Consider the following 84695-nt stretch of genomic DNA (forward strand, 5'->3'; position numbering starts at 1 on the left):
AGGCGACTATCTCCTATAGGAAACCCAACAGATCCCCAGTTGTCCGGATCAACTGGAAATTATATCGGATAGAGCTCTTACTACTAATATACGAGGGGGTAGATAGTATGAACAAAAATTATGTTAGCGCCGTGAAACAAAAAGGGGAAATCGTCTAATTAAAGTGTTTCCTCAAATTGAAAGGGGAAAATTAATTGAATCAAGCTCTACTTATTATTGATGCGCAGCAAGAATTAATGGATGGTAATGAGAAAGAAAGGGCTGTTTTTAAGAAGGAACAGCTTATTAGAAATATCAATTTAGTCATCGAAAAAGCAAGAAAATCCAATGTTCTAGTCGTCTTCGTAAGGGATCTCGATGTTGCTGAAGGTAAAGGGAAAGGATTCGCTATTCATTTCATAATGGCATTAATGTTCCTAAAGAAGCAAGGGTTTTCGATAAAAAAGCAACGAATTGTTTCCATGGGACTGAACTGTTAAATCATTTTCGATCTCAAGAAATTAAACATGTTGTTGTAATGGGGTGCTCGACGCAGCACTGTATAGATAGCGCCGTAAGAACTGCGACTATTAGCGGTTTGGATGTCACGTTAGTTGGTGATGGTCATTCAACAGCGTGTAGTGATGTTTTTAGTGCAGAACAAATTATAAAGCATCATAACAATACACTTCATGGTCATTACAATGTCGAACACTTTTCTGTTGTTAGAAATTCGGAAGAAGACTTGTTTCATCCTACACATGATTCTTATAGATAAGAAAGAACATTCAAGGGCATTCAGATAAAATTAAATTATACAGGATCTCTTACTGGCTTGATAAGAAAAGCTTATATCTTAAATTACAAAGTAATAAAAGATATAAGCTCTTTTTTATGGTCTGTTCGTAGAAATTGTCGATTTTCTAGAGGAGAATCCTTTGAAGCAATATAAGGAAGTATCTATTATTAGTATATAAATTGTAATTCGAAAGGTGGATTTGTATGACGATTTATATTGCACTTCTTAGAGGAATTAATGTAGGCGGGTACAATAAAATAATCATGGCACAATTAAGAAGTTCTCTTGAGCAACTAGGATTACATAATGTGAAGACATATATCCAAAGTGGAAACATCCTTTTTGAATCAGAGGAAACCGAGGAGCTTTTGCATAGGAAAATTCACGATAAAATAAAAGAGGATTTTGGGATATCTAGTGTTGTTGTTATGAGGACAGCAGAAGAAATACTACAAATTGTTAGTCAAATTCCTTTTTCAAATCAGGAGATTTCACAAGCGGAGCAATCCTGTAAAGGAGAATGCTTGCATGTTGCATTGTTGCCGGCAGCTCCTTCGAAGGTCAATAGCGACATGTTTTTATCCTATGCAAACGAAAGAGAGCTTAGTGTCATTGATGGAAGAAATGTGTATCTATTATTTCATGACAGCATTCGAAACTCCAAACTCGGTAATCATCTGAAAAAGCTTGAAATTCCAGCAACTGTCCGTAATTGGAAAACGCTCATGAAACTTTCAAGTATGGTCGAGGAATTCAAACATAAGAAAAGTGAACAATGATTTTAATTCTGGCAATAAAATGGCTGAATATCCAGAAATTTCATGATTTGTTCATAAATTTTTGGGAATTATGTGGTAAACTAGTAATGTCATGGTTAACAGACGAACACGCATAAAAAAGTCTAGGTATTCACGGCACTGAGTACCATTTTTAAGACAGTAAGAAAACACCTTATTTTACAACCAGTTGACGGTATTGAACCGGCGACTGGTTGTTTAATTTCGTTTTAATTCGAATATTGTTATAATAGTAAATGTATTCTTCGACAATATTTATTACACACGCATTTGTTGTGCGATAAATATCATCGAGGTAGAACGTTTCAATTGGGGAATTATCAGCGGGCGTGCCTTTACGAGACATGCTCATGATAATTCCTTTTTCTTTGACTGCTTTCTGATACGCGTAAGATGTGTAAACAGAACCTTGAATTGAATCGTACAGAAGAACGACTTTCAAAGAAGAAAGCCAAAGATCTATACGATTTAGGAAAGATGAATGAAATAGAAGTAGGCACATTCAAGGGTCTTTCTGAAATCCATCAATATCTATTTGAAGATGTTTACTTCTTTGCTGGAAAAGTTCGAGAGGTCAATATAGCAAAAAGTAATTTCCGATTTGCGCCAGTAATGTATCTTAACCAATCTTTGAATCGCATAGATAAAATGCCACAAACTACTTTTGATGAAATCGTTGAAAAGTATGTTGAAATGAATATCGCCCATCCTTATAGAGAAGGCAACGGCAGAGCGACTAGGATATGGTTAGATTTAATCTTTAAGAAAGAACTTCATAAGGTTGTTGATTGGAATAAGATTGACAAGGAAGATTATTTACTGGCTATGGAACGTAGTCCGATTAGAGATATTGAAATTAAGCATTTGCTACAAAATGCTTTGGTAGATGAAATTAATAGCCGTGAAGTTTTCATGAAGGGGATTGATATTAGCTGTTACTATGAGGGATTTACTGAATATGACATTGATGACTTATAAAAAAGGGGCTGTTTAAATTATCTTAGGGTGACAACCTTCAACGTGTAGTAAATAGACCGAACATATTATATATAATATGTTTGGTCTATATTTCTGTTCGTAATTGGAATTGGGTGTTTGATTGGAAATTATCTCAATTATTTTTAAGGGAGATTGTGAAAAATTGTACTAACTAACGGTGCAGCATTCCTGTTTGAAGGATGATCGAGGTCTTGAAAGAAAAGGAGCCCTCTAGTATGATGCATGAGTGTCAACGACCATTGACCCATCATCAAACAAGGAGGACTCCTTTATGCATTCTAAATGGAATAATAAAATTAATCAAGAAACTGAAAATACATTCGTTATTGGTATGGATATTGCCAAGCAGAAGTAGAAGGTTACTTTAAACAGATATACCAAAGTGAAACTATAAATTTCATATCTATATTAAATGAAAATCTGAAAGAAAATGTGCAATAAAAAGAACAGCTAACAATTAAGCTAACTGTTCAAAGGGTTCTAAAAAAAGTGAATTATTATTAGGTGTTCATATCAACAGATTTTACTTGGTAATTATCTTCAGAAGTATCTACAACAGCAGATATTTTTTTATTCTCATTACCAACAACATGACCTTCTAAGTATACTTCATGAGTTGCATATTCACCTGAAGAACTAACTTCATTTATAGTAACATCGATATTGTTTTCGTTTTTAAAATGCTCAACTGTAGCTTGTATAGCTTTTTCTTTAGTATCTGACCATGCTTCTTCACTAAATTCCTTAGGCATACCTTGGTCGATAAGGAAAAAAGCTATTAGAGCTAGAGCGATAATTGTAGTACCACCAAAAATAGCTATAAATTGAATTTTTTTGTCTTTCATAAAAACTCTTACCTCAAATCATGTTTTCTTATTATTTATTAACAATAGTAATTCTACAACACGATTTTAGTTTTAACAATTAAATTTGAGTTACATAAAACTTATAATTTTGTAAGTTTTAGTATCAATAAATATACACGAGTGTTACTGAATGTAGTGTAGTGTTATACCAATCCTAATTTAGAATAATGAATTTGGAAAACCATGCTTTTATGGATAAAATCGACTGTCTTTTGCTTTTTAATACACTTACCGCAATACAATTTTTCAATTGTAGTTTTACAAAAAAGATTGAACATTTAAAACAAAATTCGATTATTTAAAATAAAGATTGATAATTGATAAGAAAGTTTGATTAAAAATCCTGTGTTGATGTGCAGGATCTTTTCTTATTCCACAATCGGGCCAGATTATGAAATTATTTAGACAGTTTAGTTCAATAAGAAATAGCAATTAAAAAAATGATATATTTAGAAATAAAGGGATGAGGTTTGCGAAATGAAGAAAATAGGAACTATCCTTTTAGTTTTGCAACGCCATCAATTAAGTATGAAGTAATCAACTACTTAAAGGTATTCTGAAGTTCAAGTCCCTTAGAGTCTAGAAGAATAAACGGAAGTATCTATTATAATATTTATTCATTATTTTTCGCTATACAACTAAAAAGGAGTGGAATGATGTTTTTCTTAACACGTGAACGACAGGAAGTATTCAACGCAGCACATACATATCCATTTGAGGAAGAGTTCGATGCTGAATTTGAAGATCATTTATATGAGCATTTAGCCGAGTATATAGATGTCTTACCACAAAAGTTTCAGTCGGGAATTATTGAACGAACTTTATTCCGAAATGATACTTTAATGGAAGAATTTGAAGAATGGTGCAATGTGACAATTGAGCAGTTCACAACTAAGAGTAATGCTATTTATGAAAAGCGTGAAGCAATTGTTGAATGCTTTAATCCGTCAGCACAAACCGTTTTTTCACAATCATTTCATGATGGTAAAATTTTAAATGCTGAGCAACAAGGAAATAATTTTACGCTTCTATTAGATATGAGTGGCGGGTTTACAGTCGAGTCAATTGTGCAGTTAGTTTTTCATGATGCACAAACAGAAGGTAATCTAGAAGGCTATTACGTGTATGACGAATTAATAATGATCGAAGGTAGCTTTGCATTACGAGTTTTATCTAGTTTTGGTAGCCCTTATGCTGAATGGACGATTTTCTTCAAAGATGTGACAGCAAAATACTTGTATCGTCCTGCAGTTTATATTGAACCGGGAGAAGTCGCTACGTGGGATGATTATGTTATTGCGCTAAACCTAGATGACAAATACTATATTGTAAAAGATATGCACTTTGTAGAGATTGATTTGGCTACTCTTTCGCAAACGGATAATGGGATTTTTGCTGGAGGGGTATTACTTGGTGATACCTTTGAGGAGGCAAGAGAGCGAATTTATTGTGCTACTTATGAAGATCCATATGCTCATTTTAGTGAGCCTATTCCGACTGATGAGTTGTTATTTGCTATGTTTGATTTAGACCAAAATATACGAGTACGTGCCTTCAACACAATTTTTGCACTAGGAGAGGATGCTGCATATATCGTTAATGATGCGCTACGTAAAGTCGATGTAAGCGCATATGAAAATATGTATTTTGGCATTATAGCAAGCCATTTCGATCAACTCGGTTGTTTAGAGGATGATGTAAAACTGAAATGGCTTAGGGAATAAGAAGAGTGCTGTTCAAAACGTTCTCCGATTGAACAGCCTTTTTGTTTTTTTTAAGCCAGTATAGCTTGAGATTTATTTTATCGTAAATTTTTTAATACCTGAAAAACATTTTTTCTTTTACTAGCCGAGCTAATAGATTATCCTACATTACTCCATTAAAGGGCGCAATGGATGAATTTAGTATTGATGATGACCAGGAAGTAATGTCTTTAGTATATATCGGTATAGCAGCAATACAACTAGAGAGAAAATGTCTTCAAGAACAAGTATGTAACAATGCTATTGGTTTAATCGAACGTGGTGCAGATCTTGAACTTTCAGAAGAAGCAGATCAAAAAGGTTATGTATAAAAGCTAGATTGCTGTATCCATTTGGTATGGGTTCTATATAGAAAATATATAGTATCTTGACAAATTGTGTTTTTTAATTAAAATTAAATATGTTTAAAACTTTAAACATAGGGGTGGGAATTATGGAAAATTTTAATTGCAATAACAAAGAACACGTTTTAGAAAAATTTAAATTATCAACCCCCATTTTCCAAGCACTTGGTGATGAGAATCGTCAACAAATCATCATTCTATTACTCACACATGATAGCCTAAACGTAAATCAATTAACAGAAAGAATAGAGCTTTCTAGACCAGCCGTTTCCCATCATTTGAAAATTTTAAGACAAGCAGGTTTAATTACTTTTAACCGGAATGGGAATGAAAAATATTATTCATTAAGTTCTAATGAGTTTCTAAAACAAATCAAAGAGCTAATTCAAACTATTGAGCAAAGCTATTGATTTGTTCTTTTTTACCAAATAATGTTCGTATGTTTAAAAACTTAAACATACGAACGTCGTTCAAAAGATTAGGAGGGTTTAAATCATGGGAAATAAAAATCAATCGAGAAACATGTATTTATTAATGCTGCTCGTTCCTTTGTTTTGGGGTGGAGCCTTTGCGACAGCAAAGCATGTCATTACGGAAGTTCCACCACTTGTTGCAGCTACGCTACGTTTTGGCATAACAGGCATAATACTCGTTACATTCATAACAATTCAGAAAGAATGGCAGTGGCAAGTAATTAGAAATCGATGGCAAGGTTTATTATTTATTGGCTTTATCGGAATTTTCGGTTATAATGCTCTTTTCTTTACGGCATTGAAGTATACTTCAGCAACAAATGGTGCGTTAATTATAGCTGCGATGCCTGTATTCACTATGTTAGGGGCAGTCTTATTAGGTAAAGAAAAATGGAATAACAAATCTGGAACAGGTTTAGCTTTATCGATGATTGGCGTAATTATTGTTATTGTCAAAGGGTCCCTTTCTGATTTGTTTTCTCTTTCTTTTAACTTAGGAGATATTCTTTTTGTCGGGGCACTTTTATGCGGAGTTATTTATGCATTAATGGGTGAATCCATGCTTAAAGGTATACCAGTAATGCTATCGAATACTATTATGATGTTATCTGGTGCTGTTTTCCTAGCGATCAGCACGGTATTTGAAGGCGGTTGGGATCAAGTAGTTAATATGTCGGTTCAAAGTTGGATTGAAATGTTTTATATGGTCGTCTGTGGGACATTGATTGGCTATGTTATTTTTAACAAGGGTGTAGAGAGCTTAGGAGGTAGTAAAGCAAGCTTGTATTTAAACTTGACGCCTATAGTCGCAACATTACTTGCAGTTATTGCGTATGGCAGCTCAATTACAGTGATACAAATCGTTGGTATGGTGATGGTGTTGGTAGGTGTTTATATTGCTACTAATATAACAAACCAAAGTAATTCAGTACGAAGTCAAGTAAAGGCTTAATAGAGAATACATAATCATTTTGAATTGGGTAAAGAAATTTAATACTTCTGTCTTAACAAATAGCCCGACTCCAAATGCTTTATTCAGAAAGACGTGCTATGCAATAAATGTATAAATTTTTCAATGTCATAAGGTAAAACCAAGATACCAGGAACTCATTAATTTGAGCCTGGTATTTTTTTTATTAGATATTTTCTCTCACTTTAAAACAAATCAAATTGTCTTTCTATCAAGACAATTTAAATCAGCGAATTTAGAACTGCTGACCAATTGTAGTTTATTACAATTAATAATTTTGTAAGGAATGAGTAAGAAAAAAGAGATGATCGATTCGTACAATTAAAGTATAGGAAAGGGGGAAATTCTATTATGGATTAAGCGTGCTAAAAAGATTATCAATTAATGTCAGCTACTCTTAAAAACATAGCTCTTTAGAGGAGTATTTCTTAAATAAACGAACGGAGAGAAAATCCATGCTTAAACTGATAGAACTAGGATGGATAAAATATCGATTATCTAACTATTTTATAGAAATAATCATTTGTATTGTGGCGACCTCCTGTCCTATTGAACTTGTGTCGTGGGGAATTAAAAATGGAAGCGGACTAATGCTATTATTAGATATTCTTGTTAAAACGACAGTGACTATTATTATAGCTATTATTTTATTACGTTTAATAATTGATAAATTCAAGAATAGTTATAGGCTGCTATTCAACATAATGAGTGTTGTTTTTATTATCATGCAATAACAAACTGAAGAGGAGAATTCGTTCTATGCTGCATTTACTGAAACTGGAAATGAAAAAATTTAACTTAGGTTGGTATGTGAAAGGGGCGATGATCGCAAACATCATGATAACTGCAGTAGTGTGTTCAGTAATTTTTATTGCGCAGAAGGAGGGGGATATACCCATTTCAACGTACGAAGAAGTTAATGTACTGATTGGTGCAAGCGTGAGGGCAACGTTTATTGTGTTTGCCTCTGTATTAATTGCGAAACTAGTTATTGAAGAGTATAAAAATAGAACAATGTTGATTATGTTCACGTATCCTGTTAGTCGCAAGAAACTGATTGCTAGTAAATTGACCTTGATTGCTTTTTTAACATTCATGACTACGATGATGTCGAATATCGTTGTTGCGGGTCTATTTTTGATCATTAATACTTATTTTCCTATCGTCCCATTTACAATAACTGCAAGCCAGTTCATAGGTGAAGCCATAAACATAGTACCTTTTGCTATTGCCGCAACAGGAACAAGTTTAATTCCTTTCTATTTTGGAATGCGTAATTATTCTGTCCCGGCTACTATTGGTTCATCTCTTCTCGTGGTAGCAATTGCTTGTGCTTATAACCCAGAAATTTCTTTGGTGACCTTCATTCCACTGCAAATAGGGCTTGGAGCAGTTGGAGTAATAATTGCGTATCTAGGTATTCGTAATATTGAAAACGTGGATGTGGTGTAACAGGAAGTAATGTAAAATAGTTCTAGATATAAATACTTGTACTTACAACAAAAAAACAAAAAGAGAGAAAGCTACTAGAAATGGGAATGATTATAGGCATTATAACAGGTGCAGTGTCGGGAATAATTTTAGTATTAATCAGTATGATATTATTTTGGATAAGCAAGAGAAAACAACAAGAGAATCAATATGCAATAGGGTTCATGGTTGCAGGTTTTATAGCGTTATTTACATCTGGAAGTAATGCTTTAAGGTATTTCTTATAAGGAATTATTTTTGGCTCAAAATAAGGATTTGTGCAAGTCTTCAACGATACGGTTGTTCTGTTTGATAAGAAAAACTTATGGATTTCCACATGAATTCATAAATTTCTTTTATGTTATTTGTTTGATAACATAAGATAAAGGAGGCGGAAAGATGAAAATTTTTGATGCACACTTTCACATTATTGATTTTAATTACCCTATTACTGAAAATCAAGGATATATACCACCTAGCTATGTTGTTGAAGATTACCAAAAAGAAACAGCGACTTATCATATTGTAGGTGGTGCAATTGTATCAGGTTCTTTTCAAGGTTTTGACCAAGATTATTTAGTAAATGCTTTAGAGAAAATGGGTTCTGCATTTTGTGGTGTTACGCAACTACCGTTTTCGGCGACAGATGATAAGATTATGGACTTACATAAAAAAGGTGTATGTGCGCTACGATTCAATGTGAAACGTGGTGGTTCTGAAGATTTATCCAAGCTCGATTATTTTGCGAGACGTGTGTATGATTTAGCTGGTTGGCATAGTGAATTATATATCGACGCAAAAGATTTGCCTGAAATTGCACCGACGATTGAAAAATTACCAGCGATTTCAATTGATCATTTGGGATTATCCGAGGAAGGCTTACCTCATTTGTTACGCCTCGTAGAAAAAGGTGTACGAGTAAAGGCGACAGGTTTTGGTCGTGTGGAGCTCGATGTAGGACATGCTTTGAAATCTATTTATGCTGTCAATCCTGAAGCGTTAATGTTCGGTACAGACCTGCCGTCCACACGAGCAAAAAGACCCTTTGCTTATGCCGATATTGAACTAATTCAAGAATTGTTTGAGGCAAGGGCAGCTGAGAAAATTTTGTATCAAAACGCGATGGATTTTTATTACAAGTGAGAGTTAGAAATCGCTAAAAGCCTTTCACAAATGTGGAAGGCTTTTATGTTGTCTGTGAGATTATTTAATAATATTAAAAAACAGACAATAGGTATAGAGCGTTAACTACACTAATACCCATTGTCAACAGTCTGTAATGATCATTGGAGCTTTTGGCAATCGAGCCAGTTAGTTTATACTGTGAGCATTGTTATTTTCTTTACGAATATCTTCTTTCTTTATGTTGGCAATAAATACACCTATTAAAGTAATCAAGCCACCAGTTATGGCAGAAAAATGCGGAACTTCACCAAGCCAAATCCATGCGATAAGAAATGCAAAAACAGTGGTTAAATAAAGCGTACTTGTTGCTTCAGCTGCCCCTGTTCGCGAAGTAACATAAGCAAGCGTAAAATATGGAATGATTGTTGGAAAGATTCCAAGATACAAAATGACTAATGTTGCATTTAACGGGGCATCCATTATTGCTTCACTTAGGCCGGGTGAGAATAGTAGCATAAAAATAGTACCTGACCAAATGGCGTACATCGTAAAGGGAATAGCGCCGTATTTTTCTAGATAACGATGTCGAAAAACAAAGTAAATACTTTCTGAAAGGGATGCTACTAAAATTATGACAATGCCAGTATTAAAAGTAAAACTTTCAGTTGAACCTCCTACAGAAATAAATGCTACACCACAAAAACCAACAAGTGAACCAACCCATCCCCATAAACCAAGCTTTTCACGATAAAAGAATACAGCTAATAAAGCCGTTAATATTGGGGTTGTTGAAACAAGTAAACTTGCAACGCCAGCACTAATCGTTTGCTCTCCATAATTTAGTGCTACTTGATACACGGTGAAACCTAAAAAGCCAAGTAATAAAATAATGGGAATGTCTTTTAACTTAGGTAAAGGAATTTTTCTAATAACTGCTATAATTATTAAAACGAATGATCCGATTAATAATCGTAAAAGTGATAAATGTTCAGGTGAATAGGCCATTAATGCCACCCGTATTCCTGGAAAAGCCGATGCCCATATTATGATTGTTATGAAATGAGCAGAAATAATTTTAAGATCTAATGTTTTTAACATGAATACACCTCGTTATCCAACCATTTAATTTTATGTTTTCAATATTAATAGGATTTTGGTAAAATTTCTCCAACAGGTTAAAATGAAAAAAACCAACCAGTTCAGAAAAGAGCGTATATATGAAAAAACCAAAATATCAATTGATTATAGATTTTATAAAAGGAAAAATTGCTAAAGGGGAGTGGGCGATCGGAAGTCCCATACCAAGTCAGCGTAATTTAGCAAAACAGTTTGAGGTTAATCGTAGTACAGTCATAACGGCATTAGAGGAACTAATGGCAGATGAACTATTAGAAGGAAAAGCAGGGAAGGAAACGGTCGTCACCAATAATACTTGGACTTTGATGGGGGCAAAAACCTCGACTAACTGGAATGAAAATGTCAGATTAGGCATTCATAAACCTAGCGTTTCGATGGTGCAGGAGATTAACGAAGCGGAATCAAATACGAATCTTATTCAATTGAGTAAAGGGGAATTATCACCAGAGATGTTCCCGTTAGAAGAGATGAAAACCATCGTTCAAAAGGTTTCGAATCAATTAACTTCGTTTGGCTATGAAGAGCCGAAAGGAAATATGAAATTACGGCAAGCCATTAGTGACTATTTAAAGGTAAGAGGGGTCGAAGCGTCTCCGGCGTCCATTCTTGTAGTTTCTGGAGCGCTACAAGCTTTACATCTAATCTCGATTGGGCTCCTAAAAAGAGCTTCGACGGTGTTGTTAGAAATGCCGTCCTATCTATACTCGTTGACTGTTTTTGAGTCAGCAGGGATGGAGTTGCAAGGATTAGCAATGGACAACGAGGGGATTATTATCGATTCAATTTATCCGACAAAGGAAAAAGGAAAAAATATTTTATATTCGATTCCGACCTTCCATAATCCAACAGGCGCTTTAATGCAAGAAGAAAGACGTGCGAAATTAATTGCATACTGTGAAAGAGAGCAGCTGCCAGTTATAGAAGATGATGTGTACCGTGATTTATGGATTGACAATCCACCACCTAAACCATTGAAAGCAATGGATCTATACGGAAATGTATTATATGTTGGAAGTTTATCGAAAACCCTTAGTCCAGGATTACGAATTGGTTGGATCGTTGGCTCGGAGTCAGTCATAAATCGATTAGCAGATTTAAAAATGCAATCCGATTATGGATCAAGTACACTTTCACAACTCGTTGCAGCAGAGTGGCTAGCTAGTAATTTCTATGATGATCATCTTAATAACGTAAGAGAACAACTTAGCATTCGTAGAAAAATTGCTTTAGATGCACTGAATAAATATTTGAGCCATTACGCTACGTGGGACATCCCAAAAGGTGGATTGTTCATATGGGTGAAAATAAAGCCTGAATTTAAAGTGAAAAAGCTATTTGAAAAAGCATTATCCAACAATATTCTTCTAAATCCCGGTAGTATTTATGCTGAAAAATCGGGACAGTTTATACGAATCTCCTATGGGTATGCCTCACTCGATGAAATGAAAGAAGGCATATTCCAATTAAGTGAAATTATAAAAGGAGGGGTTAAATGAAACTATTAAACAAATTGCCAAAAAGTAACCCAAAATTACATGTAGACTTCATTAAAGATGGCTGGATTCCGATGAAAGAACCAAAAAAATTAATAAGTGCTATTTTGTTATCTATCCCTTTAATGATTGTCGCTTCAATGATCTCTATTGGGGTAATAAATATTTTTTCTAGTATTTCATTGAGAGATTTTGGATTTGCTTCTGCTGGATTATCAATAACCATTAACTTAAGCGTTATTTTGGGAATCGTCTTACTATTAATCATTCACGAACTACTTCATTTGATATTCATTCCTAATTTTATGAAATCAGAAAAAACTTCTGTAGGGCTAACTCTGTTCGGGGGTTTTGTCATTACGGAAGAAGAAATTTCAAAATCAAGATATATATTCATTACGATTGCACCTTTTATGATACTTTCAATAATTTTCCCTCTAATTTTCAGTGCATTTGGACTTTTAACAACGACATTAAAGTTCCTGATTATACTAAACTCGATGGGATCGTCAGTTGATTTACTAAATCTTCTTCTTATAATGAAACAGGTACCGAAAAATGCAACTTTAAAATGTAATGGATCAAACACTTATTGGAAAATTGCTCAGACTGAACAAAAGGGTAAAGATAACGAATAAGTAAAAAATAGAATCATTGAAAAAGGAAGAAGAAATAAATGACAGCTCAAGAAATTGGCTGAAAAGCTTGGAGTGTCGAAACGAACTATTTATCGCGATATTGAATCACTGAATTTAGCGGGAATTCCTATAGTGAGTTATCCAGGTCAAGGTGGGGGATTGGGGATTTTAGCCAACTAAAAACTTGATAAAAAGTTTTTCTCTATTGATGATTTACAAAGTATACTAATTGGTTTGGATGCACTAAATAGTATACATACAGAAAATAATATAAATCATCTAATTACTAAAATTGTGGAAAAAGATGAGCAAACGATACTTAAAAATGCCGATATTGTCATCGACTTATCATCATGGTTCACGGATAACAGCTTTCAAGATTATGTAATACACTTTAGAAAAGTAATTAGAGGACAGTTATTAATGGCAATTGAATATCAATCAAAGTTTGGTTATAGCAAAAGAACAGTAGAACCATATATACTACTATTCAAATACTCATCGTGGTATCTATATGCTTTTTGTTTGGAGAGGAATCAGTTTCGTTTGTTTAAACTTAACCGTATTTTGTCTTATCATATTTTGACTGAACAGTTCATTGCCAAAGAACACGAAATTTCAGATTCAAGCCTCTTTTTTGAAAATAACTATTTTAAGGAAAATGATACTTTGTTTGACGTTGGACTGCAATACGAAAAGGAAGATGAAGCTTTTTTAATGGATAAGATAGGGGTACAAAAATTTCAATTTCATTCAAACAGCGCAACGATTACATTTAAAACTTCCGATGTATCGTGGGCCATTGATTTCGTCATTCATTTAAAAGACAAAGTGAAAGTGCTTGAACCTCCTTTTCTAGTAGATGAAATTAAAAACACCATAAAAAAAATAAGTAATTTTTATGAAAGTTGACAGGTTTATGTCAACTTTCTTTTGTTATTCTTTTCGAAAAGGAGGGTCATTCATAATGACAACAGAAATAGCAGTAATGATATCCGATGGTTATGCAGATTGGGAATTAAGTTATATTTGTCCCGAATTAAATAATTCAGGGAAGAATTTTAGAATTGTAACGATAGCCTTAACAAAGGAAACAGTAAGCTCAATGGGCGGTCTAAAAACTGTTCCGGATTATTCCATCGAGGATTATTTAAAAAGTAAAAATAACTTTTATTGTGTGGAGGAACTATATGGAAAGAGAAAAGCTACGAATTAGTTGATGTGAAAAAAATAGTTGATTACTGTCAACTTAATAGTGTGTTAATTTCAGCTATATGTGATGCAACTACATTTTTAGCGTACAATGGTTATTTAAATAAAGTAGAACATACAGGCAACTCTCATGATTTTATTGTCAATAGTTGTCCCAATTATTGTGGAAGTGAATTTTATATAGAAAAGCAATGTTTTAACTCCGGTGATCTCATAACAGCAAATGGGACTGCTACGTTGAAATTTGCAAAAGAGATTATGAATCATCTAAAAGTATATTCAGAAGAGAAGATACAAAAATGGTATGATTTTAATAAAAATGGTTTTTACGAAGAATAGTATTTTTGGAACGATTGAAGGTTAGAAGAAAATGAAATCATTCTTTGTTAAAACGGATGTCATGAATATAAGTTGATTTCCGTTCCGACTGAACGCCCCCCAGGAAGCTTTGCTCTGTGTGAGAGCGAAGCGTCAGCTACAATGGGCCTAGTTGGAACGGATATCAACTATACGTTATGATGATGGGCTATATTTTTCATTAGGCTAGACCTTTAATATATTTCGTAACATTCCCTAAACAACAACTACCTTGAGGATTGTTTACCTCACAGCCACAACGGTTTTCTTTTATATTTGCTCGAATATGTTCTAATGGATTAGGAGCGAGTTCATTTTCAACATGTTGTTTAATTTTTTCTTTAGTCCAATCAAAACAATAACAAACCGGTGTACTTAATGAATCATCCTTTTGATGTACAACTATCTTTATATCAGATAGAAGATACTCTTTATTGCTCGTATCAAAATAAACGACATGACAATCTTTAGTAGCACAAAAATAGTGATTATCCATAGCGTTTATAGATCCTAATACAGATGGTTTCATCATTGATTTAATAGTTATTAGTTGTACAATTTTAGCTTTATTTTTACAAGAGGGACAACTAATAGTGTTTTTATTTTTAAGGCCACTACAACAATGTTCCATCGGCATTCCACCTCGAATATTTTATTTTCAGCCGTTAACGTTCAATACCCGGCATTCGTACTTAATACACCTTATTTAGAGTATAAACCATGTACGAAGGTAGAGGGGAAAGGAATTCTATTTGCCACATAAGTTGAAGCATAATATTGACAAGACAGTGAACACACGACGAGCTTAGTGTTAGAATTCTTTTTTGAAAATCATTAACTCTTATTTTACAATGAAATTAATGCCAAAAGAAAAAGAGCATCATTTAGCGCGAACTACATTCTGATTTGTTAGCAGGTCTAACAATTGGGATGCAGTTTAAATTATCGTTTAGGCTTTATAAAATAAAATACTTTTAAGGTGATAAATAGTATGTTTTTAGGATTTGAATGGCTCCCTAAAAAATGGGGGAAAAGAAAAGTTTCTGAGCGGTTTCTTCAAGCAAAATTTACTGAAGAAGGTAAAGGGATTACGATTACTACATATGCTATTGATTTATATATAATATCGATTCCTTTAGAAGTAAAAAAATATAATTCACTTTAATTTCTTTTAGCTGGTGTCCAAACCTCCGCTGAAATAAAGGAGGTCGGACTAAGAACGATTTTCTTCACCATGAAATGGTGGAAACCGTTGATACATCAATGTTTATAGAAGGAGGTTGTTTCAATAAGGGTCTCGTCACTCTCTATATATGGTTTTATTTAGACAGTGCACCAGCAGCGTTTTTCTGCAAAATCCCAAAAAGCCTTGTAATTAACTGTGTTCTACGCCTTTACATAAAAAACTGTATTGACATTTATTTGGGGATTTTTTTCAATGAGGTTGGATCGTTAAAAATCTGAATTTTGATTATTATATTTTAAGATTTTTAACTTTATAATGAATAGAATTATTACTAAAATCATCAGAAATAGACCTAGATTGAGTAGCCCATTTCCTAAGGGATAGTTTATTGCATATTCTTTTTGAAATTCCAATAGCTCTTGACTATTTATAGAATTAATATCTTGTAAAGGGATAAGGATCATTTGTAATAAAGATCCAATTACTATTAAACAAAATGATAAAAAAATTATGCTAAAAAGTGTTATCTTATTAAAAATAAATCGCATAATGTCACCTCAATTTTATCTCTATTTCTTACATAGACGTTTTTACTCGATAAAGGTTGTTCGATACAAAAAAGCTCCCAAAACAAGGTTCGGGAACTTTTTATACTTAACTTTGTAATTACTTATGCCGCGACCCTTATGAGAAATCAGCCTACCTTAAGTGAAGCATTTTACTCTGTGTTTATAGAGCTTTTACTCTAAGATTAGTTAATGGGTTTTATTGACCTAGATTTGAAGAAGAATTTCATTAATTGATTCGTTTTTGATTTAAAATGCGAAAATAAAAAACATCCAATAATAACAATCAATCCCCCAATTCCTTGCGTCCAAGAGATGCTCTCTCCTAAAAATAAAAACGCTAGAAGTGCTGTGAAAATTGGATTGAAATTAAGGAAAACACCGGATGTAGTAGCCCCTAATTTTTGAATACCAATGCCCCAAAGTACCATACAAACGACAGTGGAGATAAACCCTGTATATAAAAGTGATAGTATAAAAGAATGATTAACATTAGAAATGGTAAAATCCCTAAGGTTAAACGGCAATAGGATAAGAAGTCCAAATATCCCTGAATACAATGTTGCCATTAGTGGCGAGGTAGTTTTCATTGCCCATTTATTACAAACAGAATAAATTCCCCATACACATACAGCTGCAAGCATCCATAAATCACCCAAATTAAAATGAAATGACAATAATAAGTTGAAATTCCCCTTTGAGAGGACGAGGAGAACACCGAACAGTGACAGTAGCATTGCAATTGCTTGAAGTAAATTAATCTTTTCCTTTAGAAAAACAGTTGAAAAAATTGCAATTGAAATTGTATTTAATGTAGAAATGAAGCCAACATTCGTCGACGTAGTTCTTTCCAATGCTAAAAATTGAAAGATATTGAACAATACCACACCTGTAACGCCCATTAACAATAAAGGGAGGAGGGCATCCCGAGAGGGAAGTAATCTTTTTTCTTTCCACCACACCAATGGAAGAAGCACAGCGACGGCAATGAGCCATCTTAAGCTCGTCAATGTTAACGGAGAGGCATGATCAACAAGAGATTTGGCAACTACAAAATTGCCTCCCCAAAGTAAACTAGTTAAAAGCATTAATAAAACATAGACATTCTTCAAATCACGATCTCTCCTTTGATTTCCTTATGTAAAATTGAGTTTTTAGATAAAAGAATAATAACATTTTTATCTTTTTAACTGTATAATATTTTGTATGATGAATGAAAAACGAAATAACAATAAGAATAACTGGATTTTTCGGAATAAAATTAATAAAAGCCGCCGAATGTAGCTGAAATTTCGAATATAAAAAAGGGAGAAAAATGCATGAAAGATGTTGAAAGAAAATCATTAGATAGTGTTGATACTCAAATACTGGATATTTTACAGAGAGAGGTTCAGATAAGTAATGCAGAGATAGCGAGACGGGTGAATTTGTCCCCACCGGCAACCCATACGAGAATAAAACGTTTAGAAAGTGAAGGATTTATTGACAAACAAGTTGCCATTTTAAATCAAGAGAAACTGGGATTCGATTTACTGTGCTACATATTCATGAGTACAAATATTCATCAAGCTAAGGAATTAGAAGCTTTGGAAAATGCCTTAAAAACAATGACAGAAATATTAGAATGCCATTGTTTAACTGGAGAGTATGATTATCTTTTAAAGGTTGTTATTAAGGATCGAAAAGAATTAGATCGCTTTATAAGAAAATTAAATAGACTGGGCATATCCCGCATACAAACGAACTTATCTTTACGAGAAATTAAATATTCAACAGTCTTACCGATATCAGAAGTTGAACAGTAGAAGTTTTATGGATTTTAGCATCGTCGCCTAAGTGGTTTAGGTCAAAAAAAGAAGCAATACAGGGGGCATTATGAAAACATTTATATATATAGTACGACACGGTGATTCACCAAAAGATGGAAATGAGAGAACGAGAGAATTAACTGAAAAAGGTAGATTAGACGCTCAAAGAATAACTGATATTCTACAAAAAGAGGGCATTGATACTGTTATCTCAAGTCCGTATAGTCGTTCAATTTTAACTGTTCAGAATGTAGCTGAACAAATAGAAAAAGAGGTAATTGTGTTTGAAGATCTTAAAGAGCAAATTTTTAGTGCTGGGGATAAGCGGATCTCAGACAAGGAATTATTCCCTTTATTAGAAAAGTCGTTTTCTGACCCAATCTATGCTTTAGAGGGAGGAGAGTCAAATGCTGCCTGCCAACAACGTGCTATTAAAGTTTTAAAAGAATTAATAAATACATATCAAGGACAGAAAGTAGTAATCGGCACTCATGGGGCTGTTATGACTTTAATGATGGGGTTCTATGATAGTAAATATGATCTGAACTTTTTACTACATACAACAAAGCCAGACATATACAGAATGGAATTCGATGGGCAAGAATTGGTCGATGTAAAAAGACTGTGGAAAGTTTAAGCAAGGGCACTGACTAACTTATGATTCGCTAAAATAAAACTGTATTGAGCATTTAAAGTCAATTCATACCAAAAGGTTTTGGTTTTTAGTGGCTGTGATTAAATGATTTCCAGTTGTTCTATTACAGGTTTAAACGTTGAAACGAGAAATTTGAAAAAAGTAAAAGAAAGTATAACAAAGACTTTACTTCCTAAATTTGCGAAGATGAGAAAGTGGATATAAGAAAATGAGCAGTATGAGCGGGTAACAAGAAAAAGTGTGGTATAAAGGCCAGGAGTATATGTCTTTAAAATGAGTGTTTGTAAGATATGCCACAAGATTATGTAAGAGGAAAAAAAGAGATAAATAATACGGCAGTCAATTATTTTCTATAAATCGAACGTTAAAAAATACAATGCGAAGTCACTAGAAATATGAATACATCTCTTTTAGTAAATGAATGTGAATTGATATTCTAAAACTTCCAAATTAGTAGTTTTAAATTGTTATTAATGTTTTTAACTAGATGAGTTGTTTTTTTGAGACTAGTTTTCAACATTTAAATAAAAATAACTACAAAAATCCAAATTGCGTTGTGTAATTCAATCAGCAATATTTTTAGTGTAGCCTCCACAGAAATAATGTGTAATTTTTCATTAGCATTGATTACAGTAAATGTAAAATAAACTATTTGAATAAAAGGGTCACCAGGCTGGGGAGGGGACCCTTAAATCGGAAATTTTAATACTCTCTATTCAAAAAAGTAGCGCCGATAATAATTAGAAGTATAAATAGAACAACAATTAAGGCGAATGAAGAACCATTACCATATCCGCCACCATAGTAGCATCCATTATTTATACCACCAACGTTTCCGTAGTATCCCATATATATCCCTCCTTTCTACATTCTATAATATGTAAGCTATAGAGAAGGAGTGGGGTGTTAAACCATGCAGCTATAGGCATTGAAAAAATATTTTTTTGTGAGATAAGAAAATAACAAAGGGTCACTTGGGATAGGAGTGACCCTCAGTAAAACCTTCGGAGGTGTAAGGCTAAATTAGCTTTACCTTACTATTATTATGATGTGATAGCTATGTTTGTATAGTGAATAGCCCTGTGACATAGATATGAAAATAAAAAAGCAGTGGCATCCTCACATGCTACATGATACTAATGAACAATATGAGAGAAATGTGCAAAAGAAGTGGATAAATAAAAAACAGTCCCTTGAAATGAAAGGACTGTTGGGGGCATTGTTATACAAATTTATTGCGGGGCTTTCGTTTGAAGCAATTTTATCCCCATTCCAATAAATATTATTCCGGTTATCTTATTGAGGATCATTCCTACCTTTTGGTTTCCTCTTAGTTTTTTAGTAATATACGAAGAGAAATAAGCAACAAATAAACACCATAGTAGTCCAGTTGCTGTAAAAGTAAGTCCTAAAATTAAAAAAGGAATAGGACCTGACGCCTTCACATCGATAAACTGTGGGAGAAACGCAATAAAAAATAAAGAAACTTTTGGATTCGTTAGACTTGTTAAGAGTCCCTGAATATAAATTTTTCTTATGTTTAAATGATTGGAGGACGCCTCGAAACCTAAGTTTGACTTATCCAGTATCATTCTAATCCCTAGATAAACGAGATAAATAACACCAATGATTTTAATAGTATTAAATAACACAATAGATTTAGTAAGTATGAGCGATAAGCCAAAAGAAACGAATAACGTATGAATGAAGGAGCCAGTAATAATGCCAAACACAGAGTAAATACCAGCTTTTCTACCTTGCGAAATACTTCTACCGACAATATACATGGTGTCCGCACCAGGGATTAAATTTAATAAAATCCCTGTTAATAAAAACATTTCATAATTAATAATACCGTACATTTAAAGCACCTCTATCTCTTTTTTTGGGGTGCCCTTATCGATATTAAAGTAAATGAATGAAAAATAAAAGCTTTTTTTACAAGTGATAAAAGTGGTTTTCACAGGACAATATGAGTAATACGAAATAATCTGCGACATAGAAAAAAAGAAATAGACATATTCGTCTATTTCCTCTTCCATAGCTTTTAATTTTGCTTTATGTTTAGCTTTTGGAATTGAGTGATACTGCTCGTATCGACACATTCTACAAGAGCAATGATTGCAGAAGTACAAAGCCGTGTTTATGCAATGAATTATCGGATTAAGGAATACAAGCAAAAGATTGTAGAAGTGCAAAAAACGCATTACTTACGTGATTGGCGATTGCGATGTTGAAGCTCTTCATAGACTGCTAGATGGTAATAGCATGCGAGCAATTTTCAAGTACATGAAACTATCTAATTTTTAGAGTAAGGAATAGTATTTTGGGATAGATGTTGAAGTAATCGGAAGGTTGCTTCTTTTTATTGCTTTTTTCTACCACCAACTAACAGCACAGGTTAGTTAAACAAGGAGATTTATTGGTAATTGTAGAATAATTAAATATAATCTTCTATATTGTATTTTCAAACTGTTACTAAATTTGATAGGAGTGACTACAATTGCGTATTGAAAATAACGAAATATACCCACATTGCCCATTTATCACTAGAACGGTGGAAGTTGGCAGCCTTACTAAATCACAGCTTATTCAGAAATTGCAACAGTACTCTATCTTGATGAATGAGTATGGAGAGAAGTTATTTACTGCTGATAAATTTACAACTTCTGATAAGAAGTACAGCCTTCAGACTGTTGAACTAACTGTTGGAGACCTTGGCTTTCCTGATGGAGCTAATACGGATCGAATCTTTAAAAGAGCTGAGGAACTTGGTTTGAAATTGTGTCCGCTTGAGCTAGGACCTTATCTAAGGATGGAGTATCTGGATCAAACTGAAGGTTATTCAGGGGATTCTTTACAGCAACAACAAGCTCCATCTGGCTCCATAACAATAGCATCCGAAAAACTAACTGAAGACGATAATTTTCCGAAAGGTTTTTATCTTAGACGAATTAACGGTATTTTATGGCTTCGTGGATACCGTGCTGATCATCTACACATTTGGAACCCTAACGATCATTTTATCTTTTGTCAAAAAAACACGACAGAAAAAGAATAAGGAATTTGGAAATGTGAATAAGGTAAATGCGTTGTGATTTGAGAAATTTATAATTCCATCATTTCCATTTCTGATATGGTTCAAAGGCTGACAATGATTGTCAGCCTCTTGCTAGAAAAATAATAAGTAATAGCTCATAAAATAAAAAGGATTAGATTGTCCTGACAGCCCTTAGCTTTATAACGGGGAATATCCGAGCCTACTTAGAGCTAATGCCATTTGATAGTATCCCCTACTATTAGGATGAATTCCTCCTGATGATAGTAAAGTTTTTTCATTCCCCTTAAATACACTATAGATATCAGCTACTTTAACATTCAATTCCCGACCAAAACGGTTAATTAATGAATTAAACGCTCGAATGCCCTCGTCTGCTATAGGAATATCGCTAAATGGATTGTATAAATTCTGTAATCGTAAAATATATTTTTCTTGTTTGTCTAGATGATGAATTTTTTCTAATATTTTTGAGATGTTTTTCCCTGATTGCTTAATAGCATAAGATATACTTTCTTCGTTGTTATTTATTAGAAATTCTTTAGCAGCGTTTATTAAATCATTCCCCCCAGCTGTTATCGTGATGATATTTGCACACTTTACAGCTTCCATCACAATCGGCGCATTAAGCATAGCTAAAACATTCTCTGTCGTTGCTCCTGACCTTGCATGTTTTTGATAAGAAATACGCTTTTTTAAAATTTGCTGGCTTAGATATCTATAATATTCAACATATCCAGGGTCTAAAAACGGGACGCCGATACCTACAGTAAGGGAATCGCCTATCGCAAGATAACGTAAATGATTGAAATCCATATTTCACCTCAACTTATTAGTTATGTTCTTATAATATTCAGTAAAAGATGAATGTGGAAACGATGCCTAGACAAAGTAAGAAATAAGCGGGCTCAAACAGTAAAATGTAATTGAATCGATAAAAGTTGAGGAAAAGCCACGAAAAGAGTATGAAAATCACCTCAAAATAATCCTATGAGGTTGCAGAAGGGCACTCAGACCGCTTCGAGGTCACTTGAAAAACAATTCCCGCTATTCGACTGGATAGCAAACGATTAAAAGAAGGACAACAAACAAAGCCTAAAACTATTGATGACTACTTAACAAATGGCATTAGTCATGCAAGCAACACAGCTCGGATTAGAACTTGGTTTAATGGGTCACAGTTACTTATTACGATTAAAAAATAACAAAAAGCGGATGACAGTAGTTCAATTCAACATTGGTTGCAAAGGGATGATTGATCTTACGAGACGTAGTGGTCATATCCTGTCGATTAATGCTCATGCAGTATACGAGAAAGACAAGTTTGAGTAGGAATTAGGGTTAGATCCTAAATTAAAACACAAGCTTTGCATGGCCGTAGATGAAGGTGATTTTGTAGGTGATTATAGGGTAGCTTATTTCAAAGGTGTACGAAACGTGTGGAAGACCTACGATAGTGTGGAAATGTGACGAGGGCACAGTGCCAAAACGTGAAATGAAAGACATCACACGAAAAACTGAGTTTTCGTTGATGCACCTGAATGTGAAGTAGAAAATCAAGTGCATGAATAACATACCACACAAATTCTCCTGTAGGAATAACCAAACAGGAGAAGAATAAATCAGACGCTCGGTACTAGATTACATAACTAGGTATCCAAACTATTGAATTATCAAGTGAGTGGTAGTTTTGCAGTATTCGAGAGGATAGAGTTTTCTATAGAAGACCACCATTAGTACATTATTTATCTAGCTTTTCAGCTATACTTTTTAGAATTTGAGTTTGTTCATTATGTATGCGAACCAAACTCCAAATACTGAGGGGACAACATAGAAAATTATTAGAAAAAGAATCGGTAAAAAGGCAAGAAATATTTCCGTAATTGTATAAAAACATCCTTGTTGGATTTTTACACCTTAATATTTTGCGTTTTAAATGTCAACTCGCCGATAGAATATTTCTAGTATTTGTGGGTTTTGTACATAAGTCCGAAGTTGAAAATTTGAATATTCGACACAAGGGGAAGCGAATCATAAAAGTATTTCAGCAAAATATTTTAGGAGGGGAGGATGAAATGATCTCAGATGTACCTGTGATTTTTATTCCATTTCTCCGTGCTTCATATAAAACTCTATTGCTTGAGTAAACCATTTTTGTTCATCCTCATTGAAAGGAGAAGTTGTCATCTTTTCAAGTTCTTGAATATCCAGTTCTTCCAAATTAGTATCAGCTAACTTTTGTATTAAATCGTCACCAAGAAATGAAAAAATGGGATCTAAATAGTTTTTGACCATCTCTTGTACTTTGGAGTTTACCATATAATTGTTTCATTTCTTTAGAAAATTGAATAAATGTTTTATCCAAGATAATTTTATCTTCCCCTGATTTGATTGAAAGCTCTTCTGCGATGTCTGTTAAACGATGACGTTCCATCCATTCTTCATGTTTATGTTCTACTTTCATATTGTAGATAAGGCTAAATAATATCGTACTATCTACTTCTCCTTCTTCTTCGAGTAACTTTATTACTCTTTTAATTGCTTGTATTGATTGTTCAATTTTTTCCTTTTCACTTACTAAAGCATTTAAATGAAGTGATAAACTTTCATTCAAATCAACGTTAAAACTCGACTCATTTAACAAAATTGCTATTTTATCTAGACGATACCCTAGAAATTTTAGGCTTATAATTTTTTGTAAAGTAATAATATCTTGAAAATAGTAAGTGCGATGCCCAGAAGAAGGATTCTTTTCGGGTTGTAATAAACCAATTTCATCAAAGTAATGCAAAGTAGGTATTGGCATTCCTGTCTTTTCTGAAAATTCACCAATAGAAAACTTGCTATCCTTATTCATCAAAATTCCTCCTATCAAAAGTATAGCTTTATCATATAACCTAAAGTAACTTGAGGTTCAAGGGGAAATTTTAAAAAATTCTTGAATAATTGTTGTAAAAGTACAATGGTGCATATGTTACATTCGTTTACTTCGTGCATTAAGTAAACAAATGAGAGATAATTGGAGGTAGGAGGTGATGTAAATATTTCCCTAACTTGGTATTTGTCATATCCTTTATATTAGGGAGAGACAGACTGACGACCGACCTGCGCTTGGTAGACTAGTTTGGAGCGTGACAAACTTGGCCGGCTCATATTTATGTGACTTAATTAGTATAAGAGTCTAAAAGTGATATGTAACTAGTATCTATTAAACATAATAATTCTTGGGGTGAAAAAAATGGCAGTATTAAATACAGTAAACGAAGCATTAAAATTCTTTAACGAACAATTTCCAGAAGGTTCTTCTTATAGAGGAGCTGATGAAGCCCAAATTGCACAGGGGCGAGTTTTCGCAGGGCGAGCAGTTCCGGGAGTTGGTTTACAACGCATGGGATGGCAAATTCAATTCTTGACAACGCTTTACGACAAAATTTGTCCAAATCATTCAGATTCTTACCGAGTGATGAGTGCAATCGTTCATAACTTAAATATCTTCTATACAACACCTATTCATACTAAAGCGGAGGCCACAATTGAAATTCCGAGTGGTAGTACAGCTTGGGAAGCTGGGGTTGTTGAAATTGATCCAGGTTATCCAATTATGTTAGTAGCATTATCTATGCTTCGTAAATCAACTCATGCGTATAATAATTTAGGTGTAAATGGTTCAGGAGATTCACAAGCGTACTTGAATACAGCACTTACTCGACACTATCAAAAAATACTATATCACTGCCAAAATTCGGGTCACGGTAAAACTCTTATGACTGATCCGGGATCATTTGGTACAACAAATCCAACTGTTCGTTCATTCAAAACAGCTGATGGATCAACTTTTAAAGTGGCTAACGGTGTTGTTAATACTACGTATGCGATGTTAGGTTCTTTAGCTTACTACCATGACGTTGTTCTTGGCCATTCTCAAACTGAAGTTGAAAATGATCCTCTTTATACAAATATTTTTAACGCTGGAGTTAACTTGATTCACGCTTTTGGTAACACTGTTGATTCGGATTCTGTTTCGATTGCAATTGGTGGTGGTGCTAAAGGTACTACTTGGGCACAATTGCGAGCACCGTATGTTTCATCAGGATATGATTCATATGTAGGTGCATCTCTTGTTTGGTTAGGTCATGGTATTGTTCCAACAAATAATATTTATGCACTTACAGAATCGACTCTAGTTACTTCAGCTAAAAAACTAAGCAATTATTACAAGAATTATGTACTTGCTAACCAATCAAATGCTTTGATGGCTATGATCCCATTAACTAATGGCTCACCAGCTACTTTATCTGGGTCTACTTTCACGGCTGCAAAAACATTCTTTGGGACTCAAACGCCAACTAGTGACGAGGTTTTAAACCTTACAGGTCTAATTAATGATCATCCGTATTCAACAGGATATTTATATACATTCGCTAATAACGGAGATTCAGATTTTATTAACAAAGTCGATAAAGCGGTACGAGAATCTGGCGAAGGTTTATGGAGAAGTACAGTTGAAATGGGGACAACTTCTTCAATCGTTGCTTATGGTCGACGAGGTGAAGCGGCTGGACATCGTACATTATCTGGTTTAGCCGGACTTCTTCAACGTGGTATCCCAACAGTGACAAACGGGCAGTAATATCTAATTAAGTACATTACCTAGTCTGAAATACGGAAAAACATTCAGTCATGTTCATTTGAGCGTGACTGTTCTTTTGCTCTGAAAAGTGAGTGTCGAGCAGTTTCAATAAGTATAAATGCAGTTTTATAAAATGGATAACCTGTTAAAACCACTCATTTAAAAATAAAAATGAGTGGTTTTAAGATTAGCTATTTTTTGATATCGCACCTGCTCGATGCTTTTATATTTTTATGTTTAATAATGGTACCCCAATTAAAAGATTTTATATGAGTTTATATGGCATATAGTTAAAAATAATATAAATTCTTTTTTATGAATCACCTCTATTAATCAAGTCATTTTTTTACTTCACTAAAATCATTAAATCAAAAATACCGCCAAATTAATAACGTCTATTTTACTTTCGCGCGGAGAGTAACTGTTGCAAAGGTATTAGGTGATGATCTAAATATAAAGAAATTCACCAAGGCTGGGTCATCATGAGAATTAGAACGATTGGTGCTGATGATACGGAGAGAGGTTGGAAAGGTGCAGCGAAGAGCAAGGCTAATCAATCAACAGGACCACATAGCTTTTCTCGAATGTCGTGGATGTCCGAAATGGAAAGTTAATGATCCAACCAAGAAATGCAGGAAATACAAGACTTATAGGCAACTACGGAACAGTGAGGAGGAGCTTGAGCAGATTAGTCGTTTGCATAGGGGGCAATGTGGAAATTTGAAAGAAAATGTTCAGTAAAAATAAAAAGTGGCTAACTGCATGTGGGTAAGAATCCGAAAAGCGACTGAGCAAAGCTATTGGTATACAGACCAAATAGGAGTAGAAATTCAAGTAATAGAAATTCACAACGATCGTTCAGAAGGAATCTGGACAGTAAATGACAGGGGAATACAATAAATGTATAGCCAAGAGAGAGTGTGAGCCAGCAACGTAAATTAGAAAGATATTGTGCAATCATATAAAAAAGCATTGCAACAAAGCAATGCTAAGTTCGAGGAATTCTTGACAACTTTACTACATTAAAAACAAAACCTATTAATCCGCAAATAAAGAAAATATATGCTACTAGAATTGACATAGCTTCTAAGTTGTTAGTAAAAATTCTATATCCTCCTAAAGTAAATAATGCCAAATCAAAAACCGAGCTAAGTAATGTTTTATTCTTTACAGACAAAAAAACACCTCCAAATAATGGTATGATTTATAGTTTATGGTTATAGGTTAACATAGATTAAGTTTTTAGTTAACCTATTCTATTTTTTTATTGGAGAGTGTCGCAAAAACAAAGAACCTTAATGAAATATGAGAATTAAACGAAAATAGAGCGATTATAATATCGCTCTAAAAAATTCAAAAAATCCCATGTCCATCGGAATAGCCCAAATAAAGAATCCAAGTAGGGCAATAGGAACAAGTAATAAATTATAAATCTTAATAGGTAATATTTTTCCGAGTAAGGTTTTATAAATCGCTACACAAACCACCATTATAACAGGTAGTAATAATATAGGCGGAATAAAACAAAGCAGTCTTCCGATAAAGTATATACCTGGAAATATGTCCAAAAACATATCCGTTAAATCACCTCGTTATGTTATTTATGTAAATTGTAACATAAAAAAAGCAGCAGCGTTTGCAGGCGCTGTAGCTAAGAATTGGTTTGTTTAGAGGAGTGTGGGATGATGAAAGAACAACTAATTAAACAATGCAACGTAACCAATTTTTAAATATGATGTACATTGCTAAAGACGGTAATGTGTCAAAAAGACGTATAAAAATCATTAAGATTGTTGGTGATTCATTTCAAGCTTACTGTTTCAGTAAACAGGTAAAACGTACATTTATGATTGAAAGTGTGTTGGCAGTTGTTCCAGTCTTCCACAAGGAGCGCGAGGTCGTATGATAAATGCGGAGCAAAGAAAACTTCTTCATAAATTTGTCGTTTATGATATGGCTGTACAATCATTACAGCGTGATTATAAAGCGATTGAAACATTAAAAATGAGCAAAATAAATTTGCCAATCCTTGATAATTTATTAAAAGCAGTCACTAACGATTATTACAACTTAAAGCGCTTGTTGGCAAAAGACAAAATTAAAGTAGTAAAGTGGGAAAAGAATAGTGAATACTTAGTGATTTGACCGTTGCCACAGCTGGCGAAGACCTAGTGTTGACGTATGCAAATCGAGCACTGAAAACACAGGTAGAAAAGTTATTGATTAGTCACCAATAAAAAAAGCCACTCATTTGAGTGACCTTTATGTGCCTCCACGATATTTAGTGTGGATAGTATTACTTATTTTAAATTATCAACCGCGTATTTAGCTTCTTCTGGAGTAAATTTTTCTCCGTGTTCTGAAATTAATTGATCATAAATAGCAGAATCTGACATACTCATCATTTCTGCGTATGATTTTGCTTTTTTCAATGCGTTTTCTTTCCAATCAAATACAAGGTTATCTATAGCATATTTAGCTGCTTCTACAGGGAAATTCTCTCCATGTTCAGAAGTCAACTGGTCATAAATCCCTGCTTTTGACATTTGCATAGTTTTTGCATATTGCTCGGCTTTCTTTAAAGCCGATTTATATTCTCTAGGAACACTTTCCTCTTTAGCCTTAGCTTCGTCTTTAACTTTAGTTTTTTCATCAGCATTAGTTTTTTCAGCCTCAGCAGATACAGGTTTTTGCTCATCTTTATTAGAGGCATCATTTGACGAATCTGTGCCGCATCCAGCTAAACCTAGACTTAATACTAACGCTGCGCTAAAAATTAGTTTTTTCTTCATTTGTAAAGTAGTCTCCTTTGTATATGTTGTTAGTTCTATTAAATTATATCAATATTGGAATGTGTTGTCAGTATTGATTTTGGTACATAAAGATTAGAATTTACAAATACTAAAGCATGGACATCGAGACTATACACATTAAAGTTACTAATTACTTCGGATAAAAGTTAAAACTAATTGTGACTTTAAATCACTCATTTAAGAAATAGAAAATGAGTGATTTTTTTATAATTTGATATTAATAAAATTGCACCTGCTCAATGCTTTTGTATTTTTTGATTAAAATAACGGTACCCCAGAAAGTACCCCAATTAAAAGATTTTATACGAGTTTATATGGAATAAAAATAAATATAAAATAAATTTGTTTTTATACTAATACAAACAGAAAAATGTTATGAAATTATGGAAAAAGCAACGTTTAAAGCAACTGATAAAATGACTCATTTTAAAAAAGCTCTTGAGTTTTATGCATGTGAAAATAATCATTTCAGAGTTGATATGTATGCAGAATCAATTGTTATGCAAGATGCAGGTAAAGTAGCACGTAAAGCACTAGGTGGTGAAACACATGAATGAACAGTTTCTAATCGATCAACTCATTTTGTATTTAGGTCAACACCAGCGCTTTGGCGGTAAGCATAACGAAATCATGGCTTATAAGCGTTTGGATCAACTGAGAGCTTTAGTCGGGCTAAGAGATACTGAAGAGGCTACGGATTATCTTATTTCAAAAATGAAAGGGGCTATGGCTGCATGAGTAGAGAGATTAAGTTTCGGGCTTGGGATAAAACATACAACTTTATGTCTTACAAAGTGCTAGTAGGTAATACGGATTCGAAAGATGAAAATTACACAGATCATTGTATGTGGGTAGAGCCAGAAAATGTGGATTATGACCGAAAACCAGGTTGGATGAATTTTGATGAACATTCGGAAGTAATTCTTATGCAATACACAGGCTTAAAGGACAAGAACGGTATGGAGATTTTAGGGGGATATTGTAAAAGTTGAAATACCTGTGGTTTCAGTAAACGAGAATTTCATTGGTCAAGTAAAAATGTCCGAAGGTTGTTGGTGGGTTGATAACGGAAGTGACGCAATTTCTTTGTGGTCAGAGATAAATGAAATTACTGTATTAGGCAACATTTACGAAAACCCTGAATTGCTGGAGGTAACAGCATGAAAGAATACGCGCTTTATAAGGGTGTTCAGATGGTGGCTATAGGAACAGTGAAAGAGATAGCTGCAGATCGTGGTGTAGAACCATCTACAATTAGGTTTTATCAAACTAGAGCTTATCAAAGACGTTCAAAAAGCAAAGAAAATAACAGATTACAGCTCGTTAAGCTTGAGGATTATGGATGTGGAAATATGAACACTTTAACATTTGAAATACCAGGTGATGTACAGGCACAACAAAGACCACGAGCGACACGAAATGGCGCATTCGATCCAAAGGAATCCAAAGACTATAAATCATTCGTGAGATTGGTAGCTTCACAAGTAGCACCAGAGACGCTTATTACCGAGGAAATTAAGTTGAACATTGATGTGTATCGAAAGATGCCAAAAGCTATCAGTAACAGTAAGAAAAAGCTTCAGCAAGCACTAGATGGAACATTACGACCAACAACTAAACCAGACATCGATAATCTAGCGAAGGGCATTAAAGACGGTCTGAGTAAGGTTATATGGCATGACGATAGCCAAGTGACTGAGTTGGTTGCTCGTAAGTGGTACTCAGATAATCCAAGAGCAGAGGTGACGATTGAATGGGCAGAAAAGTAGCTGAGAAGTACATTTTATTTACTGGTGATGCTCACGAAAATATGAAATTCGATTTTACTCATAAGCAGATTGAGATATTTATAAGCCTGTGGAATGCTGGTGTGCCAATAGATAGAATCGCAAAAAGGTTTTTAATCAGTCATGCAAATGTAGCTTTAATTGTTATGGACCTTGAAATGGCCGGACGGATTGGACCTAGGGTTGGTGGATTATTAGGCAAACAGAAAGTGGTTAGTTGAAAGATATTATGCAGGGAAGGAGAATTACTTATGAGAGTGCCAAAAGAAATTCAAGAAGCGATTAAAGTAGCAGGAGAGTCATTTCAAATAGCGAGAGAAAATGAAAAGATTGTTAGAGATTTGCTGGATAGCAAAGGGTACTACGAAAATGATACAGTGGAAGACCTATATATTGACTGTATTGAAAATGGAGGTAACTCTCCAAATACCTTTATTAAGTTTCTTAAATCGTACTAAACAATATGAAAGATATTGTACAGGAGGGTGAAAAATGAAAAAACCGAAATTCTATAACGGTAGACCAATAATTCAACCTGGAGAAATTTACGAGGTTGACGGAATTGACTACAAAGTTATTACAGCTACTTCTGAAATAATTGCTGATAACGCAGATGGTCTTACTATGACAGAACTTGTGTATTGGTTAGATAACGTAGAAACAAAAGAGCGTTCGTACATGTGGAAATCCGAACTGGAATCAAAATTTAAGGATATTTGAAAGAAATTGTTCAGTAAAGTTATTTATCTTTTTGAGGTTTTACAAAGAATGAAATGAAAATAACAAAAACGCCCATAGAAATGTATATTAGTGCAACAGATTTATTTGGAATAGATGAATTGTATTCGAAGGTACCTGATACTCTGCTCCATCCGCGTGAAAATAAAAAGGTGCCTAAGAAAAATATAATCCATCCCATTGTAGACATTGTTTTCATTGCATAACAACTCCCTGATATATATAGGTTATTAACCTATATAAGGATAACATAATTAGGTAATATTTGAAAATATGGATTGATTCAATTACTGCACAATATGAGGAAAGAAACTATACAAAGGGTCACTGAGTTGGAGTGACCCTAAATGAGAGGGAGGCCGCGATGGTCAACCAACACCACAGCCTAATAAGTGTGTGCGTTACACTCTACATCAGAGTGTGCAAATTAAAGTTACCTATACATTAAAAAAGCCGCAGCGTGGTCACAAGTTACATCGAATAAAGCGTGTAGGAAGGTTAAATTACGTATTGGCGGGATAGCATAGTGCAAAAACAAACTGGGACGATGCAATGTAACAGGTTGCTATCCCAAATTAAGATATGTCATTTAAGTTGGAAACATAAAAAAACAAGCAACCAATAAAATTGATCGCTTGTTGTTGTACAGCAGTTTGTTAAATATAACCCACATTGAGGGGATATATAACAATACCTATTTATTTAAATGAAATTTTGAGGAACACATTCACGAACACCAGAATTTCTCAAAGAGTTAAATAAAGCTGCACCGATTCTTAATAAAACATTGTTATCTGTTCCATTTTCTAAATCATAAATTACGTAGTATGCATTATCAACTGAAAAAATACATTTTCGTTCTAATTTAAATCCAGGTGGTACAGGTGGAAGAGTAATAACTGGTCGAATCACAGGTGTATCTCCTTCATCTCTAATAAAATTGAAAGTTTGTTGGTCAATCTCATAGATATTAACTGGATCAATCTCCACACCTTGAGCTGGAATTGTAATTTCATCTTCAACTAATAGGAAAAAGCGTTCGTTTCGAAAATTGAAAAGACTTCTCGCTCCAATTTCAAATGATGCCATTTTTATATTCACCTCCTCTTCTAACAATATTTTATTCATATCGAATACAGTTGTTTGGACAATTAGGAAGGTGGAGTGAAGATATAGTAAATATTATTTTTTTAAAACTTATAATTAGCTATGTTGTTTCTAGACCGAAATCAATCCTATAGGGTACTTTTGAGTAAAGTAACTATAAAAGGGTCACTTGGGATAGAAGTGACCCTTAGTAACAAGATTCGGAGGAGTAAGGCTAAATTAGCTTTACATTACTATTAATATGTCGTGATAGCTATATTTGTATAGTGAATTGCCTGTGAAATAAATTTAAAAATAAAAAAGCCGTAGTATCTAACACGCTACAGTAAACTAATGAACAATATGAGCAAAAACACCAACATCTTAAAACACTCTCAGTTACTGGTGGAGAACCTATGATGTCTAAGAAATCCGTTCAAAATTAACATAAAAAAGCCGCAGCGTTTGCAGACGCTACAACTCAGAATTGGTTTATGCCCTTTGACGGTGCTTAACAAAATTATTATACCACACCGTAGGAGGGCAAACCTATGAAATTACTAACGCAAGACAAGCTAGACGCAATGATTACAGACTACCACTGGATGGTTAACGCTATCAAAGAAATGCGAGCAGAAATGGTTATTGGGGCAAAAACGGCACAGTATGGAATTGAGGCTACACTCCCAAAGGCAGCAGGAGGCGTAGGTGATCCAATTATGCAGGAGGCTATTTGACGTTCGAAAAATATTAAACGTGTTGCAGAGTACGAGAAGAAGCTTTTAGAGGTTCAGAAGCTTATAGATAATGTTACTGGTGATAGAGAGGTGCAGGGCTGAACAGGATGCTAGACGGCAAATCTCAACGTTGGATAGGTCAACACATGGCTTTATCAGCAACAAGCATTAAACGAATTAAGGATAACATTGTAAAACAGATGATAGCGTGATGTGGGGCCTTGGCTCCTACGAATTTATTGCCACAATCTTTGGATTGTGGCAATAAATAAGCTTTCTATTTAGGTATCTGTTAAACCTTCACGCAAATTAATAATCAATACTAATCATGGTTTATATTGTTCGTCCTCAAATACCTGTTTTATATTTAGAAATATTTTTTTCTTTTTCAAAAATAGAAGTATTCTGTTCATATTTTTTGGGATTAGATAACTTTTCAAGCTCTTGTATCAACATATCCTCTAAATCTATGGACTCTTTCATGTTTTCTTGGGTTTGTTTAACCTCCCTAACAAGTAATCTAACTAATTTTTGTCCATTCGATTTCACAAGATATGTACGTATATAACCATCTTCATATCTGGTTTCGAATTTAGGTTTGATATTTTTTTCGTTTTCGTCTTCGTCTTTGTCTTTATTTATATTTTTAATTCCAAATAAATCTAAGAGACTTTCATTTTTTATATTTTTATTTACCTCTGTTTTCAAATAATTTAATGTATTACTGGTTTGAATTTTCATTAATAATTCTCCTTAATTACAAAATATTTTAAATCAAACACTTTAGTTAAATTTGAAATAGGTTTAATTTAGTATTTTTTATACTTTATTATAACCTTTATAGTTAATAAATGGAGGTTTTTGAAAATTCATTCAGTATTTTTAACATCAGTTTGCTGATGCACAAACATTATAGCATTAATGACTACACTATAATTTAGGCCATGTTACAAATGTGATAGATGTTACAAACGTTACATTCGTTACACATTAGGTATTTAAAAAATTATCTTGTAAACTTAAGGGGAGGTCGGACAGGTAAGGGTTTCCTCCCCTGTTATTTTTAAAATCCTAAATATTAGGGAAAGACAGACCGACGACCGACCTGCGCCTCATAAACTTGTTCGAGGCAAGACAAATACGGCCGGCCCATATTTTTAAGAGATTAGGTATCTTAATTAATATAAAAGGCTAAAAATTGCTGAAGGAGTGGTTTACATGTGAACTTCGTCCACTTTCCTTTTAGTTCCCGAACGACGCTTACAGAATGGCAAATACCCGAAAGGGATATTGGCGTTCATCTAATAATCCAATCATAAATAGAGCCCTAAATAATAAATACTGGGAGAAACAAAATTTAAAAAGTCTTTCCCAAATCATTTTAAAACCATAAAACTTTTGAACCGCCGTATACGGACCCGTATGTACGTTGGTGTGAGAGGTCGGAGGTTAATCACCTCCTCCTACTCGATTTGCATTGTATAATTGAATATGAATATACAAGATCAGTCGAGTATCACAGTACTCAGTGGTCATGTCCAAGTAACTATATTTGAGAAAGAAATTTCGACTAGTTAATCCTTCTACATTAAATAGTATATTGATAAACTAGTCTTAATTGGGGGAGAAAGACAATGGTTGCGTTTGAAAAAGTTTGGTCACCAACTATAAAAGATGATATTTCAGCATTAAAGGCTTGGAATCACTGGGATAAAGGCATTAATCCACAGTTGGTAGATTCCTAGAAGTTAAAATGTTCTGAAAATTGTGATTTTAAAATTATTGCAGCAAATGCATTTACCAAGTTGAAAGATCAAAAAGTTAGTCCTTATTTTAAGTCGGCAAATAAGGATCAACAGCATGATCCTAACTGTGATCGCATAGTTGGACAAATCGCAAAAAGACAATATGATAATGGAGAAACCAGTTCAACGTATGGACGTAAACAAAATACGGTCAAACTTGGTTTTGATTTAACCTCCGGATTACAACCAACTCAAATTTCAGTTAACTCAATACCAACTTTACCAGAACCATTAGTACTGAAAAATCGCAAATCTAACAGCAATGGTAACACTGCTGCTAAACCAAATTACAATCGTCCTGTACAAATTAAATCTATCGAAAGGTTGGTTAGTTATTTTCAAGATTGGAGAGCTGGTGATAAATCATTGAAATTAATTGATAAAAACAACAATCGAATTTCATTCTACGATGTATTTATTGATTTAGGAGATAATAAAGATTTAAGTGTTAATCAATCTCTTATTTATTTTGGTAATGCTTACGTAAAACGTTTTAAAGCAAATAAGGGCATCTATTATTTGTCTTTTACAGGAGAACATAAATTAACTTCAGGATTGTCTAGCAAAATATCAATTGGGATTAATACTAAAAATGTGTCAAATAGATTTAAGAAAATGCTTAACAATAAGGCTGACATTTTTGAATCAAATAATTCAAATCCTGAGGCATATTTTGAAGCATTTGTTTACGGAAAACTTAGTGAATCGGAAGAAAAGACTGCCAAAGTAACAGGTAAAAAGTTTAAAACGATTCAATTGAGTCTAGAAAATTCAAAACAAAATAATCTACAATGGAATTTTGTCATTTATTAAAACTTCAATGTAGCCTAAATATTCCAACAAGTGTTCATGTTGTTGAATGAACAGGTCAGCTTTAATACCAACGATGAACACGACCTTGCACTATTAGAACACGCAGAGCAGATTAACCCATTGAATAACAAACCACGCAATTTTAGCAAGTATGTGAAAAAGTTAATCGAAGAGGATATGAAACGTGGTTCAGAGAGTGAAATAAGAATAGATAAAAATGAACCAGTATTGCACGAAGATGAAACATATACCATTGAAATAAAAGAGGCTATGAGCAGTTTTATATAAATAAGAAGTCACTCATTTGAAAATTAATGAGTGACTTTTCTCTTTAAATTAATTTCTTGCACCTGCCCGGTGTTATATAATTTTTTATTTTTTGTACCCCAGTGTACCCCAATTTGTACCCCAATTAAGTGGGGTACAACGGGTAAGAACGGAAACCACCATTTAATACCAAATTAATTTATAAATTAAACTTCAAGATTTTTTGAAATTAAAATTTTGTTTTTTTCTTAATCAATAAAACAAAAACCCCACTAAATCAATACTTTTACGTTATAATGTAGGACGAGGTGAAGAAAATGTTTGTTAGTGAAAAACAAGTTGAAATTCGATATGCTGAGACCGACCAAATGGGCGTAGTGTATCATGCAAACTACATCATTTGGATGGAGATAGGCCGTTCTCAGTTAGTAAATGATGCAGGCTTTGAGTATGCTAAGTTAGAAAAAGACGGTTATGTATCGCCAGTGATGGATTTATCCATTTCTTATAAGGCTGCTATGCATTATGGCCAAGTGGCAACGGTCCGTACATGGGTGGAAAAACACGATCGTTTACGTACAACATATGGCTATGAAATTTTACATGAAGATGGCACGATTGCAGCTACTGCTCAGTCCGTACATATTCTAGCTCAAAAAGATACGTTACGTCCGGTATCCTTAAGTAAAATTGATCCGGCATGGGATGCGAAATACAAAGAAATCGCATGCGAGACGAAATAGGAGAATCATATATGGAACTTTTATTGGCAATCGGTGCAATTATGGCTTGTCTTGGTGTCGTGTTAGGCGCTTTTGGAGCGCATGCACTAAAAGATAAATTTGCGTCACCACACTATGCAGCCATTTGGGAGACTGCGGTGCAATACCATATGTATCATGCATTAGGCTTACTAGGGCTTGGGATTTTATCGAGTGAAGCCCTTTTAGGCGTTTCAAGTATGCTTTCTTGGGCAGGCTATTTAATGTTGGCAGGTATTGTGTTTTTCTCAGGCAGTTTGTATGTATTAGCTGTTACAGGTGTGAAAAAGCTTGGTGCGATTACCCCAATCGGTGGTTTGTTATTTATCGTTGCCTGGGTGCTTGTGGCTATTTCCGCATTATCTTAAGAAACGCTAAGATTCACTAAAAAAACGATATAGTATTTACAATACGATAGAGGTAGTTCCTTTGGAGCTATCTCTTTTTATAGAGAAGTTTAAAAAAAATGAAACAAATTATCCTTTTTATGCGTACTACATAATGATTAGATTATTTATCTATCGGCGAATGTCACTGATTTGGCAAGGAGTTCATTTTAGGTGTTAGCCTAAAATCATCGCGTTCATGAGATAATGGCTAACTGAGCTGCACCGGAAAAAACGCCACATACCTGTGGCAATATCGAAATGACTGGCATCGTGTCGGTCCCCATGCAGGTCTAAGCACAAAGCAGAATCCGGACGCAATTAAGCCGAGGCATAATTGATATGATAAAATAAGTTTTAAGTATATAAGTTGAAGGTGGGAATAAATATGGGTTTATTAAAAGCAGGAATTGGCGCATTAGCAGGTGTTTTAGAAGATCAATGGCGTGAATATTTCTATTGTGAGTCACTGTCAGCGGATGTGCTTGTGGAAAAGGGGCATAAACGTACTTCTAAAAGAGGATCAAATAAAGGCAATGACAACATTATTAGTAATGGCTCTATTATTGCTATCAATGAAGGGCAATGTATGATGATTGTCGAGCAAGGGAAAGTAGTAGAGTTTTCTGCGGAGTCTGGTGAGTATGTTTATGATACATCCACAGAGCCGTCGATAATGTATGGCAATGATTTGTCCGAAGGTATAAAGGAAACATTCAAGCAGATTGGTAAACGCTTCACATTTGGCGGGGAACCTGCAAAGGATCAGCGTGTGTATTATTTTAATAAAAAAGAAATCGTAGGTAATAAATATGGGACACCTGCACCGATTCCTTTCCGTGTGATCGACCGTAATATCGGCCTAGATATTGATATTGCTATTCGTTGCCATGGCGAATATTCATATAAAATTGTCGATCCATTATTATTCTATACAAATGTATGTGGAAACGTTGAACGAGAATTTACAAGAGATGCAATCGATAGCCAATTAAAAACGGAATTGATGACTGCGTTACAGCCGGCCTTCGCACATATTTCAGCAAGCGGGGTACGCTATAGTGAAATTCCTGCACATACGGTTGCTCTAGCAGATGCCCTAAATAAAGTGTTATCAGAGAAGTGGCTAGCAACACGTGGTTTAGCAGTTGTATCATTTGGCGTTAGTTCATTAAAAGCATCTGAAGAAGATGAAGCGATGATTAAACAACTACAACGAAATGCAGTAATGCGTGATCCAGGTATGGCTGCAGCTCATTTAACAGGTGCACAGGCGGAAGCAATGATTGCAGCAGCTAATAATGATGGCGGAGCAATGGCAGGATTTATGGGCATGAACATGGCGACACAAGCGGGCGGTGTTAATGCAGGACAGCTTTACCAAATGAATGAACAAAATAAACAGGCAGCTCAACAAGGACAAACAGCGACGAACTCAGCTACGTGGAAATGTGCATGTGGTAGTGAAAACACGGGTAAATTCTGTTCAAATTGTGGATCACCAAAACCAGCAGAAGAAGGATGGACTTGTACATGTGGTGCTGTCAACAAAGGCAAATTCTGTAGCGAATGTGGTGCTAAAAAACCTTCAGGAGCATTACAATACGTTTGCGATAAATGTGGTTGGCAACCAGAGGATCCTGCAAACCCACCAAAATTCTGTCCAGAGTGTGGCGATGTGTTTGATGAGAATGATGTTAAGTAAGGAGATGACTAATGATGCCAACGCAAGATGCTGAAAATTCTAAACAAGTAAAGCTTGATTTTGACGCTGAGTGTCCATCATGTAGTGCATCCATTGAATTCAACCCAGCAACTGGAAAGCTAACATGTCCTTATTGTGGCTATGAGACTGAAATTGCAGCCCCAGAGAAGCAAGAGGAAAAAGTTGCCCAGGAAATGGATTTTGCAATGGCTGAAGAACGTGGGAATTTTAACTGGGGTGTTGAGAAAAAAACAGTCATTTGCAAATCTTGTGCGGCAGAAACGATTTATGATGCATTACAGGTAGCTGATAGTTGCCCATACTGTGGCTCTAATCAGGTTATGGAGGCTAGTGCTGAAAATACACTAGCCCCGAACGGGGTATGCGCATTTGAAATAACAGATAAGCAAGCGGGAGAGAACTTCCAACGTTGGATTAAGGGAAAATGGTTTACACCGAGAGCAGCAAAAGAGAGTGCAAAGCCTGATTCATTTAAAGGGGTATATCTTCCTTATTGGACTTTTGATACGAAAACAAGCTCAAGGTATTCTGCAAGGTACGGTAGACATCGCACAGTTACAGATAAAGATGGAAATACTCGAACTGAAACAGATTGGTATTCTACAAGTGGTTTTTATCAGGAATTTATAGATGATCATTTAATCAGTGCGACAACACGTTATGATCGTAATATGATGAGAAAAATAGAACCCTTTAATTTACTCAATAATAAAGCCTATAAACCAGAATATGTATCAGGATTTTTATCAGAACGCTACAGTATTGGTTTACAGGATGGATGGAGTCAGGCGAAGAGGGAAATTTCTGATCATCTAAATGCACAAATTACGTCAAAAATACGTTGGGAACATAATGCGGATGTAGTATCCAATTTACATTTCTCAACGACTCATGATGATATTACATACAAATATCTAATGTTGCCGATTTGGCTTTCTTCATTCCGTTACAAAGAGAAAATTTATCGATTTATGGTAAATGGACAAACAGGTCGAGTAGGTGGGGATGCCCCAATTTCACCACTTCGTGTAACAATTGCTGTTATCTTATCTTTAATTGCAATTGCTATTATTTGGTATTTTTTTATGTCAGAATAGTCATGAGCAGTATTCCTGTAGGATATAATCCATACTTTGGAATACTGCTTTTTTACTGGTGTGGGTGAACGGCTGAATAATTTTAGGATATAGGATGAAAACCTTTAATTATCATAGCTTTCATATTGAATTGTTGCATAAGTTATAATGATAAAGGCATTCTGAGGGAGTTTTTTTTACACAGCGATACAGGAAAAACTTTGTGGATGCATATAGAATGACGCTAAATAACAATAAACGTACTTCAGCAACCTATTATGCGAGAAAGTCGTTATTAGTGATGAATTGTCAGAAAAAAATAAATCAGTTAGGTGGAAGTTTGTTAAATTTCCGGACAGATTTTTTCCATAAAATAACGCTATGTGAAGTTGCCAATTTACTTTAAACAAATTATTATACAGTCAGAGAGCTTTTTTCATGTAATAAGCTGTGAATGCAATGTTATTCTTGGATAACATCATGTATGGAGGTTTCGACAATGGATGCAATTGAGGTTTTAACAAATTTAGATCAAATACATGGGTATTTTCAACCTATTTTTAGCGCGGATGCGCATACGGTGATTGCCTACGAAATTTCCGGACAGTTACAAATCGAGGGTCAACAAATTAATTTAAAAGATTTTGTGAATAATGAAGATATTCCAGAAGAGTATCGTATTGACATGGAACATAAAATTCTACATGCTGCATTAGCCAAAGTAGAAGAAATAGGACAGGATATTGATATTTATATTCCTAGTAACCCGAACTTACTGATGCAGGATTTTGGTGAAAGTCATTTTAATATTATTCAACAATATATAAGTGAAGACGATTTACATCGTATTGTATTAGTTGTTTCTGAGCATCGTTTTTTAGGTGATATTCATAAGCTGCACCATGCAGTACGTTACTTTACGACTTTTGGTGTCAAAATTGCCGTTCAGGAAGTGGGAGCGGAGAGTCATTTAGAGCACATTGCTCTATTATCACCACAAATTTTAAAGGTCGATATTCAAGACTTAAATTATGATTCTTGGTCTGCACAGTCTGATATGATATCAGCAATAGGTAGTCTCGCTTATAAAATTGGCGCAAATCTTTTATTTGAAGGAATCGAAACTGTGTATCAATTGCAGTTTGCTTGGAAGAACGGGGGCCGATTTTATCAGGGGCGATACTTGGCAAACCCTGCCATAACATTCGTAGAGAAGGATATTTTAAAGGAACGTTTTAAGGAAGAGTGCCAGCAGTTTATTACCTCTGAAAAGAAAATTCTAGAGGCACAATATTTCGAGTTGAAAAAGCTGAGAGAGGAGCTAGAAGCGATTGTCCATCGTGTCAAACCTTCTAGTGACAACATCACACTTTTAGAGCATTTAGCGCAGCTATTGGATAGTTATTCGTTCCGAGTATACATTTGTAATGAAGATGGCTTCCAACTTTCTCCAAACGTAATGCGTATAGATGGACAGTGGGAATTGCAGCCTAGAGCCATCAATAAAAACTGGAGTTGGCGCCCGTACTTCCTACAAACAATCATTAAAATGCGCAACGATCAAAGTGGAGAAATCTCAGAGCTTTATCGAGATATCGAGACAGGGGAAATTACAAGAACATTTTCTATTGCTATTAATGAGCATGAGTATTTGTTCGTCGATCTTTCGTATGATTACCTATATGAACATAATATATTTAGATAGTTCTATGAATGCCTATACATCAAGGTTTCTGGGGTACAAGAATAACTTGTACCCCACTTTGTACCCCAAATTTGTGTAAAAGAAGAGAATCACTTGAGTTTTATTAATGATGAAAGAATTTTTGTAGCTTTTAATTCTTCATCTTCAAGTGAGTGTGCATATGCTTTCATCACCATTTCAGATGTATCTCCTATTATTTTAGCCACCGTTGTCAGAGCAACACCTTCTGTAATTAAAATACTCATAAAAGTGTGTCTTAATATATGAGCAGAAAATCTTTCAATTTGATGCTTGGTTTTTAGAGCATTGAACATTTTCACGATATAGCTACTACTTATAGGTTCTAAGTTTGAGGTAATAAATACATAATCATCATCTACTAATTCGGAACCTTATATTTCCTTTTATTCCACACACCAAGACTTAAAACTTTATAATTGCTCATCAAGCTCTGCACTTATAATAATAGTCCGAATACTATTTTGAAAAGCAAACCATTTCTATAACTAAAACACGTGATGAATACTAGTGATGGCCTTATCATTTGCTCTTATTTTTTTGAGGTTAGCCTCTTTAAAGCATGAATTGCATACCCATTTCTCCTCAATAGTATTCACCTCAATAAATAAGATGTTACTAGTATAGGAATTTATTGAATAGGACTGGCATGCACTAGTAACCGATAGGGCAAAGTTTGGTGTGGTTTTGAGAGCAAAAAGTTATTACATATTTTCCATCTTTTGGGTTATCATTGGGTGGGAGGTGAGATTATGGATAACTATATTATGGAGTTCCATTTAGATAATGGTGATGAAGTCTCTACACCAGAAATTAAAGCCGATTCATACCAAGAGGTGTATGAAAAATATTTCAACGTCGATAGTGAGACTAGAATGGTAATTATAGAGAAGAATGCAGAAACAATATTCTTCCCTTCTAGCAAAATCAGCAAAATCAATATTATAAACTTAACAGCTGCAGAAAAAGACGTGATTGACAACTGGATATAAAAATTATTTAAACCACTCTCGCGAGTGGTTTTTATTTTGCTTTGAAAAGTGGGTATCGGGCAGTTACTCCCCTTCAGCGCTAGGGCAACGGTACTTACTTTTGAGAGTGAAATAATACCTAAAAATAATAGTGATAAACGGCTATTTTTGTGCTATTTTGTTAATGAGGTGACTTTATGGCGGAAGATATTACAACAAATTTTAAAAATCACGTGAACAGAACAACGCATAATGAGCATGATAGACTTAACAACAAAGCCATGAGTAGTAAAAAAATCACTAAAGAATGTGTGGACAGACTGATTGAGGATATTGATAAAACATTAAAGGCGCCCGAGTGACATCTTTTTTTGTAAACTGCATCAAACAACCAAAACGCTTAGCGATGAGAGGGCAGACTTTGAGGTGGTTTTGAGAGCAAAAAGTTATTACATATATTTCATCCCCTGGTTTATGATTGGTTGGGAGGTGAGAATTATGGAGTTTAAAGTAAGGCTATTATTTAATGATGCACATGCTCATCCAGAAGATATAAATGTTTCTGGTGCTAATGAAAATGATGTAATTGATAAAATAGGAAGTATGATTAAAAATGGAGAGGTTTTTTGTCAGAATGAAGGACAGAATTGGTGCTTAAACATGGCGCAAGTAAGGAAATTCCGTGTTCCATATAATTAAATGTTTTGAAGCATCCACTTAATGTGGGTGTTTTTTATTTTAATTAAAAGATGTTGGAGGTGGTGTTTGTCAGATATGGCTAATTGGGATGAAATTAAACGTGAATACGAAATAACTAACATAACATTAGCTAAACTAGCTGAAAAACATGATGTTCCTTTAGGTACTGTAAAGAGCCAAAAGAGTCGTGATACTAAAAACGGTAATGTTAAGACATACGCATTCAACTATGTTCACTTAAATGAATCTGTTGAGATCGATGGAACACTTATTACTGAGGTAAAGCAGGGGAAAGATGGTGTTAGTTTTAAACTGGCCGACAAGATGAAAGCACTTGAGTTTCTGTCTAAGCATATGGACCTGTTAAATGAGCGCGAATTAAAACAATACCAAGCTGAGAAACTTAAAGCTGAAACAGACTTTGCACAAATGCGTGCTGCTAAATTACGTGGTGACAAGAAAGATACTTCAATGTTGGATGCATTGGTGGAAGGTCGTAAGCAGTTTGAGCAGATGATGAAAGAGCGTGAGCAACATTGCGAAGATTGATATTAAATTCTCTCCTAAACAGCTTGAGGCTATTTATCGTGACTATAATTACACATTCGACGTTCTTGAGGGAACACCACGTTCAGGTAAAACAACAGCCGGACATTTTCGTTATGCTGATTACTTAACTTGGACAAGAGATACGAACCATCTAATCGTTGCGAGGAGGTACAGTAATGGCGGATAAATTAGAAGGACGAGTAATCGTACCAAGTAACAGCAAAGGAAAAGTTCAATTAATTGTGGAAGACAAAAAGGAGAAAATTAAAGTGACAAATACAAATTGGAATCCAGGTTCACCAACTATGCAAACAGAAGCAGAAAACTATATCGCACAGGCTGTAAAGGATGGTATTATCCAAGCCTCACATTTAAAGGATTTACAAAGCGGAGCAATGACGACAGATCGTTTGATTGGGTTGTATATTACAATTCAACAAAGACGTAGTAAATAAGCAATGAGGACCAGTAAAGCTAATTTAGCCGGGCTGGTCTTATTACTTATTACATAATACTAAAGTGACAATTTTGTGAAAATTATTATCTTAGTATATGAACTGAACTTAGAAGAATATCAAGTGTTTTAGTGTGAGTTTCACTAAAAATGTTACTTAAGTTATATAAAAGAATAATATCACGCCAAAATATGACGGTATAAATGGCGTGATTTGGCGTGATTTATTAAATAGGTAACTGAATGTCGCCAGAAAACGGCGGTCATAACGCCAGATATTGGCGTGAAGATTCAATTGAATTTCTATTTTGAGGAATGTTAGGATAATAGTTACTCAAGGGTATTTATTTGCTATAGTAATTTAAATTTATTTTTTACATTACATAAAGAAGGGTGAAAAACAACATGAAAAAATTCAAAAAAATGGTTTTAATTTCTGGCTTAGCATTAACAGTAGTTGCAGCTCCTGTAACTTTAACAGAGCCATCTTCCGCAGCAGAAGTTAATAGTACAGTATCTACTGCTGGTGAATTGATAAATACTGTAAATTTCGGTTTGATTAAGAACAAGTTTCTTGACTTATACGGCTTTACAACAGTAGAAATCAGATCAGGAAACAATGTAGTTAAAATGGTTGGCGAGAAAAGGGTACAAGCAATTAACAGTGGAAATGCTGTTGTATACGCTTATGATATAAAAGGGAACTATGTAATCTATAATATTAATGTAAAATAACTGATGGTTTAAGTGTAAATTATTTAATTTAATAGAGTAGAAACTTCATTGTTGATAAGTCAAAATTTTCGTCTGTTACCTTAATTGGTAATGGGCTTTTTCTATTTTCATTAATTTCCACTTGCTAAAGCACGAACGTTTGTTCTGGTGTAGTTGCAACGTAACCAATTTTTAAATATGATGTACATGGCTAAAGACGGGAATGTGTCAAAAAGACGTATTAAAATCATTAAAATTGTTGGTGATTCGTTTCAAGCTTACTGTTTCCAGAAACAGGCAAAACGTACATTTATGATTGTTAGCGTGTTGGCAGTTGTTCCAATCATTCAAAGAGAGCGTGAAGTAGTATGATAAATGGCGAGCAAAGACAACTTCTTCATAAATTTGTGGTTTATGATATGGCTGTTCAATCATTACAGCGTGACTACGAGGTAATTGAAAACCTTAAAATGAGCAAAGTCTATTTGCCTATACTTGATAATTTACTTAAGGCAATCACTAATGATTACTATAACTTAAAGCGCTTGTTGGCAAAAGATAAAATTAGAGTCGTAAAGTGGGAAAAGAATGTTGAATACTTTAGTGATTTGACCGTTGCCACAGCTGGCGAAGACCTAGTGTTGACGTATGCAAATCAAGCACTGAAAACACAGGTAGAAAAGTTATTAATATGTCACCAAATGACGGGCACTGATTAAAAGAGTGCCTATTTTTTATGCAATGAAAAAAGCCACTCATTTTGTACTGCACCCTAAAAGTTAGACCAAAAATCTAATTTTTGGGGTTCACTACACATAATGAGTGACTTTTCCTAAATTTTATTTATAATTTAAGGTATTAAAAAAGATTCCTTAAGGAAAAAATTCACACCTGCCCGACTTAATTTACTAAAAAAGTTCCGTTTTAGTGGGGTACAAAACAATAAATTTTACTGTACCCAAGATGTACCCCAATTAATTTACCTTTAATACCATTAATGAATGTCGTTCAAATATGCTGTTATTTTTTAAAAAGGCATATATCAACGTTCTAGAAAATTATTAAGGCTTAATAATTTATTGCACATTTATGAACACAATATATTTAGATAGTCTTACAAATGCCTATATATTAAGGTTTATGGGGTACAAGAATAACTTGTACCCCTTTTTTGTGTAAAAAAATCTCAAATTGTTACTTTACAATTTCTACATTGGATGGTTCTCTATGCTGGATATGACTTGAAATCCAGCCGATGATGAACGCGAGTAAAAGATAAATGAGTAATATACATCCTTGGGTGATTAAGTTTGACCATCCACCGAGTGAAACAACTTCCTGGAAGCTTTTTAATGAATGCGCCATCGGTAAAAACCCTCCAATCCTAGCTAACATTGGATTTTCAAGTTCACCTGGGAAAGTTCCACCACAGGTTGCTAATTGAAATACTAAGAGTGTGACGGCTAGTAATTTACCGAGATTCCCAAAGAGTATTATAAGCATCAGGATGAAGGTCATGAAAGTTAAAGATACGATAATACTTGATAGGATGAATAACGGTACACTTGCCACTGTTAATTTAAATCCTAAAAGTACTACGAGGTCCACAATAAGTGTCTGAATTAATCCCACTACATAAACTAATCCAAGTTTATTGATAAAGTGAACAGTACCAGTTACTTTTAGAAGTTCTCTACGTCCTAGCGGCAGGATATTGGCTGCCATAATACCTCCTACAAATAAAGCAAGAGATAAGAAGTAAGGAGCGATGCCAGCTCCATAGTTCGGAACATTAGATAATTCGGATTCTACTAATTCAATTGGTTGCGCAAACATCGTTGAGGTAGAATCGTTGTTTTGAAGATTAGATGTTTTTTCCGCTGCATCATTTAGTTTTGTCGCTAACTCATTTGAGCCAGTTACTAGAGAAGAAAGCCCGTCATGTAGATCCGCTAATCCGCTTGATTCATGACTGATTCCATTAGCGAGAGTTGTGATTCCAGTGTTAAGTGTAGTATAGCCTGTCACCCATTTTGTAAATCCGCTTGCGATTTCAGTCGTACCCTCTTGTAATCGTTTTGCTCCTTCGGTAGCCTGAGTTATTTTATTCCCAAACGTTTCCATGCCAGTTTGAAGTGAGGCTTGTCCAGTAGCGATTTTTTTGGCAGCTACGTCAACCTGTTCTTGGCCAGCTTTTAAAGTAGTTTCTGCCTCGGATAATGCCTTTGATAAAGCCATAATTTGTTGGAATTTTTGGTCCTGTTTCGCTTCGGGATGGTCTTTTACATATTGGGTTAATTGTTCCTCCAAATTCCTAGCTGTACTAGCTGCTTTTTCTTGTCCTTGAACTAACTTTGTATTTCCAATGGACCAGTTTGTAATACCTTGGCTTACTTGACCCATTCCCGATTGTAGGGAGCGTTCGCCTTCCGTAAGTTGTTGTAATCCATTGTGCAAGGAATTAGAACCAGTTGTGAGTGCAGTTACACTATTAGATAAGATTTTTTGTCCGGCTGAAAGTTCCGTGCTACCTGTCTTAAGCTTTTGTGCACCTTCATTTAAACTTTGAATACCATCTGTTAATTTGCTGCTTCCATTTTGTGCGTCAACTAATCCATTATAAAGTTTTTGTGCCCCAGTTCCTGCCTCCGTGAAGCCAGTTGAAACATCCTGGAATTTTGTTAGAATTGTTTCCGAGTAGAACTTTGTAACGTTAGCATTGATTTTTGTTTTCATTTTTTCAATGGCCGTTGTAGTAATTTGTGATGCTACATAGTTTATCCCTGGATTGACTTCATATAAAAGCTGAGCTGGTTTTGGTGTTTTATCCATTACCGTTGTTATGTTTTTAGAAAAATCCTTTGGAATCTTGATGATCATATAATAGTCGCCTGCTTCAAGCCCTTTTTTGGCCGTCTTGGCAGAGACAAATTGAAAATTTAATTCTTTACCTTTCTTCAATTGAGCAACAAAATCATCACCGATGTGAATGGATTCATTATCGATATTAGCACCTTCATCGAGATTAACGACTGCTACGGGAAGCTTATTTAAATGTCCATATGGATCCCAATAGCCTGCTAAAAAAAATCCTGCGTAAATTAAAGGAACAAGAGTAAGGAAGATTAAAGCAATTCTTCCGTGCTTATGTTTCCAAATGGCGACTAAGTCTTGTAATACTAATTGTAATCCTTTCATCAAATATCCTACCTTTCTTTCCTTAAAGAATTATTTCATAATAATCTAATATGTTGATGTTGTATAATACATTAAAAGTTATGTATTATAGATTTGAATCTATGTTAAAAGGGGAATCTACTTGGGACTTTTGCAATTAAAGTACTTTCAAACAGTTGCTCGGCTGGAACATATGACGAAGGCAGCAGAACAACTTCAAATTGCCCAGCCATCTCTTAGTAAAACGATTTCCCGTTTAGAGGAAGATTTAGGAGTGGAATTGTTTGATCGGGAACATCGGAAAATTAGTCTAAATGCAGCTGGGAAGGTTTTTTTAAATCGTGTAGACCGGGCTTTTGCAGAATTAAATGAGGGTCAAAGAGAACTTAATCATTTTATTAACCAAGATCAAAAAAGTATTATATTAGCCGTTACGATTCCAAAAGTGTTACCTGCATTATTAGGTTCATTTTTATCGGAATATCCTGATGTCCGTTTTCAACAGTTTCTAAAGTCTATTTCTTCTATGAAAAAAATGCTATTGGAAGGGGAACTGGATTATTGTATTTCTTCAGTTCCGATTGAAGGAGAAGGCATAAGATGGGAGCCACTCATTACGGAAGAAATATTTTTTAATCGTGCCACCTAATCATAAGTTAGCAGGGAAGGAAAGTGTGAGGCTTGAAGAGGTGAAGGATGAAGCGTTTATTAGCATGAATACAGGATATGGCTTCCGAAACCTAACAGACCAGTATTGTCGAAGCGGGGTTTGTCCAAAATATCGCTTTTGAAGGTGACGAACCCACTGTTATTTCAGACTTAGTTAGGCAAGGATTAGGTGTTGCTTTCGTTTCTGAATTATCATGGGTACCAAAATCGGGGGAGTTTCCGCATAAACTTCGAATAGTTGAACCAGCTTGTCAACGCACTATTGGATTAGCATGGTCCGAAAAGCGCTGCTTTACGCCAATTGCTAAGCAGTTTCGCTTATTTGTTTTAGAATACTTTTCATCAATTTCTAAAATTGATTAAGTAACCTTCTTTATGGTCGTTTTGCCAGTTGGACGTTTCCATTTTCAATTGTTTCCCCAGACTTTGTAGTAATTTTTCTTCTTCAACTCCCATGAAAGAACTTAATCATCTTTCATTTTCTGTGGTGTAGCGCTGGTTTTGCGCTACATGGATGGCTAATGGGTGCGTTAATTAAATTGAGTTGCATAGTCATCTCTTTTTTTCTTTATTGTGTAGCTTTCGAATAAAGTTATGGATGCTTTTCCTGTAGTTGAAAAGTTGGTTTTTATAAAAAAAATTGATCTTTGCATTGTTCCATTAAAGCAGTCAATAAAACATGAAAACGACAAATGTTTTCCGAGTGATTTTTAGCAAATAATGTTTATACCAAAAGGTAGCGAATTAATCCCAATATGGCAAAACAAAATAAAGCTATGCCAGCTCCTATTCCGGTGATTGCACTGCTGGCAACGCCCAATTTTTTTGATCCCCATGGTGATATGATCACAATTGCTATAATGAGTACCGCTAATATATACAAACTGGGGTCTTTAAAGATTTTTACTAACCAGAAAAAGTGAACACCTACGACAAAAGCAACCCACGGAGCAACATAATCCTTTTTTTTACTTCGGATTAACAAGAAAGCACCGAGACCCGCGATAAAAAATTCAGTGTAGAAAACAATTAGGTAGTTATTAAACGTGTCCTTTTCTGACAAAGTAGAGCCGCATCCCAGTGCGTCACGCTTAAGTATACGCCAATCAGGCATACTAACAACGTAATTCCGGAAGCAACCCCGATATACTTGCGCCAATTTTCTCTGGGATTCTCCTGAGCCCACCCAAACCATGCAAAACTAAACATACCTAAAAACGCTGCGTACGTCACATAGTCCCTTATATATTCTGACTCCATATCCACCCACCTTTCTGTTTTATAATTATTATTGGGTATTCTGGCATATACCTTGAAAAGGTTAATTAAGGGGGAACAACGTATAACAAATATGTACGATGCAATTGACATGTTTTTATATTGATTTAGTTGAATTTATGAGATACAAACGGCGGATTTAGCAGTATATTTCAAAGACTGAACGTTAAGGACATGGTATACTTAATTTGGTAAATATTGAAAAATGAAAAAGCCTTGGATTTTAGGAGGTATAAATGGAATTGAAATTAAGTGTTGAAAACAACGTGAAAAATAATGATGTAAAAACAATGACAGGGTTTCTACTCATATTTTATCTTGCGTGGTCAATTAAAGAATTATGGTTAATCGAATACATTTATTCGTTCGGTGAAATAATCTCACCATTAATAGAGGCACTGGTTAAAGGTCTTGTTTGGATTGTTCCAACTTGGTTATACATAAAATATTATTTAATTACTAATCCATTTGACTACTTAAAAATGAACATTAATGTTAAGAAAGGTTTCTTTTGGGGAATATTTCTTTCACTGTTAGTTGGCTTATATTTTGCTATTGAAACTTATATCATTAAGCAGCAATCATTTCAATTTTCATTATCTATTGATGATTACTTAAATGTCTTTCTAATGGCTGGGATTGCTGAAGAAATTGTTTTTAGGGGGTTTATTTTACAAGAGATAAATAAAAAAATGGCCTTTTGGAAAGCAAATGTTATTACCGCTTTATTATTTTTAGTAATACACTTTCCAGTTTGGATTTACAATGATATATTCTTTCATTTTGGGACGCATGCATATGTTTTTATTTTAGGCTTACTCTTTGGATTTGTGTACAAAAAGACTGGTTCATTATGGTCGGTTATAATATTGCACGCACTTCATAACTTTTTCGTTACCATTATTTAATGGGGTGCTTTACTTGAAGATCATTGAATTGCATATGCAGCTCTTTTTTCTTATTGAACTGGCTGGGCAGATTAGTGGAAGAGTTAGCTTGTTCCACTTATAGAAGGCAAGAAATACTCAGGCAAAGAAAAAGATATCTATGAAGCTGGAAAAATGTTCGGACAATTTCATCTCAGTTTACGGCTTTCAAAGAACGTTTGAATACCGTTTACGTCTTACTCTCTACTTATATTATAACCCCATCTGATAATTATTTATAGACTACTTTTTCACCATTCCTTACCTTATACTGTTATACGCAAGTCAAAAAAAGTATAAGGGGTGCTTTTATATGAATGACAAAAAAAATATCTTAGATCCCGGTCCATTCTTTCATGGTACTAAATCAGAACTGAAAATCGGAGACCTACTTGAACCTTTGCACTTATCCAATTATCAGGATAAGAAATCTAACCATATATATTTTACTGCAACATTAGACGCGGCTAAATGGGGTGCTGAGTTAGCAAGATCTAAATCAAAAGAGAGAATTTATATTGTAGAGCCATTAGGTGATTTTGAAAATGATCCGAACTTAACTGACAAACGATTTCCTGGAAACCCAACACGTTCTTATAGGTCCAAATCTCCTTTGAAAATAATAGCTGAATTAAGTTCATGGGAAAGACATTCCGATGAAGAAATAAATCATATGCTTACATCTTTAAAAAAGTTAAGTGAACAAGGACAAAATGTAATATACGATTGATTCTCACTTTACTACAATTCCCGCCAAAGACATGAACTAATGGGGAAATTATAAGAAGGTAACAAGCTGATAGTAGGGAGTAATTTGTAGTACGAATGGGGTGCTTTACTTGAAGAAAATTGGGTTGCGTAAGCAGCTCTTTTTTCTTATTGAACTATCGGAGCAATTTAGTTCAAGATAACAATGATATTGTAGGTGGTGTTTCTATGAATAAATTTATTATTACATCAGGTGCAGTAGTTCTGGATGAACATAAGAGGATTTTATTAAAAAAAGAATTGGGAGTTACCAGGTGGGATTGTAGAAGAAAATGAAAATATAAAGAATGCAGTAGTTAGAGAGGTTAAAGAAGAATCAGGAATAATCATTGATATTATTGAATTTTGTGGAGTTTCACAAGAGTTGAAGGGAAATATATGTAATATACGGTGGTTAGGAACACCTATAAATGGAAGTTTAAAAACAAGTAAAGAAAGTTTAGAGGTCGTTTTTTTTTAGGAATTGAAGATGCATTAAAACTGATAAGAAATGATGACTTTAAAGAGGAATTTTTAAAATGTGTATATAAAGATAATCATCCATTTTTTATTACAATGTAAGTTCACCTGAAGAACTAACTTCATTTATTTTAACTTCAATATTGTTTTCGTTTTTAAAATGCTCAACTGTAACTTGTATTGCTTTTTCTTTAGTATCTGACCATACTTCTTCACTAAATCCCTTTGGCATACCTTGGTCGATTTGATGAAAAAAATAAGGTATTCCACTATTTATACGATAATCCGCAAATTTATGAAGAATAGATTTCATTTAACTATATATCCAAACAAAAAGGCAGAATTTATCCTACACATTTTGTAGATTAAATCTGCCTTTTAATTTTAACAGCAACAATCTTTTCAAAAACAGCTTAATAAAAAAAGTCACTAAAAAAAAAATGTAGTGAACCCCAAAAGTTAGATTTTAACCGGAATGGATTTTTCCTTTCTGGTTTTTCTTTTTGTTCTCTATTTAATTATTTTAAAGGAATACCAAGTCCTATGGCAGAAGCGATCGATACAATAGAGCTAATAACACCTAGTATACTAGTTAATTTCTCTAATGGTTTTTTAGCTTTCTCTTTATCTCCATTTTCTATATGAGTTTGAAGGAGTTCAAAATTAGCTTCCGCAATCTCTCGTTGTTCCTCAGCTAGGTGTTGAATTTCTTCATGAAGCTGTTGTAAAGCATTGATAATGTCATTAGGCAGGCTAGCTATCCCTTGATTGAGTGTACCATTGTTTTCAATAGTTATATTACCTTTGTTTTCTCCAAAAGTTAAACCACCATATTTACTAGAATCACCCATATAACCATCTCCTAAGATAATAGTAACTTTCCCGAGCTTTGATACTTTCTCTAATAATTGATCAGAATTTTCTTCGGCTAAAATACCGATAATTTCTCTTAAACTCTCAGGTTTATTTTGCTTACTTAACCCGACATTTTCCGTTTTGTTATTAATTTTTTTTTTGAAAAACTTTGTCTGAAATCATCACTTAATTCGATTATTGGAATGGCGTTTAAAGGATCAAAACAGTTTTCTGTACCACAATACTTGCAAGGAATGGAATCAATATTGTCAAGTTCAGATTTATTAGCAGTTAATATACTTCTACTACATTCCTCGCAGTGAAATTCTAATTTTATAACGAGCGCTTCTTTTTTTTCTAATTCAGATAATGTATCAATAACTACTCCAAGAGGTAAGTTAGTTATTTTTGCAATATAACTATGGTAAAATTTTCCAACCTTACTGATAGCAATTGCCTCAAGTGCATTATCTATTTTTTGAGAAATTTCCCATGGCTTTAAATTGCTCAATACTTTTACCTCGCAGAATAAATTTGGTAAATCAATTTTTCTCTAATATAATCCAATACAGGTTCAGACGCAAATGCATTGAACTTAAATGTCTTTGTATTGACACCGATTCGTATAGAATATTCTTGTTCCACGCCATCAACACTATGTTCAAATAATATGGATCCTTTTTGTTTGGATAGATAAGGTTCTAAATAATTGTATAAAGGTAAACCTCTTAGTTCTCTAATACTACCTAATCCTATTGTTTCAAGACCACTTAAAAGGAGCAGCGTAAAAGGTGTTGTTTCTAAAATGCCAGTAATATCTTCGCTATTTAAATTTTGCTCTAGAATGGATAATTCACCATTAGTATAGTATTCGTCAATTGCAGAAAGTATACTCACAATTGATTGGCCCTGTGTTTCTTCAAATGTATTTACGGATCCTGCTGGTCTTCCTGTAGCATCAATAAGCCTTCCTTGAAGTGTATCAGCTAAAGACTCAAGAGTACCCCCATACTTCTCTAACAAATCATGTTGTTTGAATTCATATTTATCATCGACTATTTTAGTTAACCAAGCAATGATTTTTTTGGCAACAGCTGAACTTGCTCGTACTTCAATTATTCCCTTGTCTTCATCAATATAAACTGTTGTTATTTCGTGTTTAATGTATTCTCTTCGGTTAGCTAAAAAGTAATCAACATTAACACCAGTTCTATGAATAAATCTTAAATAATATGCTTGAGAACCTTCGATTTCAGCAGCGGCAATAATCGCAGGATCAATAGGAACATTTTCGCTGTTTGGTGTAACTACTTTTTCGAAAGGGTTAAATGGCATTTTATCAATAATACTTTGTTTAAATCCGATTAAACCAGTATTATTTGTCGCCTGATACCAAGCTAAAGAAACTGCTCCGGAGAAAATATTATTGCTTATCATTTTAAGAACATCGCCTTCAATATGATCAAAAGAGTTCCACACTCTACTTGCTAATTCATTTACATTGCCAGTTGTTTCTAAAGTCAATTTATTACAAATTTCTTTGAGTTGAGTTTTGCTTAATCTATGCAAGTCTTGGGGGAAAATTAACGATTTAATTGTATTCATTTAACACCCTCCAGAATTATATTCTGTGTTCGATGAAATTATGTCGTTTTATTAATAAATATAATATTATATGTATTGAATAACCAAAAAATGACATAAAAGTGTTGATTGACATGGGGGTTTAAATGAATTGGAACTTATATGCATCGAAATGAATAAATATCGTTATAGTTCTTTAGTCTTTTTTGCTGTTTGAGGTTTTTAAAAGAAATAACTACTATTGATTAGAGAGTAGTTAGCTTTTAGGTATCATATTCAATTCATTTTGCGTTAGTTTCTTTAGTGCTCTCATAGATTTTTTTAAAAATTGAATAGGGCGGGAGTATTGATACAATTTAGCGTTCTGCTTCTGGTATAATTAACTGCGAGAGAGGATGATCAATATGAGCAAAAATATCGTTGTTATAACAGGGGCTGGCAGTGGTTTAGGTGCAGCACTTGCTAAAAAATACTCGTCTTTAGGCAATCACATTTGTTTACTCGGCCGTACGAAATCAAAGCTTGAGAATACGGCTAAAACTTTAACCAATGGCTATTCTATTTATGAGGTTGATGTTACTTCGAAACAAATGGTTACTCAAATAATGCGTTCTATACAAGATGATTTTGGATCAATTCCATTACTAATTAATAATGCTGGTGTTGGCTATTTTGATAAAGCTGAAAACTTGAATGAGGATTCAGTTCATCAAATGATTGATATTAACTTAAAAGGAACAATTTTTTGCACACAAGAAGTACTAAAAGGTATGAAAGAACGCAATGAAGGAACAATCGTCAATATCGTTTCTACAGCTGGTTTAGAAGGAAAAGTAACAGAATCTGTTTATTGTGCTAGTAAATTTGGTGTACGTGGATTTACAGAGAGTCTTGCACTTGAATTAAGCGATACCGCTATTAATGTATGTGCTGTGTACATGGGAGGCATGAGAACAGAATTTTGGGACGGTGTGTTTACCGAGGAAAAAACTAAGACATTAATGGATCCTAATGACATCGCGGATATTATTATGGAAAATATTAAACCAAGAAAAGCGTTAGCTGTAACTGAAGTTGTTATTAAAAATAGACGATAATCATTAACAAAGGAAGTTATGATAATGTTCATTGTTCTTGTAAAATATGTACAACCATTAAGTGTTGTAGACGCTTTTCTGCAACAGCACATTGACTTTTTAGATAGACATTATAAAGAAGGTCATTTTATCTTTTCTGGACGTCGTGGACCTAGAGTTGGTGGTGTTATTTTAGTAAATTGCCACGCAGAGGACGCTGTAAAAGAAATGATAGAAGAAGATCCTTTTTATAAAAATAAAATTGCTGAATACGAATTAATTAAGTTTTCACCGACTAAATTTGATGAGAAGTTTTCACCATTTATAAAAAATGTTCCTACTAATTAGAAAAAAGTATAGCTTTTACATAAAAAAAATACCGTAAGTGCGTAAAAGGCAATGACCAGATACTCAATTCATTTTGAGCCTGGTCATTTATTTTTTCATCAAAAATTTTACTCTTGTAATTTTAGTATTTTGCCCATATATCATCTTTTTCTCCATGCCAAAGTGCATCTAGAAGAAAGAAATGTAATCCATATTTCGATGAAAATCGAAATATCTATCTTGTACTATAGAAATTGAAAGTACGGATAGGAGGAGATAAAATGACTCAAATTGCTAACACAGAAATGATTAATCCAAAAATTCTTTACTACGGGACACCTGTAATTTTATTAACTACGCTAAATGAAGATGACTCAGTAAATATTAGCCCTCTTTCGTCATCATGGGCTTTAGGAGATTGTATTATTTTAGGAATTGGGCTTGGGGGAAAGGCTATTGAAAATTTAGAACGACATCCTGAATGTGTCATTAATGTTCCAGGTCCTTCATTATGGGGGAATGTAGAAAATTTAGCGCCATTTACAGGAAAAAAACCCGTTCCTGAGTATAAGAGAGCAAATGGATTCACATTTGAAAAAGATAAATATGAAATTAGTAATTTAACACCTAACGAGTCTAAATCAGTAAAGCCTACAAGAATTGCGGAGTGTCCAATTCAACTTGAGGCAAGAGTAAAACATATTCGAATCCCTGATTATGCTTCCTTTTTTGCCATTGTTGAGACACAAGTAATACATGTACATGCTCATAAGGAAATTATCGTTAAAGAAAATTATATTGATCCAAATAAATGGAGTCCACTCATTTATAATTTCCGCCATTATTTTGGACTTGGGCACCAGCTAGGGAAAGCTTTTAGGGCAGAAATTTAAATTTTAACGGTCAGCAAAAAAGGTCGGCTCTCATTTTTTATGGGTAGTTGATCTTTTTGCTTTTATTCAAGATTTTCTATAAGCACGGTACGTTACAAAACTGTCATGTTGTGATGTTATTTGTCATGTAAAACAATGGATATCGTATTAATTCCTTGTTATAGTTAACAAAGTCGTTAAGGAAGTTTAGAACCTTGTACCCAGCTTAAAGGAGAAATGAAAATGAAACCATCATTAAAAATCTATCCGTTTATATTAGCTATGATTGTCTTCTTATATAGTATAACGCCTAAAATAGCAAATGCAGATTCAACTGAAAAAATTCAGAAGATTGATCAATTTGTTAAAGAACAAAAGGCGATTAGTAAAATTCCTGGAATATCGGTAGTAATTGTTGAGAAGGGGAAAACGGTTTATGAAAAAGGCTTTGGATATGCCGATGTTCAGTCAAAAACACCAGTTACCTCTAATACATTATTTGAACTAGGATCTACATCGAAAGCATTCACAGGACTAGCCATTCTCCAATTGGAAAGGGAAGGCTTACTAAAACGTTCTGATGATGTCCAAAAGTATATCCCATGGTTAAAGTTAAAATATAATGGCAAGCCACAGTCAATTACTATTAATCAGTTTCTATATCATACAAGTGGCATAGCTACTAACACTATATATAATATTCCAAAAAGTAATGAACCGAATGCTCTTGAGTTGACCGTCAAAAAATTGCTTGATCAACTTTTAAATAGACAACCGGGTAGTTCATACGAATATGCAACACTCAATTATGATGTTTTGGGCCTAGTTATTGAAAAAGTTTCAAAACAACCCTTTGATATGTATATCAAACAGCATCTATTAGAGCCGATTAATATGAAGGATTCATTTGTTGGACTTCATCAAGTTAAATCTAATGAGATGGCGTCAGGATATAAGATAGGGCTTATGAAAGAGCAGGATTATACACCACCTATCTACCGTGGAAATGTGCCTGCTGGGTATATAATAAGTAACATAAATGATATAGCAAAATGGTTAAAGCTACAGTTAGGCAATAGCCAAATTTATTCGATTGATAAAAAAATTATTCAAGAATCACATACCCCAGATCAATCTGTAGAACCTTTCGATAAGGATACATACTACGCTAGTGGGTGGGGAGTTATAGAAAGAGACAAAAAACAATATTTATTTCATGCCGGCGAAAATCCAACATTTACATCTTATTTTATGATGCAGCCTGATGAACAATTGGGAGTTGCCATATTATCTAATATGAACTCGAGCTATACAACGGCGATAGGTCAAGGTGTGATGGATTTATGGGAAGGGAAAACGGTTGATACTGTTCATTCAGATAGCCTTCAGAAACTGGATAAAACTGTTTCACTTTTATGCGTGATTATTGTAGGCTTTGGGATGTTTTTAAGCATTCTATTGTTAACAACCTTGAGAGAAATTATTAAAAAACAACGAATTAAAGTAGCTTTAAATATGAAAAGGACCTTATTATTAATCTTGCATTCTGTAAGTGTGGCAATAATCTTTGCACTTATTAGTATGTCCCCAAAAATTTTATTAGAGGGATCAAATTGGGCGTTTATTAAAGTATGGGGTCCAACCTCAATCACTGTGTTATTTTATAGTGTTATAGTGGCAAGCGTGATTTATTTATTATTGGGGATAGTTAAGATTTTCACCAAAAAGCAAAATGAATTAAAAATGTAGAGATTTGATTGTTTATGAAAAACATGGTAAATTGAGAATACTTTAGGTAAGGGGGAGAATCCAAATGAAAAAAAGATCAATGCGTTTTTTAAGTATGGGTATTGGATTCTCAACAGCTGTTTTTTTCTAAAATTGAGTTTTAAGGGACGAGTCTGCCCTTTTTTAGAAAATACAAACCTAAAGGAGAATAACTATGAATCATAAAATAACACGCAAAAATCCTATCCAAGTACCTAGCCCAGTTGGCAATTACAGTCATCTTACAATAATCCCTAAGAATGCAACAATGTATGCATTATCTGGACAGATTGGAGTAGGGGTTAGCGGTGAGTTGCCATCATCACTATCTGAGCAGGTTAAAAATACGTTGAAAAATATTCAACTTATATTAGAGGCAGAGGGACTTAATGCAGACAATGTCGTGAAGGCCAATATTTGGGCAACAGAAGAAATTGATTGGGATGACTTCGATCAACAATGGGAATCGATGTTTGGAAATCCCTATCCTTCTATGACGATAGCCTATATTACTGCTTTAGGACTCCCTGATATTAAATTAGAAATAGATATTTGGGCTGCTAAATAAGCAGACTACCGACAAAATCTTTATGATTTTGTCGGCTTTTTATTTAAAGTAAAATAGAAAAAAGGTCACTTTTCCTAAGAAAAGTGACCAAAAAGTAAAGAATTAATGATGGGGGTGTGTGTCTTGCCCATTGTCTGAGCAAGTTGGAAGCGAATTAGGTACATTACTATTTTATGAAGAATTAAAACTAATTGTTAGGTATTTGTCATTTTAAGTTTTTTGGTTAGGAGCGTGCCTTAAAATTAGAAGTTTTTAGCAATGAAGGTACTGTCCAATAAGTACCCATTCGCCACAACCATTCTAATGGTCCAAATTTAAAGTATTTAAGCCAAATTTTGCTAAACAGTAATTGGAAAATGTAAATGCTTATGCAAATCCAAAGAGATTGGATAAAACGAATATTGCCAATAAGGTCAAAAGCATTGCCAATTAGTAAGATGAGCGCTGTTTGCCCTAAATAATTTGATAATGCCATTCGGCCATAGTCTTTTAATGGTGAAAGTAAGGTCTGGCATAAAGGAAGTTTAAGTAATAACATTAATAAACCTACATAAAATGCCGATACAAAAGGGCTAAATTGAAGACCGATTAATGAAAATTTTTCAATGTTTGTCATATGTTCTGTAATTTCATCCGTTGTCATATTGTCAATGTTCACCATTGCCTCGGGGACATAATTCCATTGATACAGCAAGCCACCTATGCTAATCATGAACATAATAACTGTAAAGGTTAATATGCTTTTACGATTGTCATGGATCTTTTCAAAAATTCGATATTGCCCAGCAGCTAATCCTAGTAAAATTAGTGGAAACGGCATAGCGATTTTGATGCCATAATACGCTGTTACGGCTAATAGGATAAGCCCTAAAGTGACGTTTATTTCTTTACGAACTTTGTAAAATGGTAATGCAATTAGCCCGAAAATTGCATAGACGGTTAATGCTTCTCCAGGTTGGAAATAAAAATGTACAAGCCCGATTAACAATAAAATAATAATTCTTCTAATAAATAAAAGATAGGCGTTATTATTTTTAGCCATTGCTCGGGAAATAAAAATATAAAATCCTACACCAAATAAAAATGAAAAAATCGAGAAAAACTTACCTTCCACAAATAATATTAAAAATCTATTATATGCAATATCTATAGATGTGTCCGGTGTTTTAATCCATAATAATGCCGGAATATTTACTAAAATAATTCCTAATAAAGCAAATCCTCTTAAATAATCTAATGTATCAATTCGTTTGTTTAATTCAATTGGTTGCATTTTTTCTCCTCCTTACTTACTAAGTATAAGAAAATTGTCCATAAAGTAGTAACGATGAATGTTACGCCAATCTTACAAAATCGTCATTTAACATTAATCATTTTCTGGATATATAGATAGGATGTCCTTTGCCTGCTGTCGTAAAATATTGATTAATTCTTTTGGTTCTATAATTTGAGCATGCATACAAAGTCGATAAAAGAGGGGACTTATAAAATTTAGTTCACCTTTGTCTATCATGGAATCGATATAGCCTGTGCCATCTTCATTGATGACGACTAAGTCTTCAAGGTTTGGTTCGCTTTTGCATTGTCGTACACCTTCCCTTGATAATAGTACATGTAAACGAATGGGTTGTTTAATCTCATAGGTGTTGCCAAACCACTCCTCTAGATTAAAAATTTCCTCTTTGTTTTCTTCGCTTTTTACGATAGAAAGAATACGATCTACACGAAACAATAATATTTTTTGTTTAGTGAAATCAAAGGCGGGCATATACCATAATCCATCATGTGCGTAAACACCAATAGGATGAATATGTTTCGTTGTTGTACCCGATTTAGATTCATATTGAATATGTAGATTTTTGTTTTCAATAGCTAGCTCTAAAACAGCTTTCAATAAAGGTGTTTCAATCGCTCGTTTAGGATTCCAAAACGCGATATAGGATTGAAGTTTATCCACTTTCCGCTTCGCCTCCTTCTGAAGCGAGTTATAAAGCTTATGAGAAGCGGACTTACTTTCCGTATTAAAAGGTAAATCACGATAATAGTGCAGTGATTGAAACGCAAAGAAAATTGAAACTGCTTCATCTTCTGTAAATAAAATAGGGGGAAGAAGTCTGCTCGATAGAACAGTATAGCCACCGTTTCGCCCTTGTTCAGCGTAAATAGACAAGCCCATATCACTTAAATCTAAAATATAGCGATGAACCGTACGAATCGATATATTGAATTCATCAGCAATTTCCTGAGCGGTAAATTTCTTTTTTGCACTAACAAACAGCAGGATATCTAATAAACGTTGTGCTTTTGACATTTTCTCACCTTTTCTTTTAATCATGCCAGTAGTTGTCATGTATTGTGTATAGTATAAATATTGTTCATGATTTTTACAAAAAAGAAAAGGAGATGACAGTATGTCACGAGAAATCATTTTATTTATTGCGACTAGTATGGATGGATTTATTGCGAAAGAGAATGATGATTTACAATGGCTAGAAGAAACAGAGGGGGAAGGAGATGCTGGCTATTCAGACATGTATCAATCCATCGATACTATTATTATGGGCAAGAGAACGTATGATTACGTTGTAGACCATATTGAGTCTTTTCCATATCCCGATAAGAAATGTTATGTATTCACAACATCACGATCTGGTAAAAACGAACATGTTGAGTTTGTGAATGAAGATGTTGTAGCGTTTACAAAAAAATTAAGGGAACAGGATGGCTCGAAAATTTGGATGGTTGGTGGGGCAGAAATTCTAGATGCCTTCATGAAGGAAGCGTTAATAGATGAAATAATTATTACAGTTACACCGCATCTTTTAGGCTCTGGAATTCCACTGTTTAAGGATCATAACCCACATCAAGATTTGAAGTTAGTCAATACACAACGCTGTGGGCAAATGGTGCAAATGCATTATGAGGTGAAGAAAGAGGCTGAATGATAGCCTCTTTTTCTGTTTTTAGTCATGCGAATGGTAGATTTCACCCATGATACCCTTCATTTGATGCGTACCTGTATCAGTATTGGTCATCATAACAATTCCTTGTTCGAGGTGTGGATAGGCTACTAGCATACATTGAAACCCAGTACCCCAGCCAAGAGAAGAAAATTCGAGCTTTTCGCCCGTGCCATCTAGAAATACCCCAAGGCCCGCCCATTCTTTACATCCCTGTGGACGGCACAGTTCATTTAGTTGTTTTGTCGTAATGCCAATTTTACTTTGTCCTTTAACAACTGTCATTACATCCAGTAATAATTTTGTTAAATCGCTTGGGGTAGTCCATATACCACAAGCCGCAATATAAGGGTAAATAGAATAGTTCCCTGGAATTAATGCCCCACTTCGATCGTGACCACATGCGAAATTATCTAAATTTGATGTTGAAAGAGAAGTAGAGAATGTACTGTTCGTCATGCACAGTGGTTTAAAAATAATATTGTCCATGAGATGAGAAAAAGGTTTTTGCGTTATATCTTCAATTAATAATTGAATAAGACAAAAGCCTGCATCAGAATAGTGAAATTTACTTTCAGGCTCAGAAGTCACTTCGATTGAAGTTGCGCAATAAGGAGTTGTACCATTCAATATTTCCACCATGGACGGTATTTCGTGAAAAGATTCTAGTTCCATAAAACTGCCCTCAGGGTCCACAATACCAGATTGATGACATAGTAAGTTGCGTAATGTAACTTTTTTGTGCTTTGTCAATGGATTGTCAGGAATCTTCCATGAAACTAATTTTTTATTAACATCTTCATCTAAATCTACCATCCCTTGTTCCACTAATTTCATCACTAAAATACTTGTTAGAAACTTACTGATCGAGCAAGCATTAAAAACGGTATGTTCATTAACTTTTTTATCGGTACCTGCCTCCAGAACACCGAAATGACCTGTGTTACTGATTTTTCCCTTATCGATAGCTACTAGACTTAGGCCAGCTATACGGTAATGCTCCATGCGTTCACGAATGTTTATCATCTACTTAGCTCCTAATTTTTTCTTAATTATAACAGAATGTCGGAACTGGTGTTCGTTTTTGTTTTATTTTAGTAAACGTGCGTGTACAATCATTGATGGACTATCTTTTGTAAAGTCATTTTTGTTCCATGATCCATATATGTGTAACACTTCGAACCCATGTTGTTCTAATAGCCTCTTCATTTCCAATGGATATGTATAGCGAAGTCGAATTGAATCTTCGAAAGTAGCGTGTTCTAGCTTATTTATAGAACGGCAAGTTAAGATTTGTGTGGTAGGGTCATATTCTTCACGATGCTTGCTGAATAGTTAGTTTTCCACCTTCGCTATTGACTGAACTTTCTTCGTATTCATCCACAATAGACAGTTCACTTAGAATAGCATTTCTCGTATCGAATACAAATTCTCCTCCTGGATGTAAGTGCTTTTTAACGGAATGGAATAAAGCATTTTGACTTTCATTACTTAAAAAATGTTGAAATGCATTTCCTGTCATAAAGACAAAATTTGATGTGATTGGTAATTGAAGCTGTGTACAGTCTTGCACAGTAAAATGTACATTAACATTCTCCTTTTTCGCTTTTTCAATTGCCAATTGCAGCATCCCTTCATGGATATCTACTGCATAAACATTGAATCCCTGCTTGGCAAGCGGAATAGCTAATCGGCCAGTGCCACAGGCTAATTCAATTATCGTATCATTATTTTTGTTAAGAAGATTTTCAATAAAATATAAATCCACGTTATAATTTTCATGAAGTGCATCATATTCAATAGGGTTATTATATTTCTCTAAATTTCCACTAAACTCATTTTGATACATACAATTTAGCTCCTTCAAATTTATCTTTATTTGTAAGAATATTGTACAATAAATATAATATTCTTACAAAATGGACTAATAGCATAAATGTGGGTTGATTTCCGTTCCGGCTGGGCGCTTTCCTGGGGGCGTCCGATGAGCCGCTTCACTCGCGAGGCTCGCTCCAGGGTCTCGGGCCAACAGGATGTTGGTCACGAAGGCGTTATCACAGGACGTGATGCTTTTAGCCTTCGTTCCTCTATATCGCTAATCCCCAAGGAGTCGCCCAGCCTCCACTCCAATCTACTTAAAAATGTCTCTTTTTAATAAATTTCCATCCCTAAGTTTTAGTGATGAACCAATAAATAAACAAATTATAAAGGATAGGGGGATTCTTTTGAACAAGAAATTTCCACGCAAAATACATATCATAGGCTCTGTTGCTAGTGGGAAAACAACTTTTGCGAAAGAATTATCCACGAAATTAAACATACCATATTATGAATTAGATAATGTTGTTTGGATAAGGCAAAATTCCGGTGATATTAGAAGGACCGATCAACAAAAAGTGGATTATTTAAATAATATTATTCTTACAAATGCGTGGATTATTGAGGGCGTTCATAATGAGGACTGGGTAGCACAAAGCTTTTTGAATGCCGACTTAATTATTTTTTTAGATACAAGTTATTTCATCAGAATCTATCGAATAATAAAAAGATTTACGCTACAAAAACTCGGTTTGGAAAAGTCCAATTACAAACCAACTTTTACGATTTTCATTAAAATGTTTAAGTGGAATCGTTATTTTGAGGAGATTGGCAAACCTAATTTTTATCACAAATATGGAGTATATTATGACAAGCTTTTGGTCGTATCAAATAAGAGGCAGATTTTTTAAAAAAAGCATATCCAAAAATAATGGATACGCTTCTTCCGTGTACATTTTAAGCATTTTTTTTCGTTCTCGGTGCTCGTTTTCTTGTTGCTGGCTTTTTTGTTTTTTCTAATGAGGCTTGAAGAGCTGTCATTAAGTCCGTAACGTTATCAGGTACTGGACGTTTATCGCTTGTCGAGATTGTATTTGTAGCTTTTTTCTCCTCTATAAGCTCCATTAAAGCATTGCGATAGTCATCTGTATATTTTTCAGGATTAAATTCTGTTGTTAATTGATCGACTAACATGAGTGCGGTTTCTAGCTCTTTTGGAACAATGTTTTGTTCACTTGGAATACTTGGAACATCACCAACACTCCTTACTTCATCAGGGTAATGAATCGTTTCCATCACTAAAGCGTTTTGATAAACACGGACAATTGCTAATTGCTCTTTTGAACGGATAATAATTTTGGCCACACCTATTTTTCCAGATTGTTCTAATGTTTGACGTAATAGGGCATAAGCCTTTCCGCCAGTCGAATCAGGGGATAAAAAATAAGTACGTTCAAAATAAATAGGATCGATTTCAGTTAATTTTACAAAATCAATGATTTCAACTGCCTTATCTTCATTTTCCTTCCGCAAGTTCTCTATTTCTTCTGGATCTAATACGACAAACTTATTTTTGGCATATTCATATGCTTTAACAATATCCTCATCTTTTACTTCTTGGTTACAGCCTTCACAAACCTTTTTATAGCTAATAGGGGTATGGCATTCTTTATGGAGTTGTCGTAATTTAATGTCTTTATTTTCAGTTGCAGCATGAAGTTTTACTGGTATATTGACAAGACCAAATGAGATGCTGCCTTTCCAAACTGTATGCATTTGTATCACCTCGTTTTTTCTTACTATGATATATTTTGCTTATTTTTATGTATCTTAAAGTGAAATCGTCAAAAACTGAAGGTAAAAAGCAAAGTAGGTATTCAAATGAAACCAATGCTATTAACAGAAGTGCTCGAAACGCCTATCGGTGAGGAATGGATGTACGAAACAAAATATGATGGATTTAGATGTATGTTAGTATGGGACGAACAGCCGATGCTAATAAGCAGAAATGGCAATAACTTAACTCACCTGTTTCCAGAGATACTTGATTTTTGTAAAAGCATATTTAATCACATTAAAAAGTTTTTACCATTAACATTGGATGGTGAATTAGTTTGTTTAACGAATAACTTTAAAAGTGATTTTTCACTTGTCCAAAAAAGAGGGCGGATGCAAAACAAAGAGGTTATTACTACGCATGCAAAAGACTTTCCTTGTCATTATATTGCGTTTGATTTACTGAGCTATAAAGGGGAGTCGCTGACCAATAAATATTTAAAAACACGCAAACAGCAACTTTCTAAGCTTTTTACAACTTTAAAGCTCCCGGCGACTGTCAATTATGAGGATTCATGTCCTTTGCAAGTGATTAACTGTGTGGAACATAGTGAGCCCCTTTGGCAGGCTATTAAGATTTACAATGGAGAGGGAATGGTTGCAAAGAAGAAAACGAGTAAATGGATAGAAGATACACGCTCGACCCATTGGTTAAAAATAAAGAATTGGAGATATGTAACCGTCATAGTGACGAAATATGATCATGGAAATGGTTATTTTCATGGCAGTATTTATCTACAGGGAGTGCTAGTTGAAGTAGTTATTTTTAAACATGGAATGTCAGAGGAAGAGCGGAAAACACTCATTGCTTTTTTTCAAGCAAATGGACAGAGGAATAATGAAACATGGAAGCTGGAGCCATCCATTTGTCTTGATATTGCCTGTATTGATTTCGATGGAAGCAAATGTCGAGAACCGCGTTTCCATGCATTCCGGCTGGAGATGTTGCCAGAGGACTGTCATTGGCAGCATATGCAACGTCAACTTTATCCTATTCCTGATTCGGTGCAGATTACGCATCCTGAAAAGCCTGTTTGGCCAGAAATCGGTATTACGAAGGATGATTATTTGCATTATTTGCAAATGATTTCTCCGTATTTGCTACCTTTTTTACGAGACCGACCACTTACGTTAATACGATTTCCTCATGGAGTGCCCGGTGAAAGCTTTTATCAAAAAAGTAGTCCTGAGAAAAAACCTGAGTTTGTTGCAACAGGATGGATGGACGATATTCATTATCTTGTATGCAACAATCTTGAAGCATTATTGTGGATAGGCAATCAGCTTGCACTAGAGCTGCACATACCATTCCAAACATTGCAAACTGAGCATCCGACTGAGATTGTTTTTGATTTAGATCCTCCTTCTGTTGAGCAATTTTCACTTGCTGTTACCGGGGCACTGGATTTAAAGGAAATTATCGAATATTTTAAGCTACAATCTTTTGTTAAAACATCAGGAGGCAAAGGCATACAGTTATATATACCGTTACCCGAAAATGCCTTTACTTATGAAGAGGTGCGAGTATTTACTGAATTTGTCTGTCGTTTTTTATGTGAGCAAAAGCCGGAATTGTATACAATCGAACGATTAAAAAAGAATAGACATCAAAAATTATATTTAGATTATGTGCAGCATGCAGAGGGCAAAACGATTATTGCCCCATACTCAACTCGTGGCAACGAAAAGGGGTTAGTGGCAACGCCATTACACTGGGAAGAAGTCAATGAGCATTTAACACCAGACCTCTTTACTATTCCCGCTGTACTGGAGCGAATGAAAAATGTGAGCAACCCATTTAAAAATTTCCGTCAAGTAGGGGAAAGTCAGGATTTTAAATTAGCTTTAGAGCGTTTAAAAGAGCAATGATGTGCTTACTATGTATAACCAGGCTGATAAGAGCAAAACTTCGATAAAAGGAACAAGCGTCGGCATTATTGTCGGTGCTTTTTAACTAACTTATTTGTAATCTATTTCTCTCATGTTTGATACATCAAAAATTAATGTTAAATTACTTATAAGGTTGACTTGATCTACTTATTATTTCTGTTCGTTAAATTTAGCAAAGATAAATAAGAAAGGTGGGATAACTATTATGGTTTATCAAGCAAAAACAAATATTTTTTTCACAATCATTATGTTTTTATTGGTTTGGATATTTGGCGCTATATCACTTCTTCCGTTCATCACATCTTTATCAACTGTTTTTATTATGTCAACGGCCTTTATTGTTTCAATAGTTTTTATTTTTTGGTACGCAAGTTCGATTAAGTTTGTTTTCTATGAAAATTATCTTTTAGTCAAAGGTGGGCCATTCAAAAGTAAGATTCCGTATCAAAGTATAACAAGAGTTTCTCCTACGACAGATAAGTATACTGGTTATCTAATTTCATCATCTGATAAGGGGCTGGAAATATTTTATAAAACGGCAGCCAATGGTCGTATAAAAATTTTACCAGAAGATAAAATGAAGTTTATTTTAGAGTTGAAAAAACGATGTCCTAATGCACAAATTCCGCAGAATCAACAATTCGAGTAATTAAAACCTATGCAAATGAAAAAGGTATGAGGTGAAAAATGAAAATCGAATTTTATGATATTGGTTCAGTAAATGAAGAAGAGTTAGGATTTTCTGTGATAAGTGCTTATTATCAGGGACAATGGGTTTATGTTAGACATTTTAATCGGCAATCTTGGGAGATACCTGGTGGTCACAGAGAACCAGGTGAGATGATTGATGAAACGGCAAAAAGAGAGTTGTTTGAAGAGACTGGATGTAAAGAAATTAACCTATCACCAATCTGCGATTATTCAATGGATGATTCCTTAAAAAAAGTTTATGGAAGATTATACTTTGCAAGGATTAAGGAAATTGGTCAATTACCTGTTTCTGAAATTGATGAAGTAAAACTTTTTAGTAGTCTACCAAAATTTCTAACATATCCTGAGATTCAGCCCAGGTTATTTAAAAAAACACTTACTTTTATAAAGACTATGGAGATTTGTACTAAAGAATAAGAATGAGGAACTATATTTATTTAGGTTCCCTTGTAATTTTTTTATTAGTTTTTTTAATTAATGCAGGTTTGAAGGGGAGGTTGGTTTTATTGAATTGACAATTCCCTTAGTCGATAACTGTTGAAGAAAAAAGAACATAAAAGAAAACAGAGAGGATTACTCCTCTCCAGTCAAGTCTGCTTTAATTTTGGGAATTCTTTTTCTCTAAGTAATCCAGAATCCCCATAGACGAAACAATGGTATCGAATGGGATTGTTTGATAAACCGGATGATTTTCTGTGATGCCATTTTCCTGTAAGTAGTTATACAAAAGTTCCTTCAAGCGAATATCTAAAAATTGTACTTGTTCTTTAAATTCGCTAGATACCGTTAACGCCTTTTTCCCCTCAGCTAAAAATAGCGGTGTCCAGTAGCGCACTTGTCTATAAGCTTCAGCTGGATTTTTATAAGCACCGAAATGACCGAAATACAATTCTGAAGCATTTAATTTTTCATAAAGCTGGATAGACTGCTCCATTGTATCTGGATCATACTGATTCGGTGAAGTGGAGGGAATAATTAAATCAATGGATTCGTTCTCCATTTCCGGATAACGTACACCAGTAGTATCTCCTACAAACAAGCCATTCGTAGCAGAATAATGCATGGATACATGATGCCTTGCATGACCTTCTGTATGATAAAACGTTAACTGATGTTGACCTAAAGATAGTACTTCCTCATGTCCAATTTCTATAATGCGTTCAGCATCGATAGGAACAATTGGATCAAATAGACGATCGAATTCTGCTCCATAAACACTCTGCGCACTTGCAATTAGACGACTAGGATCAACCATATGAGATACACCTCGTGGATGTACAACAAATGTTGCATTTGGACAGCTTTGTAAAAACAAGCCTGCACCTCCGGCGTGATCTAAATGAATATGCGTAACAATTACATATTGAATATCCTCTAGAGAAATATGTAATTCATCTAAACCTTCTACTATAAATGGCATAGACGGACTGGCGGAAGTCTCGATTAATGCAATTTTTTCATCGATAAGCAAATAAGAGCTTGTACGCTGTTCTCGATTTAAATCGTGTGTATCAATACAATAAAAATTTGGTGCAAGTTTTTGGCCGCTCCCCATTAAATGCTCCCCCTTTATTTTCGAAGTGTATTAAAAATTCTCTAAAACACATTTTTTATCTACAAAAAGTAGTTGTTATACTTTATAATAATAGAAAAATACAATGAATGTCCATTCATTTTTTAGGGGGGAACTATTTATGGAGAAAAAAATTCGCTACGATACTAGAAAAGTCCATCGTGTTAATTTAGCCATTATTTCAATTTTGGCTGTTTTAATTTGTGGACCGTTGATACTCTCAAAGGGCATTATGTTCTTATTTGTTGGACTAGCCGTTATGGCATTAGCAGTTTGTAATTACTTTTTACCAATTAACACGTATGTTAAAGGCTTTATTTTTGGAATGATTCCTTCAAGTACTGTTTTTGCTTTATTTTTAGTTGATAGTTTTTCATTAAATAAACATTATATTTTACTTTGTTCGGTGGCCATTATCGCCCTTTATTTTAAAAAAGAATTACTTGTATTTTTTGGTGTGCTGACAAATATCAGCTTTCTGATTCTTTATATGGCTAATTCGAAATCATTATTAGGGCCATTTGATGATATGACTGTATTTATAACGCTATTTGCGATAATGAATGGCGTCATAATTGCATTATATTTAATCGCTAAATGGGGCAATGAACTAATTGAACATGCTGCAATTCAACAAAATGAAGTGAAGACGTCATTAAATGACCTTGAAAATACGTTTCAGGAAATTGAAAAAAGTAGTCAAGCGTTGGATGAACACGTTACACAATTCCAACAAACAATGCAGCGAATATCTGGATCAAGTAAACAAATTCTTATAGCTACAGAGGATATTTCCGCAAGTATTCAGCAGGAGTCATCTAGCTTGCAAATGATTCATGGCACGATGAAGGAATCTGTGCATTTTGTCAACGAAACATTCTCAATTTCAAAGGATACTATTTCTAAATCTACTGATTTGCAGCAAGAGATATTAGTAGGATGGAAGAAAATGCAAGATGCGATGGTGCAAATGGGCGTTATGAATCAAGCGATGAGTTCTACAGCTGAAACTGTGAATGAGTTACAGACAAACTTGAAAACGGTAGATAGCTTACTAAATGGTATACAGCATATTGCAGAGCAGACGAATCTACTTGCTCTTAATGCTGCAATTGAAGCGGCAAGAGCGGGGGAGCATGGTAAAGGATTCGCCATCGTTGCTGATGAAGTACGGAAATTAGCGGAAGAAAGTGCTGCTATTACGGTAAGTATTACGAATGTAACGAGAACTTTGTTCGCAAAATCAACAGAAGCTCATCAACGCTCCAATGACGGTGAAAAAGCGTTACAACAAGGGGAAATGCTGTTACAAGATGTAAGCAACTTCTTTACTATTTTAAAAGATTCATTTTCAAAGTCTAACTTCGATTTAACAAGAGGAATGAATGAACTAAGCAGCGCTATTTCGCAGTTTGAAACAATCCAATTACAGATTGAAAAGCTAAATGATATGACCGAACAAAATGCAACTTCCACAGGAGAGATTGTACACTCGGTGGAGGACGAACATAATATGCTAGAGATGATGACGAACACAACTAGTCGTATTCAGGAATTAAGTGGTACATTAAAGTCGCTTGTTATGAAAAAGGAAAGGGAATCTTTTTAAAAAACGAGAAGCCTATAAAGGTTATATGGTAGATAGCCAATTAGTTGACTAAAAGAGACTGTGACATAATTATATTTCCAAGAAGAAAATAAAATTTCACATTAGAATAGCGCAAGAAATCAACGTTCTTAAATTGATTTCTCGCGCTTTTTGAGGTTTTGATTGACGGGATGAAAATAGCTTAGGTACTCTCGTAGGTATCATTACAACAATACTATTTTTACCATCATTTAATGAAAAAAGGAACTTGAAGGAGACTAAAATTTGAAAATATTCGATTATAAAAAAAACCGGGTCGGCCCCGTATTGTTGATGTCAACTAAACAGCAACCTCTAGTTCTATCAAATATTCCACATGCTAATGCAGTAATTTACTTTTCAGACCCAGATGGTAATTCATTAGAATTAATTACACCCTTGAAACTAGATGATGTTGAGAGCTTTGATGAAATGTCTCTTGAAGAGTGGAGAAAAAATTATTCCTTGTAGCAGAATTTGCGTAATTCTTTAAGTAATTCTATTACAGTAAAGAGCCTTACACCACGGACGGTAAGGCTCTTTCTTTTCCTTGAAAGAATAATTCACTATTTCATTGTTACATTTTTCATTTCATTACTGGCATGGTTATATTTAAAAACGATGGCAAAAATGATGGCCAAAATGAGTGTATACGCTCCAAAGAACAACCAAATATATTGCCAATTCCTTACTCCGTCAACTGTAAAATAATCAACTACTTTTCCACTAATAACAGCTCCGAAATAGGCACCTATGCCATTGACCATTGTACTAAATAATCCTTGAGCACTACCACGAATGCGGTGGTCGACTTCTTTTTCCATAAAAATGGCTCCCGAAATATTAAAGAAATCAAAGGCGCAGCCGTAAACAATCATTGATAATAACAATAAGAAAAATCCTCCGCCAATTGGGTTTCCATACCCAAAGAAAACAAAACGTAATGTCCATCCCACCATACTGATCAGTATTACATTTTTAATGCCATACTTACGTAAGAAAAATGGAATGGTCAGAATAAAGAATACCTCTGAAATTTGTGACACTGATAATAAAATAGCTGGGTATTTTACCGCAAAGCTATTTTTATAATCAGGGTTTAAGGCGAAGTCGTGTAAAAATGGATCACCAAATGTATTAGTAATTTGAAGCGCAACACCTAATAGCATTGCAAAAATTAAAAACAACGCCATTTTTTTATCTTTAAAAAGAACAAAAGCGTCTAGTCCCAAAAGGCTTACCAACGACTTGCCCTTAACTGCATTAGAAGTTGGGCAGGCAGGAAGTGAAATTGTATATAGTGCAAGTAGCAACGAAGAGCCGCTAGCAATAAAAAGCTGAATATTACTTAATTCAATTTTGGCAAGACTAATAATCCACATCGCAAGAATAAAACCAATTGTCCCATAGACACGAATAGGTGGGAAATCCTTTACAACATCAAGTCCTTTGTCTTCTAGGTAAAAATAAGAAATTGTATTCGATAAAGCAAGTGTTGGCATATAAACGATTGAGTTAAAGAACATTACCCAGAACATCATTGAAGGATCTGAAATTTGAGCAGCAAAAAATAAGGTAATCGCACCGAGGAAATGCAATATTCCGTATAACACATTTGCTTTTACCCACCGATCTGCAATAATACCTATAAGGCTTGGCATAATAATGGCTGCAAGACCGTTAGAACTATACACGACTCCAACTTGTGCACCAGTAAAATGCAACGTATTGATCATATAAGAACCAAATGTAACAAGCCAAGATCCCCAAATAAAAAACTGTAGAAAAATCATTATTTTAAGACGCAATGTTATATTCATTTTTTCCTCCTTTAGAAAGTGATGGAGTTTTATTTACTTTGTGATGTTCTGCGCTAATGTTGCTATTGAGTACGCCTTTGTTGAAGTAGGAGAGGTTACTGTTTTAGACTTTAGAACATACCTACAGCATTTGCTCCTAATGACAGATTCATACGAATTTTATTGGAGTTTCTTCTGTTGATTCTTAGATAAGAATTAACAGAATTGTTTTGTGTAAATCGCGGCAATGTATACGCTTTTCACGAAGATGCCAAAAACGTGAAAAAATACTGCAAGGAGGATTTTACCTTTATTAAACCAACATCTGTATATTCGTTTCTAAAACATGTACTAGCTCTTAAATTTTTGATGTGCAATCTAATTGCTAAATAATATAATTATTGAGTGATGTAAAAACTTAAAGTTTAGGAGTAGGTACAATGTTTATTATGGCAATATTGGTCACTTTAATTTTCGGTAGTTTTTCTTACATGTTATTAAAGTTTCTAGAGGATTTTTTAAAAATGAGTTCCTTTTCAGATAAATTTACTAAGAAACCATTTTTAAAAAAATTCGTAAAGTTTACGGGCTGGTGGTTTTTAATACTAGTAGTAGGCGTGTGGATTATAGCAATCATCTCTTTATTTGAATAAAATTATGAGAAGTAGTTGAAAAGCATGGCTGATAATGAGGATTGTCATTTTAACACATAGTTAGGGGAAACTAAGGGATAACATTTCTATACATATTGATCGTAACTTTTTTCAATAAAATGATACTCATATAAAAATAGTGATAATTTTTTCCGCTTTCCAATTACTTCTATATACGCAGTGCGATTTATATACAAATTCGCACTGCATTTTTTGTAAACGAGATTACTGTGTACTTTTTGGTCCATCATTTTAATAATGATGTGATTAATAATAAAATCTAATCACTTTACGCCCGAGTGCAGAACTTGAAGCGTTGTTTGAGTGACAAAAAGAAGGAGAAGGAACACGCAGCGAAATTTTGTTTTTTGGGAAGAGTTTGGCCTTCCAAAATCAAAATCATTCCCGTCGAAAAGATGGCTTGTCAGTTACACTAAAATATTGACAGTCCCTTCAAACTTTTCACTGACTGCAATTTTTAACCTACAATTTAATTGGTAGTTAGAAGTTAATAAATTTGTAAGGAATGGGTAAGAAAAAAGAGAAAATCGATTTGTACAATTTAAAGTAGTAACTGGGAAAATTAAATGACTCATAGTGACAATTATCTGTTATTGGTGGTATAAAAAGCATATGAAGCGGAGAGAGGTGACTCCGCAGAAATGCCTGATTTAGGTATGAGGAATGAGATGGCTCAAACAACGCCTGCGCAAAGCTTTCTCTCGAAATGAGATGTGCAGGAAAGTACATATTTGGGTGAAGAGCTATATGTAAACTTAGAATCTGGAACAGGGAGAATTTTACATGCAATTAACAGATGTTTTTCCTATAATATCATTAGGTACACCATTTTTTATAACTTTATCAATAGTATCTATTGTGATTGGACTATGCCTGATTTTTTGGGGTCTTGTGAAGCAAAAAAATCATAAAGTACGCTAGCGACATGTTGTATTGTTTTAGGATTTTTAATTATAATTACTCATACAATCCAAATAATTGCGAGAACAATTTAATGTTATAACAAAAATAAAACAGCTAAGCTAGTACAAAAATTGTGACTGCTTCATCAATATCAAAAAGCCGATTTCTCAGTATTCAAATTGAAAAATCGGGCTTTTTTGTTCCATGAATTTAATAAATCCAAAATGACTAAATAGCTTATACTTCTTGAACATTAGCACCTGTTACTAAATAGCCCAGTTCACATGGAAAGATCTTTATGTAAAAAATTTATGATTGAATCGTTTACCTTTTTAGCATGGACTTTTTTAGTGCCAGAGATTTTATTTTCATGGGAGTTGATTAAGAAAAAGGTTGTTATCTCTACCCTTTTTGATGGTCGAACTCCGTCAGATTATTTTATTATGGGCAAAGTCACTTGGTTTACCCAATCCTGAATGAATCGCTCTTGATGTGCGTTCAAAAGTGGTAGGTCATTGCGAGTAAAGAATCTATGTTCGTGGCTTTCTTCTGTTTCATGAATTAATTCTCCTAAAAAACTACTTGAATGGAAAATAATCTGGATGCTGAAGACCTTATCTCCATTCGGATATTCTGCAAATCCTTCTCCTCCTGAATAAAGACCAAACAACTCTAATTGTTCAACTATCAATCCTGTCTCTTCAAATGTTTCGCGGACAGCAGTTTCAAGAAAGGTTTCTCCAGGCTCCATAACACCGCCTGGGATACCCCAAACATCCCGATCTTTTCGATGTTGTAGTAAAATTTGATTCTCTTGTTCAATAATAATTCCACAACCAACAGTCATTAGCACTTCATTTCCAATTAACTTACGAATTGTTTGTATGTAGTTCATTATTTCCCCCTTAAATCATTAATTTTTATTTATTCTTTTAAAGTTAATACGATTATTGTTCCTATAAGTTCCAATTTTCGAAAATTTTTATTAAATTTAACTGCCCCATTAGCCATCCATGTAGCGTAAAAACTAGCGTTACACCACAGAAGATGAAAATGTACTCAGAACGGGTATTGAATACTACGGCTGGGAGAGGAAGGTCGATAAACTATGGTGCCTTAAGCCCTTCCGTTAGTCTGACTCCAACGACCTCGGTGTATCACTGACTGTCGCTCCCTCACGGGAAGCACTCATAGGAGATTCATCCTACTCAGGTTGCCGCACCAGCCCCTAATTTGATTGGCCGTAGAAAGGATGTTTCTAATGGAAGTCATCATTGAACGTGTATGTGGTATGGATATTCATAAGGATTCGATTACCGCATGTATTATGACACCAGAAGACAAAGTGATTCAAACCAAAACGTTTTTTCTATTGCAGTTAATTGATTGGATTAAAGAACATGGTTGTACGCACGTAGCTATGGAAAGTACAGGTGTATTTTGGAAGCGTATTGTAAACATACTCGAGGCTGAGAGTATCAAATTTTTAGTTGTAAATGCCCAACATATCAAAGCGGTTCCCGTTCGTAAGACTGATGTTAAAGATGCGGAATGGATCGCCAAGTCTCCCTGTAAAGTTGTAATATACAAAGGGAATCAAAAATGTACTTGGTTAAACAGGCATTTTCGTACATATTTATTTCAACGTTTATACTTAAGTAATAGCAAGGATTGAAGAGGGGGTGTTTCTATAATTAAGTGTTTTGCTATTAGTATTACTATATTAAAGTGAGAGACAATATTTTGGCTTAAAGGTTGAAGTGGGCTACTTTCTTCAATATTCCTTGACAGGAATATTCTAATTGAGTTATATTGCGATTAACAGGATCATAAAACCTGTGCTGATGTAGATGATAATTTACCGGCGACCATCATTTTACGAGGTGAGCGACATGTCAGGGAAAGTTCTAGGAGTAAACTTAATGACGTTGAGTGCTTTGTCTGAACCAAATCGCATGAATATCGTTGAACTCCTGCGCCAGGGTCCTCTAACCGTGGGTGAGATTGCCAACCAACTGGGATTGAGGCAACCTCAAACTTCAAAGCATCTAAAAGTACTTAGCGACAACGGGATTGTGGAAGTACATGCTGAAGCTAACCGTCGAATCTATAAGCTCCGGCCCGAGCCATTCCAAGCGCTGGATTCTTGGATACAGTCCTTCCAGGGTGTAATGCAAGAAAGATTCGATAATTTAGATGAATATTTGAAAAAATTGCAGAAAAAAGAAAAATCATAAAACCATTTCATCATCAAGGAGGAACTACCATGTCTAACAATTCAATGATATCAAGAGTAGAGAACGATCGCGTACTTATATTAGAGCGCGTTTTCGATGCACCACGAGACTTACTATTCAATATGTTTAAAGAGCCAGAACATCTGAAACATTGGTGGGGTCCGAGAGGATGGGAAATCCCAGTCTGCATAGTTGATTTCCGTCCGGGAGGCGTTTGGCACTACTGTATGAAGTGCGTCGATGAAAACCTAGGTGACTTTTTTGGTATGGAAGCATGGGGAAAAGGGGTTTATAAGGAGATTATTGAGCCTGAGAAGATCAGCTATACCGATTACTTTTCGGATGCTGAAGGTAATTCGAATGACTCCATGCCGTCGACCGAGATTACATTGGAATTCGTCGATTTGGGAGGAAAGACTAAGCTAATAAATCGTGCAGAATATGTGTCTGCAGAGGCCCTTAAGACCGTTATGGATATGGGTATGCTTCAAGGCATCGCAGAAACTTGGGACCGTTTGAATGAGCATGTGCAGTCGCTATAGTAAGGGTTCATCACCAAAAGTTGTGGATGACTTTTGTTAAAACGTCTACTATGTAAAATAGATGATTGGAGTGGAGACTGGGCGACTCCTCGGGGATCAGCAATAGAGGAACGAAGGCTAAAAGCATCACATCCTGTGATAACGCCTTCGTGACCAACATCGTGTTGGCCCGAGACCCTGCAGCGCAGCGGATGTTTTCTGTGCGAAAGCGTAGCGACAGCAACACCAAAAGCGGCTCATCGGACGCCCCCAGGAAGCTCTGCTCTGCGCGAAAGCGAAGCGGCAGCACCAAAGCGCCCAGTCGGAACGGAAATCAACCACACGTTTTGGTGATAATCCATAGTAAGCAAAGTAAGACATTTTAAGGGAGTATAAAAATCAATGATTAATAAAGTCGGTCAACTCATGTTGTATGTTAATAACCAGGATGAAGCAAAAGAGTTTTGGACAGAAAAAGTAGGGTTTAGTGTCATTTCAGAGGAAGATAACGGCCAAGGAATGAAATGGATTGAAATTGCTCCAACCAAAGAAGCAGAGACAACAATTATTCTCCACAATAAGGAATTAATTGCTAAAATGCAACCTGAAATGAATCTTGGTACACCTTCTCTGATGTTCTTCTCTGAAGATTTCGATAAATTATATAATGACCTTTTAAATAAAAACGTTATTGTCGGAGAAATTGTAAATATGCCTTCAGGTAGGATATTTAATTTTGCAGATAATGAAAACAATTACTATGCAGTAATGGCAGCAAAATAATTTTTTAATCAATTTATGAGTGCGGTGCTTGAATAAAAGCATCGCATTTTACTATTGTTCAGCAAAGAGTTGTTGAAAGGAGAAGTGAAATGATAATTAGTAGTTTATTATTTGCGAAAGAAAAGCACGAAGAGTAAACAAGAATTGGTGGAAAACCTTATATCAGTCACCCCATTGAAGTTGCAAGTATTTTAGAGAAAAAGGGCTTTTTAGATACTAAATATATTATAACAGCCCTTTTTCATGATTTATTAGAAGATACAGACGCAAGCGAACAAGAGATTTTCTTTTATGGAGGAAAAGATGTTCTAACTGCTGTGAAAATCTTAACTAAAAGTAAGGGCTACAAAATGGAAGTATATATCCAAGATATTAGAAATAATCCCATTGCCAAAATGGTGAAATTAGCAGATCGACTTCACAACTTGTTAAGTGCTTTGGTTGCTAATGAAAAGTTCCGAAAACGTTATGTGAAAGAGACGGAAGAATTTTATCTCGATTTGGCTAAGGGTACACCTTTTGAAGAAGACATTCTAAAGGCTTTAAGTGCATTAAAGGATACTTTCCAATACTGAATGCTTTGAGGAAAGAAACTACAAAAGGGTCATCAGGCTGGAGGCGACCCTTAAATCGAAAATATTAATACTCTCTATTCATGAAAGTAGAGACGATAGTAATTAGAAGTATAAATAGAACAACATTTAAGGCAAATGATGAACTATTACCATTTCCGCTACGATAGTAAACGTAAAATAAATTTAATTATATTATTGGATTACATTTATCTATTTTTTAGGTCATATAACCTAGTGATATGTCTAATTCAATATTTCTAATAAAAATATTATGAATTAGGGGAGGAGGTGATCCTATGAAAATTAATAACTTTCAAAGTGGGTTGAACGGAGAAACGGGAGAAACTGGACTGCAAATAATAGAGGGGAGAATAGGAGCAACAGGTCCAACTGGGCTTCAAGGAATAACAGGAAAGACAGGAGCAACAGGAGTAACAGGTCCAACTGGGCTTCAAGGAACAACGGGCACGACAGGAGCAACAGGAGCAACAGGTCCGACTGGGCTTCAAGGAATAACAGGAGCAACAGGTCCGACTGGGCTTCAAGGAATAACAGGAGCAACAGGTCCAACTGGGCTTCAAGGAACAACGGGCACGACAGGAACGACAGGAGCAACAGGAGCAACAGGTCCGACTGGGCTTCAAGGAATAACAGGGGCACCAGGAGCAACAGGTCCAAATGGGCTTCAAGGAATAACAGGAGTAACTGGCACTACTGGTCCAACAGGTTTGAATGGTCCGGGCCTAATGGAAGTTTACTTAAGTACAGATCAATCCGTTGCAAACAATGATTTTCTTGGGATTGGAAGTGCATCAGCTACTTTCATTAAAAATACATTTGTTGTTCCTCAAAATGCAGTTATAACAAGTTTAACTCTTAATATACGAGATCATAATTTAACTGCTGGTGATACTGCATCTGCACAAATATATTTAAGTACAAATTGTGGTTTTACTGCCCCGGTACCTACTGGTATCATAGCAACCATTACAGGACCTAGTACATCTGCTTCGCCAAATTGTTGTACAACTACAACGTCAAATTTCTCAGTAAATAGTTGTACTCTTCTGTCTGTAGAAATAACAACTTCTGGTGGATCTTTTGCAAACGGTGTATCAGCAACTATTCGATATCATTCCCCTTAATGAAAATATTACTAACTGAAACCTTTTGGGGAAACAAATTTAGAAAAGAGTTTTGAAAAAGCCGCAATAACGTGGCTTTTTTACATATTATCATTATATAATATAATTTGATTTATTTGCTTACGCTCCTACTATTAAATATTCCTGTCCAGAAATTGAGTGAAGCAATGAAAATTGCCGTTCGAAATCCAACGTATTTAAAGGATATTAAAAAAACAAATAAGGAAAACTGCTTTAAAGTTTGGAATTAAGACTCTTTTGCCATTAAGCGCCGTTACTCACAGTGCAATATTTGCCTACTGGTGTTACTACAGGATGGTAATATTACGAGAAGTATAAGAAGATGGATTATTATAATTTTGCAAGTCTTGTATATAGAAAACAGGGTACATCTTGGTGCTAATTAAAAGAAGATAGAAATTGAATATAAAATTAATGATAAGTGTAATTATTTATTAACAATGAATATCGTAGGATTTTATATTTACAGAAATAGCAAAGGCTGTTTAGTTACCCTGATGAAAGCATGGATGATTTTTACAAATCGATGCCATTGTTTTTGTTTTACTTGTATTTAACGGATGGTGATTTATGTTATTGAAAGTCTTATAGCAGTATAAATCCCAATTATGTATAGAAAACTTTGCTCATAAGTAGATGATTTTAATGGAGAACATAGAAGACTTGGCTCTATTTCATTGTCTAAGTCTGCTTTTTCTTAACATCATAACAATAGCAGGTTATCGGCAAAAGTTGTCTTTCTTCCTTCTGTCATAGCTTAACTCATTCCTTTACTTGAATCTTTTAATTTATTATGACCTGTATATTTTTTTACCCACCTTTTTAAAACAGAGGTACTGCTAATCTCATATTTCGCCAACACCTCCATCTGTGCACAGCTACTAATTTTAACTCTTTTGGATATAATCTACATGAAGTAGCTTCTTGTAATCCTTCACGTCCACCTGCCACATAATTTATTTTCCATATATATAAAGTTTGATGATCTAATGAAAACCTTTCACACAATTCATTGATAGAATAGTAACCTTCTTCAAGTAATATGTAGTTTCAATTCGAGTCCTTAGATAAATAGATTTTATTTTTTAATCTGTCCATAAAAGGTAGCATATCATTCAGCCGAGCTGGTCTTTTTAATTTTCTTAGTCATAATCAACCATAAGCCTTAAGCCTGATATGGTATCAGTCTATCACTGTATTTACGAGTAAATAAAACTTTGATATTCTATTTATGGGAAATATTTCTTGTTAAAGGGGGAATCAAGGTGTTGAAGTGAACAAAAAAATTATATTTGTGAGGGCATTAATTATTGTTTTAGGAAGTGTATATCTAGAAATCAAGGAGGCAATTCATTTATGAAAAATAAACTATCTGCGGTGTTAGCTGCTACGTTAGCGTTAACGATGAGCCTACCAACAGGGACGATGGCGTTTTCTAGTAGTCAGACTATGGTTGTCGCTAGCCAAGAATTAGCTAGTCAAGAGCTGAAAAAGATTGCGGCAGAGAAGGCTACCCTACTCACGAAGTCCTATGAGACGACTAGCGTACAGTATGCGCTAATTGATAATGGCAAACTTATTTTGTCGGGTCAGACAGGAAAGAATGATATGAAAGGGAAACAGCCGCTGACCAAAGATACCCTATACGGGATTGGTTCAGTCAGTAAAATGTATGCAGCGGCGGCTGTAATGAAATTGGTCGACGAAGGAAAAGTCAATTTGGATGCTCCTGTCGTCCACTATGTTCCTGATTTCAAGATGAAAGACGAGCGTTACAAAAGCATTACGCCGCGTATGCTGTTGAACCATTCCTCCGGCTTGCAAGGTAGTACGTTTAGTAATACATTTTTATTTAAAGATAATGATACCTATGCCCATGATAACTTGTTGCGGCAATTGTCAAACCAGCAATTGAAGGCGGACCCTGGCGCGTTCTCTGTATACTGCAACGACGGCTTTACGCTTGCCGAGATTATGGTGGAAAGAGTCAGCGGTATGAGCTTTACCGAATTTATACATCATCGATTTACAAAACCCTTAAAGCTAAATCATACGAAAACGCCGCAGGACAAATGGGAAAACGATAAGCGGGCTGGACTTTATTTTCCAACGTACCAAGGGCAGCTTCCTACTGAATCGGTGAATGTGATTGGTACAGGAGGGATCTCTTCCACAGCAGAAGATATGGTGCGATTCTCACAAATATTTATGGGACAGGGAAAAGGAATCCTCTCTGATAAGGCTGTCAAAGCGATGGAGCAAGAGGAATATAAAAAAGGAATGTGGCCAGGGGATGGAGATAATATTGTCAATTATGGTCTTGGCTGGGATAGTGTGAAACTATATCCATTCAATGAATATGGGATAAAGGGCTTGGCTAAAGGCGGCGACACGGGACTGCAACATGCTTCACTGGTCGTACTTCCCGAACAGAAGATGGCAGTAGCTGTATTGTCATCCGGCGGTAGCAGCACTACAAATCAATTGATGGCGACTGAATTACTGCTCACAGCGCTTAAAGAGAAGGGCACAATTAAAGAAATCAAGCCGAACAAATCTTTTGGCAAGCCGGACAAGGCTAAGATGCCTCAAGACGTAGCAAAGAAAGCGGGTTTTTACGGCAATAGTTTCAGTCATTTCAAAATAGAAATAGCGAAGAATGGAGAACTGATCTTACCATCTAATCCAGAAGAAAAATATGTATTTACTGCGGATGGAAGCTTTATTAATGAGTCAGGTACCTCCAAGCTCAACTTCGTCACTGAGAAGAATAGACGAACATATTTGAAGGAAAGCACATTTATATCGATGCCAGGTTTAGGGCAAGAGGTGGTTACTTACTATTTAGCCGAGAAACTAGAAGACAACGTGTTATCGAAGGAAACCACTGCCGCATGGGCAAATCGGGAAGGCGTCAAGTACTATCTTATAAACGAGAAATATAGTTCTGCTCAATATCTCTTACCAATGATGCTTACAACACAAATTAATCGTAATAAAGGTCTAGAGGGTTATTGGGACGGCAGAAAAATTACTGGCCCAAACACGGCTGCGCATCAGCTTCAGATCCCCGTGATGACAGGCCGTGATACGACGGAATCTCGTTTTTATACTGAAGGCGGTAATGAATACATGGAGATGTCCGGATTGTTATACGTAAGTGGAACCAGCGTGAAACCGCTTGATGCAAGCCAATCATCCAAAGTTACACTACAAGAAAGTGGGCATGCAAGATGGTTTACGATCCCACAAACGGTAGCAGGGAAAACGATGACTGTGGCATTGCCATCGCAGAGTTCGTTCGCGGTGTATGATGAAAAGGGAGTATGTATTAATTTTACCGTTGTGAGCGACAATAACAAAGTAAAACTGCCGAAAAACGGAACGGTTGTATTTGCTGGCGCGCCGAACTCGGAATTTGCAATCACGTTGAATTAATTAATTTAAGTGATGTACAGCAACAAAAGCCTTCCGCAGTTACTAGTAAATATCGCATCTTAACAGGCACATACGCTACAAAACAAGCAGCTGAAAATGTCTTAGATGTATTAAAGCATCGTTTCGGTTGGGTAGCGTACATCGAACAATGCTAATTGGCGTGTTAAAACAGGAACGTTTACTGGAATGGCTGCAGCACAAGGTGGAGCTAGTAAAATTAAAGCAGCTAAGTTGGCTCAAGTAACAAATATAGTAGCTGAATAGTTTAATGTCCAGGTACTCAATTTGATATGCTCCCTATTAGGTAGACAGATTAAAAAATAAAATCTGTTGATCTAAGGGGAGTATTTTTTATGGGGCGAAGCAAACATCCACTCGAGTTAAAACTACATATCCTTCAATTGTTTGAAGAAGGTAACTATTCTATC

General features: G+C 34.7%; 90 protein-coding genes and 12 pseudogenes. 72 read left to right on the top strand and 30 right to left on the bottom strand.

Going from position 1 to position 84695, the window contains the following annotated elements:
- Positions 1–194 precede the first annotated feature (194 nt).
- Positions 195–757, top strand: a pseudogene (locus tag ACIPKN_RS22725) (isochorismatase family protein).
- Positions 758–981: 224 nt separating this feature from the next.
- Positions 982–1557: a DUF1697 domain-containing protein gene (locus tag ACIPKN_RS22730; protein WP_400940480.1), complete on the top strand. Its 576-nt coding sequence runs from the start codon at positions 982–984 to the stop codon at positions 1555–1557.
- A gap of 172 nt (positions 1558–1729) precedes the next feature.
- Here the strand turns inward: ACIPKN_RS22730 and ACIPKN_RS22735 are convergent.
- Positions 1730–1993, bottom strand: a pseudogene (locus ACIPKN_RS22735) (IS3 family transposase); the annotation flags it as partial.
- On the opposite strand from ACIPKN_RS22735, the gene fic reads away from it, so the two are divergent.
- Positions 1969–2553 (top strand): protein adenylyltransferase Fic, encoded by a 585-nt coding sequence (fic, locus tag ACIPKN_RS22740; RefSeq protein ID WP_400940483.1) that lies wholly within the window; start codon positions 1969–1971, stop codon positions 2551–2553. The pseudogene ACIPKN_RS22735 and the gene fic overlap by 25 nt on opposite strands.
- 521 nt (positions 2554–3074) lie before the next feature.
- Here the strand turns inward: fic and ACIPKN_RS22745 are convergent.
- The gene (locus tag ACIPKN_RS22745; RefSeq protein ID WP_400940485.1) at positions 3075–3419 is read right to left on the bottom strand and encodes a phosphoglycolate phosphatase; all 345 of its coding nucleotides are present in this window, start codon (positions 3417–3419) and stop codon (positions 3075–3077) included.
- Between the two features lie 674 nt (positions 3420–4093).
- Here ACIPKN_RS22745 and ACIPKN_RS22750 point away from each other — a divergent pair.
- From ACIPKN_RS22750 to ACIPKN_RS22775, 6 genes and pseudogenes are all read left to right on the top strand, one after another.
- Entirely contained in the window at positions 4094–5164 is a 1071-nt protein-coding gene (locus tag ACIPKN_RS22750) for a DUF4085 family protein (protein WP_400940487.1), read from the top strand.
- A gap of 155 nt (positions 5165–5319) precedes the next feature.
- Positions 5320–5514: pseudogene (locus ACIPKN_RS22755) on the top strand (MarR family transcriptional regulator); the annotation flags it as partial.
- Between the two features lie 122 nt (positions 5515–5636).
- A complete protein-coding gene (locus ACIPKN_RS22760; RefSeq protein WP_400940490.1) occupies positions 5637–5957 on the top strand; it encodes an ArsR/SmtB family transcription factor in 321 nt (106 codons plus the stop codon).
- 85 nt (positions 5958–6042) lie between these two features.
- The gene (locus ACIPKN_RS22765) at positions 6043–6972 is read left to right on the top strand and encodes a DMT family transporter (protein WP_400940492.1); all 930 of its coding nucleotides are present in this window, start codon (positions 6043–6045) and stop codon (positions 6970–6972) included.
- A gap of 777 nt (positions 6973–7749) precedes the next feature.
- Positions 7750–8442, top strand: a complete 693-nt coding sequence (locus tag ACIPKN_RS22770) for an ABC transporter permease (RefSeq protein WP_400940495.1) — start codon at positions 7750–7752, stop codon at positions 8440–8442.
- A 417-nt stretch (positions 8443–8859) separates the two neighbouring features.
- Complete coding sequence (locus ACIPKN_RS22775) at positions 8860–9603, top strand: amidohydrolase family protein (RefSeq protein WP_400940497.1); 744 nt, start codon at positions 8860–8862, stop codon at positions 9601–9603.
- A gap of 168 nt (positions 9604–9771) precedes the next feature.
- On the opposite strand, the gene ACIPKN_RS22780 is transcribed toward ACIPKN_RS22775, so the two are convergent.
- Entirely contained in the window at positions 9772–10683 is a 912-nt protein-coding gene (locus ACIPKN_RS22780; RefSeq protein WP_400940499.1) for a DMT family transporter, read from the bottom strand.
- Positions 10684–10802: 119 nt separating this feature from the next.
- Between ACIPKN_RS22780 and ACIPKN_RS22785 the strand changes: the two genes are divergently transcribed.
- The 6 genes from ACIPKN_RS22785 to ACIPKN_RS22810 are packed head-to-tail and all read left to right on the top strand — an operon-like array spanning position 10803 to position 14404.
- Complete coding sequence (locus ACIPKN_RS22785; protein ID WP_400940502.1) at positions 10803–12218, top strand: aminotransferase-like domain-containing protein; 1416 nt, start codon at positions 10803–10805, stop codon at positions 12216–12218.
- Positions 12215–12853 (top strand): DUF3267 domain-containing protein, encoded by a 639-nt coding sequence (locus ACIPKN_RS22790; protein ID WP_400940504.1) that lies wholly within the window; start codon positions 12215–12217, stop codon positions 12851–12853. The genes ACIPKN_RS22785 and ACIPKN_RS22790 overlap by 4 nt, the downstream gene beginning before the upstream one ends.
- Before the next feature lie 54 nt (positions 12854–12907).
- Entirely contained in the window at positions 12908–13033 is a 126-nt protein-coding gene (locus ACIPKN_RS22795; RefSeq protein ID WP_400940507.1) for an HTH domain-containing protein, read from the top strand.
- A gap of 54 nt (positions 13034–13087) precedes the next feature.
- A complete protein-coding gene (locus tag ACIPKN_RS22800; protein ID WP_400940509.1) occupies positions 13088–13765 on the top strand; it encodes a helix-turn-helix transcriptional regulator in 678 nt (225 codons plus the stop codon).
- 55 nt (positions 13766–13820) lie between these two features.
- Positions 13821–14069, top strand: a complete 249-nt coding sequence (locus ACIPKN_RS22805) for a DJ-1/PfpI family protein (RefSeq protein ID WP_400940512.1) — start codon at positions 13821–13823, stop codon at positions 14067–14069.
- Positions 14070–14074: 5 nt separating this feature from the next.
- Positions 14075–14404: a DJ-1/PfpI family protein gene (locus tag ACIPKN_RS22810; RefSeq protein WP_400940514.1), complete on the top strand. Its 330-nt coding sequence runs from the start codon at positions 14075–14077 to the stop codon at positions 14402–14404.
- Between the two features lie 199 nt (positions 14405–14603).
- Here ACIPKN_RS22810 and ACIPKN_RS22815 read toward each other — a convergent pair whose 3' ends face one another.
- Positions 14604–15053, bottom strand: a complete 450-nt coding sequence (locus ACIPKN_RS22815; RefSeq protein ID WP_400940517.1) for a putative iron-sulfur cluster-binding metallochaperone — start codon at positions 15051–15053, stop codon at positions 14604–14606.
- 360 nt (positions 15054–15413) lie between these two features.
- On the opposite strand from ACIPKN_RS22815, the gene ACIPKN_RS22820 reads away from it, so the two are divergent.
- Positions 15414–15587 (top strand): hypothetical protein, encoded by a 174-nt coding sequence (locus tag ACIPKN_RS22820; RefSeq protein ID WP_185903505.1) that lies wholly within the window; start codon positions 15414–15416, stop codon positions 15585–15587.
- Positions 15588–16359: 772 nt separating this feature from the next.
- Here ACIPKN_RS22820 and ACIPKN_RS22825 read toward each other — a convergent pair.
- On the bottom strand, positions 16360–17262 hold the full coding sequence (locus ACIPKN_RS22825) for a DMT family transporter (protein ID WP_400940690.1): 903 nt from the start codon (positions 17260–17262) through the stop codon (positions 16360–16362).
- Between the two features lie 231 nt (positions 17263–17493).
- Here ACIPKN_RS22825 and ACIPKN_RS22830 point away from each other — a divergent pair, with 231 nt between their 5' ends.
- Positions 17494–17979, top strand: a complete 486-nt coding sequence (locus ACIPKN_RS22830) for an Lrp/AsnC family transcriptional regulator (RefSeq protein WP_400940520.1) — start codon at positions 17494–17496, stop codon at positions 17977–17979.
- Between the two features lie 70 nt (positions 17980–18049).
- Positions 18050–18619 carry a histidine phosphatase family protein gene (locus ACIPKN_RS22835; RefSeq protein WP_400940522.1) on the top strand — a complete coding sequence of 190 codons (570 nt, stop codon included), beginning with the start codon at positions 18050–18052 and terminating at the stop codon, positions 18617–18619.
- 98 nt (positions 18620–18717) lie between these two features.
- On the opposite strand, the gene ACIPKN_RS22840 is transcribed toward ACIPKN_RS22835, so the two are convergent.
- The 3 genes from ACIPKN_RS22840 to ACIPKN_RS22850 form a co-directional block, all read right to left on the bottom strand.
- A complete protein-coding gene (locus ACIPKN_RS22840; protein WP_400940693.1) occupies positions 18718–18984 on the bottom strand; it encodes an HXXEE domain-containing protein in 267 nt (88 codons plus the stop codon).
- A gap of 355 nt (positions 18985–19339) precedes the next feature.
- Positions 19340–19486, bottom strand: coding sequence for a YjcZ family sporulation protein (locus ACIPKN_RS22845; protein ID WP_400940524.1), 147 nt, complete (start codon positions 19484–19486; stop codon positions 19340–19342).
- A 383-nt stretch (positions 19487–19869) separates the two neighbouring features.
- Complete coding sequence (locus ACIPKN_RS22850; protein ID WP_400940526.1) at positions 19870–20499, bottom strand: LysE family translocator; 630 nt, start codon at positions 20497–20499, stop codon at positions 19870–19872.
- A gap of 641 nt (positions 20500–21140) precedes the next feature.
- Here ACIPKN_RS22850 and ACIPKN_RS22855 point away from each other — a divergent pair.
- Complete coding sequence (locus ACIPKN_RS22855; RefSeq protein WP_400940528.1) at positions 21141–21698, top strand: helicase; 558 nt, start codon at positions 21141–21143, stop codon at positions 21696–21698.
- Between the two features lie 177 nt (positions 21699–21875).
- Here the strand turns inward: ACIPKN_RS22855 and ACIPKN_RS22860 are convergent, their stop codons facing one another.
- A complete protein-coding gene (locus ACIPKN_RS22860) occupies positions 21876–22511 on the bottom strand; it encodes a GDSL-type esterase/lipase family protein (protein ID WP_400940530.1) in 636 nt (211 codons plus the stop codon).
- A 306-nt stretch (positions 22512–22817) separates the two neighbouring features.
- Here ACIPKN_RS22860 and ACIPKN_RS22865 point away from each other — a divergent pair.
- Positions 22818–23120 (top strand): annotated as a pseudogene (locus ACIPKN_RS22865) (recombinase RecT); the annotation flags it as partial.
- Positions 23121–23795: 675 nt separating this feature from the next.
- On the opposite strand, the pseudogene ACIPKN_RS22870 reads toward ACIPKN_RS22865, so the two are convergent.
- Positions 23796–24552: pseudogene (locus ACIPKN_RS22870) on the bottom strand (MerR family transcriptional regulator).
- 381 nt (positions 24553–24933) lie between these two features.
- On the opposite strand from ACIPKN_RS22870, the gene ACIPKN_RS22875 reads away from it, so the two are divergent.
- The 4 genes from ACIPKN_RS22875 (at position 24934) to ACIPKN_RS22890 (ending at position 28470) form a co-directional block, all read left to right on the top strand.
- Positions 24934–26325, top strand: a complete 1392-nt coding sequence (locus ACIPKN_RS22875; protein WP_400940533.1) for a hypothetical protein — start codon at positions 24934–24936, stop codon at positions 26323–26325.
- 482 nt (positions 26326–26807) lie between these two features.
- Positions 26808–26939 carry a hypothetical protein gene (locus tag ACIPKN_RS22880; RefSeq protein ID WP_400940535.1) on the top strand — a complete coding sequence of 44 codons (132 nt, stop codon included), beginning with the start codon at positions 26808–26810 and terminating at the stop codon, positions 26937–26939.
- A 148-nt stretch (positions 26940–27087) separates the two neighbouring features.
- A complete protein-coding gene (locus ACIPKN_RS22885; protein ID WP_400940537.1) occupies positions 27088–27225 on the top strand; it encodes a hypothetical protein in 138 nt (45 codons plus the stop codon).
- Between the two features lie 1002 nt (positions 27226–28227).
- Positions 28228–28470: a YhjD family protein gene (locus ACIPKN_RS22890; protein WP_400940540.1), complete on the top strand. Its 243-nt coding sequence runs from the start codon at positions 28228–28230 to the stop codon at positions 28468–28470.
- Positions 28471–28625: 155 nt separating this feature from the next.
- Here the strand turns inward: ACIPKN_RS22890 and ACIPKN_RS22895 are convergent, their stop codons facing one another.
- On the bottom strand, positions 28626–29117 hold the full coding sequence (locus tag ACIPKN_RS22895) for an Ltp family lipoprotein (protein WP_142510644.1): 492 nt from the start codon (positions 29115–29117) through the stop codon (positions 28626–28628).
- A gap of 404 nt (positions 29118–29521) precedes the next feature.
- Between ACIPKN_RS22895 and ACIPKN_RS22900 the strand changes: the two genes are divergently transcribed.
- The 7 genes and pseudogenes from ACIPKN_RS22900 to ACIPKN_RS22930 all read left to right on the top strand — a co-directional run bounded on the left by ACIPKN_RS22900 (position 29522) and on the right by ACIPKN_RS22930 (position 31645).
- Positions 29522–29695 (top strand): hypothetical protein, encoded by a 174-nt coding sequence (locus ACIPKN_RS22900; protein ID WP_400940542.1) that lies wholly within the window; start codon positions 29522–29524, stop codon positions 29693–29695.
- Positions 29688–29876 (top strand): hypothetical protein, encoded by a 189-nt coding sequence (locus tag ACIPKN_RS22905; RefSeq protein ID WP_400940544.1) that lies wholly within the window; start codon positions 29688–29690, stop codon positions 29874–29876. The genes ACIPKN_RS22900 and ACIPKN_RS22905 overlap by 8 nt, the downstream gene beginning before the upstream one ends.
- 44 nt (positions 29877–29920) lie before the next feature.
- A pseudogene (locus ACIPKN_RS22910) lies at positions 29921–30302 on the top strand (YopX family protein).
- Positions 30299–30907, top strand: a complete 609-nt coding sequence (locus ACIPKN_RS22915) for a RusA family crossover junction endodeoxyribonuclease (RefSeq protein WP_400940546.1) — start codon at positions 30299–30301, stop codon at positions 30905–30907. The pseudogene ACIPKN_RS22910 and the gene ACIPKN_RS22915 overlap by 4 nt, the downstream one beginning before the upstream one ends.
- Entirely contained in the window at positions 30892–31146 is a 255-nt protein-coding gene (locus tag ACIPKN_RS22920) for a hypothetical protein (protein WP_400940549.1), read from the top strand. The genes ACIPKN_RS22915 and ACIPKN_RS22920 overlap by 16 nt, the downstream gene beginning before the upstream one ends.
- Positions 31147–31176: 30 nt before the next feature.
- Positions 31177–31383 (top strand): hypothetical protein, encoded by a 207-nt coding sequence (locus ACIPKN_RS22925; protein ID WP_400940552.1) that lies wholly within the window; start codon positions 31177–31179, stop codon positions 31381–31383.
- Positions 31384–31417: 34 nt separating this feature from the next.
- A complete protein-coding gene (locus ACIPKN_RS22930) occupies positions 31418–31645 on the top strand; it encodes a hypothetical protein (protein ID WP_400940554.1) in 228 nt (75 codons plus the stop codon).
- 19 nt (positions 31646–31664) lie between these two features.
- Here the strand turns inward: ACIPKN_RS22930 and ACIPKN_RS22935 are convergent, their stop codons facing one another.
- Positions 31665–31862 carry a hypothetical protein gene (locus ACIPKN_RS22935; RefSeq protein WP_400940557.1) on the bottom strand — a complete coding sequence of 66 codons (198 nt, stop codon included), beginning with the start codon at positions 31860–31862 and terminating at the stop codon, positions 31665–31667.
- 503 nt (positions 31863–32365) lie between these two features.
- The gene (locus ACIPKN_RS22940; RefSeq protein WP_400940559.1) at positions 32366–32752 is read right to left on the bottom strand and encodes a spore coat protein; all 387 of its coding nucleotides are present in this window, start codon (positions 32750–32752) and stop codon (positions 32366–32368) included.
- 548 nt (positions 32753–33300) lie between these two features.
- Here ACIPKN_RS22940 and ACIPKN_RS22945 point away from each other — a divergent pair.
- Entirely contained in the window at positions 33301–33486 is a 186-nt protein-coding gene (locus tag ACIPKN_RS22945) for a hypothetical protein (protein WP_400940562.1), read from the top strand.
- A 348-nt stretch (positions 33487–33834) separates the two neighbouring features.
- On the opposite strand, the gene ACIPKN_RS22950 is transcribed toward ACIPKN_RS22945, so the two are convergent.
- Complete coding sequence (locus tag ACIPKN_RS22950; RefSeq protein WP_400940565.1) at positions 33835–34227, bottom strand: hypothetical protein; 393 nt, start codon at positions 34225–34227, stop codon at positions 33835–33837.
- A gap of 1064 nt (positions 34228–35291) precedes the next feature.
- Between ACIPKN_RS22950 and ACIPKN_RS22955 the strand changes: the two genes are divergently transcribed.
- The 7 genes from ACIPKN_RS22955 to ACIPKN_RS22985 all read left to right on the top strand — a co-directional run bounded on the left by ACIPKN_RS22955 (position 35292) and on the right by ACIPKN_RS22985 (position 42025).
- On the top strand, positions 35292–36104 hold the full coding sequence (locus ACIPKN_RS22955; RefSeq protein ID WP_400940567.1) for a hypothetical protein: 813 nt from the start codon (positions 35292–35294) through the stop codon (positions 36102–36104).
- A 42-nt stretch (positions 36105–36146) separates the two neighbouring features.
- Complete coding sequence (locus ACIPKN_RS22960) at positions 36147–36392, top strand: hypothetical protein (RefSeq protein ID WP_400940570.1); 246 nt, start codon at positions 36147–36149, stop codon at positions 36390–36392.
- Between the two features lie 296 nt (positions 36393–36688).
- The gene (locus ACIPKN_RS22965) at positions 36689–37114 is read left to right on the top strand and encodes an acyl-CoA thioesterase (protein ID WP_142510643.1); all 426 of its coding nucleotides are present in this window, start codon (positions 36689–36691) and stop codon (positions 37112–37114) included.
- 11 nt (positions 37115–37125) lie between these two features.
- Positions 37126–37500 (top strand): DUF423 domain-containing protein, encoded by a 375-nt coding sequence (locus ACIPKN_RS22970; protein ID WP_400940573.1) that lies wholly within the window; start codon positions 37126–37128, stop codon positions 37498–37500.
- A gap of 406 nt (positions 37501–37906) precedes the next feature.
- Positions 37907–39223 carry an SPFH domain-containing protein gene (locus ACIPKN_RS22975; protein WP_400940576.1) on the top strand — a complete coding sequence of 439 codons (1317 nt, stop codon included), beginning with the start codon at positions 37907–37909 and terminating at the stop codon, positions 39221–39223.
- 14 nt (positions 39224–39237) lie between these two features.
- Entirely contained in the window at positions 39238–40341 is a 1104-nt protein-coding gene (locus tag ACIPKN_RS22980; protein ID WP_400940695.1) for a TFIIB-type zinc ribbon-containing protein, read from the top strand.
- Positions 40342–40819: 478 nt separating this feature from the next.
- A complete protein-coding gene (locus tag ACIPKN_RS22985) occupies positions 40820–42025 on the top strand; it encodes an EAL domain-containing protein (protein ID WP_142510640.1) in 1206 nt (401 codons plus the stop codon).
- A gap of 89 nt (positions 42026–42114) precedes the next feature.
- Here the strand turns inward: ACIPKN_RS22985 and ACIPKN_RS22990 are convergent.
- Positions 42115–42390: pseudogene (locus ACIPKN_RS22990) on the bottom strand (tyrosine-type recombinase/integrase); the annotation flags it as partial.
- 405 nt (positions 42391–42795) lie between these two features.
- Between ACIPKN_RS22990 and ACIPKN_RS22995 the strand changes: the two are divergent.
- The 9 genes and pseudogenes from ACIPKN_RS22995 to ACIPKN_RS23035 all read left to right on the top strand — a co-directional run bounded on the left by ACIPKN_RS22995 (position 42796) and on the right by ACIPKN_RS23035 (position 46149).
- On the top strand, positions 42796–43035 hold the full coding sequence (locus tag ACIPKN_RS22995; RefSeq protein WP_323655395.1) for a hypothetical protein: 240 nt from the start codon (positions 42796–42798) through the stop codon (positions 43033–43035).
- A 176-nt stretch (positions 43036–43211) separates the two neighbouring features.
- A complete protein-coding gene (locus ACIPKN_RS23000) occupies positions 43212–43376 on the top strand; it encodes a hypothetical protein (RefSeq protein WP_400940581.1) in 165 nt (54 codons plus the stop codon).
- 136 nt (positions 43377–43512) lie between these two features.
- The gene (locus tag ACIPKN_RS23005; protein ID WP_400940584.1) at positions 43513–43713 is read left to right on the top strand and encodes a hypothetical protein; all 201 of its coding nucleotides are present in this window, start codon (positions 43513–43515) and stop codon (positions 43711–43713) included.
- A 225-nt stretch (positions 43714–43938) separates the two neighbouring features.
- Positions 43939–44262: pseudogene (locus ACIPKN_RS23010) on the top strand (terminase small subunit); the annotation flags it as partial.
- Positions 44249–44425 (top strand): annotated as a pseudogene (locus tag ACIPKN_RS23015) (PBSX family phage terminase large subunit); the annotation flags it as partial. The pseudogenes ACIPKN_RS23010 and ACIPKN_RS23015, both read left to right, overlap by 14 nt.
- 13 nt (positions 44426–44438) lie before the next feature.
- The gene (locus ACIPKN_RS23020) at positions 44439–44717 is read left to right on the top strand and encodes a hypothetical protein (RefSeq protein WP_400940587.1); all 279 of its coding nucleotides are present in this window, start codon (positions 44439–44441) and stop codon (positions 44715–44717) included.
- 404 nt (positions 44718–45121) lie between these two features.
- Positions 45122–45451, top strand: a complete 330-nt coding sequence (locus ACIPKN_RS23025; protein ID WP_400940590.1) for a BLB8/JUQZ-1 family protein — start codon at positions 45122–45124, stop codon at positions 45449–45451.
- Between the two features lie 153 nt (positions 45452–45604).
- Positions 45605–45802, top strand: coding sequence for a transcriptional regulator (locus ACIPKN_RS23030; RefSeq protein WP_400940593.1), 198 nt, complete (start codon positions 45605–45607; stop codon positions 45800–45802).
- Positions 45799–46149 carry a YhjD family protein gene (locus ACIPKN_RS23035; protein ID WP_400940595.1) on the top strand — a complete coding sequence of 117 codons (351 nt, stop codon included), beginning with the start codon at positions 45799–45801 and terminating at the stop codon, positions 46147–46149. The genes ACIPKN_RS23030 and ACIPKN_RS23035 overlap by 4 nt, the downstream gene beginning before the upstream one ends.
- Before the next feature lie 475 nt (positions 46150–46624).
- Here ACIPKN_RS23035 and ACIPKN_RS23040 read toward each other — a convergent pair whose 3' ends face one another.
- Positions 46625–48628: a YhgE/Pip family protein gene (locus ACIPKN_RS23040; protein ID WP_400940597.1), complete on the bottom strand. Its 2004-nt coding sequence runs from the start codon at positions 48626–48628 to the stop codon at positions 46625–46627.
- Positions 48629–48749: 121 nt separating this feature from the next.
- Between ACIPKN_RS23040 and ACIPKN_RS23045 the strand changes: the two are divergent.
- Positions 48750–49639 (top strand): annotated as a pseudogene (locus tag ACIPKN_RS23045) (LysR family transcriptional regulator).
- Positions 49640–50000: 361 nt separating this feature from the next.
- Here ACIPKN_RS23045 and ACIPKN_RS23050 read toward each other — a convergent pair.
- Positions 50001–50339 carry a hypothetical protein gene (locus ACIPKN_RS23050; protein WP_400940600.1) on the bottom strand — a complete coding sequence of 113 codons (339 nt, stop codon included), beginning with the start codon at positions 50337–50339 and terminating at the stop codon, positions 50001–50003.
- A gap of 451 nt (positions 50340–50790) precedes the next feature.
- Here ACIPKN_RS23050 and ACIPKN_RS23055 point away from each other — a divergent pair, with 451 nt between their 5' ends.
- From ACIPKN_RS23055 to ACIPKN_RS23065, 3 genes are all read left to right on the top strand, one after another.
- Entirely contained in the window at positions 50791–51462 is a 672-nt protein-coding gene (locus ACIPKN_RS23055) for a CPBP family intramembrane glutamic endopeptidase (protein WP_400940603.1), read from the top strand.
- 331 nt (positions 51463–51793) lie between these two features.
- On the top strand, positions 51794–52210 hold the full coding sequence (gene arr, locus ACIPKN_RS23060; RefSeq protein WP_400940606.1) for an NAD(+)--rifampin ADP-ribosyltransferase: 417 nt from the start codon (positions 51794–51796) through the stop codon (positions 52208–52210).
- Positions 52211–52528: 318 nt separating this feature from the next.
- Positions 52529–52708, top strand: a complete 180-nt coding sequence (locus ACIPKN_RS23065; RefSeq protein ID WP_400940696.1) for an NUDIX hydrolase — start codon at positions 52529–52531, stop codon at positions 52706–52708.
- A gap of 90 nt (positions 52709–52798) precedes the next feature.
- Here ACIPKN_RS23065 and ACIPKN_RS23070 read toward each other — a convergent pair whose 3' ends face one another.
- From ACIPKN_RS23070 to ACIPKN_RS23085, 4 genes are all read right to left on the bottom strand, one after another.
- Entirely contained in the window at positions 52799–53020 is a 222-nt protein-coding gene (locus tag ACIPKN_RS23070) for a hypothetical protein (RefSeq protein ID WP_400940609.1), read from the bottom strand.
- A gap of 205 nt (positions 53021–53225) precedes the next feature.
- Positions 53226–53558, bottom strand: a complete 333-nt coding sequence (locus tag ACIPKN_RS23075; protein WP_400940612.1) for a hypothetical protein — start codon at positions 53556–53558, stop codon at positions 53226–53228.
- Between the two features lie 125 nt (positions 53559–53683).
- The gene (locus ACIPKN_RS23080) at positions 53684–54073 is read right to left on the bottom strand and encodes a hypothetical protein (protein WP_142510632.1); all 390 of its coding nucleotides are present in this window, start codon (positions 54071–54073) and stop codon (positions 53684–53686) included.
- Positions 54074–54078: 5 nt separating this feature from the next.
- Positions 54079–55167, bottom strand: coding sequence for a hypothetical protein (locus tag ACIPKN_RS23085; protein WP_400940616.1), 1089 nt, complete (start codon positions 55165–55167; stop codon positions 54079–54081).
- A 383-nt stretch (positions 55168–55550) separates the two neighbouring features.
- On the opposite strand from ACIPKN_RS23085, the gene ACIPKN_RS23090 reads away from it, so the two are divergent.
- From ACIPKN_RS23090 to ACIPKN_RS23110, 5 genes are all read left to right on the top strand, one after another.
- Positions 55551–56243, top strand: a complete 693-nt coding sequence (locus ACIPKN_RS23090; protein ID WP_400940619.1) for an SDR family oxidoreductase — start codon at positions 55551–55553, stop codon at positions 56241–56243.
- A 24-nt stretch (positions 56244–56267) separates the two neighbouring features.
- Positions 56268–56570: a YciI family protein gene (locus ACIPKN_RS23095; protein WP_400940622.1), complete on the top strand. Its 303-nt coding sequence runs from the start codon at positions 56268–56270 to the stop codon at positions 56568–56570.
- A 260-nt stretch (positions 56571–56830) separates the two neighbouring features.
- The gene (locus ACIPKN_RS23100) at positions 56831–57442 is read left to right on the top strand and encodes a flavin reductase family protein (RefSeq protein ID WP_400940624.1); all 612 of its coding nucleotides are present in this window, start codon (positions 56831–56833) and stop codon (positions 57440–57442) included.
- A 216-nt stretch (positions 57443–57658) separates the two neighbouring features.
- Positions 57659–59170, top strand: coding sequence for a serine hydrolase domain-containing protein (locus ACIPKN_RS23105; protein ID WP_400940627.1), 1512 nt, complete (start codon positions 57659–57661; stop codon positions 59168–59170).
- A 193-nt stretch (positions 59171–59363) separates the two neighbouring features.
- On the top strand, positions 59364–59756 hold the full coding sequence (locus ACIPKN_RS23110) for a RidA family protein (RefSeq protein WP_142510627.1): 393 nt from the start codon (positions 59364–59366) through the stop codon (positions 59754–59756).
- A gap of 223 nt (positions 59757–59979) precedes the next feature.
- On the opposite strand, the gene ACIPKN_RS23115 is transcribed toward ACIPKN_RS23110, so the two are convergent.
- Both ACIPKN_RS23115 and ACIPKN_RS23120 read right to left on the bottom strand, forming a co-directional pair.
- On the bottom strand, positions 59980–61029 hold the full coding sequence (locus ACIPKN_RS23115) for a DUF418 domain-containing protein (RefSeq protein ID WP_400940631.1): 1050 nt from the start codon (positions 61027–61029) through the stop codon (positions 59980–59982).
- 93 nt (positions 61030–61122) lie between these two features.
- Positions 61123–62067 (bottom strand): helix-turn-helix transcriptional regulator, encoded by a 945-nt coding sequence (locus ACIPKN_RS23120; RefSeq protein WP_400940634.1) that lies wholly within the window; start codon positions 62065–62067, stop codon positions 61123–61125.
- A 100-nt stretch (positions 62068–62167) separates the two neighbouring features.
- Between ACIPKN_RS23120 and ACIPKN_RS23125 the strand changes: the two genes are divergently transcribed.
- The gene (locus ACIPKN_RS23125; protein ID WP_400940637.1) at positions 62168–62701 is read left to right on the top strand and encodes a dihydrofolate reductase family protein; all 534 of its coding nucleotides are present in this window, start codon (positions 62168–62170) and stop codon (positions 62699–62701) included.
- Positions 62702–62719: 18 nt separating this feature from the next.
- Here ACIPKN_RS23125 and ACIPKN_RS23130 read toward each other — a convergent pair whose 3' ends face one another.
- Both ACIPKN_RS23130 and ACIPKN_RS23135 read right to left on the bottom strand, forming a co-directional pair.
- Positions 62720–63742 carry a serine hydrolase domain-containing protein gene (locus ACIPKN_RS23130; protein ID WP_400940640.1) on the bottom strand — a complete coding sequence of 341 codons (1023 nt, stop codon included), beginning with the start codon at positions 63740–63742 and terminating at the stop codon, positions 62720–62722.
- Between the two features lie 289 nt (positions 63743–64031).
- Positions 64032–64565, bottom strand: a complete 534-nt coding sequence (locus ACIPKN_RS23135; protein WP_400940643.1) for a class I SAM-dependent methyltransferase — start codon at positions 64563–64565, stop codon at positions 64032–64034.
- A gap of 376 nt (positions 64566–64941) precedes the next feature.
- On the opposite strand from ACIPKN_RS23135, the gene ACIPKN_RS23140 reads away from it, so the two are divergent.
- Positions 64942–65445, top strand: coding sequence for an AAA family ATPase (locus tag ACIPKN_RS23140; RefSeq protein ID WP_400940646.1), 504 nt, complete (start codon positions 64942–64944; stop codon positions 65443–65445).
- Between the two features lie 46 nt (positions 65446–65491).
- Here ACIPKN_RS23140 and ku read toward each other — a convergent pair whose 3' ends face one another.
- Entirely contained in the window at positions 65492–66310 is an 819-nt protein-coding gene (gene ku, locus ACIPKN_RS23145; protein ID WP_400940649.1) for a non-homologous end joining protein Ku, read from the bottom strand.
- 105 nt (positions 66311–66415) lie between these two features.
- Here ku and ACIPKN_RS23150 point away from each other — a divergent pair, with 105 nt between their 5' ends.
- From ACIPKN_RS23150 to ACIPKN_RS23160, 3 genes are all read left to right on the top strand, one after another.
- The gene (locus ACIPKN_RS23150) at positions 66416–68239 is read left to right on the top strand and encodes a DNA ligase D (protein WP_400940652.1); all 1824 of its coding nucleotides are present in this window, start codon (positions 66416–66418) and stop codon (positions 68237–68239) included.
- 226 nt (positions 68240–68465) lie between these two features.
- Positions 68466–68909, top strand: coding sequence for a PH domain-containing protein (locus tag ACIPKN_RS23155; RefSeq protein WP_400940655.1), 444 nt, complete (start codon positions 68466–68468; stop codon positions 68907–68909).
- A gap of 38 nt (positions 68910–68947) precedes the next feature.
- A complete protein-coding gene (locus ACIPKN_RS23160) occupies positions 68948–69388 on the top strand; it encodes an NUDIX hydrolase (protein ID WP_400940658.1) in 441 nt (146 codons plus the stop codon).
- 181 nt (positions 69389–69569) lie between these two features.
- Here ACIPKN_RS23160 and ACIPKN_RS23165 read toward each other — a convergent pair whose 3' ends face one another.
- A complete protein-coding gene (locus tag ACIPKN_RS23165) occupies positions 69570–70526 on the bottom strand; it encodes an MBL fold metallo-hydrolase (RefSeq protein WP_400940661.1) in 957 nt (318 codons plus the stop codon).
- A 139-nt stretch (positions 70527–70665) separates the two neighbouring features.
- On the opposite strand from ACIPKN_RS23165, the gene ACIPKN_RS23170 reads away from it, so the two are divergent.
- The gene (locus ACIPKN_RS23170; protein ID WP_400940664.1) at positions 70666–72153 is read left to right on the top strand and encodes a methyl-accepting chemotaxis protein; all 1488 of its coding nucleotides are present in this window, start codon (positions 70666–70668) and stop codon (positions 72151–72153) included.
- Between the two features lie 264 nt (positions 72154–72417).
- Positions 72418–72642, top strand: coding sequence for a VOC family protein (locus tag ACIPKN_RS23175; protein WP_400940667.1), 225 nt, complete (start codon positions 72418–72420; stop codon positions 72640–72642).
- Positions 72643–72737: 95 nt separating this feature from the next.
- Here ACIPKN_RS23175 and ACIPKN_RS23180 read toward each other — a convergent pair whose 3' ends face one another.
- Positions 72738–73991: a nucleoside permease gene (locus tag ACIPKN_RS23180; protein ID WP_400940669.1), complete on the bottom strand. Its 1254-nt coding sequence runs from the start codon at positions 73989–73991 to the stop codon at positions 72738–72740.
- A 419-nt stretch (positions 73992–74410) separates the two neighbouring features.
- On the opposite strand from ACIPKN_RS23180, the gene ACIPKN_RS23185 reads away from it, so the two are divergent.
- Complete coding sequence (locus ACIPKN_RS23185; protein WP_400940672.1) at positions 74411–74623, top strand: hypothetical protein; 213 nt, start codon at positions 74411–74413, stop codon at positions 74621–74623.
- A gap of 1357 nt (positions 74624–75980) precedes the next feature.
- Here ACIPKN_RS23185 and ACIPKN_RS23190 read toward each other — a convergent pair.
- Entirely contained in the window at positions 75981–76442 is a 462-nt protein-coding gene (locus tag ACIPKN_RS23190; protein ID WP_400940674.1) for an NUDIX hydrolase, read from the bottom strand.
- 366 nt (positions 76443–76808) lie between these two features.
- Between ACIPKN_RS23190 and ACIPKN_RS23195 the strand changes: the two are divergent.
- From ACIPKN_RS23195 to ACIPKN_RS23215, 5 genes and pseudogenes are all read left to right on the top strand, one after another.
- A pseudogene (locus tag ACIPKN_RS23195) lies at positions 76809–77108 on the top strand (IS110 family transposase); the annotation flags it as partial.
- 331 nt (positions 77109–77439) lie between these two features.
- Positions 77440–77784, top strand: coding sequence for an ArsR/SmtB family transcription factor (locus tag ACIPKN_RS23200; protein ID WP_400940677.1), 345 nt, complete (start codon positions 77440–77442; stop codon positions 77782–77784).
- A 29-nt stretch (positions 77785–77813) separates the two neighbouring features.
- Positions 77814–78326: an SRPBCC domain-containing protein gene (locus ACIPKN_RS23205; protein WP_400940679.1), complete on the top strand. Its 513-nt coding sequence runs from the start codon at positions 77814–77816 to the stop codon at positions 78324–78326.
- A gap of 381 nt (positions 78327–78707) precedes the next feature.
- Entirely contained in the window at positions 78708–79088 is a 381-nt protein-coding gene (locus tag ACIPKN_RS23210) for a VOC family protein (RefSeq protein ID WP_400940682.1), read from the top strand.
- A gap of 143 nt (positions 79089–79231) precedes the next feature.
- Complete coding sequence (locus ACIPKN_RS23215; RefSeq protein WP_400940699.1) at positions 79232–79663, top strand: HD domain-containing protein; 432 nt, start codon at positions 79232–79234, stop codon at positions 79661–79663.
- A gap of 64 nt (positions 79664–79727) precedes the next feature.
- On the opposite strand, the pseudogene ACIPKN_RS23220 reads toward ACIPKN_RS23215, so the two are convergent.
- Positions 79728–79808 (bottom strand): annotated as a pseudogene (locus ACIPKN_RS23220) (YjcZ family sporulation protein); the annotation flags it as partial.
- A gap of 151 nt (positions 79809–79959) precedes the next feature.
- Here ACIPKN_RS23220 and ACIPKN_RS23225 point away from each other — a divergent pair.
- Positions 79960–80808 (top strand): collagen-like domain-containing protein, encoded by an 849-nt coding sequence (locus tag ACIPKN_RS23225; RefSeq protein WP_400940684.1) that lies wholly within the window; start codon positions 79960–79962, stop codon positions 80806–80808.
- Positions 80809–82185: 1377 nt separating this feature from the next.
- A complete protein-coding gene (locus ACIPKN_RS23230) occupies positions 82186–84267 on the top strand; it encodes a serine hydrolase domain-containing protein (protein WP_400940687.1) in 2082 nt (693 codons plus the stop codon).
- Positions 84268–84695 lie beyond the last annotated feature (428 nt).

Origin of the sequence: Lysinibacillus sp. NPDC086135 (assembly GCF_044746345.1) — a bacterium.
Taxonomy (GTDB): domain Bacteria; phylum Bacillota; class Bacilli; order Bacillales_A; family Planococcaceae; genus Lysinibacillus.

Bases quoted from the DNA above. Each gene is read 5' to 3' on its own strand.
- ACIPKN_RS22730 (WP_400940480.1), top strand. From the start codon at position 982: ATGACGATTTATATTGCACTTCTTAGAGGAATTAATGTAGGCGGGTAC.
- fic (WP_400940483.1), top strand. From the start codon at position 1,969: ATGTGTAAACAGAACCTTGAATTGAATCGTACAGAAGAACGACTTTCA.
- ACIPKN_RS22745 (WP_400940485.1), bottom strand. From the start codon at position 3,419: ATGAAAGACAAAAAAATTCAATTTATAGCTATTTTTGGTGGTACTACA.
- ACIPKN_RS22750 (WP_400940487.1), top strand. From the start codon at position 4,094: ATGATGTTTTTCTTAACACGTGAACGACAGGAAGTATTCAACGCAGCA.
- ACIPKN_RS22760 (WP_400940490.1), top strand. From the start codon at position 5,637: ATGGAAAATTTTAATTGCAATAACAAAGAACACGTTTTAGAAAAATTT.
- ACIPKN_RS22765 (WP_400940492.1), top strand. From the start codon at position 6,043: ATGGGAAATAAAAATCAATCGAGAAACATGTATTTATTAATGCTGCTC.
- ACIPKN_RS22770 (WP_400940495.1), top strand. From the start codon at position 7,750: ATGCTGCATTTACTGAAACTGGAAATGAAAAAATTTAACTTAGGTTGG.
- ACIPKN_RS22775 (WP_400940497.1), top strand. From the start codon at position 8,860: ATGAAAATTTTTGATGCACACTTTCACATTATTGATTTTAATTACCCT.
- ACIPKN_RS22780 (WP_400940499.1), bottom strand. From the start codon at position 10,683: ATGTTAAAAACATTAGATCTTAAAATTATTTCTGCTCATTTCATAACA.
- ACIPKN_RS22785 (WP_400940502.1), top strand. From the start codon at position 10,803: ATGAAAAAACCAAAATATCAATTGATTATAGATTTTATAAAAGGAAAA.
- ACIPKN_RS22790 (WP_400940504.1), top strand. From the start codon at position 12,215: ATGAAACTATTAAACAAATTGCCAAAAAGTAACCCAAAATTACATGTA.
- ACIPKN_RS22805 (WP_400940512.1), top strand. From the start codon at position 13,821: ATGACAACAGAAATAGCAGTAATGATATCCGATGGTTATGCAGATTGG.
- ACIPKN_RS22815 (WP_400940517.1), bottom strand. From the start codon at position 15,053: ATGGAACATTGTTGTAGTGGCCTTAAAAATAAAAACACTATTAGTTGT.
- ACIPKN_RS22820 (WP_185903505.1), top strand. From the start codon at position 15,414: ATGTTTTTAGGATTTGAATGGCTCCCTAAAAAATGGGGGAAAAGAAAA.
- ACIPKN_RS22825 (WP_400940690.1), bottom strand. From the start codon at position 17,262: ATGCTTTTAACTAGTTTACTTTGGGGAGGCAATTTTGTAGTTGCCAAA.
- ACIPKN_RS22830 (WP_400940520.1), top strand. From the start codon at position 17,494: ATGAAAGATGTTGAAAGAAAATCATTAGATAGTGTTGATACTCAAATA.
- ACIPKN_RS22835 (WP_400940522.1), top strand. From the start codon at position 18,050: ATGAAAACATTTATATATATAGTACGACACGGTGATTCACCAAAAGAT.
- ACIPKN_RS22845 (WP_400940524.1), bottom strand. From the start codon at position 19,486: ATGGGATACTACGGAAACGTTGGTGGTATAAATAATGGATGCTACTAT.
- ACIPKN_RS22850 (WP_400940526.1), bottom strand. From the start codon at position 20,499: ATGTACGGTATTATTAATTATGAAATGTTTTTATTAACAGGGATTTTA.
- ACIPKN_RS22860 (WP_400940530.1), bottom strand. From the start codon at position 22,511: ATGGATTTCAATCATTTACGTTATCTTGCGATAGGCGATTCCCTTACT.
- ACIPKN_RS22875 (WP_400940533.1), top strand. From the start codon at position 24,934: ATGGCAGTATTAAATACAGTAAACGAAGCATTAAAATTCTTTAACGAA.
- ACIPKN_RS22880 (WP_400940535.1), top strand. From the start codon at position 26,808: ATGAGAATTAGAACGATTGGTGCTGATGATACGGAGAGAGGTTGGAAA.
- ACIPKN_RS22885 (WP_400940537.1), top strand. From the start codon at position 27,088: ATGTGGGTAAGAATCCGAAAAGCGACTGAGCAAAGCTATTGGTATACA.
- ACIPKN_RS22890 (WP_400940540.1), top strand. From the start codon at position 28,228: ATGATAAATGCGGAGCAAAGAAAACTTCTTCATAAATTTGTCGTTTAT.
- ACIPKN_RS22895 (WP_142510644.1), bottom strand. From the start codon at position 29,117: ATGAAGAAAAAACTAATTTTTAGCGCAGCGTTAGTATTAAGTCTAGGT.
- ACIPKN_RS22900 (WP_400940542.1), top strand. From the start codon at position 29,522: ATGGAAAAAGCAACGTTTAAAGCAACTGATAAAATGACTCATTTTAAA.
- ACIPKN_RS22905 (WP_400940544.1), top strand. From the start codon at position 29,688: ATGAATGAACAGTTTCTAATCGATCAACTCATTTTGTATTTAGGTCAA.
- ACIPKN_RS22915 (WP_400940546.1), top strand. From the start codon at position 30,299: ATGAAAGAATACGCGCTTTATAAGGGTGTTCAGATGGTGGCTATAGGA.
- ACIPKN_RS22920 (WP_400940549.1), top strand. From the start codon at position 30,892: ATGGGCAGAAAAGTAGCTGAGAAGTACATTTTATTTACTGGTGATGCT.
- ACIPKN_RS22925 (WP_400940552.1), top strand. From the start codon at position 31,177: ATGAGAGTGCCAAAAGAAATTCAAGAAGCGATTAAAGTAGCAGGAGAG.
- ACIPKN_RS22930 (WP_400940554.1), top strand. From the start codon at position 31,418: ATGAAAAAACCGAAATTCTATAACGGTAGACCAATAATTCAACCTGGA.
- ACIPKN_RS22935 (WP_400940557.1), bottom strand. From the start codon at position 31,862: ATGAAAACAATGTCTACAATGGGATGGATTATATTTTTCTTAGGCACC.
- ACIPKN_RS22940 (WP_400940559.1), bottom strand. From the start codon at position 32,752: ATGGCATCATTTGAAATTGGAGCGAGAAGTCTTTTCAATTTTCGAAAC.
- ACIPKN_RS22945 (WP_400940562.1), top strand. From the start codon at position 33,301: ATGAAATTACTAACGCAAGACAAGCTAGACGCAATGATTACAGACTAC.
- ACIPKN_RS22950 (WP_400940565.1), bottom strand. From the start codon at position 34,227: ATGAAAATTCAAACCAGTAATACATTAAATTATTTGAAAACAGAGGTA.
- ACIPKN_RS22965 (WP_142510643.1), top strand. From the start codon at position 36,689: ATGTTTGTTAGTGAAAAACAAGTTGAAATTCGATATGCTGAGACCGAC.
- ACIPKN_RS22970 (WP_400940573.1), top strand. From the start codon at position 37,126: ATGGAACTTTTATTGGCAATCGGTGCAATTATGGCTTGTCTTGGTGTC.
- ACIPKN_RS22975 (WP_400940576.1), top strand. From the start codon at position 37,907: ATGGGTTTATTAAAAGCAGGAATTGGCGCATTAGCAGGTGTTTTAGAA.
- ACIPKN_RS22980 (WP_400940695.1), top strand. From the start codon at position 39,238: ATGCCAACGCAAGATGCTGAAAATTCTAAACAAGTAAAGCTTGATTTT.
- ACIPKN_RS22985 (WP_142510640.1), top strand. From the start codon at position 40,820: ATGGATGCAATTGAGGTTTTAACAAATTTAGATCAAATACATGGGTAT.
- ACIPKN_RS22995 (WP_323655395.1), top strand. From the start codon at position 42,796: ATGGATAACTATATTATGGAGTTCCATTTAGATAATGGTGATGAAGTC.
- ACIPKN_RS23000 (WP_400940581.1), top strand. From the start codon at position 43,212: ATGGCGGAAGATATTACAACAAATTTTAAAAATCACGTGAACAGAACA.
- ACIPKN_RS23005 (WP_400940584.1), top strand. From the start codon at position 43,513: ATGGAGTTTAAAGTAAGGCTATTATTTAATGATGCACATGCTCATCCA.
- ACIPKN_RS23020 (WP_400940587.1), top strand. From the start codon at position 44,439: ATGGCGGATAAATTAGAAGGACGAGTAATCGTACCAAGTAACAGCAAA.
- ACIPKN_RS23025 (WP_400940590.1), top strand. From the start codon at position 45,122: ATGAAAAAATTCAAAAAAATGGTTTTAATTTCTGGCTTAGCATTAACA.
- ACIPKN_RS23035 (WP_400940595.1), top strand. From the start codon at position 45,799: ATGATAAATGGCGAGCAAAGACAACTTCTTCATAAATTTGTGGTTTAT.
- ACIPKN_RS23040 (WP_400940597.1), bottom strand. From the start codon at position 48,628: ATGAAAGGATTACAATTAGTATTACAAGACTTAGTCGCCATTTGGAAA.
- ACIPKN_RS23055 (WP_400940603.1), top strand. From the start codon at position 50,791: ATGGAATTGAAATTAAGTGTTGAAAACAACGTGAAAAATAATGATGTA.
- arr (WP_400940606.1), top strand. From the start codon at position 51,794: ATGAATGACAAAAAAAATATCTTAGATCCCGGTCCATTCTTTCATGGT.
- ACIPKN_RS23070 (WP_400940609.1), bottom strand. From the start codon at position 53,020: ATGAAATCTATTCTTCATAAATTTGCGGATTATCGTATAAATAGTGGA.
- ACIPKN_RS23075 (WP_400940612.1), bottom strand. From the start codon at position 53,558: ATGGGTGATTCTAGTAAATATGGTGGTTTAACTTTTGGAGAAAACAAA.
- ACIPKN_RS23085 (WP_400940616.1), bottom strand. From the start codon at position 55,167: ATGAATACAATTAAATCGTTAATTTTCCCCCAAGACTTGCATAGATTA.
- ACIPKN_RS23090 (WP_400940619.1), top strand. From the start codon at position 55,551: ATGAGCAAAAATATCGTTGTTATAACAGGGGCTGGCAGTGGTTTAGGT.
- ACIPKN_RS23095 (WP_400940622.1), top strand. From the start codon at position 56,268: ATGTTCATTGTTCTTGTAAAATATGTACAACCATTAAGTGTTGTAGAC.
- ACIPKN_RS23100 (WP_400940624.1), top strand. From the start codon at position 56,831: ATGACTCAAATTGCTAACACAGAAATGATTAATCCAAAAATTCTTTAC.
- ACIPKN_RS23105 (WP_400940627.1), top strand. From the start codon at position 57,659: ATGAAAATGAAACCATCATTAAAAATCTATCCGTTTATATTAGCTATG.
- ACIPKN_RS23110 (WP_142510627.1), top strand. From the start codon at position 59,364: ATGAATCATAAAATAACACGCAAAAATCCTATCCAAGTACCTAGCCCA.
- ACIPKN_RS23115 (WP_400940631.1), bottom strand. From the start codon at position 61,029: ATGCAACCAATTGAATTAAACAAACGAATTGATACATTAGATTATTTA.
- ACIPKN_RS23120 (WP_400940634.1), bottom strand. From the start codon at position 62,067: ATGTCAAAAGCACAACGTTTATTAGATATCCTGCTGTTTGTTAGTGCA.
- ACIPKN_RS23125 (WP_400940637.1), top strand. From the start codon at position 62,168: ATGTCACGAGAAATCATTTTATTTATTGCGACTAGTATGGATGGATTT.
- ACIPKN_RS23130 (WP_400940640.1), bottom strand. From the start codon at position 63,742: ATGATAAACATTCGTGAACGCATGGAGCATTACCGTATAGCTGGCCTA.
- ACIPKN_RS23135 (WP_400940643.1), bottom strand. From the start codon at position 64,565: ATGTATCAAAATGAGTTTAGTGGAAATTTAGAGAAATATAATAACCCT.
- ku (WP_400940649.1), bottom strand. From the start codon at position 66,310: ATGCATACAGTTTGGAAAGGCAGCATCTCATTTGGTCTTGTCAATATA.
- ACIPKN_RS23150 (WP_400940652.1), top strand. From the start codon at position 66,416: ATGAAACCAATGCTATTAACAGAAGTGCTCGAAACGCCTATCGGTGAG.
- ACIPKN_RS23155 (WP_400940655.1), top strand. From the start codon at position 68,466: ATGGTTTATCAAGCAAAAACAAATATTTTTTTCACAATCATTATGTTT.
- ACIPKN_RS23160 (WP_400940658.1), top strand. From the start codon at position 68,948: ATGAAAATCGAATTTTATGATATTGGTTCAGTAAATGAAGAAGAGTTA.
- ACIPKN_RS23165 (WP_400940661.1), bottom strand. From the start codon at position 70,526: ATGGGGAGCGGCCAAAAACTTGCACCAAATTTTTATTGTATTGATACA.
- ACIPKN_RS23170 (WP_400940664.1), top strand. From the start codon at position 70,666: ATGGAGAAAAAAATTCGCTACGATACTAGAAAAGTCCATCGTGTTAAT.
- ACIPKN_RS23180 (WP_400940669.1), bottom strand. From the start codon at position 73,991: ATGAATATAACATTGCGTCTTAAAATAATGATTTTTCTACAGTTTTTT.
- ACIPKN_RS23185 (WP_400940672.1), top strand. From the start codon at position 74,411: ATGTTTATTATGGCAATATTGGTCACTTTAATTTTCGGTAGTTTTTCT.
- ACIPKN_RS23190 (WP_400940674.1), bottom strand. From the start codon at position 76,442: ATGAACTACATACAAACAATTCGTAAGTTAATTGGAAATGAAGTGCTA.
- ACIPKN_RS23200 (WP_400940677.1), top strand. From the start codon at position 77,440: ATGTCAGGGAAAGTTCTAGGAGTAAACTTAATGACGTTGAGTGCTTTG.
- ACIPKN_RS23205 (WP_400940679.1), top strand. From the start codon at position 77,814: ATGTCTAACAATTCAATGATATCAAGAGTAGAGAACGATCGCGTACTT.
- ACIPKN_RS23210 (WP_400940682.1), top strand. From the start codon at position 78,708: ATGATTAATAAAGTCGGTCAACTCATGTTGTATGTTAATAACCAGGAT.
- ACIPKN_RS23225 (WP_400940684.1), top strand. From the start codon at position 79,960: ATGAAAATTAATAACTTTCAAAGTGGGTTGAACGGAGAAACGGGAGAA.
- ACIPKN_RS23230 (WP_400940687.1), top strand. From the start codon at position 82,186: ATGAAAAATAAACTATCTGCGGTGTTAGCTGCTACGTTAGCGTTAACG.